The sequence below is a fragment of the Kribbella sp. NPDC002412 genome, assembly GCF_053592935.1.
This window is the reverse complement of record NZ_JBSFBL010000024.1, coordinates 1-111,027: the sequence shown is the minus strand read 5'-3', so window position 1 is coordinate 111,027 and position 111,027 is coordinate 1. Positions and strand designations below refer to the sequence as shown.

Below are 111,027 nucleotides of genomic sequence, written 5' to 3'. Positions count from 1 at the left end.
CTACGACTCGGCGGCGTGGTGCTCGGTGATCCCGCTCAGCCACGAGTCGATGAAGACGAAGCAGCTGCGACCGGTCAAGGTCCCGGACTTCACCCGCGGCTACTGGAAGAACGCCCGTCCCACCTTCGACCGGCCCCGGCCGGACGACCCCTGGCTCGAGCAGCGCTGACCTGAACGATCAGTGAGTACGGCGCTACGCCGTGCTGGCCGGCCGTCGGGGAATGTGAGTTGTTTCCTGACGGCCGGTAACATTGCCTGCTTCCGAGACGGGGACAGGTTGGTGTGCGGTTGCGGTGGGTACGGGTGTCTGAATGCTGGTAGCGAAGCGGTACCGACTAGGCCCATCCATCGGCCGGGGCGGGATGGGCGAGGTGTTCCGCGCCACCGACGAACAGCTCGGACGTCCGGTCGCGGTGAAGTTGCTGCTGCCCACCGACCGTGACCCGCGATCGGCGGAGCGGTTCCATCGCGAGGCGCGCGCCGCAGCCCGGCTGAACGACCCGCACGTGGTGTCCGTGTACGACTTCGGCAACCATGACGACGGGTTCTTCCTGGTGATGGAGCTGGTCGAAGGCGGCACCGTCGCCGACGAGCTCGACGAGCACGGGCCGTTGCCGAAGGACCGCGCGATCGACCTGATCGAGCAGGCCGCCGCCGGGTTGGCCGCGGCGCATCGTGAAGAGGTCGTCCACCGGGACGTGAAGCCGGGCAACCTGCTGCTCACGGCCGACGGGACCGTCAAGGTCGCGGACTTCGGGATCGCGCACCTGCCGGGGGAGGGGACCACCACCCTGACCGAGGTCGGGGCGATCATCGGCAGCACGCTCTACCTCGCGCCCGAGCGGGCGATGGGCCGTCAGGCCGGGATGGCGTCGGACGTCTACTCGCTGGGGTGCGTGCTCTACCAGCTGGTCACCGGGCAGCCGCCGTTCACCGCCGAACACCCGACCGCGATCCTCTATCAGCACGTCGACGCCACCCCGGTGCCGCCGAGCCGGACCCGCCCCGAGCTCGCCGGGCCGTTCGAGGCCCTGCTCCTCCGGATGCTCGCCAAGGATCCCGCCGAGCGCCCGACCGCGGCCGAGATCGCGGCCGGGGCTCTGCGTGCCGCGCCGATCGCCATCACGCAACCCCTGAAGCCGCTGTCCCAGCGGAAGACGCTGCTGGCCGGCGCCATCGCCGTACTCGCGACGGCTGCAGCAGTCATGGCCGCTGCGCTCATGAACAGCGATGAGCCGCGGACCCCTCCCACCACCGACGTCGGTCCCCAACCCAGCGTCACGTCCAACACGCCGGCCACAGCGCCTACGGGGACCGGCTCCGAGACCACCACCGACCGCACCGAGCCCGGCACCACCACCCGGACCACTCCGACGACCTCGGTCTCGCCGTCCGAGACCCCGTCGCAGCAGCCGAGCCCGACCCCGACACCCACCCCCACCGCGTCGGCCTCGCCCACCCCCACCCGAACCACCACGTCGGCAACCCCGACCGAGGAGCCGTCCTCGACCGCTCCCTCGAGCACCCCACCCTCCAACACCCCAACGGGCACCCCGGCGACCGGCACCCCGTCCCCGGCCGCCGCCCAAGGCAACGGATCCCCGGGCTCGGACTAGTCGAGCAGTCGGAGGGCTTCCTGAATCGTGTTGGTCACGGGGGCTCCGGTGGATTCGAGGGCGGGGCGGGTCATCGCGCCGGTGGTGACGAGGATGCACTGGGTGCCGGCAGTCTGGGCGGCGGTGGCGTCGTCGACGACGTCGCCGATCAGTACGACGTTCGCCGGGTCGAGCGACTGTGCTTCGAGGTGCAGGCGCAGGCTGTCGGCCTTGGAGCCACCGCCGACGTCGCCGGGCAGTCCGTCGACGCGGGTGAAGAACTCGGTGAGTCCGTACTGCTCGATGGTCGGCACGAGCCGGGCGTGGAACCACATCGACAGCAGGGACTGGGTCCGTCCGGTCTCGGCCAAGCGGCGGAGCTCGGCCGGCACTCCGGTCGCGAGCGCGCAGGTGTGCAGCAGAGCGTCGTACCGGTCGTGGTAGAGCTTGTCGACGCGGGCCCACTCCTCCTCGTCGAGCAGCCGCTGCAGGACCTGCTCGTAGGACACCCGCATCGGCCGCGCGTACACCGCCTGCCAGTCCGGCCAGGTCAGGCCGGCGTGCCCGAAGTCGGCGCACACCGCGTTCACCGAGGCCAGGACGGCGTCGTTGTCGTTCAGCAGCGTCCCGTTCCAGTCCCACACCACATGCGAAATCACCCGGCAAGCCTAAACGCGTCGAGATGCCGGGTGCGCCGGGCGTGGTTAGGACTCGTCCGTGCGGCAGCTTGCACCGCCATTGCCACGATGGCCGTCGCCTCCCTCGAAGACCAGATGGCGGCCTTGGCGGCCGGCACGCCGTACCAGTTCTCCGAACAACAAGCCGCCTATCAGCTGATCGTCCGCGAGAGCACCGCCGGTCTCAGTCGAGGAGGTCCTTGAAGGTGAGGCGGCGGCTGACGACTTGGGCGGCCACCTCGGCCAGGGGCTGGTCGGTGGCGTAGGCGCGGGCGCGGAGGATGGCCAGGGCGTCGGCGTGGGGGAGGTCGGCTTGGACGATGACCATGCCGGTGGCCTGGTTCACGGTGGTGCGGTCGTCGCTCAGGTCGCCGCCGGCAACTACTGCGTCGGCCGGTGCGCGGAGTAGCACGGCGCCGATGGTGTCGACGACGACCTGTGCGGTGCCGGGGGACTCGGCCGGCTCGCGGTCCGCTGCGACGTACATGCTGATCGCCCCCCAGGGCTGCCCTTCGGGGCGCATCGGGAGCGAGAGCGTGGTGAGCCGGCCGACCGCTTCGAACGCAGCAGCGCTGAAGACGGGCCAGCGGCGATCGTCCGCGAGGGTGAGCGTGATCGGCTCGTTCAGCCGGTAGGCGTCGCGGCTGGGGCCCTCGCCGGTGACTTCCTGAAGGTCCTCGAGCCGTGCGGCCACCGCGTCGGTCGCGCAGAGCGTGGTCCGGCGTGGGGACGTGTTCTCGATGGTGATCGCGACACCGTCGACGCCGAGGAACTCCTGACAGGCCTGCGCCATCCGCAACGCGAGACCTTCCGGCTTCGAGTTGGCCGCCGCCAGCGCTCTCAACCGCGCCACGAGCACGACATCCTCCGTCACACCCGACCCGGTGCCCCGCGGCAAACCGTGCGCTCACGGCAAGAGGGTTTGGCCGGGGCACCGGTGTCGGAGGGTCCTCTGTCGCGCGCGAGACCGAGGTCCCAGGTCCCGGTCGTTCAGAACAGCAGCGACCGGGACCGTCAACGATCAGCCGACGGCGTGGAAGTCCGTGGCGGACGGCTGGGACTTGGTGAAGCGGCGGCCGGCGACGACCTGTTCGGCGACCTGCTGGAGCTTGAGGTCGTTCTGCTCGGCGTAGCGGCGCAGGACGGCGAAGGCGCGGTCGGTGTCGAGGTCGTGGCGCTCCATCAGGATGCCCATCGCCTGGCCGACCAGCTTGCGAGCGTCGACCTTGGAGGTCATCACCTCGCGCCGCTGGGCGGTCGCCACGGCGATCGCGGCGTGCCGGGCGAGCACGTGGGCGATGGCCAGGTCGTCCTCGTCGAAGCCGTCGCACGCCTGCTTGAACAGGCTGAGCGCGCCGAGCGTCGTGTTCCCGGTGGCCAGGGGCAGGTGTACGACGCTTCCCACCCCCGCAGCGACGGCGGATCTGCTCCAGGCCGGCCAGCGGGTCTCCGCCGCGGAGTTGGGGATGTGCAGCACGACGCCGTGCTGGATCGCCGCGATCATCGGGCCGTCGCCGTGCCCGATCTGCAGGGCGTAGAGCTCGTGGGGTACGTCGCTACTCACCGTGCCGATCGTGATCACGCCGTCGGCGTCCTGGAGCGCGATACCGGCGTGGTCGCAGTCGACCGCGGGAATCGCGTAGCGGACCACCGCGTCAGCGGTCTCCGTCATGGTTGGTGAGTCGTGCAGCTGCAGCGCGAGGTCAGCGAAGGCGTGAGCCTGTCGGTGAGCGCGCCCAGTGCCGATGGACTGGGTCATCGGGGCCTCGGTTCAGATCGCGTGTACCGGCCAGCCGATGCCCGCGTCGAGCTACCCCGCCACGTCTTGACAGGATGCACCCACCTTACCCCGGCCGGGCCAGAGGTGGTACGGGTCAGCTCTCGAGGTCGGTGATCACGCCGAAGTGGCCGGAGGCGAAGGAGCCGTCCTCGGGGTCGACTCGTCGGTGACGACGGTCTCCTGGAGGGCGATCAGGTCCGGTTGCACACTCTCGAAGCCCTCGCGCTGCACCGCCCGCGGTACCCGGGAGGTCAGCGCGGCAAGCGGCGGTTGTCGATGAGTTGCTGGGCGACGTCGCGGAGCTTGGTGTTGGTGTCCTGGGAGTAGCGCTTCAGGATCGCGAACGCGCGGTCACCGTCGACGCCGTACCGCTCCATCAGGATGCCCATCGCCTGGCCGACCAGCTTGCGGGCGTCGACCGCCTTGGCGAGCGTCGCCTCGCTGCGGGCGGTGGCGATGGCGACCGAGGCGTGCCGGGCCAGGATGTGGGCGATCGCCTCGTCGTCGGGGGTGAACGCGGCGGGCTCGGTGCTGTAGAGTCCCAGGACGCCGACGACGCCGGAGCCCGTGGTCAGCGGTACGTCGAGGACGCTCCGGACGCCGAGTGAGAGCACCTTGGCGGCCCAGTCCGGCCACCGCTCGTCGGTGGCGACGTCCTGGATGAGCAGCGTGCTGTGCTCGCGCATCGACTCCACCAACGGACCGTAGCCGCCGGCCATCTGCCACTCGTAGATCTGCGCGACCATCGGGTCGGTGGCCGCCGGAACCTCCGGTTTGCCGTGCACTGCGAGGGCGACGCCGGCGTAGGAGCAGTTCAGCGCCTGCAACGCGAACGTGACCACCGCGTCGACAGTCTCTTGGACGCCTTCGGAGTCGTGCAGCTCCACCGCCAGCCGCGCGAAGACGTCCGCCACGCCGCCTCCGGACGCTCCGTTGCCGACAGGATCCAGTGCACGCACGACAGGCTCCTCGGCGGCTTCCGCTCCGTTCACCGGCGTCGGCTCGCTAGCAGGTTCCATGCCAACAATGATGCACCAGCGCCGGTGATCCTCCAGAGCACGACGGACAGTGTTCCCTCAGCTACTGGTCTCCCCGCGCGCTGCTTGGCGGCACGACGGTCGGACCGGCGGTCCGTCTGCCTGCTTCCTGACAGCGAACGCGGCGGCCGGGAGCCGGCCGCCGCGTTGTGGGGTTGTTGCTGGGTCAGTCGCCGATCAAGGTGTCGTACTTGGGGGCCCAGCGGAAGTAGTGCGGGTCGGAGAAGGTCATGGGGACCTTGCCGAGGCCCTTGATGACGGTGTTGCGGCCGTTGGCGTGGCCGACGGCGTACAGGTAGCCGGACTGGGTGTCGCGGTCGATGGCGAGGAGCAGCGTGCCGTTGACGCCGCACTTGGTGGCGATCAGCTGCTCGAAGCCCTGCCAGGTGGTGTCGCGGACGGCGGTGCCCTTCGTGACGCTCAGGTAGCTGGTGGGCCACCGGACCGTCAGCAGTCCGCCAGAGCGGGTGTTGGCGAGGAAGGTCTCGTAGGTGTCGGTGCGGCTGATCAGCGTCATGGACTTCACCGTGCTGAGGCCACCGACACCGCCGGTGCTGCGCCAGCTGGTGCCGTCGGCGATCCACCGCTGCATGACGCCGTTCGTCTGCTGGCCGTAGAGCGTCGTACGGCTCGGTGAGCCGGCGTCGGCCGGACGGTGGATGGACTGCTCGACCCAACGGTAGCTGGACCAGCCGCCCCCGATCCGGAGGTTGTTCTTCGGGTAGCGGGGGTCGATCTGGACCTGGCTGTCGACGACGTACGAGCTGGAGTGCAGGGCGCCGCCGAGCACGGTCAGCCCGGACCGCGACTCGCCACCGGCCAGCGGCGTGCCGACGAACGTGGTGGTGTGCTGGACCTGTCCGGGCGTGAACACGCTGGCGGTGCCCCGCACCCCGCCGATGGTGATCGGCGCCGTCGCGTTGATCATCCGGCTGGTGTGCGCCCCGTTCGCGGTCACCGAGCCGAGCCGCAGCGCGCAGGCCGCGGTGGTTGCCGACGTGTCCGCCGGCTTGGCCTGGGCCTGGGACCCGGCCGCGAGGCCCAGCCCGAGCGCGAGCACGCCTGCCGATGCCAGACCCACAGTCTTACGAAGCATCTGAGTGTTCCTCCCCTTGGTCGAAGACCCCCGGTCTCCGTCAACGGGATTGGATTACGGAACCGCCCGAAAAGTTCGGCGGCAGTTGTGCGGCGAGCTTCATCCGGAGGGGATGAGGCGGGTGCGGTGGCGCGGGCCTGACGATCTGGGGGCGGCGTGCGGTGGCCGGCGCCGTTCTGGATGGGGGGAGCGAGTCTTGCGTCGATCTGATCGGGGTCGGTTCCTCTGGTGGTGGTGTCTGTGCCTGGCCACCGTGACCGGACTGCTCTGCATGGTTGCCAAGTGGGGCCCGGCGGGAGCGTTCATCTGCGTGCTCCTGGCCGCGCTGGGGTCCGTTGTCGTCGCCTCGGCCCTGTGGTCGGGCAACGAGGGAAGGCAGGCGGTCCGCGGGCTCGGCCGAGCGGTGCTCGCCGCGGTGCTGCTCGTACCGGCCGCGATCGGTCTGATCGGCGCTCTCGGCTTCAGCGGCGTGCTGATCGTGCTGGTTCTCGCGGCGACGTCGCCCGTTGTCCTTGCGTTTGCGCGGGCCCGATGGTTCGTGCCGGAGGATCCCCCGCCGGCGGAACCCGAGGAGCCGGTCCCCGCGCCGTCGCACAGTCCTCGTGCGGACGCGGCCGAGATCGGGTTCCTCAGCGACGAGGAGCTGTGCCTCGCCTGGCGCCGGAGCTTCCTGCTGCTGGAGGCGGCGCGCTCGGCCCAGGCGCGCCTCACCGTCGTCGAGGAGCGGCAGCGGTACCTCGACGAGCTGTACCGGCGATCGCCGGCCGGAGTCGCGGCCTGGCTCGCTGCCGGTGCGCGCGCCTCCGGGAATCCACTGCCCTACGTCAGCGGCGACGACAACCGCCGGGTCGACGGCGAGGACAACCGCCGGGTCGACTGAGTTCGTCTCAGAGTTCGCCTCAGACCACCGGCGGCACCTGCCGCTCCTCGGCGGCCGTGAGCTGGGCCCCTTCCACGCCTTCCATGCCGCTCCACGGCGCCTCGCCGACACCACCGAGCCGGTCCCGTACGTCGGCCCAGCGCGCGGTCAGCGCGTACAGCACGATGACGTCGAGCGCGATCATCATCACGCCCCAGACGGGATAGGCGCCGATCCACGCGATCTGTACCACCGCGTGCAGGCAGACGAGCACGATCGCGGCGATCCTGCCCCACGTCGTCGCGGTCAGTACGCCGCCGCCGGCGGCCATCAGCAGGATGCCGAAGATGATCAGCGTCCATCCCCAGGCGGTGACGTCCAGGACGACGAGGTTGTTCGGGGTCAGGACCAGCTCCTCGTCGGCGACCAGGGCGACGAACCCCTGGAAGACATTGAGCAGACCGATCAGCATGAGCATTGCGCCGGCGAACGCGACGAAACCGGCGAGCACGATCCCACGTCTTTCAGCAGCCATCTCAGCCATCCCCTTTCCGGGCCGCGACAGAACCGCGGCGAGCCGCACCTGGATGCTCCGCTGGTCACCCACCCAGCGCCTCACCCCGCATGGATGAGCCGTGGGCCGGCCGTATGATCGCGCGCCGGTGGCGGGGCTGGGTGCCTACCGTGATCAGGTACGGTCGTGCCCGTGACTGGTGAGGTCAGGCTGATCGTGCAGGGTGACGACTTCGGGATGTGTCATGCCGTCAACGCGGGCACGATGCAGGCGTTCCGCGAGGGGATCTTGACGCAGGCGTCCACGATGGCTGCGTGCCCGTGGTTCACCGAGGCCGCGGCGCTGGCGCGGGAGTCCGGGATTCCGCTCGGCGTGCATCAGACCCTGACCTGTGAGTGGGACAACCTGCGCTGGCGGCCGCTGACCGGCGGGCCGTCGCTAGTGGGTGCGGACGGGACGTTCTTCCGGACGGTGGCCGAGGCTCGGACGTCGATCAGCCGCGGGGACGCCGTACGCGAGCTGTCCGCTCAGGTGGCGAAGTTCGCGGCCGAGGGGCTCGCGATCGACTACCTCGACGTCCACATGGGGGAGTCCGCGCCGGATGCGTACGACGAGATCGCAAGCGCAGCCGGGAAGCCGTACATCTACGGCCCGGCGGAGTCGCAGCGGTTCGCCTCGATCGAGATCCTCAGCGATCGCGACGCGGCCACCAAGAAGCCCTGGATGCTCGCCTACCTCGCCGGCCTGACGCCGGGCGTGCACCTGCTGGTCACGCACTGCGCCGTCGCGGAGCCGGAGCTCGCCGCGCTGCACGCGCCCGGCAGCGAGACCTACCGCTGGGCCGAGGAGTACCGCCTCTCGGACCAGGCCATCGTCACCGACCCGGAGATCCGCAAGGCGGTCGACGAGCTCGGCATCGAGCTGGTGTCGATGCGCAACGCCTTCCGCAACTGATAGTGGTCATGACCGGTTGCTGAGTGTGAGCCTTCCGATACGCAGGTGAACCCCTGAGTCGATAACATCCTGGTCAAAGACGCGTCGATGCCTGGAGTGGTCGGGGGAGTCGGGGGGAGAACCTGTGCGGTTCTTTGTGCTGGGGCCGATTCACGTGCGAGTGGGCGGGGCTGTGCCGTCGTTGGCGGCTCCGACCTTGCGGGTACTGCTGGGCTGCCTGCTGGCCCGGCCGAACGCGCCGGTGTCGTTCGACGAGGTGATCGACGCCCTCTGGGGCGACAAGCCGGTGCCGAACGCCCGGCAGCGGCTGCACGTCCATGTCCATCGGCTGCGGAGACTGCTCGGCGACCCATCCAGGATCGCCTGCCAGAACGCGACGTACCGGCTCTGTCTGCAGCCCGGCGAGCTCGACGCGGAGACCTTCGAGTCGATGCTCGACCAGGCCGGCGCCCTGACGCGGGCTGGGCACCACGACCGCGCCGCCGCGACGATCCGGGAGGCGCTGGGGTTGTGGGAAGGACCGGCGTACGTCGGCCTCGACCACGTCCCGGCGTTGCGGGCCGAGGCGGAGCGGCTGACCGAGCGCCGGCTGGTCGCCTTCGAGGACCTGTGCGCGGCCGAAGTCGCGAACGACCGGGGCGGCGCGATGATCGCGGAGATGCGCGACCTCGCGGCGCAGTACCCGCTGCGGGAACGCCTGCAGGAGCAGCTGATGATCGCCCTCTACCGGGCCGGCCAGCAGGCATCGGCACTCGAGGTCTATCGCCGGACTCGCACCGCCTTGGTCGACGAGCTCGGCGTCGAACCGAGCCCCCGGCTCGCCGAGCTGCACGCCTCGGTCCTGGCCGCGGATCCCTCGCTCGGCGAAACTCCCGCCTCGACCGCGCAGCCAGGTCCGTTCACCATCGAGCCGACGATCCGTACGACGATCCCGGCCCAGCTCCCCGCCGCGATCGCGGACTTCACCGGTCGCGACAAACAACTCGCGCTGATCCAGGACCTGGCCGGCCAGGACGCCGGACCCGCGGACGCCGACGCGGGCGTCACGCCGGTGCTCGCGATCTCCGGCCCGGCCGGCATCGGCAAGACCGCCCTCGCGATCTGCGCCGCGCATCGCCTCCGCGCTGCCTATCCGGACGGTCAGTTGTACGTCGATCTGCGCGGCGCCGAAGCGGTCTCGCCCGACGCGGGCGACGTGCTCGCCAGGTTCGTGCGGGCGCTCGGGACTGCGGCCGAGGCGATCCCGGAGCGACCCGAGGAGCGGGCCACGCTGTTCCGCAGCCTGGTCGCGGACTCTCGCCTCCTGGTCCTCCTCGACAACGCGAGCAGCGAGGAGCAGGTCCGCCAGCTCATCCCGGCTGCTCGTGGCTGCCTGGTGCTGATCACCAGCCGGACTCCGCTCGGCGGCCTCGAAGGGTCCAGGCTGATCGACCTCGAGCGCTTCGACCGCGAACAGGCGCTCGAGCTGCTCGCGCGGGTCACCGGCCGGGAGCGGGTCGCGGCGGAGCCCGAGGCGGCGGCCCGGATCGTCGAGCTGTGTGGTCTGCTCCCGCTCGCGGTGCGGATCGCGGCGGCTCGACTCGCAATCCGGCCGGACTGGGCGTTCAGTCGGTTGGCCGCCCGGCTCGCGGATGAGCGGCGCCGGCTCGACGAGCTCCAGCTGGGCGATCTCGCCGTACGCGCGAGCCTGGCGTCGAGTGAGCAGGACCTGCAACCCGTTGCACAGAAGGCGTTTCGCCGGCTCGGGCTGCTCGATGCTCCACAGCTCCCCGCTTGGCTTGCATCATCGGTCCTCGGCGAGCCGGCGTGGGACAGTGAGCCCATCCTCGATCAGCTTGTCGACGCGCAGCTGCTCGAACTCGTCCAAGTCGAAGGGGCGCCTCGCTACCGACTCCATGATCTGGTCCGGTTGTACGCCAGAGAACGCGCCGAGGAAGCGGACGCCGCCGGCGTGATCGAACGCGCAGGGGACACGGCGTTGGCACTGACGACCGCAGCGCTGCATCGACTGCAGCTCGGCCCAAGCCGGCCCACTCAAACCCGCGAGCAACGGTACGACGTCCCGCCACCGGATCCCCTGGACTGGCTGGAGACCGAGCGGACCGTGCTGGTCTCGATCGTCGACCAGCTGGCGGCAGCCGGGCTCGCGGCCGAAGCCGGCGAGCTGGCCTTGGCGCTGACCCCGTACCTCGACTCGCGCGCGCACTACGACGACTGGCGCCGTACCCATGAAGCAGCGCTCGGCGCCGCCCGCCGGTTCGGGCACCACAGGTCGGTCGGCTGGATGTCGCTCCGGCTGGCCGAGCTCGCCCGGATCCACGACGACTTCGGCGGCTCGCTCGCCCTGCTCGACCAAGCGAGCAAGGCTTTCCTGTCCACTACGGATGAGTACGGCGACGTGGAAGTCCGCCTGCAGACCGGGATGACGTACCGGGCTCTCGGCCGGCCGTACTGCGCGCTGTCCAAGTTCGGCGAGGTCCGAAGACGGTTCGATCAACTGCATGACGATCATGGGGTCGCGTTGGCGGAGCTGAACATCGGTGCCGCCTACCTGGATCTGCAACGGCAAGGGGACGCGCGCGAACATCTCATGGAGGCGCTGACCGCATTCCGTGCGCACGGCGATCGGCGCAACCTCGCACTCGCCCTCCGGTGGCTCGGGGTCTGCGACCGGTACGACGGTCACTACCTGGACTCCGAGTCCCGGCTGACCGAGTCGAGGGCGACGTTCGAGGCGCTGGGCGACAGCCACAACGCGGCGTTCGTGCTCGGCGACCTCGGGCGACTCTGCCTTGCCCTCGGCCGGTGCGTGGACGCCCGGAAGCTGTTCGAGGAGAGCCTCGCCGGATTCCGGACCTACCGTGACCGCCATGGTGAGGCAAGAGCGCTGCACGACATCGGAATCGTGCAGCAACGGCGCGCCAGGCACCATCTGGCCGCGCGCTACCTGCGGGACGCGGTCGGCATCTGGCGCGAGCTCGGCGTACGGCTGTGGCACGAGCGCAGCCTGCGCTCGTTGCGGGTGAGTCTGCTGGCCACCGGCGACATGTCCGGAGCGCGGTCCGCGGCCGAGCGAGCCGACTCGCTGGCCGATGAAGTCGGCGCACAGCGGCCTTTAATCCGGTTGTAAGCGCGCTCCGCTGCACTGGTACCAGCCCGGCCGGAGGCGCCGGGCCCGGGCCGAGGCCCGGACTACGTGGGGAGATCAGTATGCGTATGACGACCAGGCTCGCCGGGGTGCTGGGTGCGACCGCCGTGGTGAGCGTCGGTTTCGTGGGTGTGGCCAACGCCGACCGCGGAGACGGCCAGCTGGCCTGCAACTCCGGGGAGATCTGCTTCGCCGAGCACGCCAACGGGGTCGGCGGCCAGCGTCACTTCTTCTACAACGCCGAGCACAGCTCGGCGGGCAACTTCCACAACGGCGTGCGGTTCTACCACAACGCCAGCTCGCTCAACAACCGCGACACCGAGTGCGGCGTCTGGGTCCAGGAGTCGGGTGACGTCGTCAACGACTCCTGGCTGTTCCTCCGCAACAGCGGCTGGGTGAACTTCGCCTACGACCTGAACGACGAGAACGCGCGGCACTGGCGCTGCTGACGATCCGGCTCCAAGGCGGGACGGCCACCCCGTGCGGCTGTCCCGCCCCGCCCGAAGGGGGAACACCATGATCAGCAGGATTCTTGCCGCCGGCGCTGTCGTCGCCGCGGTGTTGGGGGCCGCCGCCTGCACGGTGCAGGCCGACGCCAGGCAGCAGCCGCAGGGCGGGTTCGAGCTGTTCCTGCGCGAGGACCTGACCCGCGTCGAGCAGGCCGGCATGACGCTGTTCCGGCGCTGCCTCGGGAGCGCGGGATACCCGCAGAAGGCGGTGCCGGCGCCGCGCGACCTGTTCGGCCGGCTCGCCGAGAAGCCCGTGAAGCCGCGGACGGTCGCCGACGCGCGCAAGAACGGCTTCGGTACGGCGATCCCCGCCCAACCGGAGCAGATCCTGCGCACCGACCAGGCGTACTACGCCGCCGTCGATCGCTGCGAGACGGCCGCACGCGAGAAGCTCGGTGACCCGGCCGAGATCGGCCGCGTCCGGGACCGCTACATGGAGCTGGGCAACCGCCTCGGTCACGAGTACGGCGTCCGAGTGAAGGCCGTCCTGCAAGAGGAAAGCGACGGTCTGGTCGCCTGTCTCAGCACCAAAGGCCACCCGCTCCCGAAGGGCGTCCGGTACGACGCCACCAAGAACGTCACCCAGTTCGGCATCCGCCTCGGCGCCAACACCGAACCCGTCGCCAAGCCCCTTCGCACCCTCCCCGGCGGCGCCAAACTCCGCCCGGCGATCCCCGCCCGCCCATACCGTCCAACCGCCCAAGAGTCCGCCTTCGCAGTCGCCTTCGCCGAATGCGGCACGACCACAGGCCTCTTCGACCGCCTCGACGCCCGGCTTCCGGCCCTGCAACGCGAGACCATCGCCGGCCACACCACCGAACTGGCCGACCTGAACCCGAAACTCACCGCGATGGCCGACCGCGCCGACGCCGTACTCGCCGAAGGCAGCACTCCGCGCTGAACGACCCTCGGCACCGTATCCAGGATGGAGGTGCCTATGTTGGAACCGGTGGTTGGCTCGCTGCCTTCCATCCGCAGCCGCAGCCGGTCTACAACTCCGGCGGCCACGACCTGTCCGCTCCCTTCGCCAATGCCCAGCGCAGTAAATTCCCCCGAATTTTCCAGCTCACCCCGAAGTCGCCGGAGCTCACCGAATCCCCACCCGATGACCACTCCGGCGCCGGGCCTTCATCCACCCGGTAACGCAAGCTGAGACGCCCCGGAGCCCCGAGCCGGTTCGCGTCGCAACGGAACCTACACAATTCCGTCAGGTCGCGCGGGGCTCCCAGCGGAACGTCGTGGTGGCGGCGATAGTTGCCGCGACACCCCAAACCGCGACGACGGCGAGGTCGGCCGGCTCGAACCCGGCGCCTGTCGTCGACGGGTCGAAGACGGTGAGGAACGCGTCGTACAGCCGCTGCACCGGGAAGACCTCCGCGACGTCGCGGACGCCCTCGGGGATGAGCTCCTGGGGGATGAAGATCCCGGAGATGAAGTACAGCGGGAGCGTGACCGCGTTCGTGATCGGCACCGCCGCGTCCTGCGACGGGATGGCGGTGGAGACCGCGAAGGCCAGCGCGGAGAAGGTGAAGGTGCCGACGAGGAGCGCGACCAGGCCGGCCGCGATGGTGGTCGTCGGTACGGCGACGCCGTACACGAACCGTCCGATCGACACGAGGACGACGACGAGCAGGGTCGCGGCGGCCGCGGACGTGATGATGCGGCCGGCCATGAACATCCAGGTCGGCAGGGGAGTGGTGCGCAGGCGCTTGAGCAGGCCGCGTTCCCGGGACGCGGTGAGCGAGACGGCCAGGTTGGTGAAGGTCGCCTGGATCAGGCCCAGCGTCACGATCCCCGGCAGGTAGTAGGTGGAGCCGCGGACGAGCTGTCCGTCGGCGAGCTCCATCCGCTGGTTGCCGAACACGCTGACGAAGATGATCAGGAACATGATCGGCAGCACGAAGGCGAAGAAGATGGTGGTCGGGCTGCGCCAGAACGCCTTCCAGTCGTAGCGGAACTGGTGCGTCACACTCATGATTCGGCCGTCAGCTCGAGGTAGACGTCTTCGAGGCTGGGGCGCCGGACCTGCAGGTCGGCAAGATCCACACTGCTCTCGATCGCCCAGTCGGTCAGCGCGTGAACGAGGCGCAGCGGTTCGTGCGAGTGGATCTCGAGACGACCATCCGCCACCTCGACCGGTGCGAACCTTGCCGGCAGCGCGATGCTGTCGGCGAGCCGGAAGGTGATCCGGGTCGCCTGCCCGGCCACGAGCTCCTCGGGCGAGCCTTCGGCCTTGATCCGGCCGTCGACGAGGATCGCGACCCGGTCCGCGAGCGCCTGCGCCTCGTCGAGGTAGTGCGTGGTGAGCAGCACCGTCTTGCCGGCGTCCCGCAGGGCGGCGACGATCTGCCACGCGGACCGCCGAGCGGCCGGATCGAACCCGGTCGTGGGCTCGTCGAGGAACAGCAGCTCGGGATCGCCGACCAGCGCGATTCCCAGGTCGAGCCGCCGCTGCTGGCCACCGGACAACCGCCCGGCCCGCGTGCCGCCCTGCGCCTCCAGACCGACGAGTCGTACGACGTCCTCGACCGGAAGCGACCGCGGGTAGTAGCCCGCGAACTGCCGGAGCGACTCGCGGACGGTCAACGCAGGCTCGACCTGCCAGGTCTGCAGCATCACCCCGATCCGCGAACGCCACTCGCGGTCCGCGCGCGCCGGATCCGCCCCGAGCACCTCGACCCGGCCCGCGGTCGGATCCCGATATCCCTCGAGGATCTCGACCGTCGTCGTCTTGCCCGCGCCGTTCGGACCGAGGAACGCGAAGATCTCCCCGGCCCGAACCTCCAGGTCGACACCCCGCACCGCCTCGTGGCGCCCGTAGGTCTTCCGAAGCCCCTCGACGGTGATCACGGCCGCGGGGCGGTTACTCGCGCCAGCCGCTGAGCTCGACCGACTTGCCGGTCTCGACCCGGAAGCCGAGCTTGACCTTGATCTCGGCGCCGACGGCCAGTTCGAGCTTCCAGGTGACGACGCCGAGGTCGGTGGTCTCGGCCGGCTCGGGTTCCGCGACGACCGGCTTGACGGTGATCTCGTGGTCGCGCGCCACCGGCAGTTGGTCGAGGACCGTGACCCGGGCCGCGCGCGGGGTGTGGTTCTCGATCTTGGTCTCGTACTCGACCTCGCGGCGGCGCGTCGACCCCAGGGTTGCCTTGGTCGCGGTCCGCCGTACCAGCTTCCGCTCGACGCGGATCCGGTCGTCCAGGCCGAGCGCGAGCTTGACGTCCTCGCCGGGCGCCCACAGTGGCAGCGCGGCCGAGCCGACGAAGTCCGCGTCGTGGAAGACGGCGGCCTTGCCTGCAGGCAGTGTGTGCGTGGACGAGTTCACGACCGTGGCCCGCAGGTGGACGTCGGTCGACTGGACCGGCGCGGTGACGTAGTCCAGCTCGGCGTCGAGATCGATCGCGGCGATCGTCGCGCGGTGCGAGGCGCCGTCAGCGGGTACGGCGACCGGCCGGGGCGGAGTGTAGGTCGCTGCCGTGACGCCCTGCTCGACGGCCGCGGCGAGGTCGGCGAAGGCAGGCGCCGCGGCCAACTGCTGCTGCTCGATGAATTCGGCGGCGCCGCTGCGCGCGGCCGGCACGGCCTTGTGACTCAGCGGGACTCCGGCCGGCGCGGCCGGCATCGGCGGGTGGAAGCGGTCGAGGTACCAAGGGTCGAGCTCCGGCACCTTCGCGGTCACCGTGGGCCGGGCGGTCGACAGCCTGAGGTCGCACTCGGGCCAGTCCTCACCGGTCTGCTGGGTGATCAGGCCGTACCAGTTCAGCGTGAGCTGGTCGGCGTTGAGACGGACGTCGTACGAGCTGGTCCAGCCGGCGCCGCGCACGACGTACGAGAGCTCGATCTCCACCTCGGCCTCGGACTCCAGCGCCAACGTGACGGCAGCGGACCGGCGGTCGGGCGCGCGTTGGGTCGAGATCTTGGCGAGCCGGCGGTCCGCGGCGGCGAGGCGTTCCTCGGCCTCCCGCCGCTGCGCGGCCAGCTCGCGCCGCTTCGACCGTACGGCGTCCAGCCGGGAGGCGAGCGAATCAGTGAACCCGCCGAGGTCCGCGCCGTCGTCGCCGGAGGCCAGCGTCCGGGCGAAGGTGCCACCCGCACGCCGGGCCAGCTGGGCCAGGAAGGTGTCGAGCTGGGCCTGGACGTCGTCGGCGTCTGTGAGTTCGGCAACCTCGGCCACGGCCTCGCGGCGCTGCCGCTCCAGCTCGGCGACGGTCTCGTCCGGCGCCTGCGGATGGTGCCGCATCGCCAGGTCCACGCCGAGCACGGTGGCCGGTCCGTGGCCGGAGACCCGGACCGAGTCCTCCTGCAGCTGGAGTGGCAGCGGCTCGACGTACACCGTCTGGTCGCCGGCCGGCACGGTGAGCTTGCCGCGCCGGGTGACCCGCGCGCGGTCCCGGTAGACGGTGACGGCGGCGATCGGAGCGTCCACCACGAGTAGGGTCATGTCCCGACAGTAGCTGTATCAACGGCCATCCTTCCCGGTTCTTTTGGGGCAAGCTGGCCGGTACAGGGAGAGGTCGATGGGATCTGCGGTTGTGGTGGGCGGCGGCATCGTGGGTCTGGCCGTGGCGCGGAGTCTGCAGCGGCTCGATCCGGCGACGCCTGTCGTCGTACTGGACAAGGAACAGTCGGTCGCGGCGCACCAGACCGGACACAACTCCGGGGTGATCCACTCCGGGCTGTACTACAAGCCCGGCTCGCTGAAAGCCCGGCTGGCCGTGGCCGGGGGAGCGGCGCTGAAGGAGTACTGCGAGGACAAGGGCATCCCGGTCGACGTGCCCGGGAAGCTCGTCGTCGCGACGACCGAAGCCGAGTTCCCACAGCTCGACCGCCTGTTCGGCATCGGCCGTGAGAACGGCGTCCCGGTCCGTCGACTCACCCTCGACGAGGTCGCGGAGCGCGAACCCCACTTGCGCGTGAAAGGTGCCCTGGCGGTCGACTCCACCGGTCGCGTGGACTTCAAGCTGGTCGCTCGCGCGCTGGCCGACGACGTTCGCGCGGCCGGTGGAGAGATCCGCACCGGCGTCACGGTGACCTCGATCCAGAACGCGGGCTCCGTCGTTCGGGTGCACACCACGGACGAGGTGATCGAGGCGGACCGCGTTGCCGCGTGCGCCGGGCTGCACAGCGACCGGCTGGCGCGGGCGTCCGGTCTCGAGCCCGGTGTCCGCATCCTCCCGTTCCGCGGCGAGTTCAGCGAGATCGTGCCCGAGCGGGACTTCCTGGTGAAGGGTCTGGTCTATCCGGTGCCCGACCCGGATCTGCCGTTCCTCGGCGTTCACCTGACCCGCGGCATCGACGGCACCGTGCACATCGGGCCGAACGCCGTACCGGCCCTGGCCCGCGAGGGGTACTCCTGGCGCAAGATCGTCGCCCGGGACCTGTGGGAGTCGATCGCCTACCGCGGCTCGTGGCGCCTCGCCCGCCGCTACGCCAGGACCGGCGCCAAGGAGATCGCCCGCTCCCTCACCGGCCGGGCTCTGGTCCGCGAGGCTCAGCACATGCTTCCCGAGCTGCAGGTCTCCGACGTACGGCGCTCTGGCGCCGGCGTCCGCGCCCAGGCCGTGACTCGGGACGGCAAGCTCGTCGACGACTTCTTCTTCCTGCGCGACGGCCGCACCCTCCACGTGCTCAACGCCCCCTCGCCGGCAGCCACCGCCTGCCTGCTGATCGGCGACCACATCGCGCAGGAGCTTTCCGCCGAGCGCGCCTGATTTGTGCCCTAACGATTAGGGTACTATGGAAGGCGTGACTGACCTCGACGAGATCGCCGACCCGCTCGACCTGGAGAACCAGGTCTGCTTCGCGCTCGCGGTCGCCTCGCGCAGTGTCATCGCGCTGTACCGGCCGCTGCTCGAGCCGATGGGGCTGACTCACCCGCAGTACCTGGTGATGCTGGCGCTGTGGCAGCACGCACCGCTGTCCGTGAAGGAGCTGAGCGGGATGCTCCAGTTGGAGCCGGCCACGCTGTCGCCTTTGCTCAAACGCCTCGAGGCGAGCGGCTACGTGGAACGTCCGCGGGCGCGTGGGGACGAGCGTGCGCTCGCGGTCACTCTCACGCCGACCGGCTGGCGGTTGCGCAACGAGGCGTTGAAGATCCCGCCGGCGATCGTGAGCCGGCTCGGGATGGAGGTCTCGGAGCTCCAGCATCTCCATCAGGTGCTGACCCAGGTGATCGGCGCCGCCACCGCCCGCTGACGGGTGTCCGGGATCACCTCTGCGCATTAGTTAGTGCACGAATCATTCGCGTACGATGGAAGGTGTCGGAAGGAAACCCCATGAGCCGTCGTCGTCGCCGAACCCCGATGAGTATCGAAACCGTCCAGCGGTGGGTCGTGTCCGCCGTCCTCGTCCACGTGGGCAGCGTCCCGGCCGTCACCCTGGCCGTCTACAGCATCGGCGTCGCCGCCGACGACTACGGCAAGGGCGTCGGCCTGTGGATCATGTCCGGTGTCATCGGCCTGCTCACGGTCTGCGGCGTGCTCGCCATCTTCCAGCGCTCGCTGCTGTCCTACTGGCTCATCCCCGGCATCCTCCCCACGGCGATCACCGGCTTCTACGTCCTCTGACGCCGCCGGCGGGGACAATGGTGCGATGACTGTCCTGGACAAGTTTTCGCTGGCTGGACGCACGGCTCTGGTGACCGGTGGCTATCGAGGCCTCGGCCTCGCGTTCGCTACTGGGTTGGCGGAGGCGGGCGCTGATGTAGTGATCGGTGCGCGCGACGCCGAGTCGTCCGAGCGGTTGGCGGACTCGACTGGCCGGACCGTCGTCGGGGTCGGTCTGGACGTCAACGACCGGGAGTCCGGGCAGGCTGCCGTGGCCGCAGCTCTGGAGGCAACGGGTCGGTTCGACATCTTGGTCAACAACGCCGGAGCTTGTTTCCACCGGCCGGCGCTCGAGGTGCCGGACGAGGAGTGGGACGAGGTCTTCGCGACCAACGTCTCCGGTTTGTGGAAGCTCAGCCAGTCGGCGGCTCGGCATTTCCGGACGGTCGGTGGTGGCGTGATCGTGAACGTCGGGTCGATCTCGGCGCGGATCGTGAACCGGCCGCAGTGGCAGCCGGCGTACAACGCGTCGAAGGCAGCCGTTCATCAGTTGACGAAGTCGTTGGCCGCGGAGTGGGCGCCGTTGAACATCCGGGTGAACGCGGTGGCGCCGGGCTACGTGAAGACGGAGATGGCGCCGGTCGACGAGCCGCGGTTCAAGGCACGCTGGATCGACGACGCTCCGATGCAGCGGTACGCCGTACCGGAGGAGATCGCGCCCACCGTCGTCTTCCTCGCCTCGGACGCGTCCAGTTTCATGACCGGCTCGATCATCACCATCGACGGCGGCTACACCCTGCACTGATGGACCTCCATCCGCAACTGGGCGAGGGTACGCCGCTTCCGTCGTCGCGCGAACTCGCCGCGCGGCTATCGGTGTCGAGGGCAAACCTGCTGTGGCACCCTGCCCTGCTTCTGGCCGTTCTTGCTCGTGGCAACGAGTCCGTCCAGGAGGCAGGCCTGGACCTTCGCGGTCGCCGGCTTCGTCTTCAGGTCGACCGACACGACGCGGCCGCGGAGAAGCGCAGGCTCCCGCTTCAGTGAGTTGGTTGGGCGAAGTCTGCGAGGGCGAAGGGTGGGATGAGGTCGACGACGCGGCTCAGCGCGGGAAGGGTTGCGAGGGTTTGGGGCACGGTCCAGGGGGTGGGGGAGTAGGCGACCACCAGGCTGCCGACGATGCGGAAGCTCAGGTCCGGGTGGGCGAGGAGGAGCTCCATCATCCGGGGATGCAGCATGGCCGAGGAGTACCGCGGGTCCGGGCTGGCGACGGAGTACTGCCGGTTGAAGGCTTCGCTCTCGCCGTCGAAGCTCAGCATCCCCGGCTCGGCCAGCCACTGCCGGGTGACCACGAGGTCCGGCAAACGAACCGGCAACTCGACCGCGACGAGATTGTTGACGGAGTCGGTCGGGAGATACCTGGACTTGGTGCGATACATGAACTCGCACATCCGGATGCGCCGGCCGTCGTACTCGCCGATCAGTACCCGCCGGACCTGGCCGTCCTGACCGAAGCACCGGCCACCAGCGGACGCAAGCAACCCGTCGGTGTCGGCGCCCGGCCGCCAGCCGTACCGTTCCGCACCGGCCTGCTCCTGCGCCAGCCGGGCCTTGGCCCGGTCGACCCACGGACCACCCACGCGAGCGATCGCCCACCCGACGACCACGACAAACCCGGCAAACAGCGAGAACCCGACCTGAAGCTCGACAAACGCTTCGAACCACCAAGGCGCCGCAAGACCGACCACCCCCGCAACCTAGCCGACCGAACGGTCAATTCGCGGCCATGCGAAAACAAACCCGCCTGCCGGTGGGCAGGCGGGTTTGCTGATCAAGCAGTTGATCAGTGGGCGGCGGTGGTTGCGAGTTCTGGGGTACGGCGGAGCATCTGGAGGGCTCGCATCCGCATGGGGCCGATGCTGCCGATCGGGAGGTTCAGTTTTTCGGCGATCTCCGTGTAGGAGGGACAGCTGTCGGACATCAGCAGGCGGATCAGCTTCTGGTAGCGGCTGGGCAGGCGGGACAGCGCCCGCTCCGTGGAGGGCTCGTACTCGCCGTCGGCCGGGTAGACGTCGACGATTGCCGTGCTGTGGCCGTCGCTGTGCTCGGCTGTCGGGTCGGCGTACAGGAGGTAGCGCTTCCGGCTGATCGCCACCCGCAGACCCTCCCGCCGGGCCGTCGCGGCCAGCCAGGCCGGGAGGCACTCCGGGTCGCGGACCTGGCGACCGTGTTGCCACAACCGCAGCCAGGTCAGCTGGGCGACGTCAGCGGCGTCGCTGTGGCTCAGACCGACGCCACGGGCGGTGTGCAGGAGCAGGGGGCCGAAGCGGCGTTCCAGCTCCTTCCAGGCCGACCAGTCAGAGGTGAGGGCGCGGCCGAGCAGGACCTCGAGCGAGAGTCCTGATTCGGTGTGATGGCGATGTGCCCCGGCCGGCCGTGCGGTTGTGCGTAGCGAGATCGTCGACACGCTCCACGTCCTTTCGCTGTTCCCCGCAGGTGGCGACGATGCGCGAGCAAGGCACAGGAAGGTCCAGCCGGTGGCGGCGGACCACCGGCTGAAGCCATAGCGTCAGCGGGCTCTGTAGAGCCCTACTCCGGCAAAACCCTGGACGGCCTGTGCCTCACCACGTCCCCCGTGGTCGTCGTCAGTGCTGCCTTCGCCGCCTATTCGATCACCGCCGCCGTCACGCAGGCGTAGCCGATCCGTCACGAAATCACACGTGTGGCGTCACCGCTCGCATACGCACCCGTCGGTAACCGGTCGGTCGCACCCTGATCCCGCAGGGACGGCCCGAGCAGGCGCAGCAACGGCGCGGCCATCATGGTGGTGACCAGCGCCATCATCACCATCACCGTGAAGGCGCTGTGGTTGATGATGCCGACACTGAGGCCGGCCGACAGCACGACGATCTCGGTGATGCCACGGGCGTTCATCAGTACGCCGAGGCCGGCCGCGGACCGGGCCGGCAGGCCGCCGGCCTTGGCCACCGGGACGGCGCCACCGAACTTGCCGATGATCGCGACGGCCAGCAGCAGGCCGCCGGCGGCGAGCACCGCCGGTTGGGACACCGCCGCGATTACGTCGGTCTGCAGGCCGATCGAGGCGAAGAAGACCGGGACCAGCAACGCGCGGTTCAGCCCGCCGATCTGCTCGGCCACCTGCGCAACCGGCACGCTGGCCTTCGGCAGCACCAGGCCCGCGAGGAAGCCGCCGAAGATCGCGTGCACCCCGATCAGGTCGGTCGCCGCGGCGAGGCCGAGGATCAGGCCGAGCACCAGCAGCACCAGGATCGGTGTAGGTAGGGCGGCGGCGTACCGGTCGGCGAGCCATCGAAGCAATGGTTTGAGTATGAGTAGGCAGCTGCCGCCGACCAGGATGGTCAGGGCCAGCGACAGCAGGGCGTCGCCGGGCCCGGCCGACCGGATCATCGCCAGCACGATCGCGAGCGCGCACCACGCGAGTACGTCGGCCGCGGCGGCGCACAGCATGGCCAGCGATCCGAGCCGGGTGCCCTGCAGGCCACAGTCCTGCACGATCCGGGCCAGCACCGGGAAGGCTGTGATGCTGAGCGCCGTACCGATGAAGATGACGAACGGCAGCCGGTCCACCGACGGGCCGGCCAGCGCAGAGTAGAGGGGGAGTGCCGCGATCACGCCGAGCGCGAACGGGACGGCCATGATCGCAAGACTGGCCGCGGCGATCGCGCCGCGATCGCGTCCGATCCGGTCATGGCCGAAGTCGGCGCCGACGGTGAACATGAAGACCGCCAGCCCGGCTTGCGCGAGCAGTCCGAGATTGGGCAGTACTTCCTTCGGCAGGATGGCGTCGAACAGCCAGGGCGCCAGCGATCCGATCACCGATGGGCCAAGCACCAAGCCGGCAATGATCTCGCCGACTACAGGGGGCTGACCGATCAGTCGCGCGAGCCGCCCGCACAGAGTCGCCAGTGCACAGACCACCGCGATCGCCAGCAGCAGCCGCCACATCAGTTGCGCCGCCGATGGCCCGGCCTCCGGTGGTGCGGCCCCGGCCGCCTGGCCGGCCTCCGGCGTCAGCCAGCCGGCGGCATAGGCGAGGCCGAGCAGTGCGACGGCGCCGGCGACAAGGCCGGCAGCGACCATCACACTTCGACCGGGCGTGGGCAGCAGAGACTTCTCCGTCGTCCCAGGCATGGTCGGCGCTCCCTCAGGTGTGCAGTGCGCCGTCAGCCGACAGCGGGACAGCGGTCAGCTGCTCCGCCGGCGCCCGATGCACTCCGTTGACTCGTTTTCCGGAACGGCGGGCGAGGATGTCCTGCGTGACTTCGGCGGCCCGGTTGCCGAGCACGCTGAGCAGCGAGTCGGCGATGCCGTGCGTCGCCTCGTTCACGCCTTGCAGATAGCAGGCGGCGTCCGATGGTTCACCGAGTTTCAGCCGGTACTGCCGGCTGACCTCGATCCGATCAAGTCCGATCGCGGCGCTGAGGTCGCGGACCAGCCACGGCATCTCCCGGACGAATCCGGTGCCGAGGAAGACCAGGTCGCGGCGCAGCTCGTTCACGCTGCCAGTCTTGCGGTCGGTGAGTTCCAGGACGATCTCGTCCCCGTCGGTGCGGGCGCCGGTGATGTCGGTCATCGGCACCAGGCGCCGCTGCTCGACACCAGCGAGCTTCTCGAGGTACATGCCGGTGTAGAGCTCCTGCAGCAGGTCGCTCTCGACGCCGGAGTAGTTCGTCAGGTGCATCTCCCGCAGGATCTGCGCCTTGCCCTCCGGCCTGGCCTCGAAGAACTTGTCGATGAACGACGGGTAGTAGAGCTCGTTGGTGAACTTGTTCGTGTCGTACGCGCGCAACCCGATCGAGCGCATCACCCAGCTCACGTCGCTGTTCGGCAGGTCGATCTGCACCGCGCGGAACATCTCGGCCGCGCTCTGCGCCGCGCCGACCACCGCGACCCGGTACGGCCGGTCCTTGTCCAGCTCCGTCACCTGGCTGCGGTACCGGGTGCTGTGGATCAACCGGTCGGCGGGCAGGCCGGCCAGCTCCGGTGGCACGTACACGTCGCGCCCGGCGCCGATCACCAGGTACCGGCTGGAGATCGTGCTGCCGTCGCCGAGCCGGGTCAGCCACCCGGTCAGGGTGCCGGCCGCGTTCCGGACCGGCTCGATCGACGTGCAGTCACAGCCGAGCTGGAGCTGGACCTTGCGCAGCGACTCCGACACCCAGCGCAGGTAGCCGGAGACCTCGACGCGGTACGGCGTGAAGCTGCCCATGTTGATGAAGTCGTCGAGGCGGCCGACACTGCGCAGGTAGTTCAGGAAGGTGAACTCGCTGCGGGGGTTCCGCAACGTCACCAGATCCTTGGCGAACGCCACCTGGCTCTTGGTCCACGGCAGCAGCAGGCCGCGTTGCCACTCGACAGTGTCACCGCGTTCGATCACCAGCGAGTTCTCGGCGAGGCCGTCGACGCCGAGCTCTTCGAGCGCGACCGCGAGGGCCAGGTTCGCCGGACCGGCGCCGACAGCGAGCAGTTCGACCTCACGGTTGGTCATGTGCGGGCTCCAAACAGGTCGCGGCTCACCAGGGCCGTCCGGAAAACTCGGGCTCGTTCACTGCGTCGTACGTCAGCTCGACCAGGTCGGCAGCGGCCGTCAGCCGGTCGGCACAGGTGTCGGGATCGTCTGCGGTGCAGACGACGTACGCATGCCGGCCGATGTGTGCCCGCGGGGGCAGCCGGACCGTCGCTCCCGGGGAGACCATCGGGTGCGCCTCCACGAGGCCCGGCACCGACCCCGGCTCGGGTACGACGATCTTCTCGACGCGGCAGTCCTCAGGTGGATAGCAGAACCGGATGCCGACGCAGGTCCGGTGTGCCGGCTCCAGGTCGGGACGGATGCCCTGCGCTACGTCGACCAGGACCGCGCCGGGATCGATACCCGTGGCCAGCTTGCCGAGGTACGGGATCAGGTCACCGCCGAGCCGGCCGTTGATCTCGATCACCACCGGTCCGCTGGAGCTGAACCGTATCTCGGTATGCGTGATGCCGTACGGCGCACCGATCGCCGCATGCGCCGCGCGGAGCAGCTCGCGCAGTTCGGCGTCCGCCAGCAACGGGTCCGCGCCGTCGACGATGTGGCCGACCTCCTCGAAGTACGGCGGTGGGCCCAGCTGCTTGTGGGCGATGCAGAACGGCAGGTACTCACCCGCCACCACCGCACCGTCGATGCTGATCTCCGGTCCGTCGACCAGTTCCTCGATCAGCGCGCCACCGTGGTACTCGGCCGGGCCGCTTCGGCTGGAACGGTCGGCTCGTTCAAACGCATCAATGATGCCGGCCTTGTCGTCGACGACGGCGACGCCGATGCTCGCCGCCATGCCTCGCGGTTTGACCACCACTGGATAGCCGATGTCCGCGGCCGCGGCGGCGGCCTCGTCGGCCGTCGTGGCGACGGCGAACCGCGGCTGCGGTAGTCCGGCAGCGGTCAGCGCCTGTCTGGTCCTCGCTTTGTCGCGACATCCCTGCGCACCTTGGGCAGTCAGGCCTGGCAGGCCGAGTCGGTCCGCGACCAACGCGGTGGCGATCACCGACGGTTCGTCGTACGTGAAAACCCCTAGAACGCGTTGGGTTCCGGCGACGGACTCGGCGGCTGCGATCAGGCCGTCGTGGTCGAGCACCAGACCGGCGCCTTCGAGGGGCACGACCACAGAGCTGCCGTCGACGTACGGCTGCTGCCAGGTCGCCGGCTCGTCGTCGATCAGCCAGAGCCGCCGGCGTTTCGCCGCACCCTGCATCAGGTACTCCCGGTAGGGCTGGAAGCCGCTACCGAACTGCAGCACGACGCCATCGGTGTTGTCGTCCACGCATTCCTCCCGGGTCGGCACTACCCAACGAGAGGGGGTGACTCCGTGCGGGTGATACACCGGCCCGCGTTGGCACCATCGGGACACGACGCGCCAACGACTTGTATCGAGGTAGTTGACGGCTCAGACTCACGGGAGGTAGTTCGGGAGTTACTCAACGAGGAGTCGTCGATGCCTGTACCGGGAGATCCGTCCGCCCGACGTTCTCGCGGTCGCGGAAGGCCGCCGTACGCCCGCGGCAGTGAGGTTTTCGTTCACTATGGGGGAGATCGACAGATGCGCGCTGTGGTACCAGCGGAGGATCCGGATCCGGATTCACCGTTCGATGGAGCTCACCGACCGGTGAAGCTCCGCATGCTCGACGGCTTCCGGGTCGTCGAGGATCACCAGACCCTGTCCATCCCGCTCAGTGCGCGCCGCGTGGTGGCGTTCGTCGCGCTGCGCGGACGCTCCAGCCGTGCCGAGGTGGCCGGCACGCTGTGGCCGGAGGTGTCGGACTCCAAGGCTCAGGCCTGCTTGCGAACAGCACTGTGGCGGTTGCGCCAGTTGACTCCGCACCCGCTCATCACCGGTGACGAGACACTGCGCATCGCCGAGGCCGTCGACGTCGACGTGAACACCCTCGTCACCGCGATCCGCCGGGTGATCAACGACGGCGAGTGCGGCGCCGACCAAGGGCTGTTGCCGACGCTGGCCGCGATGGGTGAGTTGCTGCCCGGCTGGTACGACGACTGGGTGTTGCTGGGGCGGGAACGGCTCCGGCAGCTTCAGTTGCACGCGCTCGAGCTGACCGCCCAGCAGCTGACCTGCTCGGGCCGGTACGCCGAGGCGATCGAGGCAGCCATGGCGGCAGTGCGCCTGGAACCGTTGCGGGAGAGCGCGACCAGGGTGCTGATCGAGGTGCATCTGGCCGAGGACAACGTGGTCGAGGCGATCCGCCGGCTCGAGTTCTTCCAGCGGAGTCTGGCCGGCGAGCTCGGGGTCGAGCCGTCCGAGGAGTTGGTGGACATGGTTCGGCGGCGGCAGACCGCGCGGGATCCGCGCAGGTCCGTGGCCGACCTGCTGCGGCTGGACCGAGGCCGAACCATGACCCCCAGAACGACCTTGGCGTAGCTAGCGATCCGTCGGACTCCACAGGTCCTCGGCGCCGAGTGCCTCCACGTGGTACTTGCCGAGGGCGCTGACGAGCAGCTGCAGCTCGAGTGCCAGGCACTCGACGAGATTGGTCAGGCCGCGGTCCGGGTCGGTGTCCACCGCGATGAGCGCGGCCCGGCCCAGGCCGGCCGCGTTCGCGCCGAGTGCGAGGCACTTGGCGACCCGCGCGCCTTCCCACATCCGTCCGGACACCAGCAGGCAGGACGGATGCCGGGTCGTGCGGTGCTCACCGATTCGCGCCAGGCACTCGCCGAGCGGAAGCCCGACGTGGCGAAGGAAAGCCCGCGGCGCCCAGCCTGTGCCGGCCTCGGAGCCGTCGACCGACACGGCATCGGCGCCGGCCTCCCAGGCCACTTGGGTTGCCGCCGACACGTCCCGCGCGGGTGGCAGCTTCACCCAGATCCGGGCGCGCGGGTAGTTGTTGCGCATCAGTCGGATCTGCTGCCGAAGAATTTCCTCCGTGAACGTGCCGGGGCTGCTGCTGCGCAGAACCAGGTCGCCGCCGAGCACCGGATCGAGGAGATAGGCGCCGGCCAGTCGTTCGGCCGCGCTTGCTCCGACAACTGTCATCCCGCCCAGTCCGGGTTTGGCACCTTGCCCGACCTTGAGCTCGAACGCCAAGCGGCCGGACTCCAGCAGCGGCAGGACATTCGGGTCGCTGTAGACCAGGTTCCACACTTCGGCGTCGGCGTCCTCGGTGCTCTGCTGCACGACTACTCCGCCGTACCCGTCGAGCGCCTCTTTCTGGTACGCGCTGATCCGGCCGAGCAGCGAGCGTTCCGCGTCCTCCTCCAGCCGGCCGTAGCTGTTGACCGGCATGACGTTCTCGCCGACGACCATCGGGATGCCGAGGCGACCGGCCTGGCGAGCTGCCGCGATGCCGAGCGCGATACTCGCCGCCTCGGTCGAGCCGAACGCCGAGACGTACACCGGCAACGCGGACCGGAACCCGCCGATCGTCGTCTCCAGGACGACGTCGCGGTACACCGGCTCGCGAGCCAGTTCGAGGAGCCGTTCCATCCGCTGCGGCACGAAGACCGGTGGCACCAGTCGCAGCCGGTCGATCGGGTCGGCCGACGCCTGGGGGTCCGGGCAGTCGGCGCCGAACAACGCGTGCCCGTAGTCGTCGGCCGGTGGGAACGCGTCGGCAGCGCCGGTGCGGGCGCGCATCCGGATTGCTGCCTCGGGAAAACCTTCGGCGTGCAAGGCTGCTCTCCTTCGGTCGGCCTTTGCACGGAAGAGCCGCCGACGGTACGGCGAAAATACGTCCGCGCTCAGCGACGACGACGGGCGAGCCTCAGGTAGAGCAAGGCGGCCACGGTGACGACCAACGGCCAGACCAGGTACGGCCCGGCCATCAGCAGCAGAATCACGACGGCTCCCTGCGCCACCAGGGCGGCCAGGCGAGCCTTGCTGCGGCGGGGCAGCAACTTGACCGCCGCTGCGACCCCGACCGCGTACACGGTCACAAACAGTCCGGTCGTAAGCAAAACAAGGGATTGCGGCCCCACTCCCGCTGCCACCACAACAACGGCAGTGACCATCGACAGCACACTCAGTACGGCGAGACTGCGCCGCGGCACGACTCCGGCAGAGCTCCCGCGGGCTAGCCACGCAGGGAGCGCGCCGTCCCGGGCCAGCGCGGCACCGAGCTTGGCAGCGCCCGCGTAGTAGGCGTTCATCGCGCCGAAGGTCAGCAGCAGCGCTGCGACCGCGGCCAGGACTCGGGCGTTGCCACCGAGACCGATCGCAAGCAGGTCGCCCAGCGGCGCGTCGGTCTCGGCGGCCTGCGAGCCCAGAACTGTGATGGTGGCGAACGCGACGCTGAGGTAGAGCACGCCGACCACGATCACCGCGAAGGCGGTGGCTCGCGGCACGTCGCGGTCCGGCCGCCGAAACTCCGCCGTCAAGTAAGTGACTGTTTCCCAACCGACGAAGCTCCACACCAGCAGCGCGGCGGCCGGCCCGATCGCCTGCCAGCCGTGCGGCGCGAACGGCTGCAGGTTGGCCAGGTCGGCATGTGGCAGCGAGAGCACGACCGCCATGACAAGGAAGAGCGTCAGCACGCCCGCCAGAATGATCTGCACCCGACCGGTCACCTGGATGCCGAACGCGTTCGTCGCCGGCACGACCACCATCAGCGCCAGCATGGTCGCGAAGACGGTGCTTTCACCACCGCCCAACCCCGCTTCGACGTAGCCACCGGCCCACAGCGCGGCGGCCGGACCGCCGACCGGGACGGACAGGTAGAAGCACCAGCCGACGACCGCCGCGGCGCGTTCGCCGAACGCCAGTCGTGCGTACGTCGCGACCCCGCCGGAATCCGGGTAGCGGGCGCCGAGCGCCGCGAAGGTCGCCGCCAGCGGAGCGGATACCACCGCGAGACCCAGCCACGCCAGCAACGACGCAGGACCGGCCACGTCGGCGGCCAGCGCCGGCAACGCGATGACACCGGTCGCCAGCACGGCTCCGACGTACAAGGCTGTGCCCTGTCCGAGACTGAGCCGGCCTGCCGGTGCGGACGCTGTTTCCACCATGCGCGACATCTTCGCCTGAACCGGCGGTCACGGCGAGGCGATGCCGGGCACCTTCGGGAACGCGCTGGCCTGCCAGACCGAGTCCAGCCCGGCGACGTAGCGGGTGAACCGCTCGAGGCCGAGACCGAACCCCGCGCTGGGCGGTACGCCGTCGCGCAGCATCTGCAGGTACCACGCGTACTTGGCCGGGTTCTCGGCCGTCTCCCGCATCCGCGCGACGATGGTCGCGTAGTCCTGCTCGCGTTCGCTGCCGCTGCACAGCTCGCCGTACCCCTCCGCGGCGATCAGGTCGAAGTTGCGCAGCATGCCGGGCTGGTCCTTGTTCTCCCGGTCGTAGAAGCCGCGCGATCCCTTGGGGTAGTCGGTGACGAAGAACGGCTTGCTGGCCTTCTGCGACAGCTTGGCCTCGCCGACCCAGTCGAGCTCGGCATCCGGACTCTGGTCGTGCCCCATCGCCCGCAGGTCGGCGACCGCGTCGGAGTGCGTGCGGAGCCCGAACGGCGCGCTCAGCAGTTCGGTGAACTCGCCGGTGTCCCGGCCGAGGCTCTCCAGTTCGCCGGGCAGGTCTTCCATCACCCGTCGTACGACGTGCCGCACCAGGTCCTCCGCGACCGCCATCGCCTCGTCCCGGGACGCGTCCGCCATCTCGATGTCGATCTGGTGGAACTCGGCGAGGTGCCGGCTGGTCGACGCGGTCTCGAGCGGCTCCAGCCGGATGTTCGGCGCGATGAAGAAGATCTTGTCGAACGACGTCAGGGCCGCCTGCTTGTAGAGGATCGCACTGGTCATCAGCTTGTAGCGGTGCCCGTAGTAGTCCACGTCGACCTGCTTGGCTCCGCGCGCACCCGGGTCGGTGACCGGGCCGATGACCGGCGGCAGCAACTCCATGAACCCACGGGCGCTGAGGAGCTCGCGGGCAGCCGCCAGCATCCGGTTCTGGATCAGCAGCACCGACCGGGTGACCGGTGAGGTCAGGTGCTCACGCGGACTGGCGGGCAGCCGGGCTTCGGTGTCCGGGATCCGGGTCTCCGTCATCTGGTGTGCTCCCTAGTGAGTCGGCTCGGTATTCGTCCTCGAGGCTGGCGTTGTCGAAGGTCCGCTCGACGTACGACAGCGAGGCGAGCAGCCCGGCTGCCGTCAGCTTGGTGGAACCGGTCGGCCCGACCACGCCGCGGATCGGCATCGAGCCGATGGACGCCCACTGCAGCCGCCCGGCGCTGTCGAGGTAGCTGCGGGCCTTGCCGGCGTTGTCCGGGTGCAGGCAGTACGGCACGTCGAGGTAGCCCCGCCGGAACGCGGTGGCCAGCGCCGAGCCGAGATCAGGACCGAGCTCCAGCACCGCCTCGATCAGGGCCTTCGCCTCGGCGTGGATGCCGGTGTCGACGACGTCGCCGGCGATCGTGATGCAGCGCTCGGCGGCCAGTGCCGCGGTCTCGAGCGCGGCGACGTTCTCGGCGAAGGTCGGGATTCGGTAGCCCTCGGCAACTGTTTTCACAATCAGCCGGGCCGCTCCGGTCCGGACGGCCAGCCGGGCCGCCTCCTCGAGGAGCCGGGAGGCGCCGTCGGCCGTCCGCGGATAGACGCCCATGTAGGTGTAGACGACGATGTGCCAGTCGACGTCCGGCAACCACTCGGCGGCGAGTCGGCGCAACGCGAGCAGGGCCTCGGTGTCCTGGTCCGGGTTGGTCTGCTGGGCGTAGCTCAGGGAGACGCTGCGGATGCCGTGCTGGCGGAAGAACAGGCACTCGAGCACGCTCAGCGCGACCAGCAGGCCGGGCGGGCAGAGCTGGCCCATCATGCAGCCGCCGAAGCTTTCGACATGCGGTTCGACACCGGTCTCCCTGACCTCGGCCAGGAGGTCGCAGCTGCGCGCCCAGTGCGGGATCGAGTCCGCCAGCGGCATCCGGCTGTAAGGCAGGCAGTAGGAGACCGGCCCACCCTCGGTGGCGTGCAGTCCGGCCTTGATCAACGCCCTGACGATCGGCTCGGGGCACGGCGAGCCGTGCCGGATCTGCACCGGGAAGTCGGGGCCGACCACGCCGTCCAGCACCGCCTGGGTGGTGGCCAGCTCATGCGCGACGATCGGATAGCCGTTCAGCTCGACCCCGGACGCCAGCGCCGCACCAGCGTTCGCGTTGTCACCCATTCGGGTGTAGCTGTCGAGCGTGATGGTCCCGACCGTGGTCGCCGTCGCGCTCTTGGTGGCCAGGAGTCCGGTGCGCATCGCGCCGGGATCGCTGACGCCCATCCGCGGTTGCACCACGAGCCGGCCGGCCGCATGAGCGCGGGCAACGAAGTCACTGAACGATCCGGTGCCCGGGACGTTCACGAAGCCTCGCCGGTGGTCAGCTGGCCGACGTACGACCGGAACGCGGCCAGCCCGGTGCCGTCCTCGAAGACCGCGCTGTAGCCCGCGGCCGTCAGCTGGGCCCGGCTGCGGTCGCAGCCGGGACCGGCGATCCCGAGCTTGCCGCCGATCACCATCGGGGTGCCGGCCAGCTGCGCCTGGCTCCGGACCTGACGGACCAGCCGCATCCCGTCGTGGAAGCCGTGCCCGTTGACACTGCTGACCACGATCAGGTCCGGCCGCAGCCGCAGGCACTCGGACACCATCAGCTCGTCCGGCACGCAGGCGCCGAGGTTGTGCACCTGGTGACCGAGTTCTTCGAGCAGCAGTTGCAGTACGACGAGGTTCCAGGTGTGCGAGTCAGACGACACGCTGGTCACCACAACGGTCAGGTCGCCGGCGCTGACGTCCCTGTCCGCGGCGACGGCGGCGGCGTGATCCATGACAAGCAGAGTGCCGAGCCGACGCCCCGTGATACATGCGGCCGATCAACCGGGGGCGATCTCGTCCAGTTGGGAGACGCCGGTGGCGGCCTGCGGCCGGTACCGCTCCCAGCGTTCGTGCAACCGGATCCGGCCGTCGGGCAGCAGCTCGGGCGTGCTTTCGCAGTGCCCCACGACGAGCGAGCCGTCGGCCAGCACCATCGTGTAGCTGAACTCCAGCGTGTCGTCGGGACGGCAGATGCCGGTGAGCGATCCACGCCGTACCCGGCCGCCGCTGAAGTCCGCCCAGAGCAGGTCACCGCGTTGCCGGTACGACGCGACCGGAGCTTCACCGTCGTCCGGATCGTGCCCGGCGGGGGAGAACCTCCGGCCGTCATAGTCGATCATCAGCCACCTGCCGGACCGTGCAGCTCCAGCACGCAGCACTTCACCCCACCGCCGGCCCGCAGCAGCTCCGAGACGTCGAGGCCGATCGGCTCGAAGCCCGCGTCCCGCAGCTTCGCGACCAGTTGGGTCGCGCCGGTCGGCATCAGCACGTGCCGGCCATCGGATACGGCGTTCAGGCCGAATGCGCCGGCGTCCTCGGCGGTCGCGATGATCGCGGTGGGGAAGAGCTCGCGCAGGATCGCCTGACTGCCTGGTGTGAACGCGTCCGGGTAGTACATCACCGTCTGCTCGTCCAGCACGGCCAGCGCGGTGTCCAGGTGGTAGTACCGGGCGTCGACCAGGGTCAGGCCGATCACCGGGCGCCCGAAGTACTGTTCGCTCTCGACGTGGGCCCTGCGGTCGGTGCGGAACCCGTTGCCGGCCAGCAGCCAGGATCCGGCGGACAGGTAGTCACCCTCGCCCTCGTTGGCCGACTCCGCCTGCTCGACCTTCAGGCCGCGGCCGCGGAACCAGTCCAGGTAGGCCGCCGACTCCGCGTCCCGCTCGGCGTGCCGGAAGCGCGCCACCAGCGCGCGGTCGCCCCAGACGGTGGCGCCGTTCGCGGCGAACACCATGTCCGGCAGCCCGGGCACCGGTGGGATCAGGTCCACGGTGTGACCGAGCTCGACCAGCTGGTCGTGGATCCGCTGCCACTGCGCTTCCGCGCGCGGCTGGGCGGTCGGCGTGCGCGGATTCATCCACGGGTTGATCGAGTAGGTGACGTCGAAGTGCGTCGGTGGGCACATCAGGTACCGGCGCGTGGTGCCGCGCCGGATCGCGGCGTCGTACGGTGCTTCGGCGGTGGCCGTCGAGGTGCCGGCCTCGGAGATGAGTTCCATGCCGGTAAGAGCGCGCCGGGGCCGCGATCAGATACCTGCGCCGGGGAGTGTATTTCCGGCGTCCGGTCGGCGGCTCTGTCCGAGCAGGAGCGCTCTGACTCCGCCTTGTCCACCGGAGGGTCCCGAACATGGTTACCGGCCTGAGCCGAACTGAACTCACTGCGCAGTACCTGGACGAGATCAAACGACGCGGCATCTCCGCCGGTGAACTCGTCAGCACCCAGCCCGAGTCCGTCGGGTTGCAGTCCTTCTACGGCGGCCGGTACCTGTCCCGGCCGCTGTTCCTGGGGACCGAGGAGTGCGATCAGCTGGCGCACGACATCCTGACCATGCACGCCGCGCTGATCAGCCTGCCCGACAAGCTGTACGGCGGTGATCTGGCCGCGTTCGCCCGATCCGTCGGGATGACCGACGTACAGGTGTCCGCCGTACTGCGCAGCCGTGGCGCGTCCGTGACCAAGCAGAGCCGCGCCGACCTGTACATGGACGAGACCGGCTTCAAGCTGCTCGAGTTCAACATGGGCAGCGCGCTCGGCGGCATCGACCAGTCCGACATGGCCCGCGCGCTGCTGGACCAGCCGGTGCTCGCGGACTTCGCGCGGACGCATCGGCTCGCCTACGTGGACACGATGCGCGAACAGGTCAACAACATGTTCGTCGAGTGCGGCTTCGAGTACGGCTCCCGGCCGGTGCTCGCGACCGTCGACTGGCCGAGCAGCTACGAGACCCTCGAGCCGTACATGCGGCACTTCGCGACCCGCCTGCACGACATGGGGATCGACGCCCACGTCGGCCACATCGGGCAGCTCGAGGTGCGCGACGGCGGGGTCTGGCTGGGCGAGCGGAAGGTCGACATCATCCAGCGGCTGTTCATGCTGGAGGACCTGCTCGAGTACCCGGACGCGCCGGCGCTGATGGACCCGATCCTGGACGCCGCGGCCCGCGGGGAGGTGAAGATCTTCACCCCGCTGGACTCGGAGATGTTCGCCAGCAAGGGCGCGCTGGCGGTGCTGTCCGACGAGGCCAACCGGGAGCACTTCGACCAGCAGACGCTGGCCAGCCTGGACCGGATCCTGCCGTGGACCCGGATGGTGCGCTCCGGCCCGGTCACCATGGAGGACGGCAGCCAGGTCGAGCTGCTCGACTACGTGCTCAGCCACCAGGACGACCTGGTCCTCAAGCCGACCTCACGGCACAGTGGCGAAGGCGTGCTGCTGGGCTGGCGCGACGACACCGGCGCCGAGCTGTGGGAGGAGCGGGTCCGGGAAGCGCTCGACGGCCCGTGGGTCGTCCAGCGCCGGATCCGGCCGGTGCCGGAGCTGTTCCCGATGCCCGACGGCGACCCGGCGCCGTGGATCGTGAACTGGGGCGTCTTCACCGTCGTCAACGGGTTCGGCGGCGTCTACGCCCGGGCCGCCACGGTCGAGTCCGACCTCGAGGTGGTCCGGCTGTTCGCCGGCGCCTCGGTCGGCTGCTGCCTGCAGGTCCTGCCGGAGGACTCCGACGTCGAGCCGGGGACCGCGCTGCCGGTGCGGAAGCAGTAAGCACCACAGGAAGGGCCGGTGCGGCGGATGCCGCGCCGGCCCTTCTTCATGGTCCGATCAGGTCGCCGCTTCGGGAGTCGGGCCGGGAGCGTCGGGTGTGGCATCGGCCGCCGGCGCGGCGTCGGTGGCCGGCTGCTCGTCGGGCCGGCGCATCCCGATCCGCGCGCACACCGCGGAGAGGATCGCGACCCCCGCGGCCCAGAGCCAGAAGGTCTGCCCGACCTTGTCCCACAGCCACACGCCGACGGCCGGGCCGACCGCGTTGCCGAGACCGAAGACGCTCAGCATGGCGCCGGAGTACCGGCCGCGCAGGTGCGGCGGCGCGACCATGCCCGGGTAGGCGAACGTGGTCGGCGCCCCGATGATCTCCGACATCGTCCAGATCAGCGTGCCGATGATCAGCAGCACCGGGATGAGCGCGATCGCGTAGACCCCGTAGCCGACCGCGACCAGGCCGAAGCCGGCGATGGCGGTCAACCGCAGCGGCCAGGTCTGCACGTACTTCGTCGCCGGCACTTCGCAGACCGCGACGACGACGGCGTTCGCCGAGACGACCAGGCTGTACCACCACAGGCTCATGCCGTCGTCCACGATCGCCAGCGGGAGCACCGCGATGTACTGGCAGTACACGATCGTCACCAGGAACACGGCGGCCAGGTAGAAGTCGTAGCGCCAGTCGGCCAGCACCGCACGGTAGCCCTGCTTCGGCTCTGCGGCATTGGCAGCGTCGGCTGCCGCGTCCTTGTCGGCCTTGCCGGGCAGGAACTTCCAGGCGATCGCGCTGTACAGGACGGCGGCGAACGCCTCGGCCCAGAACAGCAGGTCGTACGAGACCGACACCAGCGCGACGCCGACGATCGGGGTCACCGCGGTGCCCAGGTTGATGGCCAGCCGGTACATCGCCATCGTCATCACGAGCTGGCCCGGCTTGGTGAGCTCGGCCAGCATCGCCTGCGCGGCCGGGCGGTTCAGCTGGCTGACGGTGCTGACCGTCAGGATCGCCAGCAGGATCACCCAGTAGACGTCGATGTACAGGATCGAGACGATCAGCGCGGCGGAGCCGAGCATGCTGATCAACGTCGCCGCCCGGGCACTCAGCCGGTCGGTGAGCCAGCCGCCCACGAACGACCCCAGCACGTGGCCGGCGCCGTACACGCCGAGGGCGAAACCGGCCTGCCCTGCCGTGAACCCGCGGTGCGTCATGAACAGCACCAGGAAGATCTGCAGGAAGGCTCCCAGCCGGTTGACGAAGACACCGAACAGCAGCGCCTTCGACGTCACCGACGTCTGGCGCCAGGTGGCGATGGCGCCGAGCCCTTCGCCTGGCTGCTTGGTCGTGCTCGGGTCGCGTTCTTCGCTCATCAGATGTTTCCCCTCGATGCCGGCGAGCGCCATGCTCCGGCAGGTCGGTGCCGGAAGGCATTTGGTCCCGCAGGCTACCGCCCGGAGCGGCTCACGCACAGGGGTTGAAGCCAACAAAACAAGGCGTATCAGAGCCGCCCCGGCGCCGCCTCTGATGAGGTGACGGCGACGCGTAGCCGAGCGCACGTGCGCTCTTGTCGACATGCCTGCAGCCAGGAGGATCGAACCTTATGACCACAGAAACGACGGAGGCCCTCCAGCGGATCCCGGACGACTTCATGCAGAGGCCGTACGAGATCCTCGAGCCGTACCGGAAGGCCGGCCGGGTGCACCACGTGATCTTCCCGCACGGCGCCGACGTCTGGCTCGTGACCCGGTACGCCGACGTGCGCGCGCTGCTCCAGGACCCGCGGGTGAGCAAGGACGGCCGGCGGATGAACGAGATGTTCGCCCGCCACACCGGCACCTACGTCGAGGACGAGAAGCCCGACGTCGGCTTCGACGACGAGCTGTCCCAGCACATGCTGAACAGCGACCCGCCCCGGCACACCCGGCTGCGCTCGCTGGTCAGCAAGGCCTTCACGCTGCGCCGGATGGAGGCCTTCCGGCCGCGGATCGAGCAGCTGGTCGACGACTACCTGAGCAAGCTCGAGGGCCGCGACGACGTCGACCTGGTCACCGAGTACGCGCAGCCGCTGCCGATCGTGATCATCTGCGACGTGCTCGGCATCCCGTTCGAGGACCGCGAGCGGTTCCAGCAGTGGGCTGTCGAGCTGGTCGGCGCCGGCCACCCGGCCGAGGTCGTCGAGAACGCCTCGAGGAACGTCATCGAGTACGGCCACCGGATCATCGAGATGAAGCGCAAGAACCCGGCCGACGACATGGTCAGCGCGATGATCGAGGGCACCCCGAACGGCGACCGGCTGACCGACGACGAGCTCGTCGCGATGATCTTCCTGTACACCGTGGCCGGGCACATCACCTCCCAGCACACGCTGTCCAACGCCATCCTCAGCCTGCTCACCAACCCCGACGCGATGGCGCGGTTGCGCGGCGACCTGGAGATCATGCCGCAGGCGATCGACGAGCTGATGCGGTACGACGGCGGCGTCGGCGTGGCCACCTTCCGGTTCACCGCGGAGGACATCGAGATCGGCGACGTCGTGGTGCCGAAGAACAACATTCTGGCGCTGTCGATCCTGTCGGCGCACCGCGACGACGAGCAGTTCCCGAACGCGAACACGCTCGACCTGGACCGCCGTCCGAACGGCGTTCTCGGGTTCGGCCACGGTCCGCACTTCTGCATCGGCCAGCCACTGGCGAAGCTGCAGACGAACATCGCGCTGACCCGGCTGCTGGAACGCTTCCCGGACCTGCGGATGACCGCCGACCCGAGCTTCCTGGAGTGGGAGCCGAGCACGCTGCTGCGCGGGATGCACCACCTGCCGGCCGCGACCATCCCGCCGAAGTCCTGACCCGCACCACCTGACGAGAAACCGCCCCGGCCGAGTTGGCCGGGGCGGTTTCCGTGTGTCGGGGGAGTGGGTCACTCCTCGACGTAGAACCAGTCCTCGGGGGTGATCAGGCCGTACGGGTTGACCGGCTCGACGCCGCGGAGGTTCTTCGCGACCTCGAACATCCGGTTCGGGAAGCCCGGCGACCAGATCGTCGGCACCTGCTCGGCGATGTAGTCCTGGTACTCGTACATCGCCTCTGGGTCGTCGCTGTGCACGGTCCGGTCGATCAGCTCGTCGGCCTTCGGGTCGCTGTAGTCGCCGAAGTTGCTGCCGCCGCCGGTGCGGAACAACATCTCGCCGGTCAGGTGACCGTAGTACGACCAGCCGCCGTTCCAGGTGTTGATCTCCCACAGCCGCTTGCTCGCGACGTTCGGGCTGTGGTCCTCGGCCACCATCACCGAGCCGTACACCGGCTCCAGCTTCAGCTCGATCCCGGCCTTGGCCGCGTCCTCCTTGAACATCTCCAGCAACCGGGTCAGCGCGACCTTGCCCTCGACGTACCGGATCGTGAACGAGAGCCGGTCGCCGATGTCGACGCCCTCGCCGGCGCAACCGGCGACCTCGCCCGGCTGGACGCAGCCGGCCGGCAGCGTGCTGGTGTCCCAGCCGTGCGCCTCGAGCAACGCGCGGGCGGCGTCGACGTCGAACGGCATCGGGTCCTTGCGCTGCTTCGGCGACACGTGCGGGTTGGCCGGCGACGGCGGCACCGGCCCGTCCATGCGGTAGGCGTTGCCGTGGTAGATCTCCCGGATCGCCCGGTCCTGGTCCAGGCACATCTGCAGCGCCTGCCGGACGTAGGTGTGCTTGTAGATCCGCGCCGCGGTGGAGTCGTTGTCGAAGTTGAACGGCATGTAGCGCACCACGAACACGTCCTGCGGCACCAGCCGGTATTTGTCCGCGAGCGGGTCCTCGCCGTCGTCGGTGAGCCCCATCCCGAACGGCAGGTACCCGATCTGGATCCCGTCCGGCGCGTCCGGACCGGCCAGCAGCCGCTCGTACATCAGCTCGTCGGTGTCGTTCTGCACCTGCCGGAACTCGTCCAGGTGCGGCTTGTTCGGGCCGGAGTACTTGTCGTTCGGCACGAAGGTGACGACACCGTCGAGGGTGTAGCTCTTCAGCCGCCACGGACCGTTGACCACGCTCCAGACCGGGCTCTCGGCCCAGCCGCCGCGGAAGTGGTTCGCCTCGACCGTCCACTCGCCGTTCTGGCTCACCAGGTAGTCGTAGACGGCCGGGATGTCGGCCACGTCGTACGACGCCCGCGCCGGGCCGTCCTCGGTCCGGTCCCACGCCTTCGGCATCGGCGTGATCAGCGAGAGCTGGTTCATCTCCACCCAGGTCTTGGAGTACACCTCCTGGAAGGTGAACCGGACCTTGTCCTCGGCAACCTTCTCGTACGACGTCAGGTTGTCCGGGAAGTAGCCGGGCACGTAGTAGCCGAGCCGGTCGCCCTTGACCGCCATCATGTTCACCCAGAACATCACGTTGTCGGCGCAGATCGGCTCGCCGTTGGACCACTGCCACGGCTTCAGCGTGACGGTGACGCTGAGCCCGTCCTCGCTCCACTCCGGAGGGTAGGCCAGGCTCAGGTCGGGGTTCACCTCCGGCCTGCCCTCGTGGCCGAGCCAGTACAGCGGCCGGAACATCAGCACCTGGAACTCGTACAGGTTGCGGATGCCGATCCGCTCCCGCGGCGTGAACGGGAAGATCGCGGCCGGTGGGAAGCCGGGGTTGCAGGCCCAGGTGACCGTGCCACCCTTGATCGGCCGGCCGTCCTCGGACGGCTGGTCGGACTGCTGCTCGCTCAGCACAGTGGACATCCAGGTCACCTCTCGTCAGTTGAATCAGGCAGTCAGCCGGGAAGCCGGTGACCGGTGCGGTGGAGTGGGGAAGGCATCGGTCGCGGCCAGGCGTACGTCGATCTGCGCGGCGAACTCGAACGCCGTCCGGATCGCCTCGTCGAAGGTCGAACCGCTGGTGCAGAGGAAGCCGAGGATGTTGTTGCCGTCCGGTGGGCGCCGGACCACGTCACCCGGCTTCGCCGTGATCTTCAGGAAGAACACCCGGTCGGACTCCGACACCGCGGGCGGCACGGTGATCTCCTCGATCAGGCCGGGGCCGCCGATCAGGCAGGTGCCGGCCAGATGCACACCGGTCGGGCGGTAGTGGTGCACGTCGGGCTTCGTGCCGGCGGCGACCGCCATCGTCGCGCGGATCGGGCAGTAGCCGGCACTCAGCCTGGCGAAGTAGTCCAGCCCGCCACCACCTGGTCGCACGGCGATCTCCAGCAGATGCGGCTTGCCTTGGTGGAAGCGGACCTCCGCATGCATGACGCTGCGCCGCAGTCCCTGCGCATGCGCTGCCGTGGTGACGACCTCGTGCACGGCGGCCAGCTGATCGGCGTCGAGCGCGGTCGGCGCCCGGTGCGCGTCGTCGTCGAACGTGTTGCCCTCGATCGTGATCCGGTCGACGATCGAGCCCAGGTACACCTCGTCGTCCCAGGCGAGCGCCTCGATCTGCATCTCGTGCCCGTCCAGGAACGACTCGACCAGCAACCCGGCCGGCCCGAGGTCGATGCCGTCGGCCTCCATCCGCAGCCACGACATCTGCGCCATCCCGTCGAGCGCCTGCGGGAACGTCGTTCGCAACTCGTCCGGAGTGTCGATCCGGAAGACGAAGTTGCTCGCGGCACCCAAGGTCGGTTTGAGAATGATCGGGTAGCCGAACTCGTCCGCGGCCGCGAGCGCGGCGTCGACGTCCGGCACCAACCGGAACCGGGGCACCGGAGCGCCGCCGCGCTGCTGGGCCTCCCGCATCAGGAGCTTGTTCCGGCTGGTCCTCGCCGCGTCCAGGCCGACCCCGGGCAGGCCGAGCGCCTCGGCGACCGCGGCGACGGTGAGCACTCCGGACTCGGAGAACGTGAGCACGCCGTGGAACTGCTCGGCGGCGTGCCAGTCGCGGGCGACCGCGATGATGTCGTCGATGTGCTTCGAGCCGGCGACCCGGTAGCGCGGGGCCGGCCAGTAGTCCGGTTCGCCGAGGCCGTTGAGCACGAACAGGGTGCCGCCGAACTCCTCGATCTGGCGGTAGCGGGACTGGTAGTAGCCGGCGTTCTGCACGGCTTCCAAAGCGAGCAGCTTCATGATCCTCTACTCCTCACCGACCGCGGCCAGGTGCCGCGGCCTGTCGACCGAGTCCAGGCCGGTCGGGCGGGGCGGCGCCCCGACGGCACGATCTGCGATCGCCCGCGCGATCTGCGGCGCGAACTTGAACGACATCCCGCCGCAGGCCGCGTACGCGAGGACCGTGCCGGCGCCGTACGTCGCCAGCAACGGCCCGCCGCGCGTGCGTTCGGCGAGGTAGAAGCCGTCGGTGGAGTCGACCACCGCGGCGGGATCGAAGTCCGGGAACAACTCGGAGAACACGCCGACCAGGTGTGCGCGCCATTGGTCGGGCGTGACCCGGTCGGTCATCTCGTCAACCGCCCGGCAGGCACTCGCGGCACTCAACCGCAGCGGGGCGTCCGACTGTGGCACGGTCGGCATCAGCCAGGCGTCGCGGGCCGGTCCGAGTCCGAGCACGGCGGGCATGCCGGTCGAGTCCCGGAGCCAGGTCGGCGCCTGGTACGACAGCACGGTCTGCCGGTACAGCGTGAGGTCGGAGGCGATCGCGGCCGGCACCAGCTCGCGGGACCAGGGCCCGGCCGCCATCACCACCCGGTCCGCGGTGTGGGTCCCGCCGTCGGCGCAGCGGATCATCGCGACCTCGTCGTTCTGAGAGATCTCGACGACCCGCCGGTGCGGGTGCAGCCGGACCTCCGGCCGACGGCTCAGCCAGCCTGCCAGCGCGACCAGCGCGTGGTCGGCCAGGACAACGCCGGCCGTGGCCTCCAGTACGGCGCCGGTCCCGTCCGGGAACCGGATCCGTGGATAACGGCCGGCCAGCTCTTCCGGCGACAAGGTCCAAGCCTTGGCGCCAGCCGCGGTGAGGACGGCGAGCTCGGCCGCGGCGTCCTGTACCGGCATCGCGGTGAGTGCGCCGGCCGGGTGGTAGAAGCGTGATCCGACATGGTCCTCAACGTCCATCCAGCCGGCATGCGCCTGCGCGGCCGCCTGCGTCAGAGCCGGTTCGCCGCGATGCAGCGCGCGGACAACCCGGAGCCGGTCGTTCGAGGTGGCCGACGGCGACGGGATCGGACCGGCGTCGACGAGATCGACCGCGTCCACGCCGGCCGCGCGGACGCACTCGATCGCCGTCAGCAGTCCGATCACGCCGCCGCCGACCACGGTGATGCGCATCCGGGATCACCGGCCTCCGGCGAGGTCACCGCCGGCCGGACCGGCCGCGAGCAGTGGTGGCGCGAACGGCGTGACCTCTTCGACGTCGAAGGCTCCGGCGACCAGCGTCCCGGCCTCCGGCGAGTCGTCGAAGGCGCCGGCATCACGCGCCGCGTCCGAGAGGTCGATGAGGATCGGTGACGCCAACGCCAGCAGGGCCTTGACCTCGCAGAACAGGTCACCCCAGCTCTCGGGCTGCTCGTCCAGCCCGATGCCGTCGAGGGTCGCCGCGCGCCGCCGCAACCGGTCGATCTGGATCAGCACGGTGTCGGCCGAACGGTTCAGGTTGAACGTCGGCATCTCGTACCCGAGGTCGAACCGCTCGAGCATGGTGGCGACCCGGCCTCGCGCGGTGGCCGACACCGGCAGCCGGGTGCTGTCGTCGCCCGCGTTGGCGACCGCCTTGGCGAGCGTCCCGGCGAGCTGGTTCCAGGGGCCGACCAGCCGCTCCTCGGCCATCTTGTCCAGGCCGGCCCGGCTGAAGGTGGACCGCTGGTACTCCGGCGCGGTGAGCGCCAGGTAGAGCCGGGCGACATCGCGCGGCACTTCCTCGAGCAGCTCCTGCGGCGTCAGCACATGGCCCTTGCTGGTGGAGAACTTCGAGCTCTCCAGCTCGTAGAACTCGTTGTTGATGATCGACTCCGGCCAGACGTACTTGTCGCCGTGCGCCATCAGCATCGCGATGTGCGGCAGGCAGAAGTAGTAGGCGTTGTCGAAGCCGAGGAAGTGCACGATCCGCAGGTTCTCCGCGGTCCGCCACAACTCGCCCGGCACGGTGTCCCGGCCGAGCTTGTTCGCGGCGTACGACGTGGTGAACATGCCGGCCGGGATCAGCTCGAGCCAGGCGTTGAGCACCTGCCCCGGAACCTCCGGGAACGGCGCCTGGATACCCCACGAGAGCGGGAACGTGATCGGCACGTCCTGCAGCGGCCGGGCCAGCAGCTCGGCGATCATCTGCCGGACGTGCGGCCGCCGGTGCGCGGCCAGCTTCTCGTGGTACGCCGTCAGCTGCTCGCGGTACTCCTCCAGCGGCAGCACCATGATGGTGGCTTCGCGGTAGGTGAGCTTGTCGGTGGGGTCGATCGTCGAGTGCGGGTCGATCAGCTGGTCGTAGTTGTTCGGGTGGCAGCAGGTCTCGCACAACCCGCCGCGGCTGGTCGTCAGGCAGACCGGGCAGTCGCCCTCGATCAGGCCTTCGACCATGAACTCGCCGGTCCGCTCCAGGTAGGGCAGCCGGACCGTCTTGAGCCGGAACACGCCGGCCGCGTGCAGGGCGCTGAAGTACTGCAGCACGGTGGCGCGGTAGGTCTGGTCGAACGGGCCGAACCCGTCGATCGAGATGCCGATCGCGCTCAGCGCCTCCTGGATCTTCGCCGTCGAGCGCTTGCACAGCTCCTCCGGCGTGATGCCCTCCCGGCCCGCCGACGCGACCACGTAGGTCTGGCTGTCGTCGGTCTCGGAGGTGAAGATGACGTTCCGGCCGCGGGCCCGCTGGTACCGCGCGTACACGTCGCCGGCCAGGTACGGCCCGGCGATGTGGCCGAGGTGCATCCCGCCGTTCGGCGTCGGGTTCGGGCCGAGGACGAGGACGGGACGGTCGTCTTCGGACGGCAGCAGTCGGGTCATTCGCTGGCTCCTACTCGCTCGGCGGTCTCGATGGCCTCGGCGGCCTGGGCGTTCTCGGCGACGTTCGCGGCGGCCTTGGCGGCGAGCGCCTCGGTCTCCGAGCCGGCGTACTCGGCGAGGAACTTGTGGGACATCTCCGGGTCCCACCAGATGCTGCAGAAGACGAAGTCCTCGTCGTTGTGGTTGTGCACGCGGTGCAGCTGGCCGGGCGTGAAGTACGTGACGTCGCCGGCCCGGAACGGCTGCCGGTCGCCGCCGCACTCGACGATGCACTCGCCGGAGACCGCGACGAAGATCTCCTGCTCGTGGTGGGTGTGCAGCTTGGAGACCGTCCCGGCGCGGCAGACCGCGTAGGAGACCTCGAACGGCGCGTTCAGCACCGGCCACGGCTGCAGTCGCTGGGTGTCCACGCCGTACTCGTGCAGCAGGTTGTCGCGATCAAGCCGGGAGATGTGTACGACCATGATTACCGTCCCGAAATCTGCTCGAAGGTGTTCGGACCGTCCTGGGTGTGCCGGGTCTCGATGACGGCCTTGTGCGGGTCGCCGGCCAGGATCAGGTCGATCACCGGCGCACCGCCGCCGCCGGGCGTCTGCACCGACCGGCTGTACAGCACCCGCAACTGGCTCGGCTCGAGCCCGCTGATCCGCTCCAGCTCGGCGGCCAGCTCCGGATCGGTGGACGCGCCGCCGAGCAGGCGGTGGATCTCGCCGAGGCGGGCGGCCAGGCCTGGATGCTCGCGGTTCAGGAACCGCTCGAGCCCGGCGCCCTGTCCGGCGAAGGGGGAGTAGGTCATGCAGACCAGGTGCTCCTCGGTGAGCCCGAAGGTCTCCAGCGCGTACTCCTGCGCCGCGATCCGCATCCGTTTCAGCGCGTCCGGGCTGTCGTAGCGGGCGCGCATCATCTCCACCAGGCCGTCCGGGATGTCCTTCTTCCGCATCAGGCCGAGCGCGAACTCGACGTACTCGGCCAGGCCCTCGTCGTACGACCGCTGGAACAGGTGCTCGGCCTTCAGCCCGCGCAGGTGCGCCATCAGCGCCGGGTTCGCGCAGTCGGACTCGGTGAAGCTGAAGGCGAGGTCGTCGAACTGGAAGCCGAGGAAGCCGGTCAGCAGGTCGAAGTGGTCGCCGGCGGCGTACGCGGTCTCGCCGTAGATGGTGAAGAACTTCAGCCGCTCCGGCACGTCGGTGCTGACCCGGCGGTCCGCGATCGCGTCGATCGCCTCCGGGCCGTGGATGTCGGCGAAGTACGACTGGGCGATGCCGTCGAGCTGGCCCAGCACCCGGCCGAAGCCGTTCTGGCCCTCGCGCCTTGCCGGCGCGGTCTGCAGCCGGCGGGACAGCCGGCCGACCCAGAAGGTGTACTGGAGCTGCTCCTGCGGCGAGTCGCCGGTGATCAGCACATCAGCGCCGTCGCCGTACGCCGCCGCCAGCCCGAACGCGTTGAAGACGCTGAGGTTGCAGGAGTTGCAGAACGTCGGCCGTCCGTCGGCAAAGGTGCGGTGGCCGGTCATCAGGATGTCCAGCCGGTTCCGCCGTACGACGTGGTCGCGTTGCGGGGAGTCGACGTCGAACTCGCTGATCTCGTCGCCGTCAACGAGCAGCAGCTCGCAGTCCGGGTCGTCGGTGAGCCGCAGCGCGCGGTACTCGCGGTCGATGTTCTCCATCACGGCGCGCGGCATGCCCGCGTGCCGGTTGGTCGCCACCCGCATCCGGAACGTGCGGCCGTGCACCTTGTACAGGATCAGCTGCATCGCCCGGACGAAGGCCAGCATGTACGAGCTGTCCTTGCCGCCGCCGAAGGCCACCAGGATGAGGTTCTTCTCCAGCTCCGGCCGGTTCGGCAGCTCGGCTTCGAGCCTGCCGCTGCAGCGCAACGCTTCGGCCATGATGTCGGGTGGCATCGCCGCTCGCAGACCTGCGAACGCCTGGTCTCGTGCCCGCGCCACGTCGTCGGTCGGGGCACGATCCAGTTCGAGTGTTGTCATCCGGCTCTCCTCGAGGGCTGGTGGTTCTCCCACGCGTTAGAGCCTGGACGGCCGCTCCGCTGATACAGCCGCGGGGACCCGCTCCCGGTGCGCCACGATGTCGCGGCAGATCTCCTCGGCCCGCTGGGCCAGCACACTGAGCAGTGAGTCGGAGATGCCGTGGGTCTCCTCGTTGACGCCTTGGAGGTAGCAGGCCGCGGTGCTGTCGGCCCCGAGCTCCAGCCGGTACTGCCGGGAGACGTCGATCCGGTCCAGCTCGAGGCTGCTCGCCAGCTCACGGACCAGGCGCGGCATCCGGGTGTCGAAGCCGGTGCCCAGGAAGACCAGGTCGCGGTGCAACTCGGTGACGGCTCCGGTACGGCGGTCGGTCAGCTCCAGCACCACCTCGTCGCCGGCCTCGCGGGCGCCGGTGATGTCGACCATCGTGACGAGCCGCCGGTCGGTGCGCTCGTTGAACTGGTCCAGGTACAGGTCGGCGTACAGGTGCTCGAGCATCGGAGGAGTGACGACGGAGTAGTTGGTCCGGTACATCTCCCGCAGGATCTGCTCGCGCGCCGCGGGCGGGGCGTCGTAGAACTCGTCGACGTACGACGGGTAGTACAGCTCGTTGGTGAACTTGCTGGACTGGTCCGAGCTCAGCCCGATGGACCGCATCAGCCAGCTGATGTCGCTGTCGGGCAGGTCGTCGCGCAGGGCGCGGAACATCTCCGCGGCGCTCTGCGAACTGCCCACGAGAGCGACCCGGTAGGGCAGCTCGCCGGACAGCTCGGCCACCCGCCGGCGGTAGTCGGTGCTGTGGATGACGCGGTTCGGGGGCAGGTCGGCGAGCACCGGCGGGATGTTCGGCTCGCGGCTGCCGCCGTACACGATGTAGCGGCTGCTGATCGCCGTACCGTCGGCCAGTGTGGTGACCCAGCCCGCGACGGCCCCCGTCTCGTCCCGTCGCGGCCGCACCGCCACGCACTCGCGACCGAGCTCGATCCGGACCTGGGTGAGCGACTCCGCCACCCAGCGCAGGTACTCGGCGAACTCGACCCGGTACGGCGTGAACGTGCTCATGTTGACGAACGAGTCCAGCCGCCCGGTCTCGTACAAGTGGTTGAGAAACGAGAACCGGCTCCGCGGATCCCGCTGCGTCACCAGATCCTTCAAGAACGACACCTGGCTGGTGGCCCACGGCATCAGCATCCCCGGCTGCCACTCGATCGCCAGGTTCCGGTCAATCAGCAGCGTCCGCTCCGCGACCTCCGGCGCCAACTCCTCCAACGCCACCGCCAGTCCCAGGTTCGACGGCCCGGCGCCGATCGCGAGCAGTTCGACTTCCACGTCGGGCCTGGACATGTGTTCGGACATCTGCGTCGCCTCGTCTCGGTCGCCGTAACCTCTCCTTCGAGAGCCCTCAACCGCTCGCCGGTGATACACGTCAACCGATCGGCCCGCGTCAGATGCTCCCGAGGAGTCGTCGCGCGGCGCGCGTGTGGCCGTCCGCCTCAGCCCGGCCCGCTCCCGCGACACCGGCGGCGCCCGGGTCAGACCGGGAGGGTGAGGTTCCTGCGGCGCAGGGACACGACCGCCGCGGCTGCCAGCAGGCCACTGGTCAGGCAGAGACCCAGGATCGGTTCGATGGTGGGGGCGACGGCCGGGGCGTTGGGCACGTGCGTGAAGGGCGAGAGGTCCAGCAGCCACTGTGGCAGTCCCAGCGCGGGGCCGAACATCGGCCCGGCCACGATGGAGCCCACCACGAGGGCCCAGGTCAGTCCGACCGACCATCGCGGGAGCAGCATGATCACCGTGACGACCGCGGCTGCCAGGACGCTGATCGCAGGCAGTTGGATCAGTGCCGCTCCGATCAGATCGCGCAGCAGCGATCCGGTGCCGCCGAGCACCTGACCACCGGTGAAGGCCATCGCCGCGGCGAAGACGAGGAGTAGCACCACCGAGCCGACCAGAGCGTTGACGGCGTACGCGCCCAGCCAGCGAACTCGCGAGACCGCGCTGCCGAGCACCGCCTCCATTTCGCCCTGCGCCTCGTCGTGGTGCAAGCGCAGCAAGAGCGTGGTCACACAGATCGCGATGGCCATACCGCCCATCTGCATCATCGAGGCCCAGTAGGCGCCGAGCAGGTCCACGTCACCGCCGAACGTGCTGTACCACTCTGTGGCCTCGCCCTGAAGTCCGCCGATCTGGTCGCTCAGCGCCCCGAACACCAGCCCGAACCCGATCAGCCCGATCACCCAGCCCAACAGCGCCCCACGCTGCAGTCGCCAGACCAGGCCAGTCGGGCTGAGCAGAGCTCGGCTCGCATGAGCGGCACCCCTGCGCTCGGGCCAAGTGCCTCGACCCACATCGCGTTTGCCGACCAGGACGATGGCCAACGCGCACAGGGAAGCCGTCATCAGTACGGCGAGCCCCACCGGCCACCAGGTGTTGTCCGCGAATGGCCGCATCTGCTGGCTCCAGCCGATCGGAGAGAGCCACGCCGGCCAGGCACTGGTGACCCGGAGCGCGGTCGAGTCCACCGTCCCGAGCATGTTGCCCAGGGCCGCGAGCATGAACGAGATGCCAAGCCCTGCGCCGGCAAGGCCGATCGCTCCGCGCGCAGTCGACGCCAGTTGGGAGGTCACCGCAGCGACGCCGGTGAAGACGATGCCCACCAGGGCAATCGACGCGCCGCCGACGAAAGCGCCGCCTGCGGGCTGTCCCGCGATCACCATGCCGAGACCGAGTGTGAGCGCCAGTACGACGTTCGCAGCGAGTCCGACCAGTACGGCGGCCGCCAACGATGCATGGCGTCCGACCACGCCGGCCCGCAGCATCTCCTCACGACCGAGTTCCTCGGACTGGCGGGTGTGCCGGACAACCGCAAGCACGCTCATCATGGCCGCGAGCACGGCCAAGGTGAGCGCATCCCGGTGCAAGGTGTAGCCCCCGACGCTCGGGCCGGTGACGAGGCCGAGCACCCGCATGCCGGGATTCTCGACCACGATCCGGGTGTCCAGCTCGAGAAGTCGGGGGTGTTTCGTGTAGCTGTCCTCGAACATCGCGGTGGTCGCAGCCAGAAAGGCGGTCATCCCCAGGATCCAGGCAGGCAGGGTGATCCGGTCCCGCCGCAGCGCGAGGCGAGCCAGCCGGACCGTGCCGGTGAAGCCGCTCATCGCAGCGTCACCGCCTCGGCTGTCTCAGCAGGTACGGCGACGTCCTCGCCGTAGTGCCGCAGGAACAGCTCCTCGAGCGTGGGCGGCGAAGTGATCAGCGAACGCACCTCGAGATCGACCAAACGCCCGAGCACGTGGCTCAACTCGGGCGGATCGACACTGAACTCTGCGTGGCGATCGTGCACCTTGGCGTCGTGTACGCCGGGCCACGTGGCCACTGCAGCCGGCCGTTCGGCGGTGTCGACGACTACCGACGTACGTGTGAGGTGGCGCAGGTCGTCGAAGGTTCCGCTCTCGGCTGCACGACCGGCCCGGATGATCGTGACGCGGTCGCACAACGCTTCCACCTCGGCCAGGATGTGGCTGGACAGCAGAATGCTGCGTCCGTCCGCCCGCAACTCCTGGACGACCTCCTGAAACACCGACTCCATCAGCGGGTCCAGCCCGGACGTGGGCTCGTCCAACAGGTAGAGCTCCACGTCGGAGGCGAACGCCGCCACCAGGGCGACCTTCTGCCGGTTGCCTTTGGAGTAGGCCCGGATCTTCTTGGTCGGGTCGAGCTGGAAGCGCTCGAGCAACTCCTCGCGGCGACGCTCGTTCATGCCGCCCCGCAGGTCGGCCAGCACGTCGATCACCTCGCCGCCGGTCAGGTTCGGCCACAGGTTCACCTCGCCGGGGACGTAGGCAAGACGTCGATGCAGCTTCGCCGCCTCGCGCCAGGGGTCACCACCGAGCATGACGACGTGCCCGCCGTCGGCACGCAGCAACCCGAGCAGAACGCGGATCGTCGTCGTCTTCCCGGCGCCGTTCGGCCCAAGGAACCCGTGCACCTCGCCGATCTCGACCTGGAGATCGAGACTGTCGAGTGCCCGGGTGCTGGGGTCGAAGTCCTTCACGAGTCCGGAGACCGCTATTGCCGCTGTCATCGAGACCACCCCTCCCAAGTCTCACGACATCACCGCCGTGCGGCGACCAGCAGGGCCGAACGACCATCAAGATCCCGCCCTACGGCCCGGTCGTGCGTGACGCGGCGGTCGAGCTCGGTGCGGGCGGCCTGATCCCCGTACCGCCACCGGGGGTCGCTGCATCTTGTTGCGGTCCCGTCCGGGTGCTTTGCTGATTGTGGGGGTGCGGTGAGGACGGGCGAGGTGCCCGCGATCGCCGCAGCGGACGATGACCGATGGATCGAGTACGCCGTACCTCGTGGTGGAGACGGGATCGCACGAAGGGCGGCGGATCAACCTGACCGGCGCTCACCTGACGGTCGGCCGGTCGACGGACTGCGACGTACGGTTCCAGGACCCGTACCTGAGCCGCACGCACGCGGCGCTGTGGCAGCGGGCCGGTGTGGACTACGTCGAGGACCTGGGCTCGGCCGCCGGCACCTTCGTGAACGGGGAGCCGATCACGGCGCCGCGGCGGCTGTGCCCGGGTGACCACGTCACGTTCGCGGACCTGCGGCTGCGCTACCGCACCGACGACGGCGCGCCGCCCGCGGTCCGCTACGACGTCGGCGATCAGCGCGCGCACACGATCAACAACGTCGCACGGGACCAGTACGTCATCCAGCAGCGGGAGAACTTCTTCCGGGAGATCGCCGCCACGAAGACGAAGGCCCGGGGACTGATCTGGACCGGTGTGGTGGTGTTCCTGATCGGACTCGGCATCGCCGCCGTCGGCTGGTACACGTACTTCGGTCAGATCCTGGACTTCTCGTCAGCGTCCGGCATGCCCACCAAGGACGACTTCAGCGGTTTCCTGGTGTTCGCGCTCGGCGGCCTGGTCAACCTCATCGGCCTACTGGTGATCATCGCCGGGATCGTGCTGCACATCGTCGCCACCGCGCGCCGGCGCCGGGTCGACCGGGAACTACCACCACCTCAGCGGACGAGATGAGTCGCGGATGACCTTCAACATCGGCAACCAGAACGCCGCCAACATCAACAACGTCGGCCGCGACCAGCACATCACCGGCGGCCAGACGGGCATCGTGGTGACCCCTGAGCAGGCCCAGCGGGCGTTTGCCCAGCTACGGGCTGGCGTCCAGGGCACACCGCTCGACCCCGCGATCTCCGCCGCGGCGCAGACCGAGCTCCGCGAGGTAGAAGCCGGCCTCCGTCAGCCGGAGCCGGATCGCAAACGCATCGCCGGGCGACTGGAACGCCTGACCCGCATCCTCCTCGACGCGGGCTCCCTGACCTCGGCCGCCTCGGCCCTCGTCACCCCCCTCCGCACCCTCGCCCAATGGCTCGGAGCGGCCGGGGCGCCGATCCTCGGTCTCCTCGCCGCGCTGGTCTGACGCCTATTGAGTTTGGCTTTCAGGGCGGGGACAGGCCCTTGGCCAGGAGTTCGTCGCGGATGGTGTCGGCGGTGCTGTTGGCGGTTGGGCTGGATGTCTCAGCCGACCGAGGGGCCTAGGCCGAGGGATTGCGGGGTGCTGGAGTCAGGCGACGGCTGGTGCAGGCCTTCGTCCAGGGCGCCGTACTCGGTCATGAGGGCGGGGCTGCCGCCCCAGGGGGTCTGCTCCTCGGCGATCAGGGTGTTGGTGGTGAGCAGGAGGCCGGCTACCGAAGCGCCGTTCTGGAGGGCTGATCTGGCCACCCTGAGGGGATCGACGATCCCCATCTCGAGCATGTTCCCGTAGCGGCCTTCAAGTGCGTCGAAGCCGTCGTCGGGGCCGAGCTGCCCGATCCGCTCGAGCACCTCCTCACCGGAGTAGCCCGCGTTCGTCGCGATCAGGTACGCCGGTTCGCGCAGCGCCCGCCGGACGATCTCCACGCCGATCGCGTAGTCGTCCTTCACCTCCAGATCGTCGAGCGCCGACGCCGCGTGCAGGATCGCCACCCCGCCGCCCGCGACGATGCCCTCGGCCATCGCCGCCCGGGTCGCCGACAGCGCGTCCTCGACGCGGTGCTGGAGCTCCTTCAGCTCCGCGGGCGTCGGTGCGCCGACCTGGATCACCGCGACCTTGCCGGACAGCGCGCCGATCCGCTCGGTCAGCACGTCCTCGTCGACCCCGAACGTGGCCCGCTCCAGCTCGGCCCGCAGCTGGGTGAGCCGGAAGGCGACATCCTGCTCGTGGCCGGCGGAGGCGATGATCGCCGTCCGGTCGGCGGTGACCCGTACCTGGTCGGCCCGGCCGAGCTGGTCGAGGGTCATCGTCTCCAGCGTGAAGCCCGAGTGCCGGCTGAGGACCGCGCCACCGGTGATCGCGGCGATGTCCTCCAGCTTGTGCAGCCGGCGGTCGCCGAAGCCCGGCGCCTTGACGCCGACGCACTGGATGTGCCCGTTGACGTGGTTGTGCACCAGCATGCTGAGCGCGGTGCCCTCGAGATTCTCGGCGATGATCACGAGTGGCTTCGGCTCCCGCATCATCTTGTCCAGCAGCGGCATCAGCTCCTGCACCTTGGTGATCTTCTCGCTGCAGAGCAGGATGTACGGGTCGTCGAGCACCGCCTGCAGACTGCCGGGATCGGTCACCATGTACGGCGACAGGTAGCCGTTGTCGAACTCGAAGCCCTCGACGAAGTCCACCCGCATCCCGTGCGCGGTCGACTCCTCGACCGTCACGATGCCGCCGGCGCCGACCGAGTGCAGCGCCTTCGCGATCACCGCGCCGACCAGGTCGTCGTCGTTGGCCGAGATCGCCGCCACCCGGGCGAAGTCGTGCTCGGTGACGACCGGGTGGGCGACCTGGCGCAGCCGCTCGACCAGGCGCGCGACCGCGACGTCGATCCCGCGCTTGACCAGGACCGGGTTGCCGCCGGAGCCGATCGCCCGCATGCCCTCGCGGACGATCGCGTGCGCCAGCACCGTCGCGGTGGTGGTGCCGTCGCCGACGATGTCGTTGGTCTTGATCGCGGCTTCCTTGACCAGCTGGGCGCCCATGTTCTCGAACTGGTCCTTGAGGTGGATCTCCCGGGCGATCGTGACGCCGTCGTTGGTGACCACCGGCGAGCCGGTGATCTTCTCCAGGATGACGTTGCGCCCCTTCGGGCCGAGTGTCGACTTCACCGCTTCCGCCAGTTGGTCCACCCCGGCCAGCATCAGCTCGCGCGCCTGCTCACCGAATCGCAGTTCCTTGGCCATCGGTCCCTCCTCCTTGACTGCCCGGTCCGGGCGAACGGTGTCGGTTCGGTGTCGCTCCAGCGCGCTAGGGAACGAGGATCGCGCGGCCCCGCACCCGGCCGGCGTCGAGGTCCGCGACGGCCTCGACGGCCGCGTCCAGCGGGTAGGTCCTGGTGTGCAGCGTGACCTTGCCGGCCTGCGCCAGCGCCATCAGCTCGGCCAGGTCGTTGTAGGTGCCGACGATGTTGCCGATGATGTTGCGTTCGGTGGAGATGATGTCCAGGGTCGGGATCTGCAGCTGCCCGCCGTACCCGATGACGAAGTACGAACCGCCGGGCGCGGTCATCGCGAAGCCGTCCGCCTCGGCGCCCTGCTCGGCGACGAAGTCGAGTACGACGTTGGCGCCCGCGCCACCGGTGAGCTCCTGCACCGCCGCCACATGCTTGCCGTCAGCAACGACTGTGTGGTCGGCGCCGAGCTGCTCGGCGAGCTTGAGCGCGTCCGGGTTCCGGTCGACCACGACGATCGTGGTCGCGGTCAGCGCGGCCAGGCACTGGATGCCGATGTGGCCGAGCCCGCCGGCGCCGATCAGCACGCAGGTCGTGCCGGGATACAGCTGGGGGATCGCCTTGCGGACCGCGTGGTAGGCGGTGATCCCGGCGTCGGCCAGCGCCGCGACGTCCTTCGGCTGCGTCGACGGGTCGAGCTTGACGCACGCCCGCGCGGAGGTGAGGAGGTACTCGGCCATGCCGCCGTCGCTGTCCAGGCCGGGGAAGGTGCTGAACGCGCAGTGCATGTCGTTGCCGGCCCGGCAGGCCTGGCACAGCCCGCAGGTCGGAGTCGGATGCAGGATCACGGTGTCGCCGACCTGCACGTTGGTGACGGCCGGGCCGATCTCGTGCACCCAGCCGGCGTTCTCGTGCCCGATCGTGTAGGGCAGCGTCGGGTGCATGGCCTCGGCCCACTGACCTTCGATGATGTGCAGGTCGGTGCGGCACACGCCGGCGCCGCCGATCTTGACGACCACGTCCAGTGGGCCCTTGACGCTCGGCTCCGGGACGTCCTCGACCGTTGGTTGCTGGTGGTACCCGTGCAGTCGGACGGCCTTCATTCCTCCTCCTCACCCACACCCGTGGTTGCGTACCGGTGTCGCAGCATGCCGCGGCAGATGCCGGTGTTGGCCTCGATACCGACCCTGGTGATCCGTGCCTTGCCCAGGTGCAGCGACACCGCGGCACCGGTGATCGGGTCACCGGTGCCAGGGTCGACCAGCAGGGGAGCGGCCGGATCGGTCCGCAGGCCGAGCTCGGCCCGCCGCCGGCACAGCCTGTCCAGCTGTGCCGACGGGGGCAGGTCGCCGAGCGTCATCGTCGTCAGCGCCGCGGGGTCGAGTCCGGCGGCCAGTAACGGCCGGCACACCTGGTCGGTGCCGGCCAGCACCGCCTTCGCGACGAAGGTCCGGCGCAGCTCGTCCAGCTCGCCGACCGCCTCGCCTTCGAACGAGGCGACGAAGCCGGCCCGCGCGGCCACTCCGGCGTTGATCGCCGCGGCGGCGAAGTGGTCCTCGAGCGCGACGTCGGCGCTGCGGACCTCGGGCAGCGCCGAGACGACGTCGTACGCGTCGGCGACCATCAGGAACGCGAAGTTGGGCGCGCAGAAGTACGTCGGCAGCCGGAGTCTGACGACGACGTCTCCGGCTGCCGACACGACGCACGACGAGACGAACCCCAGCGTCGTGATGGGCTCGTCGAGCTCCGGGTCCCGCACCGCGTCGAGCGCGGTGAGGACCCGGGACCGCTCCGCGACCGCGGCCGTCATTACTGGGTGACCAGCTTCGCGTCGTCCTGTGCGGCGGGCTCCGCGTGCTCGAGCTGGAGCTCGTCCGGCACCTTGATGTCGTAGAGCTTCGCCGCGTTCAGCCCGAGGATCTTCTTCTTGCCCTCGACGCCGAGCCGCGGGTAGTCGGAGAACTCGTCACCGGGCGGGAAGTCCCAGTCGACGAAGCCCTCGATCTGCCACTTCGGCTCCCAGATGCCGTAGTCGCTGCCGAAGGTCATCTTGTCCTCGCCGACCCAGAACAGCAGCTCGCCCATCACCTTGGCGAAGAACCGCGGCCGCGCGTGCATCAGGCCGCCGATCACGACCGCCAGGCCGGCGTACACGTTCGGCTCCTGGGTCGCCATGAAGCAGAAGTCCTCGATCCGCGGCAGGCCGACGTGCTCGACGATGAAGTTGAGCTCGGGGAAGTCCGTGGCCGCGTGGTCGATGTCCGACACGTCGAACGCGTCCTTGTCCAGCGGCCAGATCGTGGGGCCCTTGTGGACGTGGATGTTCTTGATGCCGAGCTCCTGCGCCTTCTCCAGGTAGCGGTACGCCGCGGGGTCGGTGAGCTTGTAGCCGCGCGAGCCGGCGTTCCACTCGGCGGTGTACAGCTTCACGCCGCGGGATCCGTAGCGGTCGACGTTGCGCTTCAGCTCCTCCAGCCCGGCGTCCCCGTCGCGCGGGTCGAACCGGGTGTTGTGGACGAACATGCCCGGGTGCTTCTCACCCAGCGCGGCGTTGCGTTCGGTGGTGTTGAACCCGTCGGTGTACCACTCCTTGAGGTACGTCGGCTGGAAGATCGCGACGTCCACGTAGCCGTCCTCGAAGACGTCCTTCATCAGGTCGTCCTCGGAGTACTTCATGAACTTCTCGATCGGCCAGTGGGTCTCGGCCGGTGCCAGGCCCATGTACGCGTGGAAGCACTCGATCCAGCCCTTCGCGTACTGTTCCTGACCCGGCACCCAGTTCTGCGGTGACGCGTCCCAGAAGTGCATGTGGCTGTCGACCACGAAGTACTTCTCGCCGTTCTTCTCGTACACGACGCCCCCTTACTTGGTTGCGGACAGGTCGAACCCCAGGTACTCGGCCGCATCCTCGGGATTGGCGACCAGGATCGTCCGGTCGTCGGTGTGGATCATGCGCCCGTAGTGCGTGGACATGTTCTCCTCGAACTCGGCCTGGTCGAAGTACCCGGGCTCCTCGCCCAGGGCCTCGGAGATCTCGTCGTAGACGACCTCCATCTTGCCGACCGCGTCGACCCTGATCATCGACGGCAGCGGCGTCAGGGTGACGTTGTCCCGCTGGCCCATCACCTCGGCGACGACCTCCCCGACCTGGTTGTTCATCAGGGTGAATCCGCACCGGTTGGACGCGGTGCTGTCGGACTTGAAGGGACTCTCTGCGGTCGTGAAGGTGGTGCTCACTGTGTCAGCTCCTTCGGCTCCTCGAGGCCTAGTCCGACGACGATGCCGCTGAAGCGGCTCTTCGCCCGGTCCAGCCCGTCTTCGAATCGTGGCGGTTTGCTGTCCGGCTGCGACCAGAGCGGCTGCATCGTCCGGGCCGCCGCGATCGCACGCGTCGTCCAGTCGGACAGCCAGCCCTGCAGGATCGCCTTGTTGTGGTCGGCGAACTCCTTGTCGGCGGTCAGCAGCTCGAACATCGCCTTGGTGTAGCGCAGGTCGCGCTCGGCGTAGTCGTACTCCGCCGCTCCGATCACCGTCGGCGTCACGAAGTCGCCGTTGCCGGGGGAGGCCTGCTGGACCAGATGGCTGCGGAACAGTTCGCCGACGAGCGGTTCGAACACCACGTTGGCGGCGAAGATCGCCTCGCACCAGTCGTCGATCGCGGTCAGCCGCTCGGCCAGGTCACGCACGCCCTGCCAGGCCGGGTCGGAGTTCCAGGTCTCGAGGTGCGCACTGCCGTCGAAGCCGTCGAGCTCCTCGCTCAGGGTCAGGTTGTAGAGCGCCAGGTCCTGGGCCGCCCGGATCCGGTGCATGCTGTTCACCGAGATCGCGTTGTTGTGCATGTTGGTCGGCGCCCGCCGGTTCGCGTTCGCGAACAGGTAGAGACCCAGGCCGTGGTCCACGTGCATCCAGGCGCCGACGTGCTGCTCGATGAACCGGACCCAGTTGCGGTTCCACTGCTCGAAGGCCTTCGACTGCTTGGCCGCCTCGATGTTCTGGGTGACCTGCCGGACGACGTTGGAGTTGTACCGGTACAGCGTCATCTCCCATTCTTCGTTCGGGTCCCGGAACTCGTGCCAGCCGGTGGCCGGCCAGTCGTAGCCCGTGCCGCCCGTGCCGGGACCGCGTTCCGGCTCCGGCCGGTCCGATCCCCAGGCCTTGAGCACGGTCCAGTCCAGCGGGTAACCACCGCGGCCGTCGGAGAACCCGTACAGCCAGCCCTGGCTGAGGTAGTGCCGTGGATCCGGCTGCACCTCGACGGTGACATCCTCGTAGTGGCTCTGCTTGCGCTTCTGCGGCGTGTAGTAGTTGAACCGGCGCAACGTCGAGTCCGGGAACACCTTGGCGCCGGCCTCGGCGTCGGTGAACGCCGGCTGCGGCACGCTCCGTGCCTGTGGGGAGTCCTGTGTGGTCGTCATCTGGTCTCTGCCTCCAGCACCTTCGGGTCACCGGCGTCACCGGTGGTGGTGAACTTGTCGTAGAAGATGCGCTTCTGCGCGACGCCCAGCCGCTCCAGCAGGGGGAGCGCGGCCTCGACCATCGGCGGCGGGCCGCACACGTAGGCGTCGGCGCCGGCCAGGTCGGCTTCGTGCCGGGCGACGACGTCGGTGATCAGACCGACCTCGCCGTCCCACTCGTCGTCGGCCGGCTCGGACAGCGCCGGAACGTAGCGGAAGTTCGGCAACGTGGTGGACAGCGCCCTGAGCTCCTCGTCGAAGCACAGGTCACGTCGGGTGCGCGCACCGTAGTAGTAGATCGTCGGCCGGTCGATCGCCCGCTCGGCCATCGAGCGCAGCAGCGCCAGCACCGGCGCCATCCCGGCGCCGCCGCCCAGGAAGACCAGCCGCGCGCCGGGGTTGTCCCGGAGCGTGAAGACCCCGAACGGACCCGTCAGGTCGAGCCGGTCACCGACGGCCAGTCGCTCGTCCAGGTACGACGAGAACAGGCCGCCCGGATAGATCTTGATCACGAACTCGAGCAGTCCACCGTCCCGGCTGGACGTGTTCGCCATCGAGAACGACCGGGTGGCCGCGGACCCCGGTACGGCGATGTCGACGTACTGGCCGGGGAAGTACTTCAGCTCGCCCGGCTCCAGCAGCCGCAGCACCAGGTGCCGCATGTCGTGCGTGACCGGGTTGTTGGCGACCACCTCGGCGACACCCGTCTGGATCGGCAGCCCCGAGCGGATCATGTCCTCGTCGTAGTTGAGCAGCTCGATGGTCAGGTCCTCGTACGGATGCGCCCGGCAGAGCAGTGTGTAGCCCTCGTCCAGCTCGTACTCGGGCAGCGCGAACGTCGAGTACCGGTCCAGCTCGATGTCGTCGCCGTCGAGCACGAACGACTTGCAGGACGAGCACTGGCCCTCCTTGCAGCCGTGCATGAGCATCACGCCCTGCTCGGCCGCGGCGCGCAGGATCGTCTGCTCCTCGTCGACCTCGATCTCGATGCCGACGGGTTCGAACCGTACGACGTGCTTGTCGCCCATGGGCTCCTCACAACTGCGTGCACAGGGCAGGGGACCGGGAGGGCAGGCTCGCCCTGCCCTCCCGCGTGGCGGTGCCGGTCAGGCGTCGACCGGAGCTCTTCCGGCCGGTCCGCCGCGGACGTAGCGGGCCGCGAACGCCGTCCGCTCGTCGTCGGTCATCTCGTTCAGCAGCACGTTCGGGCTCTGCAGGGGCGGGCAGCGCCGCAGGTGGTCGAGGGTCCACATCTTGTCCGGGTTCAGGTCGAGATGTGGTTGCGCGACCATCGTCTTGCCGTCGTCGCGGACGAAGCCCATGTCCTTGACCACGTCGGCCCAGTTCCAGCCGTGGTACAGCGTCTCCCACTCACGGTGGCCGATCAGCTGACCCATGTTCGGCGTCTGCCGGCCCTGGTACGTCGGCCGGAACGCCGTCTCGTCGGTCCACCGGCACATCTCGTGGCAGTACGTCCGCCACTGGCCGTCGACCTTCGCCATCACCATGTCCTCGCGGACCAGGCACGGCACCATGCAGGTCCAGCAGCGGTGCGGGTACTCGTAGTCCACGTCCTCGAACACGATCGGGTGGTGCCCGTTCGGCGTCGAGAGCCGGTTGTAGTTCTCCCACCACTTGCCGTACTTGTCGTACCAGCCGGGGTACTTGTACTCGAACCACTCGAAGTCCTTGTCGGTCATCGGGTCGATCCGCCAGTAGTTCGCCAGCCAGCCGGTGGCGAAGAACTGCGCCACCTCGTGCACGTACCCCTTGTTCCAGATCTGGTTCCAGGCCTCCTCGATCAGGTCGTGCGGGATCTCCAGCCCGTACTTCTCCAGCGGCACCAGGTAGCTGCGGTAGTAGTCGTCGTAGATCCAGCGGCGCCACATCTCGGCGTAGCTCTCCCGGTCCTTGCGCCGGTCCTTGGTGCCGTACTCGATGAACGTGCCGATCGCCGCGTCGACGACCCGGTGGTTGTTCCACCACGCGTACCGCAGGTCGCGGGCCAGCAGTTGGTGGTTGCCCTCGTCGGCGAGCGCCATCAGCAAGGTGGCGTACCCGTTGCTGATGTGCCGCGACTCGTCGGACTGCACCGAGTGGAACACGGTCGGCAGCAGGTAGTCGCCGTTCGCGGCCGCCTCGGCGGGCATCGCGACGAACAGCGTGTTGGTGAAGGCGGTCTCGGCCACGATGGTCAGGTAGATGCTCGCCGCCGTGATCGCGTCACCGGTGATGAAGCCTTCCGCGAACTGCCGGCCGATGGTCCCGCAGTAGTCGTTCTGGAAGTTGCGCAGGCTGGAGTTGAAGCCCGCCGGGTCGATGTAGTTGTTCATGTACAGGCGCTTGAGGTTCTGCTGGATCGTCGAGTGCCGGACCTCGTCGATCATCTGGATCGCCTGGCCGTTGTGCAACTCCGGGTTCGGCACGGTCCGGAACAGCAGCGGCATCGCCCGGGCCGCCGAGATCTCCGGCAGCGGGATGATGCTCAGGAACAGCTTCTGCCATTCCAGCCAGCGTTCCTGCACCTGGCGGAACATGTTGCCCCGGATCGCTCCGTCCGAGGCGCCGTACACGCGGTGGTCCTTCTCCTCCTGCATCGGGAAGTAGGACCGCAGGACCTGCTTGAGCGGGTCCTTCTTCTGAGCCTTCCGGAACGTGTAGTCGGTTCCGTACTGGGAGACGGGCTCGTGGTACGCGGGCTCCCAGGACAGCTCCTGGATCTTCTGGTGGGCCTTGGCCACACTCTGGCGACTCATGGCTCTCCCTCCCGTGGCTGTAGCCGCCGGCTCGGCCCCACGCCGCGTCCGGCACGTCGATGCCGGACGCGGCCGGGAGGCCGCGGGCGTGGGCCCTCGGAGGCGACCCACGTCTTGCTCGTTCTTGCAGTACATCGCCGCCGCGCCCGCCGGGAGGTCTCAAATTGAGACCTTCGCCGTCAGGGGTCGCCGAACGCGGCCTTCCGGAGCTCCGCGAGCTCGGCTTTCGTGTCCTGCAGGGGCCGGGAGTCGGCTTGGCCGGACGGCCGGATGCCGAGCGCGACGAGCAGCGCGGCGGCCGCCTCACCGGGGTCGCCGGTCGTCCCCAGCACCGGGTGCAGCCCGGCGTCGACGAGCTGGTGGAAAACCGCGTTCACGACCGTCCACGGGTTGTACGTCTCGACGGCCGGGATGTCGTCGTCCATCCGGCACCACCTCCGCACTTCGCATCAGACGCCCCCGCGGCCGCCCTGACTGTCTCAATATGAGACAGCCGGATTCCCGCGAGCCACTAGGCTCTAGATGGCGATGGCATCTGCCCGGGAGGCCTCGTGGACGAAGTGGCACCTGAGTCAAGCGACAGCCGGCTTGCCCAGGCCCGGCTGAGGTTCCTGACGTACGACCCGTTTCCGCTCGGCGACGTACGCCGTCCCGTGCTGGCCTCGTGGGTGCGTTCCCAGCGATGGAACCTCCCGGCCGACCGGATCGACCTCCCGTACGTCGCGGACCCCGACCTCGAACTGCCCTTGGCGCGCAGCGCGACCCCGGTGCTGAGCCGGCTCTACGAGCATCTGGCCGGACAGCCGATCAGCGTCATCCTCACCGAGCGCAACGGGCTGGTGCTGCGCCGGCTCACCGCTGACGCCCAGCTGAACAAGCATCTGGACCGGGTCCACCTCGCGCCGGGCTTCAGCTACTCCGAGCAGTTCGCCGGCACCAACGGCATCGGTACGGCGCTCGAGCGCGGTGGACCGATGCACGTGTTCGGCCACGAGCACTACGCGGAGGACCTGGAGGACCTCGCCTGTGCCGGAGTGCCCATCAAGCACCCGATCAGCGGCAAGGTCGTCGGCGCCATCGACCTCACCTGCTGGCGCAAGGACGCCGGGTCGCTGCTGATCACGCTGGCCAAGACCACCGCGGACCAGATTCGAGCGGCGCTGCTGAGCGACAGCTCGGCTCGGGAGCAGGAGCTGCTCCACGAGTACCTGCTGGCCGGACGCCGGACCGGTGACATGGTGCTCGCCGTCAATGATGACCTGCTGCTGATGAACGCCAACGCACAGCAGAACCTCGACGGCAATGATCAAGGTGCTGTCCTCGCCCACGCCGCCGACCTGCTGGCCCAGGGCGTGACCCATGCCGTGGCGGTCGAGCTCCCGAGCGGGCGGCAAGTGCGCGTCACCTGCCGCCGGGTTCCGGAAGGTGGACGGGAGACAGGCGCTGTCATCCAGCTCACCGAGCAGACTCCTGGCCGCGGTCCGACGAGTGTCCGGGCGCACCGGCCGCCACCACGCCCGGAGCTGCCGGGCATCGCGGGCCGGAGCGCGCCCTGGCTGGCGACCAGCCGGGCCGTGGACAACGCCTACCGCGCCGGGCACTGGATCGTGCTCACCGGCGAGGCGGGAGCAGGGAAGGTGGCGCTGGCCCGGGCTGCCCACCAGCAGAACAACCCGGGCGGACTGTTCCACCTGGCCGATGCCGCCGGCGCGTCGGGTCACTTCGCGGACGACCTCGAGGCCGAGCTGACCGACGACAACGTCCACGCGTTGGTGATTCGGCACGCCGAACGGCTCGGCCCGGCCCAACTCGACGAACTGGCAGGCGCGTTGCAGAGTGGAGTCGAGCAGCGCCGGTCGGACCCGCCATGGGTCGCGGTGACATTGACGACCGGAGGCTCGAACGAGCCGGATCTGGGCGAGTTGCTGACCTTGTTCCCGATCACCGTGGACGTGCCACCGCTGCGGCACCATATCGGCGATGTTCGTCAGCTGGTCCCGTTCTTCTTGAGCCAACTGAGCCATGGCGACCTGAGTTGTTCGCCGGACGCGCTGCACCAGTTGCTGCGATCGGCGTGGCCGGGCAACACCGCGGAGCTGCAGCAGGTCCTGAAACAGGTCGTCCAGCACCGGCGCCGTACCGGGGTCATCGTGCCGGCCGACCTGCCCGCCGACCTGCAGACGACCAGCCGCCGCAGCCTCAGTCAGCTGGAGGCCCTGGAGCGCGACGCGATCATCCGCAGCCTCCTCGACAACAACGGCAACAGACGGGAGGCCGCCCGCTCACTGGGAATGTCGCGAGCCACCATCTACCGCAAGATCCACGACTACGGGATCCGCTGACCCGTTGTGGCTTGCGCCTCGAGGAGGCGGAATCCGCAGGACCTGGCGATGGACGCGGCCTGCTGCGCCGAGGTGGGGTCGTTCCGCGCGGCAGCCAGGGCGATGAGTGCCTCGGCCTCGAGGTACGGGTACGTGCCGCGGGCGATCGTGAGGCAGTCTTCGATCCACTCGATGGCGGTCGGTACGTCGCCGAGCGTGAGGTAGGCCTGAGCCACGGTCGATGCGGTCTGGGCCTGGGCCTTGCGGTCGCGGACGACGATCGCGAGCTGGTGCGCTCGCAGTGCCGCCTGCAGGGCTGCGGTGCCGTCTCCGCGCTGGGAGTGGAGCCTCGCCCACTCGTCCAGGGTGGATAGTTCGCCCCTGAGGTACGAGCGGTGCCGGTAAGCATCCAGTACGGCGCTGAGCAGGCCGGCCGCCTGCTCGGCCGCCCCCAACTGCCGCAGGGCGCTCGCCAGGTTGCCACGGATGGTGAGCGCCGACATCTCGCGGCCGGTCTCGCTGATCCGGAGCGCGGCGCTGAACAGGTCAGCCGCCTCCTGCAGTTCCCCCTGGTAGAGGCGCGTCATCCCGAGACCGTTGAGAGCGATGGCGCGGACGTGGCCGTTTTGCTCGTCATCGGTGAGCGCCAGGGCGCGGCGCATCCACTGTTCGGCCCCGACGAGGTTGCCCCGTTCTTGCTGAAGCCACGCGACCTGGTGTGCCAGATAGGCGGCGCCGATGGTCCAGCCTGCCGCCACCGCGAGTGGGTGACCGGCGAGGCAGTCGGACAGGGCGACTTCCTCGCGTCCGATCGCCCCGAGCGCCTGGCCCCGGTTCATCAGCATGGCGGCCTGCGCGTGCAGGTCACCAGCCGCGGTGGCGGCGGCCAGCCCGGCTTGTGCGGCCGGTAGCCAGCCGTCGGCATCCCTGCGAATCAGGAAGTAGCCCCGGAGCTGGTCGGCGATCCGCCAGGACTGTCCCCGGTGCGCCGGATCGGTCACGACTGCCAGCAGCGCGGGAAGCTCGTCGTCGAGCCATTCGAGTGCTGCGGTCTCCGAGCTGAAGAAGCTGGTCGGTTCGGGATGGCTGGTGAGCCGCACGAGGTGCGGATTGGCCCAGTCGATCGCGGCGGTCACCGCTTCGGCGTACCAGGTGTGCAGTCGAGACCGTGCGGCCTCCGCGTCGGGGTCGTCGGCGAGCAGCCGGCGGGAGTAGAGGCCGAGCAAGTCGTGGAACCGGTAGCGGTTCCTCGTCTGCTGCAGCAGCATGTTGGCGTCGAGGAGATCTTCCAGGACGCATTCCGCCGCGGCCGCCGGCATCGCGAGGAGGATGCCGGTGCTGTCGGCGCTGAAGTCGTCGCCAGGGTGCAGGCTGCACAGCCGAAAGGCGCGCTGGGCGTCGGAGCTCAGGTCGGCGTAGCTGAGCTGGAAGCTGTTGAGCACGCTGGACTCGCCGAGGCTGAGCTCGGTGAGCCGCCGGTTGCCGTCGTCCAGGCGGCGAGCCAGGTCGGCGACAGTCCACCCGCGCCGGGCGGCGAGCCGGGACCCGGCGATGCGTAGTGCGAGCGGGAGCCGGCCGCACGCTTCCGCGAGCGCGGTCACGCCTTCGGGATCGGCATCGAGCCGATGGGTTGTTGCGATGGAGGTGATCAGCCGGCTCGCGTCGCCCTGCGGGAGGGGCTCGAGGTTCACGACGCCTGCGGCGACGAGGTCCGGCAGTCTCCGGCGGCTGGTCACGATCACGTCGCTGCGGCCGGCACCCGGCAGCAGCGGCCGGACCTGGGCCGCGTCCTGCGCGTTGTCGAGCAGCACCAGCATCCGGCGGTCGGCGAGCTCGCTGCGGAACAGTGCGGCGGCTTCGGCTTCGTCGGTTCCGACCCGTCGGCCGGGGACACCGAGCGCGCGGAGGAAGCGGCCGAGCACCTGGATCGGGGCAGGTGTCGTCGTCGGGTCGCTGCCGCGGAGGTCGGCGTACAGCTGCCCGTCGGGATACTCCGTACGGAGGCTGTGGGCGGCGGTCAGGGCCAAGGCGGTTTTGCCGACCCCCGCGATCCCGTTGATCAGGACCACCCGGGAGGACAGGGCAGCAGAGCCGAGCGCCGTACGGATCGTCGCGAGCTCGGGCGCGCGGCCGACGAAGTCCGGGGGAGCGGACGGAGCTTGCTGGACGACCGATCGCGGCGTGGGTTGAGCTGGAGTTCCGTCCTGCTGCCGGAGTACGTCGAGGTGGACGGCGCGGAGCCGCTCGCCCGGGTCGATGCCGAGCTGTTCGGCGAGTGCGGATCGGATCCGGTCGTAGGCCGCGAGTGCCTCGGCCTGCCGGTCCGCCGCGGCCAGGGTCAGAAGCAGCTCGACATGCAGCGGCTCATCAAGCTGGTGGTGTGCGGCAAGGTTTCGCAGTGGCTGCAGCGCCCGTTCGGGATCGCCGAGATCACGCGCCAGGGTGGCGAGAGCCCGGGCGGCGGCCGTGCATTCGTTGGCGACCGCGGTGTAGAGCGGGCTGGTCGCCATGGAGTCCACATCAGTCTCGCCACGCCACAGCGCCACGGCGTCCGTAAGCAGCGTGAGTGCCTTGTCTGGCTCAGCGACCGCGGCCCGGGCGGTGCGATCGCGGAAGGTCAACAGGTCGAGCCCGCCGTCGCCGAGTGCGAGCCGGTAGCCGGTAGTGCCGCCGACGACCACCGGGTGGGTCGGCTCGTCGCCCTGCAGCAGTCCTCGCAACCTCGCGATCCGGGTGTGCAGAAGATTCGCGGCGTTTTCTGGTACGGCGCGCGGCCAGAGCAGATCGATGAGTTCGTCCTGACTGACCGTCGTACCTGCCGCGAGAGCGAGCCGTGCCAGCAAGGTGCGTTGTGGACCCGAGTTGACGATGACCGGGACATCCCCGATCCGGACCTCGAGAGGCCCGAGGACAGCGATGCGCACCGGCCCTGCTACGTCTGAGGCCGCAACGGCGACGGATCGGCTCGCCTTGGCCGCGGCGTGGAGTCTCACGGCATCACGCCGATTGAGCGCGAGGGCGGTAGCGATCGCCTCGATCGACTCTTGCTTCGGCCTCCGGGTCCGGCCCTGTTCCAGGTCGCGGATCGCCCCCGCACTGAGGCGGGCCTGCTCAGCGAGCTGCCGTTGTGTCATCCCGCCGTCCTGGCGGAGCGCCCGCAGCAACTCACCGAAGCGCTCGGCGGGCTTCCGGGCATGCCAGGCACCACGTGGGTCCTGCGGCCTCCCGGACACGGACAGCATCCTAGTTGTTGTCGTCGGCATCGGTCTGCCCGTACTCGGCCCGTACTCCTGCTCGCGGCGGATTTCAGGCTGCGGCAGCCTGCCGGGTGCGGGGTGGTCGGCCGCTGGATCTGTACGGTCGCCGTCGTGAATCGCCATGTGGATCCGGTGAGCGTGCTGGGGGAGCAGGTCGCCAAGCGAGTCGAGCCGTTCGGAAACGGGGACCGGTACGTGCGCGCGGGAGAGTGGGCGCGGGCTCTTGCCTGGCTGGTGGACTTCCTGATGGTTGTCCTGGGCATGGGAATCGGCGTCGTCGCCCTCGCGGTGGTGGATCTCCAGGCCGACCTCGGCAACGGAGCGTTGACGCTCTCCATGCTCGGGCTCGTGGTGGGGGTACCGCTGGTGTACGGATTGTTCTTCGGCAACGGCCGGGCTCTGGGAGGTGTCCTGGCCGGCACCCAGGTCGTCCGGCTGGCGGACGGTGGCCGGCTGGGCTTCCGGGCGCCGTGGGCGATGGTGGTCCGGATCTTGCTGCTCCCGCTCCTGCTCGTCGGCGTGCTGATCGGCTCGCTCGGCGGCGGCGGAGGATCACCGCCCGGGTCCTTCGTCAGGGGCAGCCTGGACGTCGACGCCACTCGCCGGCTCCAGGCATCGCTCCGTGCACTTCCCAACTCGAACTAGCTGGAGGATCTCTTCTGATGCGCAAATCCATGGTGGCCGGCGCAGCGGCGCTGGCCGTCGCTGCGGCCGGGATCGTCGTCGCGGCTCGGCCCACGACCGCGGCGGTCGGCGACGTGCCGGCGGACTGCAGTGTGTCCACAGCGGCGTACCGCTCCGACGGGCAACGTCTCACCTACGTGTACTCGGGCGGGACGACCAGCACCCGGCAGTACGCCAACGACACTCTCGGCTGGGTGCCGACGGCGTACCAGCAGCTCGGCGCCTCCGGTGACGACACTGTCTTCCGCACCACCGAGTACGCCGCCCGCGCGGGCTCGGACCGTCTGTTCAAGGTGACCCGCGAGGGGCACTTGATCGACGGATCCTGGCGAATCATGGAGATGACCGCCAGCCACATCGGGGTCGGGTACGCCGGGGCTCGCATTCTCGTCTCGGCGTCGCCGTACCTCTATCACGTGGCCGGCACCTCGCTGTACCGGTCCACGGAGAGCTACGTGGACGGTGTGCTGACGCTGTCGACGCCGGTGAAGCTGGCCGGCAAAGGCTGGGACGCGGTCAACACGCTGGTCTACGAGCGCAGCGGTGGAACCGGTGCGGCGGCCGTCGACGTGCTGATCGGAACGAAGGCCAACGGCGAGCTGAAGGAGTGGCGGATCAATCGGGCCACCCCGACGACGATCAGCTCGAAGGTGCTGCGGTCGAGCGGCTGGGGATCCTTCACCAGCCTCAGCACCGGTTACTGCACCGCACATCCCAACGGCAGGCCGCTGCTCGGAATCACCGCCACCGGCCGGGCCTCCGTGCACTTCGACGCCAAGAAGACGGACGGTGTCGGCACCGACATCAAGGGTGGCTCCCTCGGCTCCCTCGGCTGGACCGCGAAGGCCTACGGCCAGTAGCTCGACTGGGGTCTGGTCACCGAGGTGCTGGAGCCGGAGGAGTTGCTCCCTCGCGCCCTGGACCTGGCGGCCGCGTACAACCTGCCGCTCGACCAGGCGCTCGGCTACGAGCGAGACCTCCAGACAGTCTGCTTCGCCACCCAGGACGCCGCCGAGGGCCGGAGCGCACCCCGCAGTTCATCAGAGCCTGACCTGGTGTGGAACGACGTCAGGAGCCGTCGCTCCACACCAGGTTGCGGCGGATCCAGTTCTCGATGCCGGCGACGTGCGAGAGCGAGAGGGCGGCAGCGACGCTGGGCTGCCGGTCGCCGATCGCGAGAGCGATCGCGCGGTGCTCGCGCAGCGTCTGCTCGAAGGAGTCCTCCTGGGTGACGCCGCGCCAGATCCGGGCCTGCTGGGTCCGGCCGGCGACGCTGTCGACGAACGAGCACAGCACCGGGTTGCCCGCGGCCGCGGCGATGCGGTGGTGGAACTCCAGATCGTTCGCCACCACGTCGCCGACCGGGCTGTCCGCGTCGACAGCCTCGGTCAGCGCGAGCAGTTGGGCCACGTCGTCGTCGCTCATCAGGAGCGCCGCCTTCTCCGCCGCCATCGGCTCGAGGGCACGGCGCAGTTCGAACAGGTCGAGGATGCTCGAGTCCTGGTGGAAGTCGATGATGAACCCGATCGTCTCCAGCAGCAGGTCGGGCGACAGGCTGGTCACGTAGGTCCCGTCGCCGCGGCGGACGTCGAGGATGCGCAACATCGACAGCACGCTCACCGCCTCCCGCAGCGGGCTGCGCGAGATGCCGAGCTGCTCGGCGAGGTCAGCCTCGCGCGGCAGCCGGTCGCCGGGCTTGAGCCTGCCGTCGAGGATCATCGCCTTGATCTTCTCGATCGCGACGTCGGTCAGGGCCATACGACTCCTCTGCCAGGTTCTCAGCTGCGCGGGCGCAGCCGCAGCGTAGCCATCCCGCCGTCGACGGCGAGCGCCGTACCCGCGGTCGAACCGGACGATGGCCCGGCCAGGTAGACGACAGCGAGCGCCACTTCCTCGGCGGTGACGAGCCGGCCGTGCGGTTGCCGGGCGTCGAGGGCGGCCCGCTCGGCCTGCGGGTCCGCAGCAGCGTCGAGCAGGCGCTGGACCCACGGGGTGTCGGCGGTGCCAGGGTTGACGCAGTTCACCCGGATGCCTTCGCGGAGATGGTCGGCAGCCATCGCCATGGTCAGGGACTGCACCGCGCCCTTCGTGGTCGAGTACAGCGCCCGCTGCGGGATGCCGGTGGTCGCGGCGACCGATGCGACGTTCACGATCGCGGCGGCCGGTGACTGCCGCAGGTAGGGGAGAGCGGCCCGGCTGACCCGGACCGCGCCCATCACGTTGACGTCGAAGACCTGGTGCCACTGAGCGTCCGGGTTGTCTTCGACCGTGCCCTGGGCACCGATGCCCGCGTTGTTGACGACCACGTCGATCCGGCCGTAGGCGTCGACGGCCTGCTGAACCGCCGTACGCATGCTCTCGTCGTCGGTCACGTCGGCCTTGAGTCCGAGCACGTCCGCGGGAACGTTCGAGGGATCGAGATCGATCGCGGCAACCTGCGCACCGCGGGCGGTGAGCTCTTGGACGACCGCCGCGCCGATACCCGACCCACCGCCGGTGACGATCGCCACCAGGCCGTCGAACTCCGGTACGGCGTTCATCGGCCGGCCTCGTAAGCGACGTACTCCTGACGCTGGCGACCCAGTCCGTCGATCTCCACCTCGACCACGTCACCGGGCCGCAGGTACGGGAACCGGCCGGACAGCGCGACTCCCTCCGGCGTCCCGGTCATGATCAGGTCGCCGGGGTCGAGCACCATGTACTGGCTCAGGTGGTGGATGACCGCGGCGACGTCGAAGATCTGGTCGGCCGTGTTCGAGTCCTGGCGCGGCTCACCGTTGACGAAGCTGCGCAGGCCGAGCTTCTGGTGTTCCACCTCGTCAGGCGTGACGAGCCACGGGCCGACGGGGCTGAAGCCCGCGGCGATCTTGCCCTTGCTCCACTGGCCGCCGGAGACCTCGAGCTGGAACGCTCGCTCGGACAGGTCGTTGGCGACCACGAACCCGGCCACGTGGTCCAGGCTGTCGGCGGGGGAGTCGAGGTACGACGCCCGCCTGCCGATGACCACGCCGAGCTCGACCTCCCAGTCGGTCTTCGTGCTGCCGCGCGGGATCGTCACCGCGTCGTTCGGTCCGGCGAGCGTGTTCGGCGCCTTGAAGAAGATGACCGGGGTCGACGGCGGCTCGGCGCCGGACTCGGCGGCGTGCGCGGCGTAGTTCATTCCGATGCAGACGATCGCGCCCGGCTGCGAGAGCGGAGCGCCGATCCGCAGGCTGTCGGCGTCCTCGACGAGCGGCAGCTCACCAGCCGCGAGCGCCGCTGCCACGCGGGCCGGACCGTCCGACTCCCAGAACCCGGCGTCGAGGTCGTTGGTCAGCGCGGCGAGACTCCGTACGCCGTCGTCGGCCACGACGACGGGCACTTCCGTGCCAACGGGTCCCAGGCGGGCGAACTTCATCGACTACCTCCAGAGATAGTATCTTTCGACGCTTTGATGGCCATTTCGGGCGGCTCAGGCCAGATTGACAGGCCAAACATGTGATGTCTAGCCTCGTGTCCATCCCTCAGACCCTTGGAGCAGTCGATGCAGCTGAGTGACTTGCCTCGCTTCGGTCTCGGCTGCGCGCCGCTCGGCAACCTGTTCCGCCGGTTCTCCGACGACGAGGCCGCGGCGATCCTCGAGGCAGCCTGGGATGCCGGCGTCCGGCACTTCGACACGGCGCCGCACTACGGGCTGGGACTCTCCGAGCAGCGTTTGGGCCGCTTCCTGGCGACCAAGCCCCGCGACGAGTACGTCGTGTCCACCAAGGTCGGCCGGCTACTCCGGGAGAATCCCGACTGGGACGGATCGTCGTTGGACGCCACGGGATTCGCCGTACCGGGTCGGCTGCGCCGTCACCTCGACTACTCGCCTTCCGGCGTCCGCGCGAGCATGGAGGAATCGCTCACCCGGATGGGCCTGGACCGGGTCGACATTCTCTACGTGCACGACCCCGAGCTGTCCGGCATCCCCGGTGCCACAGAGACCGCGTTGTCCGCCCTTGCGGCCTTGCGCGATGAGGGAGTCGTGACGGCTGTCGGCACTGGATCGCTGGGCATCGACGCCTTGATCGCATCCGTGCGGACGGGGCTGGCCGACGTGCTGATGGTTGCGAACCGGTACACGTTGCTCGACCAGAGCGCCGTACCGGAGCTGCTGGACGAGTGCGACCGCCACGACACCGGCATCGTCGCGGCCGCCGTCTTCAACAGCGGCCTCCTCGCGGGCAAGCCCACCCGGGACGCCAAGTACGACTACGGCAACGTCCCCGAGGACGTCCTTGCCCGCGCCGTCGAGATCGACGCGGTTTGCGCGCGGCACGGCGTCGAACTCCCGGCCGCCGCACTGCAGTACCCCCTACTGGATCCCGGCGTCATCGCAGTCGTCGCCGGCGCCGCCACTCCCGCCCAAGCACGCCAGAACGTTACCCGCTTCGAAACTCCCATCCCTGCGGAGCTCTGGCGGGACCTCAGCGCGCAGAAGCTGGTGAGTCGGCGACGCGGTCAGAAGGTGTAGCGGGCGATGAGGGTGTTCATGGCCTCGTCGATGGCGGGGTCGACGCGGCGGCGGCTGGGATCTTCGTCGTACCAGCTGATGATTTCCCGGGCGCCGGTTTCGAAGGGGATGGTGGCGACGTAGTCGGGGACCACCTGGCGGAGTTTGGTGTTGTCGAAGACTGCAGAGTGGGTCTTGTCGCCGAGGAGGCCGTCGCCCCAGCCCTGGTGTACGGCGGCGATGGCGTCCGAGGGGACGTGAACGATCTGTGCCGTGGTGCCGGCCGCGGTGGCCAGCGCGTGCGCGATCTGGTCCCAGGTGAGGACGTCGTCCGAGGTGATCTGGAAGGCCTCGCCGAGTGTGCGTGGGTGGCCGAGCAGGGGGACCAGTCCGCGGGCGAAGTCGCGGTGGTGGGTCAGGGTCCACAACGACGTCCCGTCGCCGTGCACCACGACGGGCTGGCCGCGGCGCATCCGCTCCACGATCGTCCAGCCGCCGTCGAACGGCACCAGAGTGCGGTCGTAGGTGTGCGAGGGCCGCACGATCGTGACGGGGTAACCCTCGTCGCGGTACAGCCCGGTCAGCAGGTCTTCGCAGGCGATCTTGTTGCGTGAGTACTGCCAGAACGGGTTGCGCAACGGCGTCGACTCGGTGATCGGCAGCCGATTCGGTGGCGTTTGGTACGCCGACGCGGAGCTGATGAACACGTACTGGCCGACGTGCCCGCGCAGCGCGTCGGTGCGGGCGCGCACGTGATCAGGTGTGAACGCCACCCAGTCGACCACGACGTCGAAGTCCTGCCCGGCGAGAGCGGCCAACGATGCCGGGTCGTCGACATCGGCGGTGATCTGCTTCGCCTCCGGCGGCAGCGGGCGGATCGAGGTCTGACCCCGGTTGGCGACCGTCAGATCGAGTCCGAGCTCGACGGCTCGCCAGGAGCAGGCCGAGCTGATGATTCCGGTCCCACCGAGAAAGAGAACGCGCATTCGGGCAGCTCCTGGTGAGTCTGTGTGTAAGGTCTGTGGCGGTCAGAACTTGGAGAATGATAACACTTGAGCGATCCTGACCTTACAAATGGAGGTGCGATGTGAGCAGTCTCGAGGGACGTGTTGTCCTGATCACCGGCGCCGGCGGTGGCATCGGCTCGGCGACCGCTCGTACTGTCGTGGCCCAGGGCGGGCATGCGCTGATCCACGACCTCGGAGGGCCCGCGCTCGACGCTGTCGCCAAGGAGCTCGGTGACAGTGCTACCGCCCTGGTCGCCGATCTCACCGACCTGCGAGCGGTCCAGAAGCTCTGGTACGACGCTTGGGCCGTCAAGGGGCACGTGGACGTCCTGGTCAACAACGCCGGCGCCTATCCGCCCGCTCCGCTGGACGCCCCGCTCGAGGAGTGGCTGAAGGTCTGGGACTTCTCGCTCGACCTGCATCTCAAGGCGCCCGCGGTTCTGTGCCGCGAGGCGGTGACGGCGTACGCCGGACTGGACCGCGGCGGCATCATCATCAACCTCGCGTCGCGTGCGGCGTTTCGCGGCGAGGACCCGGAGTACTGGCACTACGCGGCAGCCAAGGCCGGGGTGGTTGCGATGACACGCACGATCGCACGCCAGTACGGCCGTCACGGTGTGACCGCCTTCGCCATCGCTCCTGGATATGTGGACACCGACCTGAACGAGCACTTCCGCGACACGGTCGGCGTCGAGGTCGCCGCGGAGCAGACCGGACTGGGGGAGGTCGCGCAGCCGCAGGACGTCGCCAACATCATCGCGTTCTTGGCGAGTGGGCTGGCGAAGCACGCGACGGGCACCACGATCGACGTGAACGGAGCGTCGTATGTCCGTTGACACCAGCCTCGCGCGGATGAGCGCGGAGCTGTTCGTGAACGGATCCTGGACCGCGGGCAAGGCCGGCCACCTCGACAATGTTGACCCAGGCAATGGCCGGACCATCGGCGCGGTGTCGTTGGCCGGCGCCGAGCAGGTTGCAGCGGCGATCGCGGCTGCTGAGGCTGCCTTCGCAGCGTGGTCCGCCACGCCGGCCGCCGGTCGAGGCGACATCCTCCGGCGAGCGGCAGGTCTGCTCGCCGATCGTGCCGAGGAGGCCACGGCGACGATCCTGCTGGAGACCGGCAAGACCGAGGCGGACGCCCGCGGCGAGATCGGCCGAGCCGTGGAGACGCTGCGCTGGAACGGTGAGCAGGCCGGCCGGGTCCAGGCCACGATGTTCCCGGGCGTTGCTGCCGGTTCGCGCCGTACGTCGATCCCGACTGCGCTCGGCCCGGTCGCGGTGATCACGGCCTGGAACTTCCCGGCGGTCCTGGCCACCCGCAAGCTCGGCGCCGCTCTCGCGGCCGGCTGCACGGTGGTGTTCAAGGCGTCGGAGTTCGCACCGGCCACGGCGCGACTCGTCGTCGAGGTGCTGGTCGACGCAGGGCTTCCGGCCGGTGTGGTGAATCTGGTCTTCGGTGACCCGCAGGCGGTGTCGGAGCAGTTGACCTCGTCCTCGTCGATCAAGGCGTTGTCGTTCACCGGGTCGACGGCCGTCGGGAAGGCGTTGGCCGCACAGGCGGCGCCGAATCTGATCCGCACCGTGCTGGAGTTGGGCGGGCATGCTCCCGTGCTGGTGATGGACGATGCCGACGTGGATCACGTGATCGCCACGACCGCGGCCGCCAAGTTCGGTTCGGCCGGTCAGTCGTGTGTTGCGCCCTCGAGGTACTTCGTTCACGAGTCGCACTACCGGGAGTTCGTCGACAAGCTCACGGACAAGGCGAAGTCCTACGTGCTCGGGCACGGCACCGAGGAGGGCGTCACGCTCGGCGCGGTCGCCCATCAGGGCCGCGTGGACGCCTTGGTTCGCCTCGCCCGCGACGCCGCCGATCATGGGGCCGATGTCACCACCGGCGGCAGCCAGTCGGGCCGTGACGGGTTCTACTTCGAGCCGACGATCGTCGCCGGACTCCCGCTGGACTCCAAGGCCATGATCCTCTCGGAGGAACCGTTCGGTCCGATCGCGACCGTCTCTTCGTTCAGCACGGTGGACGAGGCGGTTGATGCAGCCAACGCGGCGCCGTACTCGTTCGCGGCGTACCTGTTCACGAACAACATGGCCGTGCGCGACGAGGTCGTCCGGCGGCTGAACGCGTCGAACATCGGGGTCAACCAGTTGGCTCCGTCGCTGCCCGACGTACCGCTGGGCGGTCTCGGCGACTCCGGTTACGGCTACGAGGGCGGAATGGAAGGCATACTCGCCTTCACCCAGCTTCGCCTCGTCTCCGAAACGCACGTCACCAGGGGAGAATCCCATGCTCGCCGATAACCATTCCTCGTTGGCGCACGTCCGCGACGTCGCCGCGACGACGCGCGAGCCCTACGTGCTCGACGCGATCGACCTGGCCCTGCTGAAGATCCTGGTGGCCGACTGCCGTACCTCGCAGCGCCAGATCGCCACCATGCTCGGAGTCTCCGCCCCCACCGTCGGCGAGCGGATGGCGCGACTGGAGCGCAACGGCGTGATCACCGGCTACAGCGCCCAGGTCGACTGGTCGGTGGTCGGCTACGGGCAGGTCGTGTTCCTGTCCATCGAAGCAGGCCCGGGGTACGACGTCGCCACGATCATGGCCGCCCTCTGGGAACTGGCCGAAGTCGAGGACGTCACCCTGGTCACCGGCGACCTCGATCTGCTGATCCGGATGCGAGTCCGCGACTACGCCGAACTGAGAACAATCCTGATGGACCAGATCTGGCGAATCCCAGGCATCCAACGAACAGCGACCCTCCTGTCGGTCGCCGACATGCCACCCAAAGACTTCGGCACCGCCCTCCTCGCCAAGATCGAGCAGGCAACCACCGACTGACCGCCCGCACGCACTAGCCTCGACAGGGAGATGTCCAAAACCCAGCACTCTGTACGACGCTCGGATCTGCGTGCTGACTGCGCGCAGTGTGTGGGGCTGTGCTGCGTGGCGTTGACGCTGACCGCGTCTGCGGACTTCGCGATCGACAAGCCGGCCGGGCAGCCGTGCCCGAACCTGAAGCACGACAACCGCTGCGGCATCCACGCGCGGCTGCGGGACGGCGGCTTCCCCGGCTGCGCCGTGTACGACTGCTTCGGCGCCGGCCAGAAGGTCACGCAAGTCACCTTCGACGGTCGCGACTGGCGGCAGGCAGCGGACTCGGGCGCGCAGATGTTCGAGGTGTTCTCGGTGATGCGGCTGCTGCACGAGCTGCTGTGGTACCTGACCGAGGCGCTGGAGCTGGCACCTCCCCTCCACAACGAGCTCAAGCATGCGCTCGACGACACCGAACGCCTGACCCTCGGCAGCCCCGAGTCGCTGACCGAGCTCGACGTCTCCGCCCACCGCTCACGGATCAACGACCTCTTGCTACGGACCAGCGAACTCGTCCGTGCCGGCGTCTCGAGCACACCGATGAACCGCCGCGGCGCGGACCTCATCGGCGCCGACCTGCGCGGTGCCGATCTGCGCGGCGTGGACCTGCGAAGCGCGTACCTGATCGCCGCCGACCTGCGTCAGGCCGATCTCACCCGCGCCGACCTCATCGGCGCCGATCTTCGGGACACCGATCTGCGCGGCGCCGACCTCGCGCGGAGCCTCTTCCTGACCCAGATGCAGATCAACGCAGCCCGCGGTGACGCCCGTACGACGCTCCCGCCCCGGCTGACCCGCCCGTCGCACTGGTCCCAGCCGCGCGCCTGACCTGCGTCCTCGGCAACTTTGACGCCGTTCGGCGCATCGAATAGGTGTCCTAAGGGGGACCATGAAGTCTCGTCACACCATCCGTTCTGCCAACATCCGCCGACCGATCCGAACCACCTGCTCGAACGCGCCGCCGTACCAGTGGGAGCGCTCCCTGTCCCGGCGAGTGCCGACTGCGCGCCGCGCAGCTTGCACCTGTCGTGTCCGACACCTCAGCACGCGGCCCCCGGTCGCGCGATGAGACGCCACTCGTTCGCCCGCGGTCTACTGACCGCAACAACCCTGGTGACAGGTCTGCTCCTCTTGGGGAGCACGCCCGCGTCAGCCCAGAACACCGAGTTGCCGCCAGTGCTCGGCAAGGCACGGTTCACGTGTCAGGACGAAGGTGCCACCGCCGTGGCCAAGCTGCGCAACCCGAACTCGACCCTCCAGGAGTATATGGTCGGGATCACGGCGGGCGACATCCATTACGACTACGTTGTGAGGGTGGCCGCACGCGGCGCTGAACTCGTTGAGTTCGGCGGTCTCTCGAACGGCACGTACTTGCTCCAGGTCCGGAATGCCGTCGGGGACTTCGTCGCCCAGAGCCGGATCCGTGTGCAATGCGACGGCACGCCGCCGACCGGCACCCCAACCGCAACCCCCACGGCAACCGCACCGCCATCGGACACCCCGACCACTGTGCCGACGACCGGTACGGCGTCCGCCGAGCCGTCGACGCCGGTGGACGTGCCAACCGCAGTGGCGGCCGGCCTTCCGGGCCCGGGCACGGAGGATGCCTCCGATCACGGCTGGACGATCGTAGGCGCCGGCCTGCTGGCGACGATCGGCATCATGATCGGCGTCGTAGTCGGGGCGCGTGTCAGGAGAGGGTGACGACTGCCTTGCCGAGGGCACGTCCCTCGCCGACGTCGGCGAGGGCGGTGGGGACGTCGTCGAGCGTGTAGGTCCGGTGGATGTGGATCTTGACCTCCCCGGTCGTGCATAGGTCGGCAAGTGGCGTGAAGTGAGTCGGCCCCTCCTTGATGGCCAGGACCCCGATGGAGCGTCCACTCAAGCGGCCGACCAGCCAGCCGGCCGTCAGCAGGCGTAGCAGCGTCGGAACTGACCCGCCCACGCAGCGGTACGTCCCGCCGGGCGCCAAAGCACGCCGGTAGGCGAACACCGAGCGGTGTGCGACCAGGTCCAGAATCAGATCGTATGGACGGGCGGTCCTGGTGAAGTCGTCTCGCTGGTAGTCGACCACGTCGTCCGCGCCGACAGATCGCATGAAGTCGAGTTTGGCGATGTTGTCGACAGCAGTGACGTGAGCACCCAGCCGTTTGGCGAGCTGGATCGCGAACGCCCCCGACCCTCCACCGGCACCGTTGATCAGGATCCGGCCGTCCACGGCGGCCAACTTTGTGCCCTGCAAGGCGATCGCTCCGGCCTGGGGAATTGTCGATGCCTGCACGAAGCTGAGCTGGGCGGGCTTGTGAGCCAGTGCGGATTCCGGGGCGATCGCGTACTCGGCGAATCCACCTTTCAGCAGGAGGTTGTCGCCGTACACCTCGTCGCCCGGGCGGAATCGGGTCACACCCTCACCCACCTCGTCGACCAGGCCGGCGATATCGGATCCGAGCGTGCGTCGCGCCGGGGAACGCAGGCCGCCGATCCGCGCGTAGGCGGGCGATCCGCGCAGGCATTCCCAGTCGCTGAGGTTGACCGAGGTGGCGACGATCCTGACACGCACTTGACCAGCGGCGGGGGAGGGCATCGGAACGTCCTCGACCCGCAGCACCTCGGGCCCGCCGTACCGCTCGTAAACGACAGCCTTCACGCCTGCTCCGCGGCCAACTGGGCCGTCGCCGCGTGTCGGGCGACTTCTCGGCCGAGCCAGATCGCCAGTGCGGGACCCAACAACGCCCCGCTGGCGAGGGCCAGGACGTTGTACGCGGTGTCCAGGGGCAGTACGGCGGTGAGGGCAACGCCCACCAGAGCCACGGCCCCCGCGTAGGCGAGGATGCCGAGCCGGGAGGACAGCTCCAAGTAGGCGACGTAGTAGGCCGCCAGGTCTCGCGCCGGCCCGGCCGAGGTTTCGGTGTACGTCGGCCCCTCGCCCAGCAGCCCGCTTGCGTCCGCGAGAAAGAGCATCGTCTGATCTTCCCCTTCCCGACCTCCGTGACTGCGAGGATACGCTGACGGATCCGCAGCGAACAGATCACCTGATCGATGCGCCCGGCAACCACTTTCTGCCCGCGTCGACCAGGTCGGCTGCGACCTCGGTGGCGATCTCGATGGCTTGTACCGCGAGCGGCGACTGGGAAGATCCGGCCGGCCAGTGCAGGTACATCTCGCGGGTGGGCGACGGCTGCAGGTGGTGGATACTGAGCCCGTCGTCGGACCAGGCGTCGGATCCGTGCAGGGCCAGCCACGGCAGTACTGCTGAGCCGATGCCCGCGCGCACCATCGACATGATGGTTTCGTGGCCGGTGGTTCTGAAGACGATCCGTGGATGTGCGCCCGCGTTGGCGAGCGCCTGCTCCAGCCACTTCTGGTGATAGGTGCGAGGCCAGGCAACCATCGGAGCGCCGTCGAGCAGTTTCACCTTCACCGGACCGTCCGGGAAGGCGCCTGCCTTGGCGACCAGGAGGTAGGGCTCGTCGAGGAGCTTGACGTGCTCGGCCTCGCCGGCGACGGGTCCGTCGTGGAACAGCAGGTCGAGGTCTCCGATCCGGGGATCCGCCGGGTCCACGTCGGACAGTCTGATGTCGCAGCCGGGGTGCTCGTCGAGCAGCCGGCGTACGACGGCCGGGAGGATCAGGTTGGTGACGCTCTGGAAGGTGCCGATGTCGATCCGGCCGCTCCCCGCCTGGAAGCGTTCCACGGCGTCGGTCAGCGCCTCCGCCTGCTTCAGCAGCGTGCGGCCGTGAGCCAGGACCACCTCGCCGAGCGGAGTGATCCGTACCGGCCTGGGACCTCCGGGCCGGTCGAAGACGGCGCCACCGACCGCACGCTCGAGCAGCGCGATCTGCTGGCTCACCGACGATTGGGTGTAGCCGAGCCGGGCCGCCGCTCGCCCGAACGTTCGTTCCTCGGCGATCGCAGCCATGGTCCTCAGGTGGCGCAGTTCGATGTCAGCCACGAGTCGTAGCATAGCCGATAGCGATCAACTTGATCGAAAACCATCGCTTTTCACGATGCATCGAAGAACCTAGCGTCGTTGACATGACGACGTACGGCGCACGGACCTCGACGGCGGCCAGAGACCTACCGGCCCGCCTCCACCGGGATCTGCCACACCTGGTCTGGGCTCTGGCCGCGACTCATTTCGTGGGTCGGGCCGGCGGGGTGGCCCGGCCGTTCCTGGTGCTTTACCTGACCCAGGAACGGCACCTCTCGCCGACGACGGCCGGGGCGGTGGTCGCGGCGATCGGTGTTGGAGATATCGGGTCGCAGTTGCTGGGTGGCTGGCTGGGCGACCGCATCGGTCGCCGTCACACGATGCTCGTGGGGTTCCTGGGCGCAGCCGTCGCGCTGATCGCACTCGGCGCTGCGGACACGACACCGGCGATCTGTGTGGCGGCCGCCGGTGTCGGGCTGACGGCAGAACTCTTCCGCCCGGCGGGATCGGCTGCCGTGGCCGACCTGCCGGCACGCGAGCGGGTCCGTGCCTTCGGCGTGCTCTTCTGGGCGGCCAACGTTGGCTTCACGGTCTCGACGGTGGCCGCTGGTGTCTTGGTCCGGCACGGGTACGGCGTCCTGTTCTGGATCAATGCAACGGCCGCACTCCTCGCGGCGCTGATCGTATGGCGCCACGTCCCCGAGACCCGTCCGCCGACGCCGCACGCGACACGACGCGCGCTGCTCCCGGTGCTCATGCGCGATCCGCTGATGCTCGCGATGGCCGGGATGTACGTCGTCTACTTCGCAACCTTCCTGCAGACGTTCTCGACGCTGCCGCTGCTCATGGCCGGCGACGGTCTCGGTCCGGAGCTGTACGGCGCGGCGCTCGCGCTGAACGGGATCCTGATCGTCGCCGTCCAACCGATCGCGGTACGGCTACTCGAGGGTCGCGACAAAGCCGCCGTACTGGCGGTCTCGATGCTGCTGGGCGGCGTCGGCGCCGGATTCGGCGCGGTCGTGCACACCGGCGCCGGCTATGCCGGGTCGATCGTCGTGTGGACTCTCGGCCAGATCGGCATCGCCGTCATGTTCGGCGCCACGTTCGCCGACCTCGCGCCGGCCGACCTCCGTGGCACGTACATGGGCGTCGCCTCCACCACCTGGAGCCTCGGCGCCGTACTTGGCCCACTGCTCGGCACCGCGCTGCTCGAGCACGCCGGGCGAACCGCACTGTCGGCGGCTTGCTCGACGACCGGGCTCGCGCTGTTCGCCGCGCAGCGGGCCATCGCTCCGGCACTACGCCGCAACCTCGAAACGAAGGGAACACACCAATGACGACAATGACCGACAACGAATGGCGATCCTTCGTCACCGCAGGAACACGACTTGCCCACGTCGCCCTGACCCGACCCGACGGCCGGCCCCACGTCACCCCGGTCTGCTTCATCCTCGACGGCGACGAGCTCGCCTTCGCGCTGTCCCCGGGGAGCGTCAAAGGCAAAAACCTGGACCACGACCGGCGCATCGCACTTTGCGTCAGCGACGAGAGGCAGCCCTACAGCTTCGTCACCATCGAAGGAGAAGCGCAGATCTCCGCCGAGCCGAGCCACGTCAGACACGTCGGCGCCGGCATCGCCAACCGCTACTACCCCTCCCAGCCTGCCGCGGAGCTAGCGGAATCCTTCGTCCAGGGCGGCTTCACCGCCGTCCGAATCACCATCACCAACATCATCGCCCGCTCCAACCTCGGCTGACACACCTGAGCCCGCTGGTCCTTTCTACGCCGGTGGATGGCGTGAGGGGGACTGCGGGCGGGTCTTCGCCAGGCCGTCCCTGATGGTGCTGAGGAGGGTGAGGGCGGCATCGAGGTGTGTGTCGTCGCCGCCGGCGGCGTCCCTGACGGCGGTCGCCCATTCGTGCCTCACCAGGGCGGAGTTGGCGCGGCCGTGGTCTGTCGGGCTGACGGTGACGCCCCGGCCGTCGTCCGGGCTGGCCTGCCGCTGGATCATGCCCTTGTGCTCCAGGCTGCGCAGCGTCGTGGAGAGGTTGGTGCGCTGGAGTCCGGTGGCGGCGGCGATCTGGCTGGGTGCGGCTGCTGCTTCGTCCTGGAGCAGGTAGCGCATCACCATGCCTTCGGACTGGGTCAGGCCGACCGCGTCCGGGTCGGTGTAGCCGCGGTACTGGATCTCCCGGCTGATGACCAACGCCAGGTCGGCGAGGTCGGCCCAGCCCTCCTCGGCCGATCCGCGGGCTCTCCGCGGGCTTCGTCGCGGCGATGGGTTCTTCGTCACACCGGCAGCATAGTTGATTGCCTGGCCATAGTTATGAGGACATACTAATTCTGTTCAGATAGTTATCTCCTCATAGCTAGTTGGAGAGGCAATGGCCGTCACTCTTTCCGCGCGGCAGGCCGGGGGCACCTCGCCCCGTGCGGTTGCGCTGTCCGGCGGGCTGCACCCCGTCGGCGTGTTCTTCCTGCTCGCGGGCGCGTTCCTGCCGATCATGGATTTCTTCATCACCAACGTCGCGCTACCGAGCATCGACGCGTCGCTGCACGCGTCGGCGTCCGAGCTGGAGTTGGTGATCGCCGGGTACGGCGTCGCGTACGCCGCGCTGCTGGTCCTCGGGGGCCGGCTCGGTGACCGCTTCGGCCGCCACCGGCTCTTCCTCGGCGCGCTCGTCGGCTTCATCGTGGCGTCGGCAGTGTGTGGTTTCGCCCCGACTGTCGGCGTACTGATCGGCGCCCGGATCGTGCAGGGCGCGACCGCTGCGTTGCTGGTCCCGCAGGTGCTGGCGACGTTCCATCACACGCTCGAGCACGAGCGGAAGGCGCGAGCTCTCGCTCTGTACGGCGCTACGTCCGGCATCGCGGCCGTGGTCGGTCAATTGGTCGGCGGGCTGCTGGTCAGCGCAGACATCGCCGGGGCATCGTGGCGGCCGATCTTCCTGGTCAACGTGCCGATCGGCCTGGTGGTACTGGTCGTCGCCATCCGCATCGTGCCCAACACTCGATCGGATCATCCAGTGGGTGTCGACCTGCCTGGCACCGTGCTGTTCGCCGCGACGCTGACCGCTCTGCTGGTGCCGCTCACCGAGGGACATTCGCTGGGGTGGCCGTGGTGGACCTGGGTGATGATCGGCCTCGCGATCGTGCTCGGCGCATGCACCGCGGTGGTCGAGCGGCGCGTGGAGCGGCGAGGGCAGATTCCGCTGCTGCCGCCGTCGCTGCTCAAGCTGCCGTCGATGTCACGTGGCTTGGTGATGCTGTTCGCCTTCAGCATCGGGTTCGGCGCGTTCATGTTCGTCTTCGCGCTCACCGTCCAGGACGGTCTGCACCAGGACGCGCTGCACGGCGGCTTGGCGATCCTGCCGATGGCGGTGATGTTCTTCCTCGGCTCGCTGTTCGCACCCCGGCTGATCGGTCGCTTCGGCAGGGCCGCATTGGCGGCCGGTGCGGTCATCCAGTTCGCCGGCCTCGCCGTACTGATCGCCGTCGTGGTCGATCGCTGGCCGAACGTCCATCTGTGGGACCTGGCCGTCCCGCTCGCGCTGTCCGGAGCCGGTGGGTCGATGCTGTTCGCGGGCCTGTTCCGCAGCGTGCTGGCCGACGTGCCAACTCATCTCGGTGGTGTCGGCAGCGGCGTACTGATCACTCTGCAGCAGAGCGGCCTCGCGCTCGGCGTGGCCACGCTCGGCACTCTCTACCTCGCCCGCGCGGAGCACAGCACCCCGCACGCGTTCGCCACCGTCGAGTCGGTGCAGATGGTCATCGTCGCCCTGCTCGCCGTCGGCGCCGCCGCACTGCCGCGGTTCACGAAGGCGGCCGCGGACGCACCCGTACTCGACGCCTGAACCGGAGCGGTACATGAGTCTGCTCGATCTGTCGCGGTGGCAATTCGTCATCACCGTGATGTTCCACATGACGTTCCCAGCCATCACGGTGGGGCTGTCGATCCTGCTGAGTGTCCTGTACGGGATGTACTGGAAGAGTCGCAGAGCGGTCTACCTGCAGATGTTCCGGTTCTGGCGGCGCGTCTTCGCGGTCGGATTCGCGATCGGGGTCGTGGCCGGCATCGTCATCACCTTCGAGATGGGACTGAACTGGGGCGGCTACGCGGCCAAGACCGGTCCGATCATCGGCCCGATCATCGGGATGGAGGTCGTCACGGCCTTCTTCGTCGAGGCCGGGTTCATCGGGGTCCTGCTGTACGGCGACGGCCGGGTCAGGCACGCCACCATGTTCACCTCGACCGTGATGGTCGCTCTCGGCACGATCCTGTCGTCGACCTGGATCATCGCCGCCAACTCCTGGATGCAGACGCCGGCCGGGTTCGTCGTACGCGATGGGCGGTTCGAGCCGACCGACTGGGTGGAGGCGATCTTCAACCCGTCGTTCATCTGGCGATGGCCGCACATGGTGCTCGCCGTACTGATCTCCGCCGCGTTCTTCGTGGCGGGTATCGGCTCGTACTACCTGGTCAGGGGCCGGGCGTTGCCGTTCGCCCGTCGGTCCGTCTCGATCGCTTTGGGCGTGGCGGCGATCCTCGTTCCGGTGCAGGTGTTCGTGGGCGACCACACCGCCGGCGCGGTGCTGCCGCACCAGCTGTCCAAGCTGGAGGCCTTGGAAGGTAACTGGACAGAGGGCAACACCGGTTTCGTCCTCTTCGCGATCCCGGACCAGCAGGCCGAGCGCAACCTCGCGGAGCTGAACATCCCGTGCCTGGGCAGCGCTGTCAACCGGGACCTGACCTGCAAGACGGCGATCCCCGGGCTCGAGCTGACGCCGAAGGCCGATCGGCCTGACATGGCCGCCGTCTTCTGGGGATTCAGGGCGATGTTCCTGGCCGCGCTGCTGATGTTCGGCACCGTCTTCTACGCGACGATCCTGCGTTTCCGGCGGAAGCTGTGGACCTCGAGACGCTTCCACCGGTTCCTGCTCTGGACGACACCCGTCGGCATCCTCGCGATCCTGGGCGGCTGGGCGACCGCCGAGACGGGTCGCCAACCGTGGGTCGTGTTCGGTCAGCTGCGTACGGCGGACGCCGTCTCGCACCTGGCGTCCGGCGAGCTCGTGTTCTCGGTCGTCGGGTTCTCGTTGCTGTACGTCGTGATGCTGGTCGCGTACGTCGCCTACATCGTCCACGTGGTGCGGATCGGCCCTGGCCAGATCGATTCCGATGAGAGCCAGCCGGTTCCCGTGGCCGCACCGGGGAGGGCGAACTGATGGCGACGATCTGGTTGCTGCTCATCCTGCTGTGTCTGCTGATGTACGTCGTACTCGACGGCTACGACCTGGGTATCGGCATCGCGACCTTGATCGAACCCGACGCGGACTCTCGGCACGAGATGCTCGAACAGGTCGCCCAGGCCTGGGACGGCAACGAGACCTGGCTGGTCCTGCTCGGCGTCAGCCTGTGGGCCGGGTTCCCGGCGGCCTTCGGCGCGATCCTCCCGCACGCCTACCTGCCGATGATCGTCATGTTGTTCGCGCTGATCGTGCGCGGGTTCAGTGTCGAGATGGCGTCACAGGCCCATCCCGCACCTCGCTGGGAACGAGCTTTCGGCATGGCCTCGTTGATCGCGAGCCTCGCTCAAGGCGCCGCCGTCGCGACTCTGACAGCACACCTGACCATGGTCGAGGGGGCCTTTTCCGGTTCGCCGTTCGGAGCGATCAGTTGGTACTCCGCGCTGTCCGCCGTGACGGTCACCTGTTGCTACCTGGCACTGGGGTACGCCTACACGAAATGGAAGGCGAGCGGTGAACTCCGGATCCGAGCGGGACATCGCGGCGCGGTCAGCGCAGTACTGGCATCGCTGCTGGTTGTGGGGTGCCTCATCGCCGTGGGCGCAACCGACACGCCGCTGAACCTGGACGGTCCGGTGCGGCTCATCGCCTTCACCGGGCTCTTGCTGTTTGCTGCGGCCGGCGTGGTGATCGGCGTGATCACCTTGCGGCCGACTTCGCCGTACGACGGCCTCCCGCTCGCGGGCCTGGTCACCACAGTCGCGGCCTTGGTCGTCGCCCTGGTGGTGGCGCGCTATCCGGTGCTGGCGTCGCCGGAGCTGACACTCGCGAACTCGGCGGCTCCGCCCGCCACGCTGGCCTTTCTCGCGGTCGGAATCGGGCTCAACGTGCCGCTGATCCTCTTCTACAACTGGTTCGCCCACCACTCCTTCCGCGGCAAGGCGCCGGCCAACCAGCTCTCGAACGGAAAGAATGGAGGTGCCCGATGAGCACTTGGACTCGGATGCGCCGATTCGTGCTGACCATCGTCGGAATCGTCGTCGCCTGGTTGCTCTACTGCGTCTGCCAGGGAATGTTCTCCGGCTATCCCAAGTACCACAGCCAGCTGCTCAGCATCGCAGGCATGCTCCTCATCGCCTTCACCGGCGGACTGGGCTGGATCATCGACGAACACCGGATGCACGATGACGACTGACCAGGCGGGGACGGCGACTGCCGAGGCAGGTGACTGGCTCGCCGCTGCCGCATCACCAGGACGCCGGTGGCTGCTCTCCGCCGCCGGCTGTCAGGCGCTCGAGACGGTGTTCACCATCGTCCAGTGGGCGGGGTTGGCTTCGATCGCTGGTGATGTTCTCGACGGCGATCGGCCGAGCGGGCTGGGATTCGGGCTCCTGTTCGGCGGCGGCCTCCTTGCGGCGGGCGCCGTCTGGAGCACGGCGCGCCTCCAGGCGGCCGGTCGACTTCGGATCGCCCACGCGATGCGCCGGCGGGTGATCACCGGACTGCTGCCAAGCGGCCGACGGCACACGGAGCCGGACCCCGCGACGGCTGCACTCGCAGCAGTGGAACTGACCGACGACATCGCCGACTACCACGCCCAGGTCCTTCCGCAGCGACTGTCCGCCCCGGTATCGATGGCGCTGATCCTCATCATGACCGCGATCCTGGTGTGGCCTTCCGCCGTGATCCTGCTGCTGGCGAGCTTGCTCATCCCCCTGAACATGCGGCTCGCGGGCCTGTTCGCCAAGGAGGGCGCCGACGCCCGGATGGCTGCAAGTACCAGGCTCGCCGCGGTCGTCCTCGACAGCTTCCGAGGCATGCCGACACTTCGAAACCTCGGTGCGTTGAGCCGGCGTCGTACTGAACTGGCTCGCGCTGCGGAGGAGCTGAACGCGACGACCATTGCCGTTGTACGGCGTGCTGCCGTGTCCGGCGCGGTGATGGATGTCGTGATCACGTTCTCGATCGCGGCGAACGCGACGTACATCGGACTCTCGCTGCTCGGTTACGTGCGCATCGGGTCCGGCATAACGCTGTCCCGCGGCTTGCTCGCGTTGCTGGTCTGCCCGATGTATTTCCAGCCACTACGGGCCACGGCAGCCGCCTTCCATAGCAAGGAACGAGCGCTGTCCGCGGTGCCGACGATCCAGCCGCTCCTTGTCGAGCCGGACATCGCTGTGGTCGGGCCTGATCGTCCACAGCCGTCGGCCGAGCCCGTGACAGTTGTTCTGAGCAACGTCTGCGTCAGGTTCCCTACCGCAGCGGATCCAACGCTGCACGGCGTGAGCCTGACTCTGCGGGCGGGCGGCTGGACAGCCGTGGCCGGACCGTCCGGTGCCGGCAAGACGACCTTGCTGTCGCTCATCGCCGGAGTACGTGCCCCGAGTCATGGCACCGTCCGGTGGCTGACTCCGAGCGGAGCATCGGAGCCGTGGCTCGGTGGCTGTGCGTGGATCGGTCAGCAGACGGTTCTGCTTCCGGGGTCGATCGGCGACAACATCCGGATCGGCCGGCCCGTTGCCGGCCGGGTGGACATCGAGCAGGCGGTCGCCGCGGCCGGGCTGACCGAGGTTGTCGCACGACTTCCGCGCGGACTGGATACGCCGCTGGGGGAGGGCGGCTCGGGTCTGTCGACAGGCGAGGCGCGACGCGTCGCAATCGCCCGCGCGTTCCTCAGCGGTGCGGGTCTATGGATTCTGGACGAGCCGACCGCGCACCTCGACGCGGACACCGAGGCTCAGATCATCGTTGCCCTGCGCAACGCTACCCGGGGCCGCACGGTCATCGTGGCCACGCACTCGGCAGCACTCGCCCGGTCCGCCGATCTCCTCCTCGGCATCTTCGACCGGACGGTCCACACCTTGCGGGCGGCGGTGCGGGTATGACCTCGAGATCGCTCGCGGCCACCGGGCTGCTGCTCGCCGTTCTGGCGGAAGTGTGCTCCGTCGGGCTTCTCGGACTGTCCGGATGGTTCATCGCCGCGTCCGCCGTTGCCGGAGCCGGCGCCTACAGCGCGTTCTCCTACCTCGCGCCCAGCGGGGGAGTGCGCGCGTTCGCGCTGGGCAGGATCGCAGCCGGCTGTGCCAACCGAGTCGTTCTGCACGCCGCGGCACTGCGCCGGATCAGCGGTGCCAGGCTCGCCGTGTACGACCAAGCCGCGGCCTCCGAAGGCGGCGGATGGTCCGGCCAGTCACTCGACCGGGTCATGGCCGACGCAGACACCACAGGCATGGCGGTTATCCAGGCAACTGCGCCGGTGGTCGTCGCCACTGCGATGGCCGCAGGAGGGTGCGTCGCAATCGTCCTCGTCGGCTATCCGCTTGCGGCGCTGACACTGGCCGCAGCCGTGGTCACCTGCGCCGTACTCGCCATGGCTTCCGCGCGCCGACCGGACGACATCACCCGCATCCGTGGTCGGCTGCGAAACGAACTGGTGACCGCGGTCGAGGCATGGCCCGAGATGGCATCGCTGGGCGCCACAGACCAGTTGGCCCAGCGCACTCTGCAACGCGTGAACGCTTTCGAGGCCGGGCGAACCTGCCAGGCGGCAACGACCGCGCGGGCTCTCGGCGGAACGCGTGCAGTGACGACCGCCGCACTGTTGCTCACTGTGCTGCTCACCGTCCGGTCCGGTGCCACGATCGCGAGCTTGGTGTTCGTCGGTCTGCTGACCGCTGGTGTCCTCGTCAACGCCGAGCGCCTGGTCACCGCCGTGAGCGCGTGGGTTCAATCCCGCCAGGCCGTGGCTCATCTCGCGTCGGTCGGCGAGGACGAGACCGGCCGGCCTGTCGCGACCTGCCGCGTCACGTACGACGGTCGCGGCCTCACGGTCTCCGGCTACCAGCTGCCCGAGACCCCAACACGCGATGCGCGTGAGATCGCGTTCGCCGTCGCGGCCGGCGGGACCGTCGTCCTCACCGGCCCTTCCGGCAGCGGAAAGACGACACTGATGACCGCCATCGCGACCGCGCTGCGCCGACAACCCGGTCCCGCTGTCGTCACCGCCGTACTGGCCGACGACTATCTGTTCACCGGCACGGTTGCCGACAATCTCCGCCTGGCCAACCCTGCCGCGACCGATGCCGAGGTCGCCGACCTGGTCACCGCCATGTCCCTGGACAGCGCCGGCGTGGGGCCGCAAACCACCGTAGGTGTCGGCGGGCGCAAGCTGTCCGGCGGCGAACAGCGTCGGCTTCACCTCGCCCGCGCCCTCGCCACCCGACCCGACATACTCCTCATCGACGAGCCGACGACCGGCCTGGACCCAGAAACCGCCGGCCAAGTCCTGCACGCCGTACGGCGCCGGTTGCCCCACGCGATCCTGATCCTGACAATGCACCAGCCGCCACCAGCCCTCCAACCACTCACCACAATCCCACTCGGGTAAGCGCCCAACGAGCCAGTTGGATCACTGCCGCAGGAATGCCGTCACCATCGGCAGCACCAGGTCGGGCCGGATGACCTGCAGGTGCTTCGTGCCCGGCAGGATCGCCAGCTGGGCGTCGGGCAGCAGTTGCTTCATCTCGACGGCGTGTTCGAGCCGGACGAAATCGGTGTCACCGATGATGATCAAGGTCGGCATCGTCAGCCGGGCCAGCTGACCGTCGGACCACCCTTCGAAGTCGTGCACCACCGGCTCGATCTTCGCCACGAACGTGAAGAAGTCCTCGGGATTCGGCGCCACCTCGTCGTAGGCGGCCTTCATGGCCGCCCCCTCCTCCTGGGTCGGCATCCGGGGCGATTCCAGGTCCAGTGCCGTGATCTCGGGGTAGTAGGCCTCCGATCGGGTCGGCCGGAAATGTGAAGCCGCCAGCACGAGGCGACCGACCCGATCCGGCGCCGAGACCGCGACCTCGGTGGAGACCAGGCCGCCCAGGCTGTAACCGAAGAAGTCCGCCTGCTCGATACCGAGCTGATCAAGTACCGCGATCACATCCTCGGCACACTGCCGGATGGAGAACGGCCGATCACCGGTGGCCGTGTGCCCGTGCCCCTGCAACTCGATGCCGATCACCTTCCGCTCCGCGCTCAGCTCCGGCAGCAGCGAGTCGAAGCTCAGATGGAACGTGTACGCGCCGCCGTGCAGCATGATCAGCGGCCGACCGGGACGGTCGGCGCCGAGGACCTCGTAGTACAGCTCGATGCCGTTCACCGAGGCGTACGCGCCCTGTGTCATCTCGATTCCTTTCATCGCTGTGGTGACGCCACGGGTCACACGCCGGTGTGTCGGCAACTCCCGACGGGCCGCCGCACGTCGAGAAGTCCGTACCGGCCCAGGTGCGCCGACCTCTTGGCCTCTGGCTACCGATTCGGCGTGTAGGTCAGCACCACGGTGCCGTTGCCGAGCTCGGTCACCTTCGTCAGGTTCATGGCGGTGGTGCGGATGCCGGTCAGCAGCGACTCACCGGCGCCGGCGACGAATGGGGAGATGCTCAGATGCAACTCGTCGATCAGACCCGCCTCGAAGAGCGCCCGGCTGAACGGGCCGTTGCCGTATTTCACCAGAGTGCCGTCGCCGGCCCCTTTGAGCTGGGCGACCGCCTCGACCGCATCGCCGGCCAGCACCTCGGCGTTCCACTTGGTCTCGGTCAGCGTCCTGGAGGCCACGTGCTTGGGCAGCGAGTTGATCTTGTCGGCGACATCGCCGGTCATGGTCGGCCAGGTTTCGGCAAACCCCTGATAGGTCACCCGGCCGAGCACCAGGCCGACCGCCGCGGACAGCAACTGGCGCTGATAGGCGAAGTGGTTGTCGTTGGGGACGACATTCACCTGTCCGGCCCACCAGTCGTCGCCGGACATCCTCCCGTCGATCGAGAGGTGGTCGTACTCGATGAGTGTTCGCACCTGCGGGAGTCAACCATCCGGCTGATCGGTCCGTCTTGTATCGAACCGAAGCCGTTCACAGCGACAGCAACGGGATGCCGGACCTCAGCTCGCCCGGGGTGTGACCGGTCGCCCACCGCATCGCCCGGGCGAGCTGCGCCTGATCGTAGTAACCGGCGGCGGTGACGACGTCGGCGATCGATGTCCCCGCCGCGAGGAGGTGCGTGGCGTGTCGTGACTGCTCGATGCTGACGAGCTTGCGATGCGAGATCCCGACGGCCCGGCGGAACCGGATCTGGGCGATCCGTTCCGACATACCGCGTGGTCGTTCGCCGTGACGGATCTCGTCGACGAGAGGGTCGAAGTACAACAGACCCGCGCGCACCAACCGGTCGACGAAGACGTCGACGTTCTGCTCGGTCGGCATCTCCCAGTCCCGGTTGTCCAACAGGATCCGGCCGCTCGAGAGGGTCGGCAACACCGCATCCTTGAGGTCGGTCAAGCCACTGGGCGGGTACAGCGGCAGATAGGCGCCGAGCCGCAACTCGACGCCGAAGAACTCGCTGTCGGCAGGGCAAGTCATCAGCGTGCCCTTCGATTCCGGGCCACGAAGGTGCACCGTCGTACGGCCGCCGGTCCGCGCGAAAGCGATCATGGACGGCGTCTTGGCCACAGAGCTGAACTCGGTCGGGGCATCGCACGTCGCCGTCCACACCCGGTGCACCAGCGGCAACTCGCCCGCAACCGCGTCGAGCAACAGTCCCATCGGCCGCTACATCGCGCCCGACGCGACCATGCCTGACCCGCCCTGACCCACTGACGCGCCCTGACTGAGACTCACGCTCGACAGTGTACGAGAGGAGAAGACCACGGTGGGACGCTTCATCGCGCGGCCGGGCGACGGCTCTGCGCTGGTCAAGCTGTCGCCGGAGAGGTCAGCTTTCGGTCACGGTGTAGTGCAGGCGAACGGAGCCGCCGGCGTCAGCGTGTACAGAGTGCAACTTCAATCGGGTCGGAGACTCGCCTACGGCAAGCGGTGGCCCGTCCATCACCGACGGCGTGCCGAGCCCGCCGATGAGAGCAGGCGCCAGCGTCAGGTGGAGTTCGTCGATCAGACCCGCCCGCAACATCGCACCGTTGAGGCCGCCGCCCGCGGTCGACAGTATGCAACTGATGCCGAGCTCGGTGCCCATCGCGGCGATCCCTCGCGCCAGGTCGACGCGCTCCTCGCCGACGACGAGATAGCAGATGCGTTCCCGGCGGAGATAGCCGAGATAGTCGGCCGGGGTCGATCGTGCCACCAGGACCAGCACGTCCCAGTCCTGATGTTTCTCGGTCCAACGCACACGGCCGCGGCTGTCGACGACGGTGAACCACATATGCGGCGGGGACGGCTGTCCGGTGATGTCCGGTGGAAGGAAGTGCTGGTAGAGCCCGGCGGCGTCACCGTCGTAGGTGGGCAGTTCTTCCGGAGTCTCGTCCTCGGCGACCAGGCTGCCGCTGCCCTCCAGGATGGCGTTGCAGCCGTACTGCTGCCTGACCACCTCGATGATGTCGAGCGGCACCGCATCGGCGGCACGCGGCGTCATCGCTTCCCACAGATCCGAACTTGGCTGGTGCATCAGCAGCGCGTCCCGGGTGAGTGCGACCTTCCCGTCGACACTCGCTCCCACACTGACCACCACGCGCGGTCGCTTCTGCATCACAGCCTCCCTCGGCTCGCCGGACGGCGGACACCAGATCTACCAGCGGCCACCGACAACGCGCGCTGACCGCATCCTCGGCCGATCGACAACCGGCTGTTGTCAGGACACGTCTTCGAGCACTCCGATGCTTGCGGCAGACTGAGCGGGGTGAGCATTTTCAAGCGGCGGCGTAGACCGTCTGAGGGCCTGGTAGCTGAGGCGGCGCGGAATCCGGGTGGGTGGGTTTACGAGATCGACGGGGACTGGGTCGACGATCCGAACGGTTATGTGCCGCCGGAGGCGATTCGCGGGGGTTGGCGGGTCGACGAGGCGGGGCGGCTCACTGGTGAGTTCGTGCCCAACAAGCGGCACGGGCGGCCGCGGGACGACCTCGAGTTGCTCACCCAGGCCGATCATTGGCTCGGCTGGCTGGGCGATCAGCCGGGGCGAGCGGTGCGCGACGGGATCGAGGAGTTGCTGGCGCAGCAAGTCGAAGGCGCCAAGGTCGAGTGGTTGAAGATCACCGCGGAGCCGAGGTTCCTCACCGGTGGCAAGCCGCTGGCGGATGATCCGGGCAGGGCGCAGGTGGTGCGGGCCGGTCTTGCCGTGGAGTTCGGGCTGTCGGTGGCGCAGCTGGATGGGCGGCGGGACGTGCTGACGGGTGTGTTCAGTCTGGCTGTGGCCAGGATGGACGAGCCGGCGGCGCGTGAGCAGTCCTGGCTCGATCTGGGCGAATCCATCGACGAGGCCGGACCACTCCTGGAGGAACGGTTGCTTTCCCTCGGCTGAAGACGTCATGCCGGCCGGACCGACAACCGTGGGAATCCGGCCGCCCGAGCGTCGCGTCGACGCGGTTTCCTCACGTGCTGTCATTCCGCATACTGAGCGCCTTCGGTTGGGGCGGCCTGGCCGCGGTGTATCTCGCGATTCCCGCGAACAGCGCGATCACGTCGATCATGGCGAAGACGGGCAGTCCAGAGCTGGCGGCGGAGTGGGGCCCGGCCATCGCCGGGCCGAGCGTGGAGGAGACGCTGAAGATCCTCGGCGTCATCCTGCTGGTCCTGGTGGCCCGGACACAGTTCCCGACGATCTTGTCGGTGGTGGTCGTAGGTGCCATGGTCGGGCTGGGGTTCCAGGTCGTCGAGGACCTGTCGTACTCGGTCAACGCCGCGATCGGGTTCGTCAACTCGAACGAGGTGGTTCCGGTCGCGCTGGTGTTCGGCGTCCGCGGGATCGTCAGCGGTATCTGGAGCCATGCGATGTTCACATCGGTCAGCGCGTTCGGCGTCGGATACTTCCTGACCCGCAAGGACAGGCCGCTCTGGCAACGGATCCTGGTCGCCGTGGCGGCCTTCGCGCTGGCCTGGTCGCTGCACTTCTTCTGGAATTCGCCGTTCTTCGACGAGCTCGGCTTCGCCGGGCAGACCGTGACCCACGCGATCCCGGTCGCGATCGTCGGCTACCTGGTCTGGCTGCTCGCCGGCCGGGAGGAGGGCAGGTATCTAGGCTCGCTGGCCGACCACTACGTCGGCGAGGACCTGATCACCCCCGAGGAACGCAGAGGCCTCCCGTCGTTGCGGTACCGGCGTTCCGCCCGCCAGGCGGTCAAGAAGAGCCACGGCCGTCGAGCTGCCCGGGCCCTCCGCACGCTGCAACGCGAACAGATCCGCCTGGTCATGTCCTACGGCCGCCACGGCGCAGGCCCCCGCCTGGAGGACCACGAGTACGCCGTACGCCGCGCCCGCGCCCAGCTCGAAACAGCGAACAGCACCTCGAGGTAACGGAGCGCGTAGCTCAGCGGGCCGTTCGGAATGCGCACGAAGCCAGTCCACTGCGGTCCGCCGTAACTTCTGTGTGGTCTCACGCATCTAGGAGTTGACGAGCAGCCCACCTGCCGTTCAGGGAGTGATGGTCAACATGTCGAGACGACTCAGTACTGCGGGGCGGATGGCTGCTGCCGCCGTGCTGGTGACGGGGACGCTGGCCGGGGCCCCGGGGCAGGCCCTGGCTGCTGACACCACCGGCACCGCGGCGTGCAAGATCGAGCCCGGGTCGGTGACCGCCGGCGGCGATCACACGCACAGGGTGATCACCGCGGGCTCGCCACCGACGGTGCAGGACAAGCGGCGCTACACCGACATCTACCCCGACGGCCAGCCCCGGTTGAGCAGTCTGATCGTCAACGATCCCGTCGTCCCCGACACCGGCGGCGCGTACTCCGGCCACGTGGTGATCGGCTCGGGGCTGTACAGCAGCTTCTACTTCCTCACGGAGGACGGCGAGGTCGACCGGGAACAGGCCCACAACTTCCGGATCGGTGGCGGCTGGGGTGACATCACCTTCCTCGAGACGAGCCACCCGAAGGATCCGGATCCCTTCGCCCTGACCAACCATTACTCGCTGCGCACGGACGGCACGCTCACCCGGTGGGACGACCGGGGCGGGTTCGGCTGGACCAACCCGCGGTCCGCGACCGGCTTCGGCGCGGTCAAGACGATGGCGCTGATCAGCCAGACCGCGACGTACGACACCTTCCTGGCGACCACGCGCGGCGGCGCCCTCTACACGATCCGGCTCCCGCTGACCTCGCCGATGAAGCCGATCGTGAAACTGGTCCGCGCCTCCACCTGGCAGGGCTTCGACGCGCTGATCGCCGAGAAGTGCGGCCAGTACGGCACCCTGCTGCTCGGCATCGACAAGGACACCCAGTCCGGCTACCTGTACGCCGTCGGCCACGCCAACGGCACCGCCACCGTCATCCAGAGCCTCGGCAAAGTCCCGGCAACCTTCACCGACCCCATCTACTTCCGCCACACCACAGAGCCCGACACCGCCCCGCTACTGTTCGGCGAGTGACGTCAGGCGATGGGCATGGATGGTGCGAAACACTGGCCGTCGCGTTGACAGTTGCTGGAAGCATCAACTTCCATCGGCGCGATCTCGACCTACCCTGAGGCAGCCGCGCCACAGTGGTGGTCCAGCGCGGTCATCGGCAGGCGCCGGGCTCGTAGGTGCCCAGCGCCTGACCGAGTCGCGCAGCGATCTCCCGGTCGAATTACACAGCGTGATCAGTCAACTTCCTTCGACCACCGGATAGATCTCGTCAGCGACGAGACCATGCGCCTCCCGGTGAACCGTGATCGCCGACTCGGCGTCGGGGGCTTCGACGAGGCAGAACACCTTGCCGTCCTTCTCGTCCGCCCAGTAGCGCAGGTATTTCACGCCGTACTCGTCCTGCGTCTTCAGGTCCGCAAGGTGGGCGTCGGCGACGTCCTTGACTGTCGCGCCCGCAGGCAGACTCTGGTGTACGTCCATGAACAGTGCCATGGCAGTTCCCTCCCTAAATCTCTGAGCCGGACTGGACCAGCTCACGCTGTGTCATGATCAGTGTCATGGCCGACCAGGGTCCGCACCATGATCGTTCCCCCGCTCTCGCTGACCGAGAAGCCACGCTTTCGCGGGCTCTGTCGAGGCTCCACCTCGAAGGCGCGATCTTCCTTCGCGGCGAGTACACCGAGCCCTGGGCCTACGAATCGCTTCCGCCCCAGGACGCAACGGCGGTGCTGGCCCCACACGTCCGCCGGGTGATCCTGTTCCACGTCGTCGCGACGGGCCGAGCTTGGATCGAGACCGTCGAGGGCGAGCGGCACTGGGCCTCCGCGGGCGATGTCATCGTCCTCCCGTACGGCGACAGCCACCGCATGGGTGGCACCGAGCCGGCCGTGTGCGTCGCCGTGTCCACCCTGATCGAGCCGCCACCGTGGGAGCGGATGCCGGTCATCCATCACGGCGCCGGCGGTGCGGAAACGCACCTGGTCTGCGGCTACCTCGCCTGTGACGATCCGCTGTTCGACCCACGGATGCGCGCCCTGCCACCCGTGTTCGTCGTCCGCCCGGACGGTGCGGCGCGGCCCTGGGTGCGCGCGAGCATCGACTACGCGGTGCAGCAGACCGCGCTGATTCGCCCCGATCACTTCGAGGCTCCGACGCGCATCCCGGAACTGCTGCTGGCAGAGGTACTGCGACTCCACCTGGCCGACTCGCCGGCCATGGAGACCGGCTGGCTGAGGGCGTTGCGTGATCCGGTACTGTCGCCGGCGCTCGCCGCCATGCACGCCTCGCCGGAACGGAAGTGGACTCTGCTGGATCTCGCCCGGGACGCGGGTGTCTCCATCTCGCTCCTCGACGAGCGGTTCCGCTCAGTCCTGGGCCTGGCGCCCATCCGCTACCTCACCGGCTGGCGCATGCACCTCGCGACCGATCTGCTGCGGTCGAGCGATCTCGGCGTCGCGGCAGTGGCGCGGCGGGTCGGCTACGAGTCCGAGGAGGCGTTCAGCCGCGCGTTCAAGCGCGAGACAGGCGAGGCGCCGAGCATCTGGCGAGCCGCACACCTCAGCCGCACCCCTAACTGATCGCAATCGCTGCCCGGGACAGCCGGCGGCCCTTCCAGACCCCACCCTCAGCGGCGAACAGCGCCTGCAGGTGACCTACGGCCGCGGCCGAGCGGGCACCCAGCGTCCGGATCGAGAGCAGCGCCGGCACGCCGCGGACGACGAGCAGCGCGAGCAGGAACAGGGGGACCCGGGCGAGCGCCGCCGGATCGTCGAGGAGCCCACTGAGGTCGAGCCTCAACCCGCTGGTCACGAAGAACACCGGGATCAGGAAGCCGTAGCCGAGGGCTTCCAACTTGATCCGGAAGCGGGGATGCGAGCTGGCGTCGCGGTCCACCAGGCCGACGACCGCGCCGGCCAGGAAAGCGCCCAGGATCGTCTCGAGCCCGAATTGCTCCGCCAAGGCGACGAAGGCGACGAGCAGTACGACGGCCGCCCGGACCCTGATCTCGGCCGTGGTGTCCTGCAGCCGCACCAGTACCGTGCCGATCCGCTGGGAACGTCCGGCGGTCGCGACCACGACGCCGGTGACGACCACGAGGACGGCGAACAGTCCGACCATGACGAGCCTCTCGCCGGTGCTCCCGCCTTCGGTCGAGAACACGAGCGACAGCACCAGTACGGCGGCGAAGTCGGCGACCGAGGCCGCGGCGATGGTGAACTGGCCGACCGGGCCCTCGGCTTTGCCCGCGTCCTTGAGCACCGGTACGACCAGACCGAGTGAGGTCGCGGACAGCGCGACGGCCAACAGCAGCGGGCTCTGCACCCAGCCGGCCGCCGAGAAGCCAAGGCCCGCCGCCGTACCCAATGTCAACGTCACCAGGTAGCCGAGCACCGCAAGCCGAAGGATCTGGCCGCGAAGCCGATGGACGTCGATCTCCAGCCCGGCCAGGAAGAGCAGGAACCCGAGACCGAGCAGGGCCACGATCTGTAGCGGCTCGTCCACTTCGACCAGCCCGAGGCCGTGTGGCCCGACCACGATGCCGGCCACGATCTCGAGGACCACGGCCGGAACCCGAAGCCGCGGCGCCAATCCGAGCAGGAGTGGTGCGAGCAGGGCGATCAACGCGACCGCGAACAGGTTGGTGAATTCGACGTCGGGCATGGAGGTTCTGTGCCGCGGGCCGCGTCAGCGTTACAGACTCAGTCGCGGGGGAAGGTGCGGAAGGCTTCCAGCAGTCGGTCGCGAGTCTGCTCGGAGAGGCTCTCGGGCTCCACCTGGCCGACCTCGGCGATGGTCCGGCGCATCTGGTCGACGTACGTCTGGCAGCCGTCGCAGCTCGCGAGATGCTGGACGAAACGCTGTTCGGCCTCGGGATCGAGGGCCCCGTCGAGGAAGGCGGTGACGAGTTCGACCAGCTCGGCGCATGTCATGTCTCGACCCCACTCGTGGCGACGTAGCACTCGAGGTGGCCGCGGACCGCTGCCCGGGCTCGGTGCAGCAGGCAGGCGAAGGTCTCCTCGTCCCCGGCCCGCAGACCGGCGACGAGGACGTCGTCCGCCGGCAGAACCACCCCCACGCTCCGACGGTACAACAGGACGGTCAGCGGTACTCCGGGTTCTCGAAGTCGAATCGGCAGCCCGCGTCCCACTCCGAGCGCTGGTTCCCGTGCGCCGGTACGCCGCCGGCGTCCTTCAGCATCCGGGCCAGGTGCAACAGGTTCCAGGTCATGAAGGTGGTGTTGCGGTTGGTGAAGTCGTTGTCCGGCCCGCCCGAACCCTCGTCCAGGTACGACGGACCTGGCCCGGCCGCACCGATCCAGCCCGCGTCCGCCTGCGGTGGAATCGTGTAGCCGAGGTGCTGCAGGGAGTAGAGCACGTTCATCGCGCAGTGCTTGACGCCGTCCTCGTTGCCGGTGATCAGGCAGCCGCCGACGCGACCGTAGTACGCGTACTGCCCGTGCTCGTTGAGAATCGACGAGTTGCCGTACAGCCGTTCGATCACCTGCTTGGTCACCGAACTGTTGTCACCCAGCCAGATCGGCCCAGCGATCACCAGGATGTCGGCGGCCATCACCTTCGCCTGGATGGCCGGCCACGCGTCGGTCTCCCAGCCGTGCTCGGTCATGTCCGGCCAGACGCCGGTGGCGATGTCGTGGTCGACGGCCCGGATCACCTCGACCTCGACTCTCTGCTTCTCCATGATCCGCCGGCTGACCTCGATCAGGCCCTCGGTGTTGCTGATCGCCGGTGACCGCTTCAGCGTGCAGTTGATGAACAGTGCGCGCAGGTCCTCGTACTCGGGCATCGTGGATTCTCCTTCAGCTCAAACGCTTCTGAGAGGTTCAGTGCCTGCCCGCGCCCAGGCGTTACAGAAGCAGATGGACGTTCGTGGGCGGTAAGCGTTCGGATGCTCCATAAGGGCGGTTGGCCGGGTTGTGATGGAAGCATGAAGCTGCCGGCACTTCCGACCGAGAGGTCCTTCCCATCTCCGTTGCACCACCCGCGGGTGGTGACCGTGATCGGCCGTTGGCTCGGTGTCGCGGTGACGATCTGCTTCCTGACCGGCCTGTTCAGCCACTTGCAGCAGTCGGGTCCCGGTTGGGTGTACATCCCGAGTCGGCCGGCGTCGTTGTATCGGGTGACGCAGGGGCTGCATGTGCTGAGTGGGACCGTGGCGGTTCCGTTGTTGCTGGCGAAGTTGTGGGCCGTGTATCCGAAGTTGTTCGCCAAGCCGCCGTGGCCGCCGAGTCGGCAGGTCTTGGGCATGATTCTCGAGCGGCTGTCGATTCTGGTGCTGGTGTCGGCGCTGGCGCTGGAACTGTTCATCGGCTTCGTCAACACGCTCCAGTGGTACCCGTGGCCGTTCCCGTTCAGGCAGACCCATTACGCGCTCGCCTGGATCATCGTCGGTGCTCTGCTGGTCCATCTGGCCGTCAAGCTTCCGCAGATCGCCGCCCACTGGAGCAAGACTCGTGCGCCGGCCCAAGAGACGGTCGGCCTGACTCGGCGCGGTTTGTTCTGGACGGTTGCCGGTGCCGGAGCGCTGGTGGGGATCGTGTCGGTCGGGCAGTCGGTGCCGGCGCTGGGACCGATCGCCGTACTGGCGCCGCGCCGGCCGGGGGTCGGCCCGCAGGGTCTGCCGGTGAACCGGACCGCCAAGGACGCCGGGGTGACTGTCGTCGGTGCGGACTGGCGGTTCACGATCAGGGGCCCTCAGCAACTGACGTATTCGCTGGATGAGTTGCGTGCGCTGCCGCAGAGCCGGTCCGAGTTGCCGATCGCGTGCGTCGAGGGTTGGAGTCAGGGTGCTCGGTGGGAAGGCATTCGCATCCGTGATCTGCTGAGACTGTGCGGGGCACCGGCTTCCTCCCGCGTCAGGGTCGTGTCGATGGAGCAGAACGGGTTCTACGCGACCAGCGAACTCCCGCCGCAGTTCGCCGCCGATCCGCTCACTCTTCTCGCCCTCCGGCTGAACGGCAGCGAGCTGGATCTCGACCACGGGTTCCCCGCCCGCATCATCGCGCCGAACCGGCCTGGTGTCCTGCAGACCAAATGGGTCCACCGGCTGGAGGTCCTGTCATGACGAAGGGTCGTACGGCGTTGGCCGTGGCCGGAATCGCCTTCGGGCTCTGGGGGCTGTGGCTGATGCTGGACAGCCTGAGCGGGGATGCGTTGATCCGGCTTCCGCTGTGGCTGGGTGGCGTCGTACTGGTGGACGACTTCGTCCTGGTCCCGCTGGTGATCGCCGCCGGCTGGCTCACCCGCAGGTCGATCGTCCGCACGATGCTCCTGTACGTCGGGATCACCACGCTGATCGCGATTCCGCTGCTGCTGCGCCAAGGCAAAGGGGTCAATCCGACCGTCTTGCCCCGCGACTATCTCCGCGACTGGTTGGTGTTGGAGGCCACGATCGTGCTGGTCGGCGTTGTGGCGCTGGTGGTGCGATTACGGCGTGCTGACGGATCGGCGGGATCGGGTCCGCAGGGGAGTGTGCGCTCCTAGGGTCAGAGGCATGGCAGACATCGGTGTGATCGGTGGATCGGGCTTCTATTCCTTCCTGCAGGACGCGCGTCCGGTGACGGTCGAGACGCCGTTCGGGCCGCCCAGTGAGGCGCCCGTCGTGGGTGAGGTGAGCGGTCGTCACGTCGCGTTCATCCCGCGGCATGGCGCCGACCATCGTTTCCCGCCGCATCGGGTGAATTACCGGGCCAATCTCTGGGCGCTGCACGCCCTCGGTGTTCGCCAGGTTCTCGGTCCGTGCGCGGTCGGTTCGTTGCGTCCCGAGCTTGTTCCCGGCACCTTCGTCGTACCCGATCAGCTCGTCGATCGCACCTGGGGCCGGGAGCACACGCTGTACGACGGTCCGCCGGCTCCGGTGGTCCACACCTCGGCCGCCGACCCGTACTGTCCTACCGGCCGGGCCACGGTGCTTGCCATGGGCAACGTGGTTCCCGACGGCACGATGGTGGTGATCAACGGTCCGCGGTTCTCCACCCGGGCCGAGTCCCGGTGGCACGCCGCGCAGGGCTGGTCCGTGGTCGGCATGACCGGCGCCCCCGAGGCGTCGATCGCGCGCGAGTTGGGGCTCTGCTACACGTCGGTCGCGGTGGTCACCGATCATGACGCCGGGGTGGCGGCGGGGGAGGGCGTCACCCAGGCCGAGGTGTTCGAAGTGTTCGGGCGCAGCATCGAACGCCTGAAGGTACTGCTCGCCGACGTGATCGCCCAACTGCCCAAACCCGACGTCGACTGCACCTGCCGCCATGCGCTGGACGGGACTGCCGCCGAAGGGGATGCCCGGTGAAGGTCCTGCTCACCGGCGGCGCCGGCTTCATCGGCCGTCACGTGCACGCCGAACTCGTTGCCGACGGCCATGATGTCGCCGTCTTCGACTCGCTCCGGCCCGACGTTCACGCCGTACCTCCGGTGCTGGAGAACCTGATCGCCGCCGATGTACGGGATGCCGACGCGCTCGCCGCCGCTCTGGACGGTGTGCACGTGGTCGTCCACCTCGCGGCGAAGGTCGGGCTCGGCGTCGATCTCGACGACATCGACGATTATGTGAGCAGCAACAGCCTGGGCACCGCCGTCCTGCTCCGGCAGTTGGGCCGCGCCGGGATCGATCATCTGGTCTACGCGAGTTCGATGGTGGTGTACGGCGAGGGCCGCTACGAGTGTGCGCGCCATGGTGTCGTCGCGCCCGGACCCCGGCGGATCCCGGATCTCGAGGACGGCAACTTCGAACCGCCGTGCCCATTCTGCGGGCAGTTCCTGCGGCCGGGCCTGGTCGACGAGGACGCACGGCTCGATCCACGCAACGCGTACGCGGCATCCAAGCTGACCGGGGAACACCTGGCCGCCGCCTGGGCGCGGGAAACGGGCGGCCGGGTTGCCGCACTGCGGTTCCACAACGTGTACGGGCCAGGGATGCCACGCAACACGCCGTACGCGGGGGTAGCGGCGTTGTTCCGGTCGAGTCTCGAGCGCGGTGACGCTCCGCAGGTCTTCGAGGACGGCCGCCAGCGCCGCGACTTCGTCCACGTTCGGGACGTCGCCTCCGCGGCGGCATTGGCCGCCCAGGCCGACCATCCGCAGTTCGCGGCGTACAACGTCGGCAGCGGCACCGTCCACACCATCGCCGAGATGGCCGCCGAGCTGTCTCGCGCGTACGACGGACCTGCGCCGGTCATCACTGGTCGGTACCGCCTCGGCGACGTCCGGCACATCACGGCGACCTCCGACCGGATCAAGGCCGAGCTGGGCTGGAAACCGGCGTACGACCTGGCCGAAGGCGTCGCCGATCTGGTCGGGTCAGCTCGCGGGTAGGTCGATCTCGAAGGTGCAGCCGCCGGGGACGCTGGCGACGGCGATGTTGCCGTGATGAGACTCGACCACCCCACGGGCGATCGCCAGCCCCAGACCGCCGCCACCACCTGCCGGTGTTCGCTGCGCGTCGCCACGCCAGCCGACGTCGAAGACCCGGTCCAGGTCGTGGTCCGGGATCCCGCCGCAGCCGTCCGTCACCGCGATCCGGATCCGGCCGTCGGGTTCGCGGTCGACGGACAGGCGGACGGCTCCGCCGGTCTCGGTGTGACGGATGGCATTGTCGACCAGGTTCGTCACCGCCCGCGTCAGCTCGTCGGCGTCGCCGTGGACCGCCAGCCGGTCTTCGTCGCCCGGGGTCGAGACCGACAGCGTGACGCCCTCGGCGCGGGCGTGCTCGCAGGTCTCGCCGACGACGTCTTCGGCCAGTTCACGCAGGCTGACCGCGGTACGGCGGCGTGGCGGCGGAGCCCCGGCCAGCCGGGACAACTCGAAGAGATCGTCCACCAGCCCGGTCATCCGGTCCACGGTGGTCCGCATCTGCCGCAGGGCGCCCGGTGCGTCGTCGACCACGCCGTCTTCCAGTCCTTCGGACAAGGCCCGCAGCCCGGCCAGCGGCGTACGCAGGTCATGGGACAGGAACGCGACCAGCTCGCGGCGACTGGCCTCGAGCGCGCGCTCGCGCTCGCGAGACGCGGCCAGGCGTTGCCGGGTCTGCTCCAGCTCGATCGTCAGCGCGGTCAGCTCGGCCGGCCCGTTGCGCGTGTCAGGGTCGGCGACCGGTTCGTACGACGTACCGAGATGGCGCAACCGTCGTTCCACGGCACGGGAGCCGGTGGTGATCCAGTGTGCGAGCAGCACCGACATGGCCAGTCCGAGCAGTGCCGCGAACGCCAGCGTCCAGAGCACGACCCACGAGTCGTGTTCGGAGATGAACATCGCCCGCACACTCTGCAGTACGGCGGCCAACGCGGCGGCCATCGGCACGAGGGCGACAACGATCATGGTGATCCGCAAGGACCGGCGCCGGAACTTCCAGAGCACCAATGCGCCCACTGCGGCGACGATCAGTGTCCAGAGCGCCGTCAGGCCGAGGATCGTGACGGTGTCGCGGTTCATTCGGCCTCACCCACGAAGCGGTACCCGGTCCTCGGCACCGTGAGCACGAGTTTGGGGTCGGACGGGTCGGCCTCGAGCTTCTCCCTTAGCCGCCGGACGTGGACCGTCACCGTGGACGAGTCCCCGAAGTCCCAGCCCCAGACCCGGCGAAGCAGCTCGGCCTTCGTGTACGCCTTGCCCGGATGCGACACCAGATAGGTCAGCAGGTCGAACTCGCGATGCGTCAGCGCCAACTCGGCCCCGTCGAGATAGGCGATCCGGGCCGCGGTGTCGATCGTGACCGGACCGGCACTCAGCTTGGTCGGGGTCAGGTCGAGTCCGGCCAGCCGTTCCTCCCGCCGCAGCATCGCCTGCACCCGCAACGTGAGTTCACGCGGGCTGAACGGCTTCACCACGTAGTCGTCGGCGCCGACCTCGAGCCCGACCAGCCGGTCCTCCTCCTCGCCCCGCGCCGACAACATGATCACCGCGGCGCCGTCGTCGGCCGCACGCATCCGGCGCAGCACCTCCAGCCCGGACAGGCCGGGCAGCATCACGTCCAGTACGACGACCGACGGCTTCCACTGCTGCCACACCTCGACCGCCGCGACTCCGTCGGCGACCACGCGGGCGTCGTACCCGGCCTTGGTCAGGTACGCCGAGACGACGTTCGAGACGGTCGGGTCGTCGTCCACCACGAGCACACGAGTAGCCACAGCACGAGCGTAGGACTCTCGACGTCGGTCCCGGCCCACTCGAGCCTGGCATCGCCGGGACGTAAGCGAGCCGTAGTCGCGTTCGGGCCCAGCCGGCGACCGGAATTCCCTACGGTCAAAGGGTGGCTGCTGCTGACGTGGACCTGGTCCTGCCGTGCCTGAACGAGGCGGCCGCTCTGCCGTGGGTGCTCGGCCGGTTGCCGGACGGCGTCCGGGCGGTTGTCGTGGACAACGGTTCGACCGACGGCTCCGCCGATATTGCGGCTGGGCTCGGCGCCACCGTGATCTCGTGCGAGCTTCGCGGGTACGGCGCCGCGTGCCACGCCGGCCTGGAGGCGGCGACGGCCCCGGTGGTCGCTTTCCTCGACGCGGACGCCTCGCTCGATCCCCGCCAACTCGTTCGCGTCACCTCCCCGGTCCTGGCCGGGCGGGCTGATCTGATGCTCGGACGACGTCGCCCGGTCACCCGTGGCGCCTGGCCCTGGCACCTCCGCCTGGCCAACGCGGAACTCGCCCGCCGCATCCACCGCCGTACCGGCGTCCGCCTGCACGATCTCGGCCCGATGCGCGCCGCCCGACGGCAGCAGCTGCTCGAGCTCGCATTGACCGACCGGCGATCCGGCTATCCGCTGGAGACCGTGGTCAAGGCGGCTGACGCCGGCTGGCGGATCGCAGAGGTCGACGTGGACTACCTGCCACGGTCAGGTCGTTCGAAGGTAACCGGCACACCGCTCGGCGCCGTACGGGCAGTCAGGGACATGACCAAGGTGCTGTCAGCATGAACGCCGGCACACTGATCGTGATCGCGAAAGAACCAGTTCCCGGCCGCGTAAAGACCCGCCTGCAGACGGAGTTCACCTCCGGCGAGGCAGCCGCCCTCGCCCGCGCGTCCCTCGCCGACACCCTCGCCGCCGTCCGGAAGACACCCGTACAGCACTATGTCTTGGCGATCGACGGGAAGGCCGGGGCTTGGCTGCCGGACGGGTTCTCCGTGATCGTCCAGCGCGGCGACGGTCTCGACGAGCGGCTGGCCGCAGCCTTCGAGGACGCGTACGCCGGAACGCCCATGTTGCTGGTCGGGATGGACACTCCGCAGGTGACTCCCGACTTGCTCGGAGCCGACTGGTCGGGGCATGACGCCGTGCTGGGACTGACCGAGGACGGCGGCTACTGGTGCCTTGGGCTGCGCGAACCGGACCGGCGTGCGCTCGTCGGCGTACCGATGTCGACCGACCACACCGGTGCCGACCAGTTGGCCAGGCTCGAGCTCCTCGGCTACCGGGTGAAGCTGCTGCCGACGCTGCGCGACATGGACACACCACAGGACGCGGCGGCGATCGCGGCGAGGTTCCCAGACCTGCGGATGTCGCGGCTGCAGCGGCGGCTGCAGCACGCGGCACATCCGGCACTGCTCTTCGAGAAGGCTCTCGACGGTGGACGGGTCGTCGTCACCGGCACCGACGGTCGGGCGGTTCCGGGGTTGTCCGAGGTCAACCGCTGGCGCGCGCCCGCCGATGCGGTCGACCGAATCGCCTTGAGCCGCTGCGAGGGACCGGTGCTGGACATCGGGTGCGGCCCGGGGCGGATCGTGACGGCGCTCGCCGAGCAGGGGATCGCGGCGCTCGGCGTCGACATCTCCGCACACGCCGTACGGCTGACCACCGGCCGAGGCGCCGCCGCACTCCGTCGGGCGGTGCAGGAACCGCTGCCGGGCGAGGGACGCTGGGGGAGTGTCCTGCTGATGGACGGCAACATCGGCATCGGCGGCGCCCCCGACGTCCTGCTGCGACGCTGCGCCGAACTTGTCCGTCCGAACGGCGTGATCCTGGTCGAAGTCGATCCCGACGACGGGCTCGACGACTCCGGCGCGATCGTCCTGCGGAGCGCGAACGGGCGCCGGTCGAGACCATTGCCCTGGGCAAGGGTCGGCAGCCGCGCGATCATCCGGCACGCACGCACGGCCGGACTCCTCGCCACCGAGGACTGGCGCGCAGACGGCCGCGCCTTCCTCACCTTCTGCCGCTCGCCGGCCGCCACCGCGGAACGCGACTCCTGGCCTCAGGCGCCAGCGGTCTGGTGATGTTCGAGCTGCGGTGGTTCGTCCGCGGCCCGCGCCTGCGAGCTCGGGGCGCCAAGCGTGACTCGTTTCGGCGCCCGGGTCTCCCGCTCGTCGTCGGCGGAGTGACCGGCATCGCGGCGAGCACGGCGGTGCTCGCCACGGCCTCGGCGAACTGGTGGCCCAACCTCACCCTGGTGGCGGCGACCCTTCTGCTCGGCGGGATCGCCTGGCTCATCACTCGTCGCCCGGCAGGTCCCCGGGTGTTGCTCGGTGTCCTCACCTTCGCGGCGGGGTGCCAGCTGCCCGGTCTCGCCCTCGCCCCGATCACCAGTACAGACGCCTACCGCTACGTCTGGGACGGGCGAGTCCAGCTCTCCGGGAGTTCGCCGTACTCGCATGTTCCACTTGACGATTCGCTGGCGAGGCTTCGCGACCCGATCCTCTTTCCCGGTCTCTCCCCGGCCGACCGGTCCGGCGTCACCGGCCCGCCGCGCGTTCCCCAGGATCCGGCCGCGCTCGCCGCTCTCTCGGCCGACGACCCGCGCACGCGCATCAACCGGCCTCGTATTCCGACCATCTACCCGCCCGTCGCCCAGGCGTACTTCACCACCGTCGCCTCCCTCACGCCGTGGTCGGCCGGAACCTTCGGCCTCCAACTGGCGGCCGCCGCACTCGCCGTCGCTGTGACAGCGCTGCTGGCCACCGAACTGCGTCGCCGCAACCGGGATCCCCGCTGGGCGGTCCTGTGGGGCTGGTCCCCGATCGTCGCCCTCGAATCCGGCAGCGCCGCGCACATCGACGTACTCGCCGCCGCTCTCCTCGTTGCCGCAGTCATCACCGCGGCCCGGCGGGCGCCGGTGGTCGCCGGCATCCTCCTCGGCGCGGCAGCCGGGGTGAAGCTCCTACCGCTCCTTCTCCTGCCGGCGTTCACCTCATGGCGGCGGAGCGGCTTCACCACACCACTTGTTGCCATCGGCACCTTCGTCGCGAGCTATGTCCCGCACGTGCTTGCCGTCGGCACCTTGGTGATCGGGTTCCTGCCCGGCTACCTCGGCCAGGAAGGCTTCTCCGACGGCAGCTCCCGCTCGGCGATCCTCGCACTGGTACTGCCTCCGGCGGCCCGCCAGCTAGTCGCCGCAACCCTCGCGATCACCCTCGCAGTGCTGGCGATTCGCCTGCACGGCAGGCAGCCGATCGCGGTCACCTGCTGCTGGCTGTACGGCGCGGCACTCCTGCTGGCCACGCCGACCTATCCCTGGTACGGCGTTCCGCTCATCGCCCTCGCCGTACTGGCCGGCCGGGCCGAGTGGATCGCCGTACCGCTTGCTTCCTATCTGGCCTACGCAAGCTTCGGACATAACCTCCGCCAGAGCCTGATCCACCTCACCGCAGCTCTCATGGTCGTCACCGCGATCGCGATGCGTCACCGACTTGCGCACCAGGGTAATCGGGAGCGTGCGTTGCCACGCCTGAGTACTCGGTGACGAGCGTCGTTGCCGGGATTGAACCGTGCCCGCAGCCGTGTCCGGAGGGACAATGGAGGCAGCGGCCGAGGTTACGAGATCCTCGCCGACAGGACGGTGACTTCGGCACGGCACAGCGGCCGCGGTGTGGCCGACCGGAAGGTCGTGGTGAGCATGGACAGGTACGCGAGCGGCGAGTCGTGGCTGGTGTGGGTGGCGCGTCGCTTCGGGTTCGGCCGTAATCCGCTGCGGCGCCACACGGACCGGATCGAGTCAGCGATCTTCCTGAGCGCGTTGCTGGTCGCTGTGCTTGTGGTGCCGGCCGCAGTCGCTGTCGGTACCGCGGTACAAGATGCGAGCGAACGCGCCGCAGCTCAGCGCCGGGCGGTTCTGACCGAGGCGCCGGCCACAACCCTCGAGGAAGTCCAGAGCTGGTCCGGCGCAGGGTCGGGCGTGGTGATGTCCTGGGCCAAGGTCGGCTGGACGGACGCGGACGGTTTGCCACGCGAGGGGTGGACGTCAGTGCCGATCGGGACGACCAAGGGCAGCGAGGTGACGATCTGGCTCGATCCTTCAGGTGCGATCAGTGCCCCGCCGCGCCAACCAGGTGAGAGTGAGGCGATCGGTGGCGCGGTCGGGCTGACCGCGGCGATGGTCGCTTGGCTGGTGCTCATCGGCCTGACCCGGCTGGCCCTGGTGTGGCTTGACTGGCGCCGCTCCCGGGATCTTGACCGCGAATGGGAGCTGACCGACCACCGCTGGAGACATCACGAGAGCTGACCCGCTATTGCGGCGCATAGCTCGACTGGTCGTCAACTCGTGGACCACACCAGTCGATGACGGTGCGAGCGTGATCGGCGGGGACTTCGAACGGCGGCGCATGCCCCCACGCGGTGGAGGACCACCAGGTTCCAGTCGGGCCGCTGCGCCGTCCAGTCATCGATCGACGCGCGGAGAGTGAGGCGATCCTCGTCGCCCCGGACAAGGAGAGTCGGCGCCGCGACCCGGCGCATCGCGTCGAGCACGGTTCGCCGCCTGACGAACTCGGGGTGATTTTGTTCGACAGTACGGGGCAGGCGATCTACCTGTTCGACAAGGAGAAGTCGGCGACCTCGGCCTGCTACGACGCTTGCGCGGAGGCCTGGCCCCCGGTGCTGACGAAGGGACAGCCGAAGGCGCTCGGCGCGGTGCGGCAGTCGCTGCTCGGTACGACGAAGCGCACCGACGGCACCACCCAGGTCACCTACGGCGGACATCCGCTGTACTTCTACGCCCACGAGGCCAAGAACGAGGTGAAGTGCCACAAGATCGAGGGCTTCGGGGGACTATGGCTCGCCGTCACCACGGCCGGCCAAGCAGCCCCGGCCTGACGGCGTCGCCACCATCCCTCACTGTCGTCGCCTCGAGCAACGCTCAGACCCGCCTACGGTTCCAGCAGGAGCTGCACTTGGTCACCGACTTCTGCGCCGGCCGACTTCAGGGCTGCCTTGCTCACACCCACGCAGAAGCCGCCGCCTGCGACAAGCATGGTGCTGCCGGTGAACTCGGCGCCGTTCAGGGTCCCGGCAACACGTCGCTGTCGGCGCCCGCCGAGCTCCGGGACCAGCTCTGCCGGTATGTCGACCACGGCAAGTCCTCCTGGCTTGTCCTCTCGCCACCGCCGCACGGTGCCGGTGATCTCGACTGTCGTGCCCATGCCTTCTCCAGGTGTCGCCTGAGTGGACGGCTGATCGCCACCCGTTGGTGGTGGCACCATCCTCACCAGTCATCTGCAGGGTGGTGTGCAGCCCCACCTCACCCTGCGCCGACCGCAGAAGGGAGTCAACACAAGCCCGAACCACTGCGGCAGGATGGATGGAGAGGTTGACTGTCCAAACGGTACGGCGGCTCCGACCACGGCGGAGCGGCCTGATTGGTGGCTGCCAGTCCGGGAGGTGTCCAGTGAAGTACATGATCATGATGGCCGGCGGTGTCGGCGAGAGTGTGCAGGACCGGTCGCCGGAGTGGATCGAGGATCCTTTTCCTCCTTCGAGCCGGCGGTGACCTGATGCCCGCCGTCACCATGCTTGATCCTTGCCCTGCCTGGTTTCATCGGTTTGTCGGTAGCGGCCGATAGTCTCGATCTCGCGAGCAGCTCAGCATCGCTGGCCAGCGAGCCGGCCCGGCTGGCAGCGGCGCGCGTCGGTGACCGTGATGCCTTTGCCGCGCTGATGGCTGAGCACCTGGCCGCCCTGTACACGCCTTGCTGTCGGCTGCTCGGCTCCTTGCATGACGCTGACGACGCGATGCAGGATGTCCAGTTGCTGACCCTGGCGAGGTCTGGACGGGTTTGAGGGCCGAGCGCCGCTGAAGCACTGGCTCTACCGGATCACGACCACCACGTGTCTCAAGATGATTCGGGCACGGGGCCGCATCCCGCCGCCCACAGACGAGCTCGTCTTCTTGCAGCCGTACCCGGATCGGCTCGTCGATCAGGTCACCGACGCCAGCGCGGATCCGGCTGCTGCCGCCGAGCAACGTGAGAGCGTCGCTCGCATTCATCACGGCGGGTGCAGCGGCTTCCCGCGAGCCGGCGGGCAGCTCTGCTGCTGCGCGATGTGCTCCCATTCAGCCCTGCCGAGACTGCCGAGCAACTTGGCACGACCGTGGCCGCGCCGAACAGCCTGCTGCAACGTGGCCGGGTCACGATGAGGACCCGCGGCGACCCCACGAAAGCGGGGCCGGGCGGTGCCGCTGAGCGATGCCGAACGTCAGATCGTGGACCCTTTCGTCGACGCCTGGCAGCACCGCGACATTCCAAAGCTGGCTGCTCTGCTCAGCCAGATCATGGTTCTCGACGTCACTGACAACCAGATCTCGTCGATTGTCGGGTTCGAGGTGCCCGGCGGTCAGTGCAAGGCGCGATCCATGGTCACCCGTACGTAGTCGTCGGGGTTCGTCAGGTGGGGCACGTGCCCTGCGCCGACGTACAGATGCCGTTCGGCGTGCGGCAACGACTTTGCGATCCGGTCGAGGATCGGCGCGAACATCGGCGGACTTTGGTCCCCTCGAGTGAGCAGCGCGGGCTTCGCGTACGTCGCCAGTGCGTCGAGATCGACAGACAGGCAATCGGGATCGCGCAGCTCGTCGAGGTACGTCGGTGCGTTCCGGAGGAATGTCCGGCGTACTGGCTCCGGGAGCTCGGACCACTGTCCTGGGCCGAGCGCGATCGTCTCGACGAACAGTTCGGCCGCGGCAGCGTGCTCCTGCGCCTCGAGCAGTTTGCGCACCGGCGCGATGCGTTGCCCGAAGGCCTCCACCGCGGATGCGAACGCAGGATCGTCGGACAACAGCTGCAGCCCCGGCGGCTCGTGGACGGCGATGCCTCGAACCAGGTCGGGGTGGGCAGCGGCAAGTCGCAGCGTGATCAGCCCGCCGTAGGAGTTGCCGCAGACGAAGGCCGGCGCAAGGTCGAGCGTCTCGATCAGCGCGGCCAGATCCGAGACATCCTCGTGCACCGATCCTTGGGTGGGCGTGCGTGCGCTGCGACTGTGACCTCGACGGTCGTAGGAGACCACCGTGCAACGCTCGGCGAGCAGGGGTACGACCGGTGCCCAGTTGTCCGCATCACCCCACGAACCATGGACGAGGACGAGGCTGGGACCCGACCCCACGGTGGTGTGGTAGAGGTTGACCCGATTGACTGTTGCCGTCGCCATTCCAACTCCTGTCGAACACAGCCGCTTCCCGCTGACCCGTATTGTCACGTTCGCTCTACGACCAAGCGACGCGCATCGGCAGGACTACCTATCTCGGTTCGTTGTCCAGCGTCGAATGGACGCAGGCACATCCCATGCGGAACGGCAGGTCCCGGGGGATCAAGCCGTGACGGTGGGCCGCGCTCGTGCTTGCCGGATGACATCGATGTCTCTATCGAGGCACCCAACCTTCAGCGGGAGCAGCTACTGGTGACGAGATCGGCCACCTGGTCGGCCAAGGACTCGTCGATCACCCGTGCCAGAGACGGGTCGTCTTGCACGTAGCTCGGTACCAGGAACCGCACAACCTGCGAGGCCGGCATCCATCCGCCGCGGACGGGTTCGGTGACGGTCGGCGGCGTCGGGATGACCGAGC

Annotated in this window: 111 protein-coding genes and 2 pseudogenes (1 of these 113 only partly in view); 50 read left to right on the top strand and 63 right to left on the bottom strand. The window is 69.0% G+C overall.

What is annotated here, in order from left to right:
• Positions 1–169, top strand: part of the annotated coding region (locus tag ACWCOV_RS20770) for a Gfo/Idh/MocA family protein (protein ID WP_449830920.1) (this coding region is incomplete at its 5' end). Its footprint begins 1,053 nt before the window's first position; 169 of its 1,222 annotated nt are in view.
• A 142-nt stretch (positions 170–311) separates the two neighbouring features.
• The gene (locus ACWCOV_RS20765) at positions 312–1,616 is read left to right on the top strand and encodes a serine/threonine-protein kinase (RefSeq protein WP_449830919.1); all 1,305 of its coding nucleotides are present in this window, start codon (positions 312–314) and stop codon (positions 1,614–1,616) included.
• Here ACWCOV_RS20765 and ACWCOV_RS20760 read toward each other — a convergent pair.
• The gene (locus tag ACWCOV_RS20760; protein ID WP_449830918.1) at positions 1,613–2,254 is read right to left on the bottom strand and encodes an HAD family hydrolase; all 642 of its coding nucleotides are present in this window, start codon (positions 2,252–2,254) and stop codon (positions 1,613–1,615) included. The genes ACWCOV_RS20765 and ACWCOV_RS20760 overlap by 4 nt on opposite strands.
• An 87-nt stretch (positions 2,255–2,341) precedes the next feature.
• Between ACWCOV_RS20760 and ACWCOV_RS20755 the strand changes: the two genes are divergently transcribed.
• Complete coding sequence (locus ACWCOV_RS20755; RefSeq protein WP_449830917.1) at positions 2,342–2,476, top strand: hypothetical protein; 135 nt, start codon at positions 2,342–2,344, stop codon at positions 2,474–2,476.
• On the opposite strand, the gene ACWCOV_RS20750 is transcribed toward ACWCOV_RS20755, so the two are convergent.
• The 4 genes from ACWCOV_RS20750 to ACWCOV_RS20735 all read right to left on the bottom strand — a co-directional run bounded on the left by ACWCOV_RS20750 (position 2,457) and on the right by ACWCOV_RS20735 (position 6,185).
• Positions 2,457–3,125 carry an ANTAR domain-containing protein gene (locus ACWCOV_RS20750; protein ID WP_449830916.1) on the bottom strand — a complete coding sequence of 223 codons (669 nt, stop codon included), beginning with the start codon at positions 3,123–3,125 and terminating at the stop codon, positions 2,457–2,459. The genes ACWCOV_RS20755 and ACWCOV_RS20750 overlap by 20 nt on opposite strands.
• A gap of 168 nt (positions 3,126–3,293) precedes the next feature.
• The gene (locus ACWCOV_RS20745; RefSeq protein WP_449830915.1) at positions 3,294–3,944 is read right to left on the bottom strand and encodes a GAF and ANTAR domain-containing protein; all 651 of its coding nucleotides are present in this window, start codon (positions 3,942–3,944) and stop codon (positions 3,294–3,296) included.
• 359 nt (positions 3,945–4,303) lie between these two features.
• Positions 4,304–5,071: a GAF and ANTAR domain-containing protein gene (locus tag ACWCOV_RS20740; RefSeq protein WP_449830914.1), complete on the bottom strand. Its 768-nt coding sequence runs from the start codon at positions 5,069–5,071 to the stop codon at positions 4,304–4,306.
• Between the two features lie 184 nt (positions 5,072–5,255).
• On the bottom strand, positions 5,256–6,185 hold the full coding sequence (locus ACWCOV_RS20735; RefSeq protein ID WP_449830913.1) for a hypothetical protein: 930 nt from the start codon (positions 6,183–6,185) through the stop codon (positions 5,256–5,258).
• A 253-nt stretch (positions 6,186–6,438) separates the two neighbouring features.
• On the opposite strand from ACWCOV_RS20735, the gene ACWCOV_RS20730 reads away from it, so the two are divergent.
• Positions 6,439–7,065 carry a hypothetical protein gene (locus ACWCOV_RS20730; protein WP_449830912.1) on the top strand — a complete coding sequence of 209 codons (627 nt, stop codon included), beginning with the start codon at positions 6,439–6,441 and terminating at the stop codon, positions 7,063–7,065.
• 19 nt (positions 7,066–7,084) lie between these two features.
• Here the strand turns inward: ACWCOV_RS20730 and ACWCOV_RS20725 are convergent, their stop codons facing one another.
• The gene (locus tag ACWCOV_RS20725; protein ID WP_449830911.1) at positions 7,085–7,579 is read right to left on the bottom strand and encodes a DUF7144 family membrane protein; all 495 of its coding nucleotides are present in this window, start codon (positions 7,577–7,579) and stop codon (positions 7,085–7,087) included.
• Positions 7,580–7,750: 171 nt separating this feature from the next.
• On the opposite strand from ACWCOV_RS20725, the gene ACWCOV_RS20720 reads away from it, so the two are divergent.
• The 4 genes from ACWCOV_RS20720 (at position 7,751) to ACWCOV_RS20705 (ending at position 13,070) form a co-directional block, all read left to right on the top strand.
• On the top strand, positions 7,751–8,512 hold the full coding sequence (locus ACWCOV_RS20720) for a carbohydrate deacetylase (RefSeq protein ID WP_449830910.1): 762 nt from the start codon (positions 7,751–7,753) through the stop codon (positions 8,510–8,512).
• Between the two features lie 124 nt (positions 8,513–8,636).
• Complete coding sequence (locus ACWCOV_RS20715) at positions 8,637–11,642, top strand: BTAD domain-containing putative transcriptional regulator (protein ID WP_449830909.1); 3,006 nt, start codon at positions 8,637–8,639, stop codon at positions 11,640–11,642.
• Between the two features lie 80 nt (positions 11,643–11,722).
• Positions 11,723–12,109 (top strand): hypothetical protein, encoded by a 387-nt coding sequence (locus tag ACWCOV_RS20710; RefSeq protein ID WP_449830908.1) that lies wholly within the window; start codon positions 11,723–11,725, stop codon positions 12,107–12,109.
• Positions 12,110–12,176: 67 nt separating this feature from the next.
• Positions 12,177–13,070, top strand: a complete 894-nt coding sequence (locus tag ACWCOV_RS20705) for a hypothetical protein (protein WP_449830907.1) — start codon at positions 12,177–12,179, stop codon at positions 13,068–13,070.
• Positions 13,071–13,376: 306 nt separating this feature from the next.
• On the opposite strand, the gene ACWCOV_RS20700 is transcribed toward ACWCOV_RS20705, so the two are convergent.
• The 3 genes from ACWCOV_RS20700 to ACWCOV_RS20690 are packed head-to-tail and all read right to left on the bottom strand — an operon-like array spanning position 13,377 to position 16,610.
• Entirely contained in the window at positions 13,377–14,144 is a 768-nt protein-coding gene (locus ACWCOV_RS20700) for an ABC transporter permease (RefSeq protein ID WP_449830906.1), read from the bottom strand.
• Entirely contained in the window at positions 14,141–15,019 is an 879-nt protein-coding gene (locus ACWCOV_RS20695) for an ABC transporter ATP-binding protein (protein ID WP_449830905.1), read from the bottom strand. The genes ACWCOV_RS20700 and ACWCOV_RS20695 overlap by 4 nt, the downstream gene beginning before the upstream one ends.
• A 13-nt stretch (positions 15,020–15,032) precedes the next feature.
• A complete protein-coding gene (locus ACWCOV_RS20690) occupies positions 15,033–16,610 on the bottom strand; it encodes a mucoidy inhibitor MuiA family protein (RefSeq protein WP_449830904.1) in 1,578 nt (525 codons plus the stop codon).
• Positions 16,611–16,686: 76 nt separating this feature from the next.
• Between ACWCOV_RS20690 and lhgO the strand changes: the two genes are divergently transcribed.
• The 4 genes from lhgO (at position 16,687) to ACWCOV_RS20670 (ending at position 19,519) form a co-directional block, all read left to right on the top strand.
• The gene (gene lhgO / locus ACWCOV_RS20685) at positions 16,687–17,880 is read left to right on the top strand and encodes an L-2-hydroxyglutarate oxidase (protein ID WP_449830903.1); all 1,194 of its coding nucleotides are present in this window, start codon (positions 16,687–16,689) and stop codon (positions 17,878–17,880) included.
• Between the two features lie 34 nt (positions 17,881–17,914).
• A complete protein-coding gene (locus ACWCOV_RS20680; protein ID WP_449830902.1) occupies positions 17,915–18,364 on the top strand; it encodes a MarR family winged helix-turn-helix transcriptional regulator in 450 nt (149 codons plus the stop codon).
• Positions 18,365–18,444: 80 nt separating this feature from the next.
• The gene (locus tag ACWCOV_RS20675) at positions 18,445–18,735 is read left to right on the top strand and encodes a hypothetical protein (RefSeq protein WP_449830901.1); all 291 of its coding nucleotides are present in this window, start codon (positions 18,445–18,447) and stop codon (positions 18,733–18,735) included.
• Positions 18,736–18,760: 25 nt separating this feature from the next.
• Positions 18,761–19,519 (top strand): glucose 1-dehydrogenase, encoded by a 759-nt coding sequence (locus ACWCOV_RS20670; RefSeq protein WP_449830900.1) that lies wholly within the window; start codon positions 18,761–18,763, stop codon positions 19,517–19,519.
• A gap of 232 nt (positions 19,520–19,751) precedes the next feature.
• On the opposite strand, the gene ACWCOV_RS20665 is transcribed toward ACWCOV_RS20670, so the two are convergent.
• The 5 genes from ACWCOV_RS20665 to ACWCOV_RS20645 all read right to left on the bottom strand — a co-directional run bounded on the left by ACWCOV_RS20665 (position 19,752) and on the right by ACWCOV_RS20645 (position 25,550).
• Positions 19,752–20,459, bottom strand: coding sequence for a hypothetical protein (locus tag ACWCOV_RS20665; protein WP_449830899.1), 708 nt, complete (start codon positions 20,457–20,459; stop codon positions 19,752–19,754).
• Positions 20,460–20,554: 95 nt separating this feature from the next.
• Positions 20,555–21,178 (bottom strand): RNA polymerase sigma factor, encoded by a 624-nt coding sequence (locus ACWCOV_RS20660; protein ID WP_449830898.1) that lies wholly within the window; start codon positions 21,176–21,178, stop codon positions 20,555–20,557.
• Positions 21,179–21,417: 239 nt separating this feature from the next.
• On the bottom strand, positions 21,418–22,884 hold the full coding sequence (locus ACWCOV_RS20655) for a cation:proton antiporter (protein ID WP_449830897.1): 1,467 nt from the start codon (positions 22,882–22,884) through the stop codon (positions 21,418–21,420).
• 13 nt (positions 22,885–22,897) lie between these two features.
• A complete protein-coding gene (locus tag ACWCOV_RS20650; protein WP_449830896.1) occupies positions 22,898–24,241 on the bottom strand; it encodes a SidA/IucD/PvdA family monooxygenase in 1,344 nt (447 codons plus the stop codon).
• Between the two features lie 25 nt (positions 24,242–24,266).
• Positions 24,267–25,550: an ATP-grasp domain-containing protein gene (locus ACWCOV_RS20645; protein ID WP_449830895.1), complete on the bottom strand. Its 1,284-nt coding sequence runs from the start codon at positions 25,548–25,550 to the stop codon at positions 24,267–24,269.
• 342 nt (positions 25,551–25,892) lie between these two features.
• Here ACWCOV_RS20645 and ACWCOV_RS20640 point away from each other — a divergent pair, with 342 nt between their 5' ends.
• A complete protein-coding gene (locus ACWCOV_RS20640) occupies positions 25,893–26,663 on the top strand; it encodes an AfsR/SARP family transcriptional regulator (RefSeq protein WP_449830894.1) in 771 nt (256 codons plus the stop codon).
• On the opposite strand, the gene ACWCOV_RS20635 is transcribed toward ACWCOV_RS20640, so the two are convergent.
• The 7 genes from ACWCOV_RS20635 to ddaH form a co-directional block, all read right to left on the bottom strand.
• Complete coding sequence (locus ACWCOV_RS20635; RefSeq protein ID WP_449830893.1) at positions 26,664–27,911, bottom strand: glutamate synthase-related protein; 1,248 nt, start codon at positions 27,909–27,911, stop codon at positions 26,664–26,666.
• 68 nt (positions 27,912–27,979) lie between these two features.
• Positions 27,980–29,242 (bottom strand): APC family permease, encoded by a 1,263-nt coding sequence (locus ACWCOV_RS20630; RefSeq protein WP_449830892.1) that lies wholly within the window; start codon positions 29,240–29,242, stop codon positions 27,980–27,982.
• Positions 29,243–29,269: 27 nt separating this feature from the next.
• Complete coding sequence (locus tag ACWCOV_RS20625; protein WP_449830891.1) at positions 29,270–30,277, bottom strand: asparagine synthetase A; 1,008 nt, start codon at positions 30,275–30,277, stop codon at positions 29,270–29,272.
• Positions 30,222–31,571 carry a methylaspartate mutase gene (locus ACWCOV_RS20620; protein ID WP_449830890.1) on the bottom strand — a complete coding sequence of 450 codons (1,350 nt, stop codon included), beginning with the start codon at positions 31,569–31,571 and terminating at the stop codon, positions 30,222–30,224. Before ACWCOV_RS20620 ends, ACWCOV_RS20625 begins: the two co-directional genes overlap by 56 nt.
• Complete coding sequence (locus tag ACWCOV_RS20615) at positions 31,568–32,032, bottom strand: cobalamin B12-binding domain-containing protein (protein ID WP_449830889.1); 465 nt, start codon at positions 32,030–32,032, stop codon at positions 31,568–31,570. The genes ACWCOV_RS20620 and ACWCOV_RS20615 overlap by 4 nt, the downstream gene beginning before the upstream one ends.
• 45 nt (positions 32,033–32,077) lie before the next feature.
• Entirely contained in the window at positions 32,078–32,419 is a 342-nt protein-coding gene (locus tag ACWCOV_RS20610; RefSeq protein ID WP_449830888.1) for a hypothetical protein, read from the bottom strand.
• The gene (gene ddaH / locus ACWCOV_RS20605; protein WP_449830887.1) at positions 32,419–33,297 is read right to left on the bottom strand and encodes a dimethylargininase; all 879 of its coding nucleotides are present in this window, start codon (positions 33,295–33,297) and stop codon (positions 32,419–32,421) included. The genes ACWCOV_RS20610 and ddaH overlap by 1 nt, the downstream gene beginning before the upstream one ends.
• Before the next feature lie 128 nt (positions 33,298–33,425).
• Here ddaH and ACWCOV_RS20600 point away from each other — a divergent pair, with 128 nt between their 5' ends.
• Positions 33,426–34,841 carry a hypothetical protein gene (locus ACWCOV_RS20600; protein ID WP_449830886.1) on the top strand — a complete coding sequence of 472 codons (1,416 nt, stop codon included), beginning with the start codon at positions 33,426–33,428 and terminating at the stop codon, positions 34,839–34,841.
• A 57-nt stretch (positions 34,842–34,898) separates the two neighbouring features.
• Here ACWCOV_RS20600 and ACWCOV_RS20595 read toward each other — a convergent pair whose 3' ends face one another.
• A complete protein-coding gene (locus ACWCOV_RS20595) occupies positions 34,899–36,203 on the bottom strand; it encodes an MFS transporter (protein ID WP_449830885.1) in 1,305 nt (434 codons plus the stop codon).
• A gap of 230 nt (positions 36,204–36,433) precedes the next feature.
• On the opposite strand from ACWCOV_RS20595, the gene ACWCOV_RS20590 reads away from it, so the two are divergent.
• Positions 36,434–37,678: a cytochrome P450 family protein gene (locus ACWCOV_RS20590; RefSeq protein ID WP_449830884.1), complete on the top strand. Its 1,245-nt coding sequence runs from the start codon at positions 36,434–36,436 to the stop codon at positions 37,676–37,678.
• A gap of 71 nt (positions 37,679–37,749) precedes the next feature.
• Here ACWCOV_RS20590 and ACWCOV_RS20585 read toward each other — a convergent pair whose 3' ends face one another.
• From ACWCOV_RS20585 to ACWCOV_RS20545, 9 genes are all read right to left on the bottom strand, one after another.
• On the bottom strand, positions 37,750–39,540 hold the full coding sequence (locus tag ACWCOV_RS20585; protein ID WP_449830883.1) for an ABC transporter substrate-binding protein: 1,791 nt from the start codon (positions 39,538–39,540) through the stop codon (positions 37,750–37,752).
• Between the two features lie 24 nt (positions 39,541–39,564).
• Positions 39,565–40,863 carry an ATP-grasp domain-containing protein gene (locus tag ACWCOV_RS20580; protein ID WP_449830882.1) on the bottom strand — a complete coding sequence of 433 codons (1,299 nt, stop codon included), beginning with the start codon at positions 40,861–40,863 and terminating at the stop codon, positions 39,565–39,567.
• A 6-nt stretch (positions 40,864–40,869) separates the two neighbouring features.
• On the bottom strand, positions 40,870–42,018 hold the full coding sequence (locus tag ACWCOV_RS20575) for an NAD(P)/FAD-dependent oxidoreductase (RefSeq protein ID WP_449830881.1): 1,149 nt from the start codon (positions 42,016–42,018) through the stop codon (positions 40,870–40,872).
• Between the two features lie 6 nt (positions 42,019–42,024).
• Positions 42,025–43,683, bottom strand: a complete 1,659-nt coding sequence (locus ACWCOV_RS20570; protein ID WP_449830880.1) for a class I tRNA ligase family protein — start codon at positions 43,681–43,683, stop codon at positions 42,025–42,027.
• On the bottom strand, positions 43,680–44,147 hold the full coding sequence (locus tag ACWCOV_RS20565) for a cupin domain-containing protein (protein WP_449830879.1): 468 nt from the start codon (positions 44,145–44,147) through the stop codon (positions 43,680–43,682). Before ACWCOV_RS20565 ends, ACWCOV_RS20570 begins: the two co-directional genes overlap by 4 nt.
• 2 nt (positions 44,148–44,149) lie before the next feature.
• Positions 44,150–45,670 carry a PqqD family protein gene (locus ACWCOV_RS20560; RefSeq protein ID WP_449830878.1) on the bottom strand — a complete coding sequence of 507 codons (1,521 nt, stop codon included), beginning with the start codon at positions 45,668–45,670 and terminating at the stop codon, positions 44,150–44,152.
• Between the two features lie 36 nt (positions 45,671–45,706).
• A complete protein-coding gene (locus ACWCOV_RS20555; protein ID WP_449830877.1) occupies positions 45,707–47,023 on the bottom strand; it encodes a SidA/IucD/PvdA family monooxygenase in 1,317 nt (438 codons plus the stop codon).
• 176 nt (positions 47,024–47,199) lie between these two features.
• Positions 47,200–48,825 carry an ABC transporter permease gene (locus ACWCOV_RS20550; RefSeq protein WP_449830876.1) on the bottom strand — a complete coding sequence of 542 codons (1,626 nt, stop codon included), beginning with the start codon at positions 48,823–48,825 and terminating at the stop codon, positions 47,200–47,202.
• Positions 48,822–49,751 (bottom strand): ATP-binding cassette domain-containing protein, encoded by a 930-nt coding sequence (locus ACWCOV_RS20545; protein ID WP_449830875.1) that lies wholly within the window; start codon positions 49,749–49,751, stop codon positions 48,822–48,824. Before ACWCOV_RS20545 ends, ACWCOV_RS20550 begins: the two co-directional genes overlap by 4 nt.
• Before the next feature lie 247 nt (positions 49,752–49,998).
• Between ACWCOV_RS20545 and ACWCOV_RS20540 the strand changes: the two genes are divergently transcribed.
• Complete coding sequence (locus tag ACWCOV_RS20540; RefSeq protein WP_449830874.1) at positions 49,999–50,721, top strand: FHA domain-containing protein; 723 nt, start codon at positions 49,999–50,001, stop codon at positions 50,719–50,721.
• A gap of 7 nt (positions 50,722–50,728) precedes the next feature.
• Positions 50,729–51,124 (top strand): hypothetical protein, encoded by a 396-nt coding sequence (locus ACWCOV_RS20535; RefSeq protein ID WP_449830873.1) that lies wholly within the window; start codon positions 50,729–50,731, stop codon positions 51,122–51,124.
• Between the two features lie 98 nt (positions 51,125–51,222).
• Here the strand turns inward: ACWCOV_RS20535 and groL are convergent, their stop codons facing one another.
• The 9 genes from groL to ACWCOV_RS20490 form a co-directional block, all read right to left on the bottom strand.
• Positions 51,223–52,914 (bottom strand): chaperonin GroEL, encoded by a 1,692-nt coding sequence (gene groL, locus ACWCOV_RS20530; RefSeq protein WP_449830872.1) that lies wholly within the window; start codon positions 52,912–52,914, stop codon positions 51,223–51,225.
• A 64-nt stretch (positions 52,915–52,978) separates the two neighbouring features.
• Positions 52,979–54,004, bottom strand: coding sequence for an NAD(P)-dependent alcohol dehydrogenase (locus ACWCOV_RS20525; RefSeq protein WP_449830871.1), 1,026 nt, complete (start codon positions 54,002–54,004; stop codon positions 52,979–52,981).
• Positions 54,001–54,711, bottom strand: coding sequence for an iron-sulfur cluster assembly protein (locus tag ACWCOV_RS20520; protein WP_449830870.1), 711 nt, complete (start codon positions 54,709–54,711; stop codon positions 54,001–54,003). Before ACWCOV_RS20520 ends, ACWCOV_RS20525 begins: the two co-directional genes overlap by 4 nt.
• Positions 54,711–55,754 (bottom strand): amidohydrolase family protein, encoded by a 1,044-nt coding sequence (locus tag ACWCOV_RS20515; protein WP_449830869.1) that lies wholly within the window; start codon positions 55,752–55,754, stop codon positions 54,711–54,713. The genes ACWCOV_RS20520 and ACWCOV_RS20515 overlap by 1 nt, the downstream gene beginning before the upstream one ends.
• 9 nt (positions 55,755–55,763) lie before the next feature.
• Positions 55,764–56,138 (bottom strand): propane 2-monooxygenase effector subunit MimD, encoded by a 375-nt coding sequence (gene mimD, locus ACWCOV_RS20510; protein ID WP_393158646.1) that lies wholly within the window; start codon positions 56,136–56,138, stop codon positions 55,764–55,766.
• Positions 56,135–57,316, bottom strand: a complete 1,182-nt coding sequence (locus ACWCOV_RS20505) for a hypothetical protein (protein WP_449830868.1) — start codon at positions 57,314–57,316, stop codon at positions 56,135–56,137. Before ACWCOV_RS20505 ends, mimD begins: the two co-directional genes overlap by 4 nt.
• Positions 57,313–58,383, bottom strand: a complete 1,071-nt coding sequence (locus ACWCOV_RS20500) for an FAD-binding oxidoreductase (RefSeq protein WP_449830867.1) — start codon at positions 58,381–58,383, stop codon at positions 57,313–57,315. The genes ACWCOV_RS20505 and ACWCOV_RS20500 overlap by 4 nt, the downstream gene beginning before the upstream one ends.
• 78 nt (positions 58,384–58,461) lie before the next feature.
• A complete protein-coding gene (locus tag ACWCOV_RS20495) occupies positions 58,462–60,111 on the bottom strand; it encodes a hypothetical protein (protein ID WP_449830866.1) in 1,650 nt (549 codons plus the stop codon).
• A 179-nt stretch (positions 60,112–60,290) separates the two neighbouring features.
• Positions 60,291–60,536 (bottom strand): hypothetical protein, encoded by a 246-nt coding sequence (locus ACWCOV_RS20490; RefSeq protein ID WP_449830865.1) that lies wholly within the window; start codon positions 60,534–60,536, stop codon positions 60,291–60,293.
• Between the two features lie 126 nt (positions 60,537–60,662).
• Here ACWCOV_RS20490 and ACWCOV_RS20485 point away from each other — a divergent pair, with 126 nt between their 5' ends.
• On the top strand, positions 60,663–62,453 hold the full coding sequence (locus ACWCOV_RS20485) for a sigma-54-dependent Fis family transcriptional regulator (RefSeq protein WP_449830864.1): 1,791 nt from the start codon (positions 60,663–60,665) through the stop codon (positions 62,451–62,453).
• On the opposite strand, the gene ACWCOV_RS20480 is transcribed toward ACWCOV_RS20485, so the two are convergent.
• Complete coding sequence (locus ACWCOV_RS20480) at positions 62,438–65,665, bottom strand: BTAD domain-containing putative transcriptional regulator (RefSeq protein WP_449830863.1); 3,228 nt, start codon at positions 65,663–65,665, stop codon at positions 62,438–62,440. The two genes, ACWCOV_RS20485 and ACWCOV_RS20480, sit on opposite strands and share 16 nt — an antisense overlap.
• Before the next feature lie 135 nt (positions 65,666–65,800).
• On the opposite strand from ACWCOV_RS20480, the gene ACWCOV_RS20475 reads away from it, so the two are divergent.
• Together ACWCOV_RS20475 and ACWCOV_RS20470 are read left to right on the top strand one after the other, a co-directional pair.
• A complete protein-coding gene (locus ACWCOV_RS20475; RefSeq protein WP_449830862.1) occupies positions 65,801–66,334 on the top strand; it encodes an RDD family protein in 534 nt (177 codons plus the stop codon).
• Positions 66,335–66,351: 17 nt separating this feature from the next.
• Positions 66,352–67,233, top strand: coding sequence for a tachylectin-related carbohydrate-binding protein (locus ACWCOV_RS20470; protein ID WP_449830861.1), 882 nt, complete (start codon positions 66,352–66,354; stop codon positions 67,231–67,233).
• A gap of 208 nt (positions 67,234–67,441) precedes the next feature.
• Here the strand turns inward: ACWCOV_RS20470 and ACWCOV_RS20465 are convergent, their stop codons facing one another.
• From ACWCOV_RS20465 to ACWCOV_RS20455, 3 genes are read right to left on the bottom strand one after another with little or no spacing between them, the layout of a single operon-like run.
• Positions 67,442–68,131, bottom strand: coding sequence for a FadR/GntR family transcriptional regulator (locus ACWCOV_RS20465; protein ID WP_449830860.1), 690 nt, complete (start codon positions 68,129–68,131; stop codon positions 67,442–67,444).
• A gap of 20 nt (positions 68,132–68,151) precedes the next feature.
• Positions 68,152–68,913: an SDR family NAD(P)-dependent oxidoreductase gene (locus ACWCOV_RS20460; protein ID WP_449830859.1), complete on the bottom strand. Its 762-nt coding sequence runs from the start codon at positions 68,911–68,913 to the stop codon at positions 68,152–68,154.
• Positions 68,910–69,770: a fumarylacetoacetate hydrolase family protein gene (locus ACWCOV_RS20455; RefSeq protein WP_449830858.1), complete on the bottom strand. Its 861-nt coding sequence runs from the start codon at positions 69,768–69,770 to the stop codon at positions 68,910–68,912. The genes ACWCOV_RS20460 and ACWCOV_RS20455 overlap by 4 nt, the downstream gene beginning before the upstream one ends.
• A 126-nt stretch (positions 69,771–69,896) precedes the next feature.
• Between ACWCOV_RS20455 and ACWCOV_RS20450 the strand changes: the two genes are divergently transcribed.
• Positions 69,897–70,868 (top strand): aldo/keto reductase, encoded by a 972-nt coding sequence (locus ACWCOV_RS20450; protein ID WP_449830857.1) that lies wholly within the window; start codon positions 69,897–69,899, stop codon positions 70,866–70,868.
• On the opposite strand, the gene ACWCOV_RS20445 is transcribed toward ACWCOV_RS20450, so the two are convergent.
• Entirely contained in the window at positions 70,856–71,833 is a 978-nt protein-coding gene (locus ACWCOV_RS20445; protein ID WP_449830856.1) for an NAD-dependent epimerase/dehydratase family protein, read from the bottom strand. The two genes, ACWCOV_RS20450 and ACWCOV_RS20445, sit on opposite strands and share 13 nt — an antisense overlap.
• 101 nt (positions 71,834–71,934) lie before the next feature.
• Here ACWCOV_RS20445 and ACWCOV_RS20440 point away from each other — a divergent pair, with 101 nt between their 5' ends.
• From ACWCOV_RS20440 to ACWCOV_RS20420, 5 genes are all read left to right on the top strand, one after another.
• Positions 71,935–72,690 carry an SDR family NAD(P)-dependent oxidoreductase gene (locus ACWCOV_RS20440; protein ID WP_449830855.1) on the top strand — a complete coding sequence of 252 codons (756 nt, stop codon included), beginning with the start codon at positions 71,935–71,937 and terminating at the stop codon, positions 72,688–72,690.
• Positions 72,680–74,164, top strand: coding sequence for an aldehyde dehydrogenase family protein (locus ACWCOV_RS20435; protein WP_449830854.1), 1,485 nt, complete (start codon positions 72,680–72,682; stop codon positions 74,162–74,164). Before ACWCOV_RS20440 ends, ACWCOV_RS20435 begins: the two co-directional genes overlap by 11 nt.
• Entirely contained in the window at positions 74,151–74,702 is a 552-nt protein-coding gene (locus ACWCOV_RS20430) for an Lrp/AsnC family transcriptional regulator (RefSeq protein WP_449830853.1), read from the top strand. The genes ACWCOV_RS20435 and ACWCOV_RS20430 overlap by 14 nt, the downstream gene beginning before the upstream one ends.
• Before the next feature lie 105 nt (positions 74,703–74,807).
• On the top strand, positions 74,808–75,563 hold the full coding sequence (locus ACWCOV_RS20425; protein ID WP_449830852.1) for a pentapeptide repeat-containing protein: 756 nt from the start codon (positions 74,808–74,810) through the stop codon (positions 75,561–75,563).
• 237 nt (positions 75,564–75,800) lie between these two features.
• Positions 75,801–76,439 (top strand): hypothetical protein, encoded by a 639-nt coding sequence (locus ACWCOV_RS20420; RefSeq protein WP_449830851.1) that lies wholly within the window; start codon positions 75,801–75,803, stop codon positions 76,437–76,439.
• On the opposite strand, the gene ACWCOV_RS20415 is transcribed toward ACWCOV_RS20420, so the two are convergent.
• The 3 genes from ACWCOV_RS20415 to ACWCOV_RS20405 all read right to left on the bottom strand — a co-directional run bounded on the left by ACWCOV_RS20415 (position 76,426) and on the right by ACWCOV_RS20405 (position 78,687).
• Entirely contained in the window at positions 76,426–77,382 is a 957-nt protein-coding gene (locus tag ACWCOV_RS20415) for an NAD(P)-dependent alcohol dehydrogenase (RefSeq protein ID WP_449830850.1), read from the bottom strand. The genes ACWCOV_RS20420 and ACWCOV_RS20415 overlap by 14 nt on opposite strands.
• Positions 77,379–77,696, bottom strand: a complete 318-nt coding sequence (locus tag ACWCOV_RS20410) for a hypothetical protein (RefSeq protein ID WP_449830849.1) — start codon at positions 77,694–77,696, stop codon at positions 77,379–77,381. Before ACWCOV_RS20410 ends, ACWCOV_RS20415 begins: the two co-directional genes overlap by 4 nt.
• Before the next feature lie 67 nt (positions 77,697–77,763).
• Complete coding sequence (locus ACWCOV_RS20405; RefSeq protein WP_449830848.1) at positions 77,764–78,687, bottom strand: LysR family transcriptional regulator; 924 nt, start codon at positions 78,685–78,687, stop codon at positions 77,764–77,766.
• Between the two features lie 83 nt (positions 78,688–78,770).
• Between ACWCOV_RS20405 and ACWCOV_RS20400 the strand changes: the two genes are divergently transcribed.
• Positions 78,771–80,003 (top strand): MFS transporter, encoded by a 1,233-nt coding sequence (locus ACWCOV_RS20400; protein WP_449830847.1) that lies wholly within the window; start codon positions 78,771–78,773, stop codon positions 80,001–80,003.
• Entirely contained in the window at positions 80,000–80,422 is a 423-nt protein-coding gene (locus tag ACWCOV_RS20395) for a PPOX class F420-dependent oxidoreductase (protein ID WP_449830846.1), read from the top strand. The genes ACWCOV_RS20400 and ACWCOV_RS20395 overlap by 4 nt, the downstream gene beginning before the upstream one ends.
• A 24-nt stretch (positions 80,423–80,446) precedes the next feature.
• Here the strand turns inward: ACWCOV_RS20395 and ACWCOV_RS20390 are convergent, their stop codons facing one another.
• Positions 80,447–80,959: a MarR family winged helix-turn-helix transcriptional regulator gene (locus ACWCOV_RS20390; RefSeq protein WP_449830845.1), complete on the bottom strand. Its 513-nt coding sequence runs from the start codon at positions 80,957–80,959 to the stop codon at positions 80,447–80,449.
• A 91-nt stretch (positions 80,960–81,050) separates the two neighbouring features.
• Between ACWCOV_RS20390 and ACWCOV_RS20385 the strand changes: the two genes are divergently transcribed.
• The 6 genes from ACWCOV_RS20385 to ACWCOV_RS20360 are packed head-to-tail and all read left to right on the top strand — an operon-like array spanning position 81,051 to position 88,300.
• On the top strand, positions 81,051–82,520 hold the full coding sequence (locus tag ACWCOV_RS20385; protein WP_449830844.1) for an MFS transporter: 1,470 nt from the start codon (positions 81,051–81,053) through the stop codon (positions 82,518–82,520).
• A gap of 13 nt (positions 82,521–82,533) precedes the next feature.
• On the top strand, positions 82,534–83,892 hold the full coding sequence (locus ACWCOV_RS20380) for a cytochrome ubiquinol oxidase subunit I (protein WP_449830843.1): 1,359 nt from the start codon (positions 82,534–82,536) through the stop codon (positions 83,890–83,892).
• Entirely contained in the window at positions 83,892–84,902 is a 1,011-nt protein-coding gene (locus ACWCOV_RS20375) for a cytochrome d ubiquinol oxidase subunit II (protein WP_449830842.1), read from the top strand. The genes ACWCOV_RS20380 and ACWCOV_RS20375 overlap by 1 nt, the downstream gene beginning before the upstream one ends.
• Complete coding sequence (locus ACWCOV_RS20370; RefSeq protein ID WP_449830841.1) at positions 84,899–85,108, top strand: hypothetical protein; 210 nt, start codon at positions 84,899–84,901, stop codon at positions 85,106–85,108. The genes ACWCOV_RS20375 and ACWCOV_RS20370 overlap by 4 nt, the downstream gene beginning before the upstream one ends.
• Positions 85,098–86,798 (top strand): ABC transporter ATP-binding protein/permease, encoded by a 1,701-nt coding sequence (locus ACWCOV_RS20365; RefSeq protein WP_449830840.1) that lies wholly within the window; start codon positions 85,098–85,100, stop codon positions 86,796–86,798. Before ACWCOV_RS20370 ends, ACWCOV_RS20365 begins: the two co-directional genes overlap by 11 nt.
• Positions 86,795–88,300 carry an ATP-binding cassette domain-containing protein gene (locus ACWCOV_RS20360; protein ID WP_449830839.1) on the top strand — a complete coding sequence of 502 codons (1,506 nt, stop codon included), beginning with the start codon at positions 86,795–86,797 and terminating at the stop codon, positions 88,298–88,300. Before ACWCOV_RS20365 ends, ACWCOV_RS20360 begins: the two co-directional genes overlap by 4 nt.
• A gap of 21 nt (positions 88,301–88,321) precedes the next feature.
• Here ACWCOV_RS20360 and ACWCOV_RS20355 read toward each other — a convergent pair whose 3' ends face one another.
• From ACWCOV_RS20355 to ACWCOV_RS20340, 4 genes are all read right to left on the bottom strand, one after another.
• Complete coding sequence (locus ACWCOV_RS20355) at positions 88,322–89,089, bottom strand: alpha/beta fold hydrolase (protein WP_449830838.1); 768 nt, start codon at positions 89,087–89,089, stop codon at positions 88,322–88,324.
• Positions 89,090–89,214: 125 nt separating this feature from the next.
• Entirely contained in the window at positions 89,215–89,757 is a 543-nt protein-coding gene (locus tag ACWCOV_RS20350; RefSeq protein WP_449830837.1) for a dihydrofolate reductase family protein, read from the bottom strand.
• Positions 89,758–89,812: 55 nt separating this feature from the next.
• Positions 89,813–90,502, bottom strand: coding sequence for a helix-turn-helix domain-containing protein (locus ACWCOV_RS20345; protein ID WP_449830836.1), 690 nt, complete (start codon positions 90,500–90,502; stop codon positions 89,813–89,815).
• A 169-nt stretch (positions 90,503–90,671) separates the two neighbouring features.
• Positions 90,672–91,439: a RibD family protein gene (locus tag ACWCOV_RS20340; protein ID WP_449830835.1), complete on the bottom strand. Its 768-nt coding sequence runs from the start codon at positions 91,437–91,439 to the stop codon at positions 90,672–90,674.
• 150 nt (positions 91,440–91,589) lie between these two features.
• Here ACWCOV_RS20340 and ACWCOV_RS20335 point away from each other — a divergent pair, with 150 nt between their 5' ends.
• The 3 genes from ACWCOV_RS20335 (at position 91,590) to ACWCOV_RS20325 (ending at position 94,277) form a co-directional block, all read left to right on the top strand.
• Positions 91,590–92,210, top strand: a complete 621-nt coding sequence (locus tag ACWCOV_RS20335) for a hypothetical protein (RefSeq protein ID WP_449830834.1) — start codon at positions 91,590–91,592, stop codon at positions 92,208–92,210.
• Positions 92,211–92,284: 74 nt separating this feature from the next.
• A complete protein-coding gene (locus ACWCOV_RS20330; protein ID WP_449830833.1) occupies positions 92,285–93,202 on the top strand; it encodes a PrsW family intramembrane metalloprotease in 918 nt (305 codons plus the stop codon).
• Positions 93,203–93,338: 136 nt separating this feature from the next.
• On the top strand, positions 93,339–94,277 hold the full coding sequence (locus ACWCOV_RS20325; RefSeq protein ID WP_449830832.1) for a hypothetical protein: 939 nt from the start codon (positions 93,339–93,341) through the stop codon (positions 94,275–94,277).
• Positions 94,278–94,493: 216 nt separating this feature from the next.
• Here ACWCOV_RS20325 and ACWCOV_RS20320 read toward each other — a convergent pair whose 3' ends face one another.
• Positions 94,494–94,748, bottom strand: a complete 255-nt coding sequence (locus tag ACWCOV_RS20320) for a DUF4242 domain-containing protein (protein WP_337324151.1) — start codon at positions 94,746–94,748, stop codon at positions 94,494–94,496.
• 65 nt (positions 94,749–94,813) lie between these two features.
• On the opposite strand from ACWCOV_RS20320, the gene ACWCOV_RS20315 reads away from it, so the two are divergent.
• On the top strand, positions 94,814–95,833 hold the full coding sequence (locus tag ACWCOV_RS20315) for an AraC family transcriptional regulator (RefSeq protein ID WP_449830831.1): 1,020 nt from the start codon (positions 94,814–94,816) through the stop codon (positions 95,831–95,833).
• On the opposite strand, the gene ACWCOV_RS20310 is transcribed toward ACWCOV_RS20315, so the two are convergent.
• Genes ACWCOV_RS20310 through ACWCOV_RS20295 form a run of 4 tightly spaced genes read right to left on the bottom strand, consistent with a single transcriptional unit; the run spans position 95,826 to position 98,060 of the window.
• Complete coding sequence (locus ACWCOV_RS20310; protein ID WP_449830830.1) at positions 95,826–96,917, bottom strand: cation:proton antiporter; 1,092 nt, start codon at positions 96,915–96,917, stop codon at positions 95,826–95,828. The two genes, ACWCOV_RS20315 and ACWCOV_RS20310, sit on opposite strands and share 8 nt — an antisense overlap.
• Before the next feature lie 38 nt (positions 96,918–96,955).
• Complete coding sequence (locus ACWCOV_RS20305; RefSeq protein WP_449830829.1) at positions 96,956–97,186, bottom strand: anti-sigma factor family protein; 231 nt, start codon at positions 97,184–97,186, stop codon at positions 96,956–96,958.
• Positions 97,183–97,332 (bottom strand): hypothetical protein, encoded by a 150-nt coding sequence (locus ACWCOV_RS20300; protein ID WP_449830828.1) that lies wholly within the window; start codon positions 97,330–97,332, stop codon positions 97,183–97,185. The genes ACWCOV_RS20305 and ACWCOV_RS20300 overlap by 4 nt, the downstream gene beginning before the upstream one ends.
• A 23-nt stretch (positions 97,333–97,355) precedes the next feature.
• Positions 97,356–98,060: a flavodoxin family protein gene (locus tag ACWCOV_RS20295; RefSeq protein ID WP_449830827.1), complete on the bottom strand. Its 705-nt coding sequence runs from the start codon at positions 98,058–98,060 to the stop codon at positions 97,356–97,358.
• Positions 98,061–98,201: 141 nt separating this feature from the next.
• Here ACWCOV_RS20295 and ACWCOV_RS20290 point away from each other — a divergent pair, with 141 nt between their 5' ends.
• The 4 genes from ACWCOV_RS20290 to ACWCOV_RS20275 are packed head-to-tail and all read left to right on the top strand — an operon-like array spanning position 98,202 to position 101,581.
• Positions 98,202–99,338: a molybdopterin-dependent oxidoreductase gene (locus ACWCOV_RS20290; protein WP_449830826.1), complete on the top strand. Its 1,137-nt coding sequence runs from the start codon at positions 98,202–98,204 to the stop codon at positions 99,336–99,338.
• Positions 99,335–99,757 (top strand): hypothetical protein, encoded by a 423-nt coding sequence (locus ACWCOV_RS20285; protein ID WP_449830825.1) that lies wholly within the window; start codon positions 99,335–99,337, stop codon positions 99,755–99,757. Before ACWCOV_RS20290 ends, ACWCOV_RS20285 begins: the two co-directional genes overlap by 4 nt.
• A gap of 10 nt (positions 99,758–99,767) precedes the next feature.
• Positions 99,768–100,559: an S-methyl-5'-thioadenosine phosphorylase gene (locus ACWCOV_RS20280; RefSeq protein ID WP_449830824.1), complete on the top strand. Its 792-nt coding sequence runs from the start codon at positions 99,768–99,770 to the stop codon at positions 100,557–100,559.
• Positions 100,556–101,581 carry an NAD-dependent epimerase/dehydratase family protein gene (locus ACWCOV_RS20275; protein ID WP_449830823.1) on the top strand — a complete coding sequence of 342 codons (1,026 nt, stop codon included), beginning with the start codon at positions 100,556–100,558 and terminating at the stop codon, positions 101,579–101,581. The genes ACWCOV_RS20280 and ACWCOV_RS20275 overlap by 4 nt, the downstream gene beginning before the upstream one ends.
• Here the strand turns inward: ACWCOV_RS20275 and ACWCOV_RS20270 are convergent.
• The gene (locus tag ACWCOV_RS20270; RefSeq protein WP_449830822.1) at positions 101,567–102,697 is read right to left on the bottom strand and encodes a sensor histidine kinase; all 1,131 of its coding nucleotides are present in this window, start codon (positions 102,695–102,697) and stop codon (positions 101,567–101,569) included. The two genes, ACWCOV_RS20275 and ACWCOV_RS20270, sit on opposite strands and share 15 nt — an antisense overlap.
• Positions 102,694–103,392 (bottom strand): response regulator transcription factor, encoded by a 699-nt coding sequence (locus ACWCOV_RS20265; protein WP_449830821.1) that lies wholly within the window; start codon positions 103,390–103,392, stop codon positions 102,694–102,696. Before ACWCOV_RS20265 ends, ACWCOV_RS20270 begins: the two co-directional genes overlap by 4 nt.
• Before the next feature lie 122 nt (positions 103,393–103,514).
• Between ACWCOV_RS20265 and ACWCOV_RS20260 the strand changes: the two genes are divergently transcribed.
• The 5 genes from ACWCOV_RS20260 (at position 103,515) to ACWCOV_RS20240 (ending at position 108,284) form a co-directional block, all read left to right on the top strand.
• Positions 103,515–104,174: a glycosyltransferase family 2 protein gene (locus ACWCOV_RS20260; protein ID WP_449830820.1), complete on the top strand. Its 660-nt coding sequence runs from the start codon at positions 103,515–103,517 to the stop codon at positions 104,172–104,174.
• The gene (locus tag ACWCOV_RS20255) at positions 104,171–105,472 is read left to right on the top strand and encodes a DUF2064 domain-containing protein (protein ID WP_449830819.1); all 1,302 of its coding nucleotides are present in this window, start codon (positions 104,171–104,173) and stop codon (positions 105,470–105,472) included. The genes ACWCOV_RS20260 and ACWCOV_RS20255 overlap by 4 nt, the downstream gene beginning before the upstream one ends.
• The gene (locus tag ACWCOV_RS20250; protein ID WP_449830818.1) at positions 105,472–106,935 is read left to right on the top strand and encodes a glycosyltransferase 87 family protein; all 1,464 of its coding nucleotides are present in this window, start codon (positions 105,472–105,474) and stop codon (positions 106,933–106,935) included. Before ACWCOV_RS20255 ends, ACWCOV_RS20250 begins: the two co-directional genes overlap by 1 nt.
• A 153-nt stretch (positions 106,936–107,088) precedes the next feature.
• Positions 107,089–107,694, top strand: coding sequence for an Rv1733c family protein (locus tag ACWCOV_RS20245; RefSeq protein WP_449830817.1), 606 nt, complete (start codon positions 107,089–107,091; stop codon positions 107,692–107,694).
• Positions 107,695–107,807: 113 nt separating this feature from the next.
• A complete protein-coding gene (locus ACWCOV_RS20240) occupies positions 107,808–108,284 on the top strand; it encodes a COG4315 family predicted lipoprotein (RefSeq protein ID WP_449830816.1) in 477 nt (158 codons plus the stop codon).
• A 53-nt stretch (positions 108,285–108,337) separates the two neighbouring features.
• Here ACWCOV_RS20240 and ACWCOV_RS20235 read toward each other — a convergent pair whose 3' ends face one another.
• Positions 108,338–108,610 (bottom strand): DUF1905 domain-containing protein, encoded by a 273-nt coding sequence (locus tag ACWCOV_RS20235; protein WP_449830815.1) that lies wholly within the window; start codon positions 108,608–108,610, stop codon positions 108,338–108,340.
• A 370-nt stretch (positions 108,611–108,980) separates the two neighbouring features.
• Here ACWCOV_RS20235 and ACWCOV_RS20230 point away from each other — a divergent pair, with 370 nt between their 5' ends.
• From ACWCOV_RS20230 to ACWCOV_RS20220, 3 genes and pseudogenes are all read left to right on the top strand, one after another.
• Positions 108,981–109,247 (top strand): hypothetical protein, encoded by a 267-nt coding sequence (locus tag ACWCOV_RS20230; RefSeq protein ID WP_449830814.1) that lies wholly within the window; start codon positions 108,981–108,983, stop codon positions 109,245–109,247.
• Between the two features lie 216 nt (positions 109,248–109,463).
• Positions 109,464–109,589: pseudogene (locus ACWCOV_RS20225) on the top strand (sigma factor-like helix-turn-helix DNA-binding protein); the annotation flags it as partial.
• A gap of 82 nt (positions 109,590–109,671) precedes the next feature.
• Positions 109,672–109,839, top strand: a complete 168-nt coding sequence (locus ACWCOV_RS20220; protein ID WP_449830921.1) for a hypothetical protein — start codon at positions 109,672–109,674, stop codon at positions 109,837–109,839.
• Here the strand turns inward: ACWCOV_RS20220 and ACWCOV_RS20215 are convergent.
• Together ACWCOV_RS20215 and ACWCOV_RS20210 are read right to left on the bottom strand one after the other, a co-directional pair.
• Complete coding sequence (locus tag ACWCOV_RS20215) at positions 109,803–110,612, bottom strand: alpha/beta fold hydrolase (RefSeq protein ID WP_449830813.1); 810 nt, start codon at positions 110,610–110,612, stop codon at positions 109,803–109,805. The two genes, ACWCOV_RS20220 and ACWCOV_RS20215, sit on opposite strands and share 37 nt — an antisense overlap.
• A gap of 230 nt (positions 110,613–110,842) precedes the next feature.
• Positions 110,843–111,027, bottom strand: a pseudogene (locus tag ACWCOV_RS20210) (hypothetical protein); the annotation flags it as partial.

Excerpts from the sequence above, each read along its gene's own strand:
- ACWCOV_RS20765 (WP_449830919.1), top strand. The coding sequence starts at position 312 with ATGCTGGTAGCGAAGCGGTACCGACTAGGCCCATCCATCGGCCGGGGC.
- ACWCOV_RS20755 (WP_449830917.1), top strand. The coding sequence starts at position 2,342 with ATGGCCGTCGCCTCCCTCGAAGACCAGATGGCGGCCTTGGCGGCCGGC.
- ACWCOV_RS20745 (WP_449830915.1), bottom strand. The coding sequence starts at position 3,944 with ATGACGGAGACCGCTGACGCGGTGGTCCGCTACGCGATTCCCGCGGTC.
- ACWCOV_RS20740 (WP_449830914.1), bottom strand. The coding sequence starts at position 5,071 with ATGGAACCTGCTAGCGAGCCGACGCCGGTGAACGGAGCGGAAGCCGCC.
- ACWCOV_RS20735 (WP_449830913.1), bottom strand. The coding sequence starts at position 6,185 with ATGCTTCGTAAGACTGTGGGTCTGGCATCGGCAGGCGTGCTCGCGCTC.
- ACWCOV_RS20725 (WP_449830911.1), bottom strand. The coding sequence starts at position 7,579 with ATGGCTGCTGAAAGACGTGGGATCGTGCTCGCCGGTTTCGTCGCGTTC.
- ACWCOV_RS20710 (WP_449830908.1), top strand. The coding sequence starts at position 11,723 with ATGCGTATGACGACCAGGCTCGCCGGGGTGCTGGGTGCGACCGCCGTG.
- ACWCOV_RS20705 (WP_449830907.1), top strand. The coding sequence starts at position 12,177 with ATGATCAGCAGGATTCTTGCCGCCGGCGCTGTCGTCGCCGCGGTGTTG.
- ACWCOV_RS20700 (WP_449830906.1), bottom strand. The coding sequence starts at position 14,144 with ATGAGTGTGACGCACCAGTTCCGCTACGACTGGAAGGCGTTCTGGCGC.
- ACWCOV_RS20690 (WP_449830904.1), bottom strand. The coding sequence starts at position 16,610 with ATGACCCTACTCGTGGTGGACGCTCCGATCGCCGCCGTCACCGTCTAC.
- lhgO (WP_449830903.1), top strand. The coding sequence starts at position 16,687 with ATGGGATCTGCGGTTGTGGTGGGCGGCGGCATCGTGGGTCTGGCCGTG.
- ACWCOV_RS20675 (WP_449830901.1), top strand. The coding sequence starts at position 18,445 with ATGAGCCGTCGTCGTCGCCGAACCCCGATGAGTATCGAAACCGTCCAG.
- ACWCOV_RS20670 (WP_449830900.1), top strand. The coding sequence starts at position 18,761 with ATGACTGTCCTGGACAAGTTTTCGCTGGCTGGACGCACGGCTCTGGTG.
- ACWCOV_RS20655 (WP_449830897.1), bottom strand. The coding sequence starts at position 22,884 with ATGCCTGGGACGACGGAGAAGTCTCTGCTGCCCACGCCCGGTCGAAGT.
- ACWCOV_RS20650 (WP_449830896.1), bottom strand. The coding sequence starts at position 24,241 with ATGACCAACCGTGAGGTCGAACTGCTCGCTGTCGGCGCCGGTCCGGCG.
- ACWCOV_RS20630 (WP_449830892.1), bottom strand. The coding sequence starts at position 29,242 with ATGGTGGAAACAGCGTCCGCACCGGCAGGCCGGCTCAGTCTCGGACAG.
- ACWCOV_RS20625 (WP_449830891.1), bottom strand. The coding sequence starts at position 30,277 with ATGACGGAGACCCGGATCCCGGACACCGAAGCCCGGCTGCCCGCCAGT.
- ACWCOV_RS20615 (WP_449830889.1), bottom strand. The coding sequence starts at position 32,032 with ATGGATCACGCCGCCGCCGTCGCCGCGGACAGGGACGTCAGCGCCGGC.
- ACWCOV_RS20610 (WP_449830888.1), bottom strand. The coding sequence starts at position 32,419 with ATGATCGACTATGACGGCCGGAGGTTCTCCCCCGCCGGGCACGATCCG.
- ddaH (WP_449830887.1), bottom strand. The coding sequence starts at position 33,297 with ATGGAACTCATCTCCGAGGCCGGCACCTCGACGGCCACCGCCGAAGCA.
- ACWCOV_RS20600 (WP_449830886.1), top strand. The coding sequence starts at position 33,426 with ATGGTTACCGGCCTGAGCCGAACTGAACTCACTGCGCAGTACCTGGAC.
- ACWCOV_RS20595 (WP_449830885.1), bottom strand. The coding sequence starts at position 36,203 with ATGAGCGAAGAACGCGACCCGAGCACGACCAAGCAGCCAGGCGAAGGG.
- ACWCOV_RS20590 (WP_449830884.1), top strand. The coding sequence starts at position 36,434 with ATGACCACAGAAACGACGGAGGCCCTCCAGCGGATCCCGGACGACTTC.
- ACWCOV_RS20585 (WP_449830883.1), bottom strand. The coding sequence starts at position 39,540 with ATGTCCACTGTGCTGAGCGAGCAGCAGTCCGACCAGCCGTCCGAGGAC.
- ACWCOV_RS20580 (WP_449830882.1), bottom strand. The coding sequence starts at position 40,863 with ATGAAGCTGCTCGCTTTGGAAGCCGTGCAGAACGCCGGCTACTACCAG.
- ACWCOV_RS20575 (WP_449830881.1), bottom strand. The coding sequence starts at position 42,018 with ATGCGCATCACCGTGGTCGGCGGCGGCGTGATCGGACTGCTGACGGCG.
- ACWCOV_RS20570 (WP_449830880.1), bottom strand. The coding sequence starts at position 43,683 with ATGACCCGACTGCTGCCGTCCGAAGACGACCGTCCCGTCCTCGTCCTC.
- ACWCOV_RS20565 (WP_449830879.1), bottom strand. The coding sequence starts at position 44,147 with ATGGTCGTACACATCTCCCGGCTTGATCGCGACAACCTGCTGCACGAG.
- ACWCOV_RS20560 (WP_449830878.1), bottom strand. The coding sequence starts at position 45,670 with ATGACAACACTCGAACTGGATCGTGCCCCGACCGACGACGTGGCGCGG.
- ACWCOV_RS20555 (WP_449830877.1), bottom strand. The coding sequence starts at position 47,023 with ATGTCCGAACACATGTCCAGGCCCGACGTGGAAGTCGAACTGCTCGCG.
- ACWCOV_RS20550 (WP_449830876.1), bottom strand. The coding sequence starts at position 48,825 with ATGAGCGGCTTCACCGGCACGGTCCGGCTGGCTCGCCTCGCGCTGCGG.
- ACWCOV_RS20545 (WP_449830875.1), bottom strand. The coding sequence starts at position 49,751 with ATGACAGCGGCAATAGCGGTCTCCGGACTCGTGAAGGACTTCGACCCC.
- ACWCOV_RS20540 (WP_449830874.1), top strand. The coding sequence starts at position 49,999 with ATGACCGATGGATCGAGTACGCCGTACCTCGTGGTGGAGACGGGATCG.
- ACWCOV_RS20535 (WP_449830873.1), top strand. The coding sequence starts at position 50,729 with ATGACCTTCAACATCGGCAACCAGAACGCCGCCAACATCAACAACGTC.
- groL (WP_449830872.1), bottom strand. The coding sequence starts at position 52,914 with ATGGCCAAGGAACTGCGATTCGGTGAGCAGGCGCGCGAGCTGATGCTG.
- ACWCOV_RS20525 (WP_449830871.1), bottom strand. The coding sequence starts at position 54,004 with ATGAAGGCCGTCCGACTGCACGGGTACCACCAGCAACCAACGGTCGAG.
- ACWCOV_RS20520 (WP_449830870.1), bottom strand. The coding sequence starts at position 54,711 with ATGACGGCCGCGGTCGCGGAGCGGTCCCGGGTCCTCACCGCGCTCGAC.
- ACWCOV_RS20505 (WP_449830868.1), bottom strand. The coding sequence starts at position 57,316 with ATGACGACCACACAGGACTCCCCACAGGCACGGAGCGTGCCGCAGCCG.
- ACWCOV_RS20500 (WP_449830867.1), bottom strand. The coding sequence starts at position 58,383 with ATGGGCGACAAGCACGTCGTACGGTTCGAACCCGTCGGCATCGAGATC.
- ACWCOV_RS20495 (WP_449830866.1), bottom strand. The coding sequence starts at position 60,111 with ATGAGTCGCCAGAGTGTGGCCAAGGCCCACCAGAAGATCCAGGAGCTG.
- ACWCOV_RS20490 (WP_449830865.1), bottom strand. The coding sequence starts at position 60,536 with ATGGACGACGACATCCCGGCCGTCGAGACGTACAACCCGTGGACGGTC.
- ACWCOV_RS20470 (WP_449830861.1), top strand. The coding sequence starts at position 66,352 with ATGCGCAAATCCATGGTGGCCGGCGCAGCGGCGCTGGCCGTCGCTGCG.
- ACWCOV_RS20465 (WP_449830860.1), bottom strand. The coding sequence starts at position 68,131 with ATGGCCCTGACCGACGTCGCGATCGAGAAGATCAAGGCGATGATCCTC.
- ACWCOV_RS20460 (WP_449830859.1), bottom strand. The coding sequence starts at position 68,913 with ATGAACGCCGTACCGGAGTTCGACGGCCTGGTGGCGATCGTCACCGGC.
- ACWCOV_RS20455 (WP_449830858.1), bottom strand. The coding sequence starts at position 69,770 with ATGAAGTTCGCCCGCCTGGGACCCGTTGGCACGGAAGTGCCCGTCGTC.
- ACWCOV_RS20450 (WP_449830857.1), top strand. The coding sequence starts at position 69,897 with ATGCAGCTGAGTGACTTGCCTCGCTTCGGTCTCGGCTGCGCGCCGCTC.
- ACWCOV_RS20445 (WP_449830856.1), bottom strand. The coding sequence starts at position 71,833 with ATGCGCGTTCTCTTTCTCGGTGGGACCGGAATCATCAGCTCGGCCTGC.
- ACWCOV_RS20435 (WP_449830854.1), top strand. The coding sequence starts at position 72,680 with ATGTCCGTTGACACCAGCCTCGCGCGGATGAGCGCGGAGCTGTTCGTG.
- ACWCOV_RS20430 (WP_449830853.1), top strand. The coding sequence starts at position 74,151 with ATGCTCGCCGATAACCATTCCTCGTTGGCGCACGTCCGCGACGTCGCC.
- ACWCOV_RS20420 (WP_449830851.1), top strand. The coding sequence starts at position 75,801 with ATGAGACGCCACTCGTTCGCCCGCGGTCTACTGACCGCAACAACCCTG.
- ACWCOV_RS20410 (WP_449830849.1), bottom strand. The coding sequence starts at position 77,696 with ATGCTCTTTCTCGCGGACGCAAGCGGGCTGCTGGGCGAGGGGCCGACG.
- ACWCOV_RS20400 (WP_449830847.1), top strand. The coding sequence starts at position 78,771 with ATGACGACGTACGGCGCACGGACCTCGACGGCGGCCAGAGACCTACCG.
- ACWCOV_RS20395 (WP_449830846.1), top strand. The coding sequence starts at position 80,000 with ATGACGACAATGACCGACAACGAATGGCGATCCTTCGTCACCGCAGGA.
- ACWCOV_RS20385 (WP_449830844.1), top strand. The coding sequence starts at position 81,051 with ATGGCCGTCACTCTTTCCGCGCGGCAGGCCGGGGGCACCTCGCCCCGT.
- ACWCOV_RS20380 (WP_449830843.1), top strand. The coding sequence starts at position 82,534 with ATGAGTCTGCTCGATCTGTCGCGGTGGCAATTCGTCATCACCGTGATG.
- ACWCOV_RS20375 (WP_449830842.1), top strand. The coding sequence starts at position 83,892 with ATGGCGACGATCTGGTTGCTGCTCATCCTGCTGTGTCTGCTGATGTAC.
- ACWCOV_RS20370 (WP_449830841.1), top strand. The coding sequence starts at position 84,899 with ATGAGCACTTGGACTCGGATGCGCCGATTCGTGCTGACCATCGTCGGA.
- ACWCOV_RS20365 (WP_449830840.1), top strand. The coding sequence starts at position 85,098 with ATGACGACTGACCAGGCGGGGACGGCGACTGCCGAGGCAGGTGACTGG.
- ACWCOV_RS20360 (WP_449830839.1), top strand. The coding sequence starts at position 86,795 with ATGACCTCGAGATCGCTCGCGGCCACCGGGCTGCTGCTCGCCGTTCTG.
- ACWCOV_RS20355 (WP_449830838.1), bottom strand. The coding sequence starts at position 89,089 with ATGACACAGGGCGCGTACGCCTCGGTGAACGGCATCGAGCTGTACTAC.
- ACWCOV_RS20345 (WP_449830836.1), bottom strand. The coding sequence starts at position 90,502 with ATGGGACTGTTGCTCGACGCGGTTGCGGGCGAGTTGCCGCTGGTGCAC.
- ACWCOV_RS20340 (WP_449830835.1), bottom strand. The coding sequence starts at position 91,439 with ATGCAGAAGCGACCGCGCGTGGTGGTCAGTGTGGGAGCGAGTGTCGAC.
- ACWCOV_RS20325 (WP_449830832.1), top strand. The coding sequence starts at position 93,339 with ATGTCGAGACGACTCAGTACTGCGGGGCGGATGGCTGCTGCCGCCGTG.
- ACWCOV_RS20320 (WP_337324151.1), bottom strand. The coding sequence starts at position 94,748 with ATGGCACTGTTCATGGACGTACACCAGAGTCTGCCTGCGGGCGCGACA.
- ACWCOV_RS20315 (WP_449830831.1), top strand. The coding sequence starts at position 94,814 with ATGGCCGACCAGGGTCCGCACCATGATCGTTCCCCCGCTCTCGCTGAC.
- ACWCOV_RS20310 (WP_449830830.1), bottom strand. The coding sequence starts at position 96,917 with ATGCCCGACGTCGAATTCACCAACCTGTTCGCGGTCGCGTTGATCGCC.
- ACWCOV_RS20305 (WP_449830829.1), bottom strand. The coding sequence starts at position 97,186 with ATGACATGCGCCGAGCTGGTCGAACTCGTCACCGCCTTCCTCGACGGG.
- ACWCOV_RS20295 (WP_449830827.1), bottom strand. The coding sequence starts at position 98,060 with ATGCCCGAGTACGAGGACCTGCGCGCACTGTTCATCAACTGCACGCTG.
- ACWCOV_RS20290 (WP_449830826.1), top strand. The coding sequence starts at position 98,202 with ATGAAGCTGCCGGCACTTCCGACCGAGAGGTCCTTCCCATCTCCGTTG.
- ACWCOV_RS20285 (WP_449830825.1), top strand. The coding sequence starts at position 99,335 with ATGACGAAGGGTCGTACGGCGTTGGCCGTGGCCGGAATCGCCTTCGGG.
- ACWCOV_RS20280 (WP_449830824.1), top strand. The coding sequence starts at position 99,768 with ATGGCAGACATCGGTGTGATCGGTGGATCGGGCTTCTATTCCTTCCTG.
- ACWCOV_RS20270 (WP_449830822.1), bottom strand. The coding sequence starts at position 102,697 with ATGAACCGCGACACCGTCACGATCCTCGGCCTGACGGCGCTCTGGACA.
- ACWCOV_RS20255 (WP_449830819.1), top strand. The coding sequence starts at position 104,171 with ATGAACGCCGGCACACTGATCGTGATCGCGAAAGAACCAGTTCCCGGC.
- ACWCOV_RS20250 (WP_449830818.1), top strand. The coding sequence starts at position 105,472 with ATGTTCGAGCTGCGGTGGTTCGTCCGCGGCCCGCGCCTGCGAGCTCGG.
- ACWCOV_RS20245 (WP_449830817.1), top strand. The coding sequence starts at position 107,089 with ATGGACAGGTACGCGAGCGGCGAGTCGTGGCTGGTGTGGGTGGCGCGT.
- ACWCOV_RS20235 (WP_449830815.1), bottom strand. The coding sequence starts at position 108,610 with ATGGGCACGACAGTCGAGATCACCGGCACCGTGCGGCGGTGGCGAGAG.
- ACWCOV_RS20215 (WP_449830813.1), bottom strand. The coding sequence starts at position 110,612 with ATGGCGACGGCAACAGTCAATCGGGTCAACCTCTACCACACCACCGTG.